Below are 111,292 nucleotides of genomic sequence, written 5' to 3' on the forward strand. Positions count from 1 at the left end.
GTTGTTCGCGCCTTCCGGCGTGATCACTACTTTAGTGCTTTTTCCCGGTGACGCATAATCGCGCCGACGATCGGAATTTCGGCATGCCGAAATTCGCCCCGTTCGGGAGTCGTGCAGTAGTGGTTGTGCCGCCGGTGCGGCGCGAGGGGCTACCGCAGAACCGTTACGGCTCCATGGCAACTCGAAGAACTCTACGTACGTCGCCAACCCATGTCAACCGCCACCGGTCAACCGGTTTTGCGCCCGCTTCAGTCCAGGTCGTTCAGCCGGCCGTCGGCGTCCGGCTGGGCGTCCTCGACGCGGCAGAGCAGGCGGGTCAGCATCGCGCCGAGCTGGCCGCGCTCCTCCGGAGAGAGGTCCTGGAGCAGGTCCTCCTCGAAGACCGAGGCCATCCGCATCGCCTCGACCCACTTCTCGCGGCCTTCCTGGGTGAGCTCGACGATCACCCGTACGCGGTTGGTCTCGTCCCGCTCCCGCGTCACCAGACCCTCGCTCGCCATCCGGTCGATGCGGTGGGTCATGGCGGCCGGGGTGAGGCCGAGGCGCTTGGCCAGTTCGCCGGGGCCCATCTGGTAGGGCGCTCCCGCGACGACGAGGGCCTTCAGCACCTCCCACTCCGCGTTGCTCATGTTGAGGGTGGCGGTCTGCCGCCCGTAGGCGACGTTCATCCGGCGGTTGAGGCGCTGCAGTGCGGAGACGACCTGCTCCACCTGGGGGTCGAGGCCTTGGAACTCGCGCTGGTAGGCCGCGATCTGTTCCTCAAGGCTCGGCTCCGCAGGACTGTGGGCCGCATCTGAGGGCTCTGACATGCCGGGAAGTATGGCACGTACCTCATTGGCGTTGAAGTCCTTCGGCATGTACTCTTTAGCTTCGAACTTTAGTGTTGAAGTCTTCAGGGTGTGACTGTCCAGTCCCCTTCGATCTGACCTAGGTAGGTGAGTGTGACCACCGCGATGGGCGCCGCGCTGCGCCGGATCCAGCTGGGCAACGCGCTGAGCGCGTTCGGCAACGGCTTCACGGTTCCGTATCTCTACGTCTATGTGGCGAAGGTGCGGGACCTCGGCGCGAGTACGGCCGGTGTCGTCCTCGCGATGCTGGCCGTCGCCGCGCTCGTCGTGCTGCCCCTGACCGGTCGGGCGATCGACCGGCGGGGTCCGCTGCCGGTGGCCGTCACGGGTGCCGTCACCGCCGCCGTCGGTTCGCTCGGACTGGGCGTGTCCACCACCGAGTCCCAGGTCATCGCCTCCGCGATCGCCCTCGGCGCCGGTATCGCGGTGATCCAGCCGGCCCTCGCGACGATGATCGTGTGGTGCTCCACGACGGTGACCCGGTCGCGGGCGTTCGCCACCCAGTTCTTCCTGAACAACCTGGGCCTGGGCATCGGCGGGCTCATCGGCGGCCTGCTGGTCGACGAGTCGGCGGCCGGCAGCTTCGTGCGGCTCTTCGCGATCGAGGCCGTGATGTTCCTGGTGCTGGGCGCGGCCGTGGCGACCGTACGGCTGCCGCGTACGCCGCGGGTCGAGGACCCGGTGCCGAGCGAGGCGCGGGCCAAGGGCGCCTGGCGCGCGCTGTTCGCCGACCGCCGCATGATGTGGCTGTGCCTGCTGGGCTTCGTGCTGTTCTTCGCCTGCTACGGCCAGTTCGAGTCGGGCCTCGCGGCGTACGCCACCGAGGTCACGCGGATCTCGCCGTCCACCCTCGGTATCGCGCTGGCCGCCAACACGGCGGCGATCGTGGCGGCCCAGTTCGTCGTGCTGAAGCTGGTCGAGCGGCGGCGGCGCAGCCGGGTGATGGCCGTGGTCGGGCTGATCTGGACCGTGGCGTGGCTGGCGGCCGGACTGTCGGGGCTGGTGCATGGTGCGCACGCGGTGGCCACCACTTTGCTGATCTCGACTTACGCCCTGTTCGGTATAGGGGAGTCGTTGCTTTCGCCGACGGTGGCCCCGCTGGTGGCCGACCTGGCGCCGGCGTCGATGGTCGGTCAGTACAACTCGGTCTTCGCTCTGGTCAAGCAGCTGGCGCTGGCGATCGGTCCGGCGGTGGGCGCCCTGCTGGTCGGCCACGGCATGGCCGCCCCGTACATCGGGATGCTGGTGCTCTGCGCCGTCGGCATCACCGTGCTGGCGCTGCGGCTGGGCCGGATGCTGAGCCCCGCGCAGGACAACCCGCACATCCGGGCCTTCACCCCGGACGCGCCGGCGGGCACGGTCACCGACACGGGGGCCGAGACGGCAGCCGACGCGGATGCGCCGCGGCGTGAGTCCGTGACGGCGGTGGCGTAAGCCTCGTAAGGCTCGAAACACGGCTGAATACGCCTGGATACGCCTGAATACGGCTGGCTCCGAACGGGCCGTTCCCTGCTCGACGCAGCAGGGAACGGCCCGTTCTTCACGTGCACCGGCCCGTCACATGCACCGGCCCGTTCCTCACATGTACCAGTACGCGCTTCACTCCCGCGGCAGCGCGAACTCGCACCACACGGCCTTGCCGCCCCCGGGCGTCCGGCGCGACCCCCACGCCGAGGCGATCGTCGCGATGATCGAGATGCCCCGGCCCGCCTCGTCGGCGGGCTCGGCCCGGCGCCGCCGCGGCAGATGGTCGTCGCCGTCGGTCACCTCGACGATCAGCCGGCGGTCCGTACGGCGCAGTCGCAGCCGCATCGGCGGTGTGCCGTGCTGGAGCGAGTTGGCGACCAGCTCGCTGGCGGCCAGGACGCCGAGGTCGTGCAGCTCCGGGGAGAAGCGCCAGGAGGCGAGCACCCCGGAGGCGAAGGCGCGGGCGCGGGGCGCCGCCTCCGTACCGCCGTGCAGTTCGAGGGCGGCGTTGTGGAACAGCTCGGCGTCGTGCCCCGTACGGGCGGGGTGCTGAAGGACCAGGACGGCCACGTCGTCGTCATGGTCGGTGGTGATGCCGAGCGCGCGCAGCAGCCGGTCGCAGACGATGTCCGGCGCGCCGGTCGCGCCCGCGAAGGCGCGCTCCAGAGCCTCCACGCCGTGGTCGATGTCCTTGTCACGGCGCTCGACCAGACCGTCCGTATAGAGGACAGCGCTCGAACCGGGCCCCAGCGGGACGCTGCCGGAGGTGTGCAGCCAGCCGCCGGTGCCCAGCGGCGGGCCGGTCGGCTCGGCGGCGCGGTGCACCGTCCCCTCGGCGTCGCGCACCAGGATGGGCAGATGGCCGGCGGAGGAGTAGACCAGACGGCCCTCGTTCGGGTCGTGGACCGCGTAGACGCAGGTCGCGATCTGGCTGGCGTCGATCTCGGCGGCCAGCCCGTCCAGCAGCTGGAGGACCTCGTGGGGCGGCAGGTCGAGGCGGGCATAGGCGCGGACCGCGGTGCGCAGCTGTCCCATGACGGCGGCGGCGCGCACGCCACGGCCCATGACGTCGCCGATGACCAGGGCCGTACGCCCGGCGCCGAGGGTGATGACGTCGTACCAGTCGCCGCCGACCGCGGCGTCCGTGCCGCCCGGCTGGTACGTCGCGGCGACCCGCAGGTCGTCCGGCTGCTCCAGCTCCTGGGGCAGCAGGGAGCGTTGCAGCGTCACGGCCGCGGCGCGCTGGCGTGCCTCGCTGGCGCGCAGCCGTTCGGTGGACTCCACCTGGTCGGTGACGTCGGCGCCGAAGACGAGCACGCCCTTGTGCGGCGCCACGCAGGCGACCTCGGGGTCGGGTGCCGGTCCGCTGGCGGCGACCTCGATGGGGGTGCAGGTGAAGGTGTAGTACCCGTCGCGGGACTGGTCGGCGCCGGCGCCGCCGGGCACCCTGCGGGCCTTGACCGTACGGGGGCGGCCGCTGCGCAGCACCTGGTCCATCAGCGGGAGCAGGCCGAGCGCGTCCAGCTCGGGCAGTGCCTCGCGCGCGGTGGCGCCGGGCGGGCGGGCGCCGAAGACGGTGGCGTACGCGCCGTTGACGTACGCGATGCGGTGCTCGGGGCCGTACACGACGGCCACCAGGGCGGGGACCTTGCCGAGGATGTCGTGGACGGACAGCGCGTCGACGCTGGGCGTGCGGGCCGGGGCGGCGGGCGAACCGGCGTCGGCCGCACCGGAGTCGCCGTGGTCGGCGCGGGCCGCGGGGACCGCGCCGGGGACGGCACCCGGCGGGCCGCCCGGAGGCGGGGTGGCGGACGCGCCCGGCGCGGCGGACGCGGACGTCGGCGCGGCGCGGTCGGGCCGGACGGCACCGCGTCGCTGGGTGCCGGGGAGACGGGCGCTCCAGCGCGTGAAGTTCACGGAGGGGTACCTCTTACTTCGCGTCGTCGCGCGGGGTCGGGCCGTCGGCTCGGGAGGACTCCCCGCGGGCACGCCGAGGGGAGGACGCCCGTCCGGCGGACGCGGGGAGCGGTGTCGGCTGGGGGCACGCTCGGCGCCCCCTGGCGGATTGCAGCAAACGTCCAGAATCCTCGTGATTGTCACTCTTCGCAGATACGAGCCCACCCATGGTCACACGTCCAGTGTGGCCGACCGGACTGACATCCGTCAGACGCCGGGGGCACGAGGTGGAGTTCCTGGCTCCGGCTACGGGCGGCATCGGCCCCGGTGACCGTACGGGCAGGGGCCCGGCCGGCAGGGCGTACGACCAGGGCCGGGGCAGCACGCCGTACGGCCGGGGCGGCGCGTCCCGGCAGGTCGTACGGCCGGGGGACCCGGTTCTGACGGCCCGTACGGCGGTCGGCTGCCGGGTGACCGCTGTCGGTTGGCGAGTGACCACGATTGATCGACGTCCCGCCGGACGGGTGACCACTGATGGCTGACAGGTGACCACGATTGACCGGCAGGGCGGGGGACTCCGATGGGGTCGCCGATGGGGACGCCGATCGCATGGACGGCGGCGTGGCTGATGGCGTGGCCGTCGGCATGGCCGATGGATTCGGCCTGCTCGATGGCCTCGGCTCGGCCGACGGCCGCAGCCCGGTTACGCCCCCGCACGGAGGGAGCCCGCGGCACGGCCGCCCTCCGGCGACGGCCCGTCAGCTCGCCTCGTTGTGGCGGCCGGTGCCCGCGGCCAGTTCGAACTCGGCGCGCGGATGTTCCAGCGAGCCGAGCGAAACGATTTCCCTCTTGAACAGCCCGGCGAGCGTCCACTCGGCGAGCACCCGCGCCTTCCGGTTGAAGGTGGGCACCCGGCTCAGGTGGTACACACGGTGCATGAACCACGCCGGATAGCCCTTGAGGCGGCGCCCGTAGACGTGCGCGACGCCCTTGTGCAGCCCCAGTGAGGCGACCGACCCGGCGTACTTGTGCGCGTAGTCCACGACGGGCCCGCCGCGTACCGTCGCCGCGACGTTCTCGGCCAGCACCCGCGCCTGGCGGACTGCGTGCTGGGCGTTGGGCGCGCACTCCTTGTGCGGCTCGTCCGGCTCGGCAGGCCGCTCCGCCGTCAGGTCCGGCACCGCCGCCGCGTCACCCGCCGACCAGGCGTGCTCGACACCGTCGACCCGCAACGCGGCGGTGCACCTGAGCCGGCCGCGCTCGGTGCGCGGCAGGCCGGACGCGGCGATGACCGGGTGTGGTTTGACGCCCGCGGTCCACACGAGAGTGCGAGCCGGGAAACGCGCGCCGTCACTCAGGACGGCGACCCGCTCCTGGTACGACTCCAGCCGCGTCTCCAGCCGTACGTCGATGTTGCGCGCCCGCAGCTCCCGCACCGCGTACTGCCCCATCTCCGTGCCCACCTCCGGCAGGATGCGGCCGGTCGCCTCGACCAGAATCCACTTCATGTCGCCGGGCTCGACGTTGTGGTAGTACCGCGAGGCGTAGCGCGCCATGTCCTCCAGTTCCGCGAGGGCCTCCACGCCCGCGTAGCCGCCGCCGACGAAGACGAAGGTCAGGGCGGCGTCGCGGATCGCGGGGTCGCGCGTTGAGGAGGCGATGTCGAGCTGCTCCAGTACGTGGTTGCGCAGGCCGATGGCCTCCTCGACGGTCTTGAAGCCGATGCCGCCCTCGGCGAGGCCGGGAACCGGCAGGGCACGGGAGACGGAGCCGGGCGCCAGCACCAGCTCGTCGTAGGACAGTTGCAGTCCGCCGGTGCCGTCCTCCGCGGTGGCCGGCGTCTCGATCGTGGCGCAGCGCGCGCTGTGGTCGATCGCGGTGACCTCACCGACGACGACCTTGCAGTGCGGCAGCACCCGGCGCAGCGGTACGACGACATGCCGCGGCGAGATGGAGCCGGCCGCGGCCTCCGGCAGGAACGGCTGATAGGTCATGTACGGATCGGGATCGACCACGACCACCTCGACGGCCGCCCGCCGCAGTTCCTGCTTCAGTTTCCGCTGGAGGCGCAGGGCCGTGTACATCCCCACGTAGCCACCACCGACAACGAGAATGCGCGCCGGTTCCTTCACAGAGGTTCTCCTCGCGACATCGAAAGGCCGGCCCGCGCGCGTTGCCGCCGCCGGTCGGCCGGCTTGCCACCACCAGGCACTGCGTCCCCAGAAGGACACAGCACTGTTCCATGACGCACCGGCGACACGGCTTTGTCCACAGGCCCGGCGAAATGTATGACCGATCGGGCATCTGGGGCCGGAAGGCCAAGTTCCGCGCCGCCGACCGCAGGAGTGCAGGTCAAGCGGTGGGTACGCGGCGCGGGGAGGGTACGGAATCGGGGCGGATCGGGGCCGTATTCCGATCGGTGCACGGACTGTGCGGAACTGCCCCCTTCATTCTTGACCTGGGCTCAACTATGTTCGTACCTCGTTGGGGTGCAACCTCTCGTCGTCACGTCGTTACGCCCCAGCAGTCAGGGCGGGGAGTCTCCGGGGGGAGACGTCATTACCGGGGGATCATCTATGCACATTCAGGGCTCTCAATGGCCGACTGCCGTAACTGCCACCGCACACGGACCCGAGGGCAGGGGAAACGGCACCACGCACTCCGGCGCCGGTGGCCGGAGCACACCGCTGCGGGTGGACGCGCAGCGCAATCTTGAGCACGTCCTACGGGCGGCGCGCGAGGTCTTCGGCGAGCTGGGCTACGGCGCGCCGATGGAGGACGTGGCGCGGCGTGCCCGCGTCGGGGTGGGCACCGTCTACCGGCGCTTCCCGAGCAAGGACGTGCTGGTCCGGCGAATAGCCGAGGAGGAGACCTCCAGGCTGACCGACCAGGCCCGTACGGCGCTCGGCCAGGAGGAGGACCCGTGGTCGGCGCTGTCGCGCTTCCTGCGGACCTCGGTCGCCTCCGGGGCCGGTCGGCTGCTGCCGCCGAGCATATTGCGGGTCAGCGCCGACACTCCGGCCCCGGGCGGCCTGCCGGGCGGTTCCGGTGACGCGGACGCGCGGGTGCCGCACCAGCGCCAGGCGTACGGGCCGGACGCCGGGCCGGGCGGTGTCCAGGCCGCTGTCCGTACGGACGGCGGGCCCGGGGCGTCGGCGGTACCGGCGGTCGCGGCCGGCGTGCCGACCGTGTCGGCGGACCTTCCGGCCGGTGTGCCGGGGGCGCTGACGGCCGACGTACCGGCGGAGTACCGCGTGATCGCACAGCGCGGCGCACCCGAGGCGGAGTCCTCGGAGGCGCCGGCAGCGGTCGCCAACGGGGTTCCCGGCGGCACGCCCAACGGCGTGCCCGCACGGAGCGCGGCCGCCACCGGCGCGCTGGAGGCACCGTCCGGCGAGTCCACGGCGGACGGTGGCGCCCAGGCGCTGCTGGAGGTCGTCGGACAGCTCGTCGAGCGGGCGCGCGAGGCGGGCGAGCTGCGGGCGGACGTGACGGTCGCCGACGTACTGCTCGTCATCGCCACGGGCGCACCGTCCCTTCCGGACCCGGCCCAGCAGCAGGCCGCCTCGGCGCGGCTGCTGGAGATCCTGCTGGAGGGGCTGCGGTCGCGGCCTGTGGGGTGAGTGGCGCGGGCGGGCCTGGTTGGTTGCAGGTGCGTCCGTCGTCGTGAAAGCGCGTGGGCGGGGTGTGGGGCCGGCTGTGGCCGGTGCCGCGCCCCGTTCCCGTTTCGGGGGCCCGGTCGCGGGGCCGGTCGTGCGTCCGCGCCCGCTCGCGGCCTGGTCACCGGACGTGGGCCGGACGAGTCTTCCCCGTACGAGTGACCTCTAGTGCTCCCGGGGTCGAACTCGCCCCGGACGAGTGGTTGGTGTGGTTGCCGGACAAGTCCGGCGCCTCCCTGTGGCACGCTTGCGCGGTGTTACCGCAGTGACGGCGTGTTCGGGGGCCTCGGCGATGAATGTGGACGGGCGGGACGAGCAGCGCGACGGCGAGGCCGGGGCGGTCGGCGGTGCGGGGGGCAAAGCCGGGCCGCGCGCACACCAGGTGCCCGGCCAGGCGGGCCCCCGCCGGTCGGACGGCGGGGCCGTGGGTGGCGCGGACGCGTCGGCCCCTTCCATGGAGCGGCACGACCGCGCGCAGGACGAGATCCGGCCCGGAACGGGCGAACGGGGCGAAGCGGCCGGACGAAGCGGTCCGGCCGATCGAAGTGGTCCGGTCGATCGAAGTGGTCCGGTCGATCGAAGTGGTCCCGCCGGACGAAGCGTTCCTCCGCAGTGGGAGCGGGAGGATGCGCCGGAGCGGGGAAGCGCGCGGGGGGTGCGGGGCCGGGGGGCCCACCGTAAGCCGAGTGGTGGGAAGGGTTCCGGGGCGGACGGGGCGGCCGAGGTGGCTGAGATGGACGGAGCGGCTGGGCAGGAGGGGGCTGGGCAGGACGGGGCGGTACAGCAGCCCGGTCCGTCGCCCTCGGACAGCGAGTTGGTCGTCCGTATGCGAAGCGGCGAGGACAGCGCATACGAGGAGCTCTACCGACGGCACGCCGACGCGGTGCGGCGCTACGCGCGCAGCTGCTGCCGGGACGCGCACACCGCCGACGACCTGACCGGCGAGGTCTTCGCCCGCACCCTCCAGGCGGTACGCGGCGGGTCCGGCCCGGACTCGGCAGTACGCGCCTACCTGCTGACCACCGTCCGCCGGGTGGCCGCCTCCTGGGGGAAGACCGCGAAGCGCGAGCAGCTGATCGAGGACTTCGCCGTGTTCGCGGTGTCGGCGGCCGGCTCCACCCTGGACGACGACACGCTCGACCTCGGCGCGGACGTACGCGCCATGCACGAAGCCGAACAGTCCATGGCCGTACGGGCGTTCCGCAGCCTGCCGGAGCGCTATCAGACCGTGCTGTGGCACACCACGATCGAGGACGAGTCGCCGAGCGAGGTGGCGCCGCTGCTCGGGCTGTCGGCCAACGCCACCGCCGTACTGGCCCACCGCGCCCGCGAGGGCCTCAAGCAGGCGTACCTCCAGGCGCATGTGAACCGTTCGCTGACCGCCGAGGGCGACTGCGCGCGGTACGCGGACCGGCTCGGCGCGTATGCCCGGGGCGGACTGCGCATGCGGGCCGAGCGCGGGCTGCGCAAGCATTTGGAGGACTGCGCCCGGTGCCGTACGGCCGCTTCGGAGGTCGCGGACGTCAACGAGCACATCCGCGTCGTCCTGCCGGTCGCGGTCATCGGCTGGTTCGCCACCGGGTACGCGCTCAAGGGGGCCGCCGCGGTGGTGGGGCTCGGTGGCGCCGGAGCGGCGGCCGGTGCGGCTGCGGCGGCTGGTGGTGCGGGTGCCGGGGCGGGTGCGGGTGCTGGGGCCGGTGGGGCTGGTGCTGCCGCGGGAGCCGGTGGGGCCGCGGGGGCGGGCGCTGGTGGGGCGAGCGGGGCGGGTGGGGCCGGTGCCGCGGTGGGCGAGGGGCTCGGCGCGCCCGCGAAGGTGGCCGTCGGCGCGGGCGTGGTGATCGTGGCGGGTGCCGCGCTCGCGCTGGCGCTGATCGGCGATCCACAGCCCAAGCCGCAGACGCAGGCCAAGCAGCCCGGCGCGTCCTCGGTCGCCCCACAACCCCCCGAGTCACAACCGCCGGAGCGCGCGCCGGAACAGCCGCCCCCGACGCCCGACCCCACGCCGTCGAAGCCGACGCCCGGCCCCACCGACTCGCCCCGGCCGGAGCCGAAGCCGTCACCGACCCCCACGGAGTCCTCGCCCACGCCCGCGCCCGAACCGCCGCACACCCCCGCGCCGTCCGAACCGCCCCCGCACTCCCCGAGGCCCAGGCCGACGCCGACCCCGCCGGCGCCCGCCCCGTCCCCGTACCAGATCAACAGGTTGACGTGGGACATCCTGGGCGACGGCACGAAGCCCGAGGTGCGCTCGGCGGCCAGCAGCTGGTTGTGGCAGCGGCAGGGGCTGCGCATCGGCGGCAAGAAGTACCGGCACGGGGTGACCGTGCACGCGCCGTCGTCCGTGACCATCGACCTGCACCGGCAGTGCACGGCGTACGACGCCTTCGTCGGCGTGGACGACCTGGGGCTCGGCCTGGGCGCGCTGCGCTTCTCCGTGTACGCGGACGGGCAGCGGCTCTGGCGCTCGGGAGTCGTACGCGGTGGGCAGCCCGCCGTGCCCGTGCACGTGCCGTTGACGGGTCACAAGACGCTGCGGCTGGTCGTCGAGCCCGGCTCCGCCAACACGGTGTGGTTCCTGGGCGACTGGGCCCAGTCACAGATCACCTGCCGTTGAGCGTTCCGTCAGGTCGCGGCCGTGGGGCTGCCAGGTCCGTCCGGTGGGGCCGGTCCGACCCGACGGGCCGGTCCGGCCGTCGGGCCGTCGGGCCGCGTCCCGTCAGGCGCGTCCGTATCGACGTACGGCCTCGTGACGACGCGCCGCATCCGTACCGACGCCCCGCACCCGTACCGACGTACCGCCGCCGTATCGACGTACGCCTCCGTACCGACGAGCCACATCCGTACCGACGAACCGCTCCCGTACCGGCGAACCGTCCCCGTATCGACGTACGCCCCCGTACCGACGAACCCCGCCCGTACCGACGTACCTCCCGCCCGCCGCACCCCCGCCCCGCCTCAGAGACCGGGCCGTGGCGTCACCCCGCCCGCCACCGCGCGCTGGCGGGGGGCGGCCGTGCCCGTCCAGCACGTGCCGCGGCGGGCGAGCAGGCGCCGTAGCCACAGTTCGGTGGAGACGAGTTCGGCGAGACCGTCCAGCGGGACCGGGGCGCCCTCGGCCGCCGCCCGCAGGGCCTTCCGTACGACCCGTGCCTCGACCAGGCCCGCGTCGGCGAGCAGCGGGGTGTCGAAGAGGCCGACCACGTCCCCGATGGAGGTACGCAGACCGGCCCGTACGGCGGCCGCGTGCGTGATGTGTGACGTGGCGCCCCAGCCGGGCGGCAGGTCCCGGATGCCCGCTCCAGAGAGGACGGCGCGCAACACCGCGGCTCGCGCGCCGGGTTGCACGCGCAGCGTGTCCGGAAGCGCGCGGCAGGCCAGCACCACCTGGTTGTCCAGGAAGGGGGCGTGCAGCCGTTGGTTGCGTACCTCCACGGCCTGTTCGAAGATCCGGTGATCGGCGGCGTGCCGGGCCAGCGCGGCGCGTGCCCGGCGCTCCCCCGGCCGCCCCACGGCGGGCGTCCGGGCCGCCGCGGCATTGAGCCGAACCGATACTTCAGCCAGCGCCTCCCCCGTGAGCCAACGCGCCGCGGGCCCGGGGCGGCACCACGACAGCGCCGCCAGGGACGCGTCCACCGCCCCGCCGCCCGCCACCGGCTCGTCGGTGAACTGCCGCTCCCTCAGGCGCGTCGCCGTATCGGCGATCCCCGCCCCGTAGGTCGTACGGGCCAGCTTGCGGGCGGCGCGGTACACGGTGAACGGCACCAGCGCGGACTGCGACAGCGGCCCGTCGGCCTTGGCCAACGCCGTGACGGGCCGCAGCAGATGGCGTCTACGGCGGTCCATGAGCAGGTCGGCGAGGCGCGCCGGATGGGCGTCCAGGACCTGCCGCGCGCCGGCCCCGACGAAGTGGTCCGCGCTGCCCGCCAGCAACCGCCGCCGGTGGCGTCCGGCCGTGATGAGCGACGGTCCCGGCTCGTCCGTGAGTGCTCCGCCTTCCAGGTCCGCATACGGGAGGGCCTCCTCACCCGCCGCGACGACCACATGGCGCAGACGCGGGTTGGCGGCGATACTGCGGGCCCGTTCCAGCTCGGCTTCCCTGTACGGCTTGCCCCCGTGGGTGGCGCGGTCGTTGAAGGTGACGGCCAGGAGGCGTTCGCCGCGCCCGTTGACCGTGCCGGGCACTCCGGGCAGCCCGGCGGCGAGCAGCGCCAGAGTGGCGGACGCGCTCCCTCCGGAGAGGTCGGCGCCGACGCCGGGGACCGGTGCGCCGCGCGCGGCCCGCCGTTCGGCCGGGCCCATGCCCGGCACGGGCCCCGGGTCCAGGCCGCTGAGCCCGTCCGGGTCCGGGGCGTGCCGGGGGCCGGACAGCCGCGCCCGTACGGCCTCGATCAGCGCGTCCCGTACGCCGTCCACGGCCTGCTCCGGCGGCAGTTGGGGCGCGGAGACCGCCAGCGAGGTCGTCGGCTCGTAGGAGGTGATGTCGCTGCTGCCGCCGCGCAGGACGAGCGCGTGGCCGGGCGGCACCCGCCGTACGCCCTCGTACGGCGTGCCGGCGCCGAGCGCTTCCGGCGCGTCCGGGCAGGCCAGCAGCGCGGCCAGGTGCCCGACGTCCAGGTTGGCCTCGATCAGGTCGGCGAGCGGGAGGGCGGCGGTGGCGTACGCCGTTCCGCCCGCCCACGGGGTGTGGAAGACCGGGCGCGCGCCCGCCAGGTCGCCGGTGACCGTCACGCGCCTGCCCACCTGGACGACGGCCGTGTAGCTGCCGGGCCAGGCGGTGAGGTGGCGCAGCGCGCCCCCACGGGCCGCGAAGAGGCCCACGCGCAGTTGGTCGTCGGTGGCGCCGCAGACCCCGAAGACGGCGAGCCGGGTCTCCGCGTCGGCCTGGACGACGCGCACCTCGTCGGGGCGCCAGTCGCCCACCGCCCACAGCGGGTCGGGGTCGCCCCACAGAAGCTGGGCGCCTACGGGGAGGACCGTACGGGCCTCCTCGGTGGGGGCCGGTCCCGTGGAGGTACTGCTCCACCCCACCAACCAGCGCATCGCCGCCTCCACCCTGTTCGCCGCCGCCGGGCGGCCCCCGTCCGTCCGCCGACGCGGAGGCCCCGCCCACCTCAGGAGCGACCCTGATGGTCGGCAGGGTGGACCGGACCGCCGCTCCGCACAGCGGATTGCCAAGCCGTTGCCAAGCTGTTGTGCCGCCCATGCTGCCATGACAGCGGCATTCGGGAGGCGCCAAAGAGAGCCTGTATACGGGGGTGTTCGGAAGACGTTACCGAGTGTGGACGGGACCGGTTCGGGACGAGTTCGCGGCCGGTGGGACGCGGTGGGGGGTCCGGTGGTGTATGAGGCGCCTCGCTTCGGCGCGCGGGGAGGCGGTACGCGGCGGGCCGGGCGGGGTGGAGGTGAGGCCGCGGGGAGCGGAAGGCCCGTAGGCAGCCCCGTAGGACCCGTACGACCCGTGCGCCCTGCCGGAGCGGCCGTACGCCCTTGGAGAGACGCCATACGCCCCGAACAGACGCCATCGTCCCCGAACAACCGAACACCGGAAACTACGCGCCCCCGCCGGGACCCCGCCCCCGTCAGAAACAGCGTCCCCGCCAGAAACAGCACCCTCGCCCCGACGGGAACAGCGCCCAGCCCGGACGATCACGTCCCTCCCGTACGGCGACCGCGGCTCCCTCGTACGACGACCCCGGCCCTCCCGTACGTGACGCGCGCCTCTCCGTACGACGATCATGGCGCTCCGCGCACGAAGCCGTCACAGCCCCGCCGTACCGCCCGCCCCCGGGCACGCTCCCGCCCCCGCAGACAAACCCTCGTACGTCGATTTTCGGCCAAAATCTGTGCGGCGCATCTCAGTTGGCCCGATACCGGCCAGGCCGCCCCCGGGGACCGGGCGATCACCCCCCAGGCGGCCCCGCCGAACCCCCGGGAGCGCCCCGGCACGCCGCGCCGAACGGCCGGGCTCCGTCCCCACCGCCACGGGGGTCACACGGACACCCACCAGGCCGCCTCGGCGGGCCCTTCCCGCAAATGCGACAGTCCGGGAGGCGGGACTCGCCCCCCGGACCGGACCGCCACCCGCGGGGAATGAGGTGGCGGTGTCCCCCAGCCCACTGGATCCAGTGCAGCGGGCCGACCCACGCAGCTCCCATGGAAGCGCTCCCGTCCCAACCCGGGCAGCGCGCACGTACGGGCGCACGGCAACACGTACCCGGAGCACATGCCAAACCCCCTACAGCGGCTTGGACTTGAAACCCGCCATCCGGGACATCGGCCCTTAACGGTAGGGATTCGGCGAACTACTCTGGGTGGACGCATACCCCGGGGTACCGGGGCTGCCGTCGCTTTGTCGAGGGGTGCGCATGTCAAGGGATATACGCGGGCCGAACGAGAAGCTCGGCACCGTTCTCGCCCTCGCGGGGATCAGCAACGCCGGGCTCGCCCGCCGGGTCAACGACCTCGGGGCGCAGCGCGGGTTGACGCTTCGCTACGACAAGACGTCGGTGGCCCGGTGGGTGTCGAAGGGCATGGTGCCGCAGGGCGCCGCGCCCCACCTGATTGCCGCCGCGATAGCCGGCAAGCTCGGCCGCCCGGTACCGCTCCACGAGATCGGGCTGGCCGACGCCGACCCTGCCCCTGAGGTGGGCCTGGCCTTCCCGCGCGACGTGGGCGCCGCGGTCCGCTCCGCGACCGAGCTGTACCGCCTCGACCTGGCCGGACGCCGCGGCGGCGGGGGCATCTGGCAGAGTCTGGCCGGATCCTTCTCGGTGAGCGCGTACGCGACACCGGCCTCGCGGTGGCTGATATCCCCGGCTGACAGTTCCGTCGCGCGCGAAGCACCTGACCTGCGGGAAGTACGGGACACCAACGGCACGGCGGGCAAGGACGGCGCCCCCGGAGCGGACACCGCGCCTTTGCACGTCGGCCACAGCGACGTCACCAAACTGCGGGAGGCCGCCGAGGACGCGCGCCGCTGGGACTCCAAGTACGGCGGCGGCGACTGGCGCTCCTCGATGGTGCCCGAGTGCCTGCGGGTGGACGCGGCACCGCTGCTCCTCGCCTCGTACAGCGACGAGGTGGGCAGAGCGCTCTTCGGGGCGACCTCCGAGCTGACCAGGCTCGCGGGCTGGATGGCCTTCGACACCGGGCAGCAGGAGGCGGCCCAGCGGTACTACATCCAGGCGCTGCGCCTGGCGCGGGCCGCCGCCGACGTCCCGCTGGGGGGATATGTCCTGGCCTCGATGTCGCTCCAGGCGACCTACCGCGGCTTCGCCGACGAGGGCGTCGACCTGGCGCAGGCCGCCCTCGAACGCAACCGCGGCCTGGCCACCGCCCGCACGATGAGCTTCTTCCGCCTGGTGGAGGCACGGGCGCAGGCCAAGGCCAACGAGTCGCGCGCCTGCGAGGTGGCCCTGAAGGCCGCCGAGGGCTGGCTGGAGCGTTCCCGCGAGGGCGACCCGGACCCGTCCTGGCTGGACTTCTACTCGTACGAGCGCTTCGCCGCCGACGCGGCCGAGTGCTACCGGGACCTGCGGCTGCCCCGCCAGGTGCGGCGCTTCACGGAGCAGGCGCTGTCCCGCCCCACGGAGGAGTACGTCCGCTCGCACGGGCTGCGGCTGGTCGTCTCCGCGGTGGCCGAGCTGGAGTCCGGCAACCTGGACGCGGCCTGCGCGGCCGGCACACGGGCGGTCGAGGTCGCGGGCCGCATCTCGTCGGCCCGCACGACCGAGTACGTACGTGATCTCCTGCACCGCCTGGAGCCGTACGGGGACGAGCCCCGCGTCGTGGAACTGCGCGAGCGGGCGCGGCCGCTGCTCGTCGCGCCGGCGTAGGGCGCGGGGCTGAGACGGGTGTGAGAGCGGAGGCGTAGAGGGGTAGGGAACCGGGTGCGGGGGCGGAGATCGTGGCCCCGGGACCAGGGGCGGAGACGGGAGTGGGTCCGGGTGCGGGGGCCGGTCGAGTGCGAGCGTGAACGCGGGCGCGAACGCGGGCGCGAACGCTGCCCGTGCTCCCCCTCCCCCGGCTGCTCACCCCCACCGCCCGCACTCCTCTCCCGGCCGGTTGTCAGACCCCCCGGTCATGATGGGATACGTCTGGTTCCAGGGATTCCAGGGGAGGTGCTGTGATGGCGTACGACTGCGACGTACTGGTGATCGGTGCCGGCATCGTCGGACTCTCGACGGCTTACGCGATCACGCGCGCCGCTCCCGGCACCCGGGTGGCCGTCCTGGAGAAGGAGCCGGGCCCCGCCCGCCACCAGACCGGCCGCAACAGCGGCGTGATCCACAGCGGCATCTACTACCCGCCCGGCTCCCTGAAGGCCCGCTTCGCGCTCCAGGGCTCCGCGGAGATGATCAAGTTCTGTCTCGACCACGGCATCCCGCACCAGGTCACGGGCAAGCTGATCGTCGCCACCGACCGCAGTGAGCTGCCCCGCCTGCACGGCCTGATCCAGCGCGGCCGGGAGCACGGCATCCCGGTGCGCGAGCTCGGCCCCGCCCAGCTCGCGACGTACGAGCCCGAGGTCAGCGGCCTGGCCGCCATCCACGTCGGCACCACCGGCATAGCCGACTTCGGCGCCGTAGCCCACCGCTTCGCCGCCCTCGCGACGGACGCGGGCGCCCACATCGCGTACGGCAGCGAGGTCACCACCATCGGCCGCCGCCCCGGCCGCGTCGCGGTGCGGACGGCCTCCGGCGCGGTCTTCCGCGCCCGCACCCTGGTCAACTGCGCCGGCCTGCACTGCGACCGCATCGCGCGCCTGGCGGGCGACGCGCCGGCCATGCGCATCGTCCCCTTCCGCGGGGAGTACTACACCCTCGCCCCGTCCCGCGCCTCTCTGGTGCGCGGCCTGGTCTACCCGGTCCCCGACCCGGCCTTCCCGTTCCTCGGCGTGCACCTCACCCGCGGCATCGACGGCTCCGTCCACATCGGCCCCAACGCGGTCCCCGCCCTCGCCCGCGAGGGCTACGACTGGCGCACCGTCCGCCCCGCCGAACTGGCCGGCACCCTGGCGTACCGCGGCTCCTGGCACATAGCCCGCCGCCACTGGCGCTACGGCACCGGCGAACTGCGCCGCTCCCTCTCCCGCCGCGCCTTCACCGAAGCGGTCCAGCGCCTGCTGCCGGCGGTCCGCGAGGAGGATCTCCGGCCGTCCCCCGCCGGCGTGCGCGCCCAGGCCGTACTGCCCGACGGCACTCTCGCCGACGACTTCCTCATCACCGAGTCCCCGTCCGCCGTCCACGTCCTCAACGCTCCGTCCCCGGCCGCCACGGCCTCCCTCCCCATCGGCAGGGAGATAGCCGAGAGGGCCCTGCGGATGCTGGAGACGTCGGACGGCTGAGGGCCGGGGCGGGATCGTACGGCCGGGGGCAGGCCTGGGCGTGCGTACGGCAGAGCCCGGCCGGGGCGCGTACGGCAGAGCCCGGCCGGGGCGCGTACGGCAGAGACGGGCCGGGGCGCGTACGGCAGGGAAGAGCCGATCGTCTCCCGCCCGCCCCCGACCACCTCGCCCCACCCCACCTCTCCCCGCCGCTCCCCACCCCGCCCGTAGAATCGACCCACTGTGTCCGAGAACCCCGCCACCCCCGCATCCGGCCCTGCCCCCGAGCCCGGCCCCGGCGCCGCCACCAGCGACGGCGCCGTCGCTGACGCGCAGCCCGGCCGGCCGACAGCCGACGCGCAGGCCACCGCCGACCAGGCCATCACCGACCAGACAGCCATTGCCCACGGCCAAGGTCAGGGACAGGGGCTCGGCCAAGGTCAGGGCCAAGGTCAGGCCCAGGGCCAGGGACTCACCCACCCCCACCCCGCCCCCAAGGCGATGTTCCCGGACGGAACCGGCCCGGCGGCCGACCCGGCCGGTGCGCACCACGAGCGGCGCATCCGTTCCTTCCAGCCGCGCCGCAGCCGGGTCTCCCCCGGGCAGGCCGACGCGCTGCGACGCCTGTGGCCCAAGTGGGGCCTGGACATCGACGGCCTCTCCAGGATCGACCTGAACGAACTCTTCGAGGGCCGCCCGGTCGTCCTGGAGATCGGCTTCGGCATGGGCGAGGCCACGGCACAGATGGCCGCCGCCGACCCGGACACCGGCATCCTCGCCTGCGACGTCCACACCCCGGGCCAGGGCAACCTGCTCGGCCTCGCGGAACGCAACGGCCTGTCCAACATCCGGGTGGCCAACGGCGACGCGATCATCCTGCTCCGCGAGATGCTCGCCCCCGACTCCCTCGCCGGCCTGCGCGTCTACTTCCCGGACCCGTGGCCCAAGAAGCGCCACCACAAGCGCCGCCTGATCCAGCCGGAGTTCCTCTCCCTGGTCACGACCCGTCTCGCCCCGGGCGCCCTCGTCCACTGCGCGACCGACTGGGAACCGTACGCGGAACAGATGCTCGACGTCCTCTCCGCCGAGCCCACCCTCGAAAACCTGCACTCCGGCTACGCCCCGCGCCCGGACTTCCGCCCCCTGACCAAGTTCGAGGGGCAGGGACTGGACAAGGGGCACGCCGTGCACGACCTCCTCTTCCGGCGGCTCCCGGCATAGTCCACCCCGCGGTGGTTAGGGTCGATGGGTGAATCCGCCGCAGCCGCCTCCGCTTCCGCCGAAACCGGCGTACGCGCCCGACCCGCGCTACGCCGCTCCCGCCGCGTCGCCCGCGGCGGCGCAGTGGCACTACGCACCGCGCCGCCTGCCGGCGCTCTGGCACAGCAGAACGGCGCGCGCCGTCGCCCTGTTCTCCCTGCTCGCCCTCTCCGGCGTGATCATCCTGGCGATGGTCCGCCAGCAGACCGGCACCGAGGGGTTCCTCGTCGGCCTCGGCCTCGCCGTCTTCCCCGTACCCGTCCTCATAGCCGGCTTCTGCTGGCTGGACCGCATCGACCCCGAACCGCGCCGCAACCTCGTCTTCGCCTTCGCGTGGGGCGCCTGCGCCGCGACCCTCGTCGCGCTCCTGGCCAACGGGTTCGCCACCAACTGGCTGGAGAACAACCTCTCCACCCTCTCCCCCGACGACGCCCGGACCTGGGGCGCGACCGTCTTCGCCCCGATCATCGAGGAGACCGTCAAGGCCGCCGCCGTCGTCCTGCTCTTCCTCTTCCGCCGCCAGAACTTCGACGGCATCACGGACGGCCTCGTCCTGGCCGGCATCACGGCCACCGGCTTCGCCTTCACCGAGAACGTCCTCTACCTCGGCAACGCCTTCGGCCAGGACCAGTCCCTCGGCCACACCGGCCTCGACTCACTCACCGCGGGCACCTTCTTCGTACGCATCATCATGTCGCCGTTCGCCCACCCGCTCTTCACCATGCTCACCGGCCTGGCCTTCGGCATAGCCGCCACCAGCTACCCCCACCGCCGGCCACTGCGCGTGGCCCTGCCCTTCCTGGGCCTCGCCACCGCGATCCTGCTGCACTCCATCTGGAACGCCGCCACCACCCTCGGCGACCTCGGCTTCCTCACCGTCTACGTCCTCTTCATGCTGCCGGTCTTCGCGGCCCTCACCTGGCTCGCCGTCTGGACCCGCCGCCGCGAACTCCTCGCCCTGCGCACCTACCTCCCCCCGTACGTCACCACCGGCTGGCTCTCCCCCACCGAACCCGTCTCCCTGTCCTCCCTGAAGACCCGCTCGGTGGCCCGCGACATCGCCCGCCGTACCCAGGGCCCCGCCGCCGCCCGCGCCGTCACGGAGTACGCCGCCGTAGCCACCTCCCTGGCCTTCCTCCGCCGCCGAGCCCACCGCACCGGCCCCACCCCCGACTTCCCCACCCAGGAACAGGCCCTCCTGAACCACCTCTGGCACCACAAACCCACGGCCCATCCAGCGTTGCTCCAGGCACTGCATACGACGCACCGGCCGGTGCCATACCCCGCCCAGCGAAATCCGCACCCCCAGCCGCCTCGCTGACCATGCGTCGCTGTCGGCGTAACCTCGAACGCACGTGAACCGACAAGGGGAGGGTGTACTCATGGCTCAAGTGCCGAGTTCGTTGGTTGCTGTGACTGGGCTTGTTGGTGGTTACGGTGTGGCGCGGTGGACCAAGAAGAGGCCGTTGGGTGGGGTGGCGCTTGCGGCGGCGGGGGCTGTGGCGGCTCGGGAGTGGGAGCGGAGGGCTGGGAAGAAGGCTGCTGTGGCGTTGAGTGGGGCTTATGTGGCGGCGTTTGTCGGGTCGCATCCGCTGGCCAAGAAGGTGGGGGCGTGGCCGTCGGTGTTCGCGGTGGCGGGGGTTGTGGGGGCGGCCTCCTGGGTGGTGGCCGATCGGCGGAAGTAGGCCGGGGGGGCAGGGAAGCAGAAACAAGGGCGGTCGCGTACGGGTTCGTACGCGACCGCCCTTGTTGGTGGGCCCTGGCCCGGTGGCTCAGGTCGAGGCCTGGGTGAGGAGGGCCAGTTCGCCTTCGGTGAGGTGGAGGTCGGCCGCGGCCATGAGCGCCGGGAGCTGGTCGACCGTGCGGGCGCTGGCGATGGGGGCCGCGACCGTGGGCTGGGCGGCGAGCCAGGCGAGGGCCACGGTGGCGTGTTCGGCCCGGTGGGCGGCGGCCACGGTGTCCAGGGCAGCCAGGACCTTGCGGCCGCGCTCGGTGGCCAGGTGCGCGGCGGCCTTGTCGGAGCGGACGCTGTGCACGTCGGTGTCCGGGCGGTACTTGCCGGTGAGGAAGCCGGACGCCAGGGCGTAGTACGGGACGGCGGCGAGGCCGTGGCGGGCGGCGGTGTCGGCCAGTTCGCCTTCGTAGGTGTCGCGGGAGACCAGGTTGTAGTGGGGCTGGACGGCGACGTAGCGGGCCAGGTTCTCGGCGGCGGAGAAGGCCAGGGCGGCTTCGAGGCGCTGGGCCGAGATGTTGGAGGCGGCGATCTCGCGGACCTTGCCGGCCTTGACCAGGTCGTCGAGGGCCGGGAGGAAGTCGGAGACGTCGAGGGACTCGTCGTCGTAGTGGGTGTAGTAGAGGTCGATGTAGTCGGTGCGCAGGCGGGTGAGGGAGGCGTCGACGGCGGCCTTGATGGTGGTCGGGGCCAGACCCTTGAGGTCGGGGTGGGCGCCGACCTTGGTGGCGATGACGACCTCGTCGCGGTTGCCGCGGGAGGCGAGCCAGTTGCCGAGGACGGTCTCGGATTCGCCGCCCTTGTTGCCCGGCACCCAGGCCGAGTACACGTCGGCGGTGTCGATGAAGTTGCCGCCGGCGGCGACGTAGGAGTCCAGGACGGCGAAGGACTGGGGCTCGTCCGCGGACCAGCCGAAGACGTTGCCTCCGAGGGAGAGCGGCGAGACGGACAGGGAGCCGAGGGTCTTCTGTGTCGTGGTCATGATCTTTCCAAAGTAGAGGGAGGGGTGGGGGCGGGGGTGGATTTCGCGCCGCGACAGGTGCGATGGGCGCGACAGGGAGGTGGGGGGAGGAAGGGCAGTGGGGTGGGTCAGGCGTCGGGGGCGGTCGACAGGGGGCTGGCGATGCTTTCCAGGGAGCGGCGTTCGGCTCGTACGGCCAGGAAGGCGGCGGTCAGGCCGGCCAGGCACATCAGCGAGGCGCCGATACAAAAGGCGAGCGCGGTGTCGCCGGCCACGCCGGACTCGGTCAGTTTCGCGAAGACCAGGGGGCCGCTGATGCCGCCCGCGGCCGTACCGACCGCGTAGAAGAAGGCGATGGCCATGGCCCGGGTCTCCATCGGGAAGACCTCCGAGACCGTCAGGTACGCGCTGCTGGCTCCGGCCGAGGCGAAGAAGAGGACCACGCACCAGCAGGCGGTGAGCGTGGTGGCGGTCAGCTGGCCGGCGGCGAAGAGCCAGGCGGTGGCGAAGAGGAGTACGCCGGACAGCAGGTAGGTGCCGGAGATCATGATGCGGCGGCCGACCGTGTCGAAGAGCTTGCCGAGGAGCAGCGGGCCCAGGAAGTTCCCGGCCGCCATCACGGCGAAGTAGTAGCCGGTGCCCGCCGTCGACACGTCGAAGAACGAGGTCAGGATGGCGCCGAAGCCGAAGGTGACGGCGTTGTAGAGGAACGCCTGGCCGACGAAGAGGGCGAGGCCGAGGATGGCGCGCCGGCGGTAGCGCGAGAAGACGGTGCGGGCGATCTCGATGAAGCCGATGCTCTTCCGGGGGTGGATGGTGATCTCGCCCTCGGGTTCGGGGAGGGGTTCGCCCCGCTTGCCCTTCTCTTCGGTGATCTGTTTTTCGATGGAGGAGACGAGTGCGTCCGCCTCGTCGCCCCGTCCGTGGATGAACAGCCAGCGCGGACTTTCGGGTACGTGGCGGCGTACGAGGAGGATGACCAGGCCGAGGACGACGCCGAGCGCGAAGGTCAGCCGCCAGCCGAGGTTCAGCGGGAAGATCGCGGGGTTCAGCATCACGATGGACAGCAGCGAACCCCCGATCGCGCCGAGCCAGAAGCTGCCGTTGATGACGAGGTCGACGCGCCCCCGGTAGGCGGACGGGATCAGCTCGTCGATGGCGGAGTTGATCGCCGCGTACTCGCCGCCGATGCCGAAACCGGTCAGGAAGCGGAAGAGGAAGAACCACCAGGAGGAGAAGGAGAGCGCGGTCAGGGCGGTGGCGCTCAAGTAGACGGCCAGCGTGATCAGGAAGAGTTTCTTACGGCCGAAAAGGTCGGTGAGCCGTCCGAAGAACAGCGCGCCCAGACAGGCCCCGGCCACGTACAGGGCCGCGGCGACGCCGGTGACCTGGGCGGATGTGATGGGCAGCCCGCTGCCTCGCTCGGACAGGCGGCCGGCGATGTTGCCGACGACGGTGACTTCCAGCCCGTCGAGAATCCACACCGTGCCCAGGCCGACGACCACCATCCAGTGCCAGCGCGACCAGGGGAGGCGGTCGAGGCGGGCGGGGACGTCGGTGGTGATGGTGGGGGTGGTGGGGGTCTCGGCGGTGGGGGCCTTGGTGGTGGTGGGTTTGTTGGCGCTCGCGCCGGTGGGGAGGGATGGGGTTGGGGATGTGTGAGGGGCTGGGGGTTTACGGGTGGTCGCGGGCGTTTGGCGTCCCGTCGGCTCGCCGCTGTGCTCCGCCCCCGGCCTTTCGTTCGGCTTCATCGCACCCTCCTGAACCGGGCCGGGGCCGGTCACCCCGGCGGCGCATCCATCCGAGTGCCCGGCGGGCAGCGCGCAAAGCAGGGGAAATGCCCAGGTTGAGAGGGATTCTCTTATGGTGTGCCGGTTCGCCGGGTGAGATCGGCCGCGGCGTGACGCGCGTGTCGTGAGGAGAGCGGAGGCGAGGAGGCGAGGAGGCAAGGAGGCAAGCAGGCAAGGAGGCAAGCAGGCGGTTGGCGGGAGACGGGGGCGAGGAGGAGCCCGCGCCCGGTCTCAGACGTCGATGCCGTGCTCGCGCAGCCACGGCTTCGGGTCGACCGGGGTGCCGCCCGGCCGTACTTCCAGGTGGAGGTGCGGGCCCGTGACATTGCCGGTGGCGCCCACCCGGCCGATGGTCTCGCCTGCGGCGACCTTGCCGGAGGCGCGTACCAGCGAGGACAGGTGGCAGAACCACAGTTCCGTACCGTCGTCCAGGGTCAGGATGATGCGGTAGCCGTACGCGCCTGCCCAGCCCGCCTCGGTGATCGTGCCGCCGTGGACGGCCTTGACCGGGGTGGCGGTGGGGGCCGCGAAGTCCAGGCCCGTGTGGTTGGCCGCCCAGCGGTCGCCGGCTTGGCCGAATCCCGCGGTGAGTGTGTAGGAGGAGAGGGGGGCGACGTAGCTGCGGGCCAGTTCGGCGAGGCGTTCGGCCTCGGCCTTCTTACGCGCTGCCGCTGCCGCCTTGCGCCGGGCCTCGCGCCGGGCGGCGTCCTTGGCGGCCGCGGACTTCTCCGCCTGCTGCTGTTGCGTGGCCGCGTCCTGTGCGGCCTTCTTGGCGGCGGCCTGCTCCGCGGCCTCGCGCTCCTCCTCCTCGGCGGCGTGCTGCTGCCGCTCGGCCTGCTGGCGGATACGGTCGCTCAGCGACTGGCCCGCGCCCAGGCCCTGTTCGGCCTCGGCCCGCGTGAGTCCGGCCTGGGAGAGGGGAGCACCGGCCATGGCGGGCGTCGCGCCCCCGGCGGCACCCGCCGACTGCGCGGAGCCGGACGCACCGGATGCGCCGGACGCACTGGACTCACCGGATATCAGGTCGCCGATGCCGGGCAGGGATTTGGCGTCCGGCAGCTTCGCCGCGAGGTCGTCCGCCAGCTCGCCGACATCCGGCAGGGATATCGAAAGCTGCGGCTTCTCCTCGGCCGTGGCCATACCGCCCGCGCCGACCGCGGCGATCACGCCGACGCCCAGGACCGTACCGCCGCGGGCGAGTCCGCCGCGCTGCTTGACGGCCACCCGGTGCTTGCCGCGTACGGGCCGTACGGAGTCCTCGGTGGGGTTCCACTCCTCCCAGGAACCGGTACCGGACGCGTCCGAGCTGGTACCGGACGCGCCTGAATCGGCAGCGGAGGCCCCGGGCCCGGGGCTGCGAACGCCGGGCTCGGCGCTGGGGACACCGCGCGCCTCGTACGAGCCAAGAGTGTCAGGAGCGCCACGAGCGGCGCCGAAAGGAATCTCGGGGACGGAGCCGGCAGGGCTGTTGGACGCCACGGGGGCGCACTCCTTTCCTTCCTCTCGCCTACCGGGTCAGTGGTGGGGCCGCCGCCCGGCCCGGTCCGGCACCGGAGGAGGTGGCCTCTCCGGAGCCGTCAGGCGCGGGAAGTTCGGAGCAGGAAGGTCTCCTACGACGGCGGGCGGCTTCCGACGGGTCGGCGGTCGCCCGGCGCTCCCCAAGGTGGTGGTTGCCCGGTTCCCAGGGCACACGCCGGTCGGGCTCCGGCCCGCAGACCGGTCCAGCGGTGACCCAACGGTGATTCAGTTGTGAACCTGCTGACGGGATTAGGCGTCGGCGCACGGTGCCGCCTCTTGCGACGGCTGGGACGACCGCGCTGCGTTATCGGACTGTAATAGAAACCCGGGCCGGATACCAAGCGTTCCGACGAATCCATGGGCGATTTGGGATGGCTTTGGCCAGGACTTAAACCGTCATCAGTGCATCAATCAGGGCGAGTTGCCGAACGGCCGCCAAACCCATGAGACGCGATTGTGCGGTAGTTGTTATGCACAGGGGTGCCCGGAGATTACGCCGCGTGAGGGCAGTAACGTCTGATCATGGTCGTCAACAGCGTGCAGGCACTGGCGGATCGGTACGTGGACTTCGCCTGGTACCAGGCGCGGGGGCAATCCGACGCCCACGAGGAGCTGGCCGCGCGGATCGGCCACGACCCCGAGTTCTGCGACCACCTCGTACGCTCCCTGCCCGCCGGCAACAAGCAGCAGCCCAAGCTCCTGTTCGCCGCGGTCCGCTACCTCGACGGCCCGTACGCGGAGCAGGGCCCGCGCGGCGACGCGGCGTACCGCGGCTGGCGCGAGTGGACCCTGCGCCACTGGGAGGACGTCCGGGCCGTGATCATGCGGCGCCTGACGCAGACCAACGAACCGGCCCGCTGCGCGACCCTCCTCCCCCTCCTCGCCCGGCTCCCCCAGCCGCTGGCGCTCCTGGAGGTCGGCGCGTCGGCCGGCCTGTGCCTGCACCCGGACCGCTACCGCTACCGCTACGACGACCGGCCGGAGTTCGGGGCCCCGGACAGCGCGGCCGTCCTCCCCTGCCGTACGGCCCCGGGCACCCCCGTACCCGACCGCGTCCCGGACATCGCCTGGCGCGCGGGCATCGACCTCAACCCCCTCGATCCGGCCGACCCCGACGACGTCCGCTGGCTGGAGGCCCTCATCTGGCCCGGCGCCACCGACGACCGGGTACGGCGGCAGCGGGCCGCCATAGAGGCGGTACGGTCCGCGCCGCGCCCCCGTATCGTGCGCGGCGACCTGATCGAGGCGCTGCCCGCGCTGGCCGCCGAGGCCCCGCCCACGGCGACGCTCGTCGTCTTCCACACCTCCGTACTCACCTACCTCCCAATGGCGCGTCGCGAGGAGTTCGCCCGGCTCGTACGGTCCGTGGTCCGGGAACGCGACCGTCCCGGGCACTGGGTATCCAACGAGCACCACTCGGCCCTCCCCTGGATCGTCACGCCCCAGCCCGCGCACCCCCTCCAGGTCACGGAGCTGCTGCTGACCCTGGCCCTGGACGAACGGCCGGTCGCCCTGGCGGGCCAGCACGGGCAGAGCCTCCAGTGGCTGTGACCGGGGCGGTGGCCCAGGAACGGGCGTGAACCGGTCCCCCGCCCCTCACCCCCGCCCCGGGCGCTGCACCGCCAGCAACGCCATGTCGTCCGCCGTCTCCCCGCCCGTGTGCGCCGCCACGTCCGCCACCAGCGCGTCCAGCAGCGCTTCCGGGCCGTCGCAGGACCACACCCGGCCGCGCAGCCGCACCGCCGGCTCGTAGAAGACGCTGTCGGCGTCCCGGGCCTCGGTCACGCCGTCGGTGAAGAGCAGGAGGATCGAGCCCGCGGGGAAGGACGTCTCGTCGGCCCGGTCCGGCCAGCCCGCCACCTCGCTCATGCCGAGGGGCAGCGCGGGCGTCTTAGGGGCCAGCTCGCACAGCTCGCCGTCGGGCGCCAGCAGCAGCGGCGCCGGGTGGCCGCGGTTGAGGACGCGCAGCGCCGCGTGCTCGTCCGAGGGCAGCTCCGCCAGTACGGCCGTCGTGAACCCCTCGAACTGGTCCAGGCCCTCCCGTCGGCTGCCCTCGCGTTGCAGCGCGCGCTCCAGCCGCCCGGCCACCGCCTCCAGAGTGGCCTCCTGCTCGGCCGCCTCCCGGAAGGCGCCGATGACGATCACCGCGGCCTCCACCGCCTCCAGGCCCTTGCCCCGTACGTCGCCGACGATCAGCCGTACGCCGTACGGGGTGTCCTGGACCGCGTACAGGTCGCCTCCGATACGGGCGTCGGCCTGCGCGGCCACGTACCGCGCCGCGACCGTCAGCCCGCCGATCCGCTCGGCGGGCGTCGGCAGCAGGGCCCGCTGAGCCGCCTCCGCCACGTCCCGTACGGAGGCGAGCCGGGCGTCGCTCATCCGTACGACCCGGTTGATGCCCAGCGCGAGGACGGCGACGACGAGGACGGTCAGGCCCTCGGTGAACGACTGGTTGGTGTCGCGTCCCCCGTGGTACGTGATGACCCAGATCTCGGCGACGACGGCGACCACCGCGACGACGGCCGTACTGCGCAGCGAGTACAGCGGCGCCGCCACCAGCGGCGCGGCGGAGAAGAACGGCGCGGCCGTGTACCGGGCGGGCGTGCCGCTGTCGAAGATCAGCCCCGCCACGAGCAGGATCAGCGGCAGCCAGCAGACCAGCTGCCGCCCGAACGGCGACATGCCGGAACGGCGCCGCCGCCGCTCCCGTTCGCCCGTACGGCCCCTGCCGCCTCGACGCACCCGCACCGGCCTGCCTCCCACTCCCGCGCGCCCGTCCGTACGAACACCGTCGCCGTCCCAAGGCTTTCCGCTGACGGGCCGCGCGGCGAATCAGATTGGGCCGGACGGGTCATACGGGCCCGGCGAAGGCAGCGGCCCGGCCCCGTACGCCACTCGGCACGGCCCCGCGAACGCGACAGCGCCCCGGCCGGTGGTCCCGGCGGGGGCGCTGTGCGGCGGCCCGGAGGGCTCGCCTCCGGTTCGTACCTGGTGGGCCATCAGGGGCTCGAACCCTGAACCAATGGATTAAAAGTCCACTGCTCTGCCAATTGAGCTAATGGCCCGCACCGAGCAGCATAGCCCGCGTACCCGCCGCAGCCCGAAGGCATTGGCCATCGGGCTGCCGGAGGGGCGGCGTCCGCTTCGGGGCGGACGCGGCGCGCGGAGCCGATGTGCGGCGAGGGGTGCGGTCAAAGGGCCGCTCGGGGGCTGGAGTTGAGACGCGGGGCCCGCGCGGCACGCCGTACGGGAGTACGGACGTGCGGCGCGGGCCCCGCGGTCACAGATCATGACGTCTGTCGGACGTCACGGACTTCGTCAGCCGTTGCGCTTCCAGCGCGGCTTGTCCTCACGGCGGCCGAAGGAGCCGGTGCCGTGGCCGCGGTGGTCGTCGCGGCGGCCGTGCGGACGGTCGCCGCCGCCCGAGCGGTAGCCGCCCGAGGAGGGGCGGTCGTCGCGGCGGTCGCGGTTGTACGGACGGTCGCCGCCGCCGGAGCGGTAGCCGCCGGAGGAGCGGCCGCCGGAGCGGTCGTCGCGGTTGAAGGAACGGTTCGGGCGGTCGCCGCGGTCGCGGTTGAAGCCACCGCCGGAGCGGTCGTCGCGACGGAAGCCGCCACCGGAGCGGTCGTCACGGCGGTCGCGGTTGAAGCCGCCACCGGAACGGTCGTCGCGACGGAAGCCGCCACGGTCACCCCGGTCGCCACGGTCGTTGTCCCGGCGGTCGCGGTTGAAGCCACCGCCGGAGCGGTCGTCGCGGCGGAAGCCGCCGCCCGAGCGGTCGTCACGGCGGTCACGGTTGAAGCCACCGCGGTCGCCGCGGTCACCACGGTCGTCGCGACGGTCGCGGTTGAAGCCGCCACCGGAGCGGTCGTCGCGACGGAAGCCGCCACGGTCACCCCGGTCGCCACGGTCACCGCGGTCGTTGTCCCGGCGGTCCCGGCGCTCGTAGTTGCCCCGCTCGTCGCGGTACGTGGAACGGCGCGACGCCTCGTCGGCCTCGGGAGCGGCCTGGGCCGGCACGACGGCCTCGGCCGCGGCCTCCTCCACGGCGGCCTCGGCGGCGGCCAGCGCCTCCGCCGGGTCCTCGCCCCGCTCGCGCGCGGCGCGGGCGGTCAGCCGGTTGGCCTCCTCGCGCAGCTCGGTCGCCCGGCGCTGCGCCCGCTCCAGCTCACGGGAGAGCTCCTGCGCCTCGCGCTCGGCCTGCTTGGCGGAGTTGGTCGCGGAGTCGGCCTGCACCTCGGTCAGCGACCGGGCGCCGGTGATCCGGGCCACGTCCTCGTCGAAGGCGCCGGCGCCGCCGACGATGTGGCGCGAGGCGTCCACGCCCGCGTCCTCCATGAGGCGGAAGATCTGGCGGCGCTGGTGCGGCAGGGCCAGCGAGACGACCGTGCCGGACTGGCCCGCGCGGGCGGTACGGCCGGAACGGTGCAGGTAGTCCTTGTGGTCGCCGGCCGGGTCCACGTTCAGGACCAGGTCGATGCCGTCGACGTGGATGCCGCGGGCGGCGACGTCGGTGGCGACGAGGACGTTGACGTAGCCGTCCTTGAAGTCGGCCAGCGTGCGGGTCCGCGCGCCCTGCGTCATACCGCCGTGCAGCGCGTCGGCGCGCACACCGGAGTCGCACAGCTGCTCGGCGACGCGGTCGGCGCCGAGCTGGGTGCGGACGAAGATGATGGTGCGGCCCTTGCGGGCGGCGATGGCGGCGGTGACCGGCGCCTTGTCCTTCGGCTTCACGACGAGGACGTGGTGGGTCATGGTCGTGACCGCGCCCTGGGCCGCGTCGACCTCGTGGCTGACCGGGTTGGTCAGGTAGCGCTTGACCAGGGTGCCGATCTCGTTCTCCATCGTGGCGGAGAAGAGCATCCGCTGGCCGCCGGTCGGCACCAGGTCGAGCAGCTCGGTGACCTCGGGCAGGAAGCCCAGGTCGGCCATCTGGTCGGCCTCGTCCAGGACGGCGACCTCGACGTCGTCCAGCGAGCAGGCGCCGCGGTTGATGATGTCGCGCAGCCGGCCGGGGGTGGCGACGAGGACGTCGACGCCGCGCTCCAGCGCGTAGATCTGGTTGCCCATGGACGTACCGCCGCAGACGACCTTGAGCTTGAGGCCCAGGACGTCGCCGTACGGCTGCAGCGCGTCGCTGACCTGCATGGCCAGCTCACGGGTCGGGGTGAGGATGACGCCGCGCGGGCGCTTCTTCTCGGTGTGGCCGCCGGCCAGGCGGGTCAGCAGCGGCAGACCGAAGGAGAGGGTCTTGCCGGAGCCGGTACGGCCGCGGCCGAGGATGTCGCGCCCGGCGATGGCGTCCGGGATGGTCGCGGCCTGGATGGGGAACGGGGTGGTGACACCGTTCTGGGCCAGCTTGCGGACGATCTTCTCGTCGAGGCCGAGGTCGGCGAAGGTGATCTGCGGGGCCTCGTCCTCGGCGGGCTCGGCCTCGGTCACCGCGGCCTCGGTCGCCTCGGCGGCCGTCTCGACGACGGCCTGGTCCTGCGGCAGCTCCTGCTGCGGGGCCTGCTCGGCGTCTGCGGGCAGGACGGACTGATCAGTGGAAACAGACATGCGAAATGCGAAACCTTCCGGAGTCTCGGCACAGGCACGCGCCCAAACTCCGTGAGACTTCACAAACGACCGCCTCAATGCGGTCAGCCACGGCAAGGGAGAGAACGCGCCACACGGCGCTGCATCATGCGCCGGGCAAATGGGATCAAACGATCTACCACCATACTCACTCCGGCCCCCGGAAGGCAAATGCCGTCCCGAACCCCCGTTCCCCACCGGGGTCACCCGCACCTCCGGCGCCCCGGCATCCCCCGGAACCCGCGCCGACGCCGCACCGCGCCACCACCCCACCGACGGCCGTACGACTCCCCCGGCCCCACGCCCCCGGTCGCCGCCGCCTCGCCGCCCCGCTATCCCGAGGCCTCGGGGTTCGAGGGGGCGGGCGGCGCGGAGGACGGGGTCGGCGCGGGGGAACTCGGCTGCGGGTCCGGGCTCGCGCTCGGCGTCGGCTTCGCGGTCGGGGTCGTACGGGGCGGCTGGGACGACGCCGAGGGCCGGCCGCCGCTCGGGCGCGCCGGTGCGGGGGCGGCGGGGCCGGTACCGGGCGGTCCTGGCTGTTCGGGGCCGGGCGCGGCGCCCGACGCGGGCTCGGGCTCCGGTTCCGCATCATCCTTCGACGGCGTGTGGTCCTTCGCGGGCGCCCCCGCATGCCCCTCCACGCCGTGCGCGCCACCCGGCCGCCCCGTACGGTCCGGGCTCCCGCCGCGGCTGTCCACCGTCCCGCCGTCCGGCGCCGGACCGCCGTCGTGCCGCGCGGCGGAGCCGGAGGGCCGGGGCGGTTCCGCGTCGCTCACGCTCATGCAGCCGCTCAGCGACGCGGCCAGGGCCGAGGCGGCGGCCATGGCGGCGGCGAGACGGGTCAGGGCCGGGCCGGGAAGGGGGGAAGCGATCGGGCGCACGGGCGGGACCTCCGGATCCGGAGCGCGGAGACTGCGGAGATGAACGCCCTGCCCAACTCCCGCCAGCCGCCCGAGGACACGCGCCGCACGCACGAGATCCGCCGCATCCGCCCCCGATCCCCGCCCCGCGCGCCGACGGCACCACCCCGAACGCCACGAATGCCACGAACCGGCCGCCCCGTCCGGCCACCGACCCCGCCCCGGGAGCCGTGACCACGGCCGATCCGCCCCGCCCGTACGCCCGCACCGCCGGGCCGGTCAGCCGTACCCCAGCGCGTGCAGCCGCTCGTCGTCGATCCCGAAGTGATGTGCGATTTCGTGCACGACGGTCACTTCCGTCTCCGCCACCACGTCCTCCCGTGTGTCGCACATCCGCAGCGTCGGATTGCGGTAGACGGTGATCCGGTCGGGCAGCACGCCCGCGTACCACTCGCCCCGGTCGGTCAGCGGCGTCCCCTCGTAGAGCCCCAGGAGGTCGGGGTCCTCGGCCGGTGGTTCGTCCTCGACGAACACCGCCACGTTGTCCATCAGCCGTGTCAGCTCCGGCGGGATCCGGTCCAGCGCCTCGGCCACCAGTTCCTCGAACTCCTCGCGCGTCATCTCCAGCACACCACCCATTGTCCGCCACGCCACCCGCACGGCAGCGGTAGCGCGCGACGCCGCCCCGGGAAGCGGCCCGCGCCCGCGCACCGGCCCGTACCGGGGCCCATTCCCGGGCATGGCGGGCGGGACGCCCGGGAATACGCGCCCAATGGCCCGTGTCGCGCCGCCCGGGGACTCCTCCCCCGGCTCCCCCGTGCTCCGGCTGCTCCGCGCCTCGCTCGGCCGGATACGGGGCTTTCCCGCCGCCCTCCTCCGCGACTACCGCTCCCACCACACCGCCCCCACCAGCACCCTCACCCACACCCCACACCCGTACGCCCGTGCTCTCGGCCTGATCGCCGTCACCCTCCTCGGGGCCTGGCTCGGGCTGCTGATCGTCGGCAGCATCCACGCTCCGGTGGGGCCGGTGGACACGAACATGACACTGCGCCCGTCGCTCTCCGGCGGCACGAAGATCAACGTCTCGCCGCTGGGCGCGCTGGAGCTGCGCAGCCACTACGCGCCGATCCGCCTCGACGTCGATGTCGACCAGCTGGACCCCGTGCGGTCCCAGGCCCTGGTCGACCACCCCGAACGGTTCGCCGGCCTCCAGGAGCAGGTCACCCGCGACGTCGTCAGCGGCGCCGGGACCCTCGCCTTCCGGTCCTGCGTCGCGGTGGTCTCCGGCGCCACCGCACTGGGCCTGGCCGTCTACCGCAGGCCGCGCCGCGCGCTGGCCGCCGGCGGACTGGCGCTCGCGCTGCTGGCCTCGTCGGGCGCCGCCGCGTACGCCACCTGGAATCCGAAGTCCGTCCTGGAACCGAAGTTCTCCGGACTGCTGTCCTCGGCGCCCTCGGTGGTCGGCAACGCCCGCAACATCGTCAGCGAGTTCGACGTCTACCAGCGGGAGTTGGCCCGCCTGGTGACAAACGTGACCAAGCTGTACGAAGCCACCTCGACCCTGCCCGCGTACGAGCCCGACCCCACCACGATCCGCGTGCTGCACGTCTCCGACATCCATCTGAACCCGGCGGCCTGGCAGATCATCAAGTCGCTGGTCAAGCAGTACAAGATCGACGTCATCATCGACACCGGCGACACCATGGACCACGGCTCGGCCGCCGAGAACGCCTTCCTGGACCCGGTCGCCACGCTCGGCGCGCCGTACGTGTGGGTGCGCGGCAACCACGACTCCGCCACGACGCAGAAGTACCTGGCCACCCGCAAGAACACCACGGTCCTCGACGGGGGCCGGGCCGTCGATGTCGGCGGGCTGCGTATCGCGGGCGTCGGCGACCCGCAGTTCACGCCGGACCGCTCGGTCGTCGCGGAAGGCGACTTCTCCGAGCGCACGGCGGGCGGCAGGCTGGCCGACTCGCTCCGTACGCAGCGGCTCGCGGGCACCCCTGTGGACATCGCGCTGGCGCACAACCCGGTGGCGGCGACCGAGGCGGACGGCCTGGCCCCGCTGGCCCTCGCCGGGCACATCCACCACCGCGAGAACAGTGTGCTCCCCCGTGGCACCCGGCTGATGGTCGAGGGCTCCACGGGTGGGGGCGGGCTGCGCGCGGTGCAGGGCAAGAAGCCCGCGCCCGTACAGGCGTCCGTCCTCTACCTGGACCGCAGGACCCGGCTGCTCCAGGCGTGGGACGAGATCACGCTCGGCGGGCTCGGGCTGTCGAAGGCCGAGGTCAGCCGCCACCTGCCGCAGGGGAACCGGCCGGGTGCCACGCCGTCGCCGGACACCGGGTCCCCGGGCGCGCGCTCCCCGAAGGCCTCCTCGTCCCCGCCCGGCACGCCCTCCCCAGGCTCCCCGTAGGCCCGCGGGGTGGCCGGGCCGCACAGCTGTACGCCCGTCCCGGCCACCCCGGCGAGTCCCTCGCCGGGGGACTCGAACAAACCGTTTTGGCGAACGGTCCCTGCATCCCATATGCTTCTCACGTCCCCGACGGCGCCCCACAAGGCACCAAGGCGGGCCATCAGCCCTCATCGTCTAGTGGCCCAGGACGCCGCCCTTTCAAGGCGGTAGCACGGGTTCGAATCCCGTTGGGGGCACGCATTACCGTGTGCGAGACTAGGTACGCCTGATCTCGCACAGTGCAAGGTCCTGTGGAGCAGTTTGGAGTGCTCGCCACCCTGTCAAGGTGGAGGCCGCGGGTTCAAATCCCGTCAGGACCGCTGTGGCTGGGTAGCTCAGTTGGTACGAGCGATCGCCTGAAAAGCGATAGGTCGCCGGTTCGACCCCGGCCCCAGCCACCAGCAGTGGGAAAAGGCCCCGATCTTCGGATCGGGGCCTTTTTCATTGTCCGCTTTCGTCGTCGGCTTTCGTCGTCCGGGCGGTTCGTCCCGGGACCGGGACCCGGGCGGGCGTACCGGGGCCGGTGGTCCCGCCAGGGGTTCCGGCCCCGCGCCACATCAGGCGCCCGGCGCGCCCGCCGCGTCCTGCGGGCCCGGCCCGCCCGCCTTGTGCGCGCCCGACGTGAGCGCGCCCACCTCGCGCCCGCCGGGGTGCCGGTGCCGCCAGGTCCAGAAGACCGCGCACGAGACCAGCGCCCAGCCCGCCAGCACCAGGAACGGGAAGACGTGCTGCGAGCCGCCGAAGTAGACGGCCGTGTGCTGCGCGTTGACCGAGGCGCCCGGCGGCAGCCAGCGGCCGATGTGCCCGAGGACGGACGGCAGCAGCGGCCAGGAGACCGCGCCGCCCGAGGACGGGTTGCCCAGCAGCACCATCAGGCCCCACGTGGGGATCATCGCCCAGCGCCCGATCAGGGTGTTGAACATCGTGAAGACCATGCCGGACGTGAACATCGTCAGCGCCAGGATCAGCCAGGACTCCACGAAGGGCAGGTCGAGCGCGCCCAGCAGCCAGTCGACGACCGCGGCGATCGCGAAGGCGCCCAGCAGCGCGTACAGCACGGTGAAGGCGATCCGTTCCAGCGGGTTGAGGCCGCGCGCGTGCACGCTCAGCTGGATGGCGCCCACGAACCCGATGATCACCGCGGCCAGCGAGATGTAGAAGAGGGCGAGCCCGCGCGGGTCGCCCTCCTGGAGCGGCTTGAGGTCCTTGACCTCGACCGGTACGCCGACGGCCTGACCCACCTTGGGACCCGCCTGTTCGAGTACCTGCGCCACCTGGGCGCCCGCCGCCCCCGCCACGTCCAGCTCCACGCCCTTGTCCCGCACCCGCAGGATCGCGAAGACCTCCTGTTCCTCGATGCCCTCCTTGGCTGCGGCGAAGGAGTCGTACTCGTGCAGCTGGAGGGAGGCGTTCAGGGCCTTTTCCATGCCGGCGGCGAAGGCCTTGCCGTGCGGGGAGTCCGGCGGGCCGACGACGGCGGTCGGGATGTGCCGCGGGGTCGGGTTGGCCATGGTGTACGTGTACGAGCCCGCGAAGAGGCCGGCGGCGATGGCGAGGATGAAGACCAGCACGGTGGCGGGCAGGAACGGCGACTTCTTGAAGGCGGTCCATCTCTCGGCCGCGGTGGGGGGCCGTCCGTGGGCGCCGTGCGGCTGGGGGTGGTCACCGTGCTGATCAGACATAAGGCCACGCTAAAGCACCTAACCCGGACATTCTCCTAGTGGTCGGCCCACTGTGCGAAGAGGGCGGCGGGGGGTGTGGGGCGGGATTCCCGGCGTGTCCGACGGAAGTTCCGGGGCGTTCCGGCGAAGGTTCGCGGGACGTACGGCGCAGATCCCGGGCCCGTACGAGAAGGCTTCCGGGGCCGTACGGCGGCCCGTACCCGCGTCCGCCCGGCCGCAATTCGTTCGCCACCGTATTCACGGAGGTGAGATCCTGGGTTGCGTATGTCCAGTCAGCCTGCCTCCGCCCGGCCCGACGGTGCCGCCCCCACTGTGCCCGCTCTCCTGGAGCGGCTGCCCGAGCTGATGCTGCGCGACCAGCAGCGGCTGGGGCGCCGGCTCGACGGCGCGCGCCGGATTCGTAAGCCCGAGGCCCGCGCGGCCGTGCTCGCCGAGATCGACGCCGGGATCGGGGAGGCGGAGCTGCGGGTCGAGCAGCGCCGCGCCGCGGTGCCCGCGATCGCGTATCCGGAGCAGCTGCCGGTCAGCCAGAAGAAGGACGAGATCCTGGAGGCGATACGCGACCACCAGGTCGTGATCGTCGCGGGCGAGACCGGGTCCGGCAAGACGACCCAGATCCCGAAGATCTGTCTGGAGCTGGGCCGCGGCGTACGGGGGCTGATCGGGCACACCCAGCCGCGCCGGATCGCGGCCCGCACGGTCGCCGAGCGGGTCGCCGAGGAGCTGAAGAGCCCGCTGGGCGAGGCGGTCGGCTGGAAGGTGCGCTTCACCGACCAGGTCGGCTCCGAGACCCTCGTGAAGCTGATGACGGACGGCATCCTGCTCGCGGAGATCCAGACCGACCGCGAGCTGCGCCAGTACGACACGATCATCATCGACGAGGCCCACGAGCGCAGCCTCAACATCGACTTCATCCTCGGGTACCTGGCGCAGCTGCTGCCCCGGCGGCCGGACCTGAAGGTCGTCATCACCTCCGCGACCATCGATCCGGAGCGCTTCGCCCGGCACTTCGGCTCGTTCGCCGCCGTGCGGGCGGACGCGAACGGGAAGCGGGACGAGGGCGGCAGGGCCGACGACGGCGGGACGGACGCCGCCCCCGGCGCGCCGATCGTCGAGGTCTCCGGCCGTACGTACCCGGTCGAGGTCCGCTACCGCCCGCTCCTGGAGGAGGGCGGCACCGACAGCGACCGCGACCAGATCACCGCGATCTGCGACGCCGTGGACGAGCTGCGCGGCGAGGGCCCCGGCGACATCCTGGTCTTCCTCTCCGGCGAGCGCGAGATCCGCGACACGGCGGACGCGCTCAACAAGAAGAACCTGCCGCAGACCGAGGTGCTGCCGCTGTACGCGCGCCTGTCGCACGCCGAGCAGCACCGCGTCTTCCAGCGGCACACCGGCCGCCGGATCGTGCTCGCGACCAACGTCGCGGAGACCTCGCTGACCGTGCCGGGCATCCGGTACGTGATCGACCCCGGCATGGCCCGGATCTCCCGGTACAGCTACCGCACCAAGGTCCAGCGGCTGCCGATCGAGCCCGTCTCGCAGGCCAGCGCCAACCAGCGCAAGGGCCGCTGCGGCCGTACCAGCGACGGCATCTGCATCCGGCTGTATTCGGAGGAGGACTTCCTCGCCCGGCCGGAGTTCACCGACGCCGAGATCCTGCGGACGAACCTGGCCTCCGTCATCCTGCAGATGACCGCGGCCGGCCTCGGCGACATCGAGAAGTTCCCGTTCATCGACCCGCCGGACCGCCGCAACATCAAGGACGGCGTCGACCTGCTGCACGAGCTCGGCGCGCTCGACCCGAAGCAGAAGGACCCCAAGAAGCGGCTCACCCAGATGGGGCGCAAGCTGGCCCAGCTGCCGGTGGACCCGCGGCTGGCCCGGATGGTGCTGGAGGCCGACCGCAACGGCTGCGTACGCGAAGTCATGGTGATCGCGGCGGCCCTGTCCATCCAGGACCCGCGCGAGCGGCCCGCCGACAAGCAGCAGCAGGCCGATCAGCAGCACGCCCGTTTCAAGGACGAGACCGGTGACTTCCTGGCGTACCTGAACCTGTGGCGGTACGTGCGCGAACAGCAGAAGGCGCTGTCGTCGTCGGCGTTCCGCCGCATGTGCCGGAGCGAGTTCCTGAACTACCTGCGCATACGCGAGTGGCAGGACATCTACTCGCAGCTGCGTACGGTCGCCAAGACGATGGGGGTCCACCTCAGCGAGCAGGACGCGGCGCCCGACCACATCCACACCTCCCTGCTGTCCGGTTTGCTTTCGCACATCGGACTGAAGGACACCGACGCCAAGAACGAGTACCTGGGCGCCCGCAGCGCGAAGTTCGCGGTCTTCCCCGGCTCGGCGCTCTTCAAGAAGCCCCCGCGCTGGATCATGTCCGCCGAGCTGGTCGAGACCTCCCGCCTGTGGGCGCGGGTGAACGCCAAGATCGAGCCCGAGTGGATCGAGCCGCTGGCCCAGCACCTGGTGAAGCGGACGTACAGCGAGCCGCACTGGGAACAGAAGATGGCCGCGGTGATGGCGTACGAGCGGGTGACGCTGTACGGCGTGCCGATCGTCGCCCAGCGGAAGGTGAACTACGGGCGGATCGATCCGGAGACCTCCCGGGACCTGTTCATCCGCAACGCCCTGGTCGAGGGCGACTGGCGCACCCACCACCAGTTCTTCCACGACAACCGCAAGCTGCTCGGCGAGGTCGAGGAGCTGGAGCACCGGGCCCGCCGGCGCGACATCCTCGTGGACGACGAGACGCTCTTCGACTTCTACGACCAGCGGCTGCCCGAACACGTCGTTTCGGGTGCCCACTTCGACTCGTGGTGGAAGAAGAAGCGGCATGACGAGCCGGAACTGCTCAACTTCGAGCACTCCATGCTCATCAACGAGTCCGCCGAGGCCGTCACCAAGGACGACTACCCGGATTCCTGGCGGCAGGGAAAGCTGAAGTTCCGCGTCACGTACCAGTTCGAGCCGGGTGCGGACGCGGACGGCGTGACCGTCCATATCCCCCTCCAGGTGCTCAACCAGGTCACGTCCGAAGGCTTCGACTGGCAGATTCCGGGCCTGCGCGAGCAGTTGGTGACCGAACTGATCCGTTCGCTGCCCAAACCGATCCGCCGCAACTACGTACCGGCACCGAACTTCGCCGCCCGCTTCCTGGACTCGACCGTGCCCCTCCAGGGCTCGCTGATCACCTCCCTGGCCGCCGGGCTCCAGCGGATGGTCGGCGTCCCGGTCGACCCGGCCGACTTCGACCCGGCCAGGGTCCCCGACCATCTGAAGATCACGTTCCGGGTGATCGACGAACGCCGCCGCAAGCTGGCCGAGGCCAAGGACCTCGAAGCACTGCGCCTGCGCCTCAAGCCGAAGACGCAGGCGGCCCTCAGCAAGGCCTTCGCCCAGGCCGCCGAGCGGCCCCCGAAGGACGGCGCGTCCGGGGGCGGCGCGGCGCCGGCCGGCCTGGAACAGCGCACCGGCCTGACCTCCTGGACGCTCGGCACCCTGCCCCGCACGTTCGAGACCCGGCGCGGGGGCCAGCCGCTGAAGGCGTACCCGGCGCTGGTCGACGAGGGCACGAGCGTCGCCGTACGCCTCTTCGACACCGAGGCGGAGCAGCGGACGGCGATGTGGACCGGCACCCGCCGGCTGATTTTGCTGAACATTCCGAGCAACCCAGCCAAGTTCGCGCAGGGCAAGCTGACCAACCAGCAGAAACTGGCCCTGTCGGCGAACCCCCACGGCTCCATACAGGCCCTCTTCGAGGACTGTGTGACCGCCGCCGCCGACCGGCTGATCGCCGCGCACGGCGGACCGGCCTGGGACGAGGAGTCCTTCCGCAAGCTCTTCGACGCGGTGCGCGCCGACCTGGTGGACGCCACGATGAAGACGGTCCAGCAGGTCCGGGAGGTGCTGGCGGCATGGCAGGCGTGCGAGCGCCGCCTCAAGGCCACCTCCTTCCCCTCGCTGCTCCCGTCCCTCACGGACATCAAGGAGCAGCTGGCCGCCCTCGTCGGCCCCGGCTTCGTGACCGCGCACGGCGCGAAGCGCCTGCCGGACCTCATGCGCTACCTGGTCGCCGTGGACCGCCGCCTCCAGCAGCTCCCCAACAACGCCGAACGGGACCGCTCCCGTATGGCGAAGGTCAAGGAGATGCAGGACGAGTACGCGTGGCTGCTGGAGCAGTACCCCCAGGGGCGGCCGGTGCCGGTCGAGGCGCGGGAGATCCGCTGGATGATCGAGGAGCTGCGGGTGAGCTACTTCGCGCACGCGCTCGGCACGGCGTACCCGGTCTCCGACAAGCGGATCGTGAAGGCCGTGGACGCGGCGGTGCCCAAGGCGTGAGCGGCCTCGGGGCCCCTCCCGGCGTCCTACCGGGACCGAGTTCGACCGCACCCCCTGACCTGCTGTAGAGTCTTGCTTCGCAGCACCGCGCAAGCGGAAGCCGCACCAAGGTCCTGTGGAGCAGTTTGGAGTGCTCGCCACCCTGTCAAGGTGGAGGCCGCGGGTTCAAATCCCGTCAGGACCGCATTCATCGGCCCGCGCCCCTTCTGGGACGCGGGCCGATTGCGTTGCCCCGATTCCCCGGAAAGCTCGCGGTTGCCTCCGGGGCACGGGCCGTTTGCGCCGACCTGTGGTGGGGGAGTGTGGACGGGAGCGGCGCTCCACCCGCGGCCGGAAGGTCCGGGCCCTACGGGTCCGGGCCGATGCGCGTATTGACTGGGGCACGTACCACCGGTAGTCACGGGGAAGGGCGCGGGGCCGGGAGGAGCGTGCGATGTCGACAGCCGCCAGGCACGAGACCAGAGCACTGCTGCGGGCCCACCTGTCGGCCGCCACGGGGTATCGCCACCTGACCCGCCACTGCCCCGTCTGCGCCCGCCTCCTGCGGCTCGCCATGGAGCCCCGTGACCGGGCCGCCGGCGCCCCGGCCGCCGACTCCGGCGCCCGGACGTCCGTGAAGCCCTCCAGGGGGCCCTCCAGGGCCTCTGAGGCGTCACCGCGCACGGACCCGGCGTCTCCCGAAGCTCCGTCGGCAGCGCCTTGCGCGTCGGCCGCGAAGGGCGCAGAGGAGGCCGCCGGGGACCAAAGTCCCCCGGCCCGGTGACCAACGGCGCCTTCCCCACCGCCCCCGCGGTGGGAGGCTGTTGAGGGAACGGCGGCGCGCGGGCCTTCTATCGCAGCGGCGCCGACGCCACAACCTTCCCGGCCTGTGACGGGTGTCACCGGACGGGTTTCAGGAACCGGGAATCTTACGGCCGCCCTACACCCGGTCAATTTAATATGTGCAATTGCACCGCCCGCCCGGCAGTCCTTGGACTGGACCGGAGAACAGCGGGGGTCCGCCCTCGGCGGCCCCCGCGGGCGGTGTCCAGCCGGCCGGGGCGGACCGGCACGCGGGGCCCGGTGCGCGCAAAAAAGATCGCGCTGGACCCGGCGGAGTCCAGCGCGATCGATGACGTACCCAGATGGTGCGGGTGTGGGGCCTGTTGGGGCAGGCTCCGCGTCGTATGGAGCTGTGTGGTGCTAGGTGGTGCGGTGCGAAGCCGGGTGGGGCTCCACTGGCCGAGTCCGGGTTGGGGGACCCGAAAACAGCACGGTTATGCGGTTGTTCAGGATTCGCTGCGCTGCTGCGGAATGCCCGCGAGCAGTGCGCGAACCTCGGCCTCGCGGTAGCGCCGGTGTCCTCCGAGCGTGCGGATGGACGTGAGCTTGCCTGCCTTGGCCCAGCGGGTCACCGTCTTCGGGTCCACGCGGAACATCGTGGCGACCTCGGCGGGGGTAAGCAGCGGCTCGGCGTCAGGGGTGCGAGCGGTCATGAGCGGCCTCCTCGGGAGAACCGAACCATCACGGTTCTTTCCTCTAAATTCTGCACCTTGACCCGCGTTGCCCGAAATGGCGGACGCGGGCCGAGTCGGTTATAGGACGAACGGCTTGTCCTCGGCACTACAACTACACCATCTGTCCAGCCACGTCGGCCAAACCGATGGAATTGCCCTCTCAGGTGTTCAACCTCGGCGGAAGCCGATGGACTATGCCATAGCGGACAGTCACACCACCGTGACGATCAGTCACACGGTGATCAGCCGCCATCAGACCCACCAAGGAGCGCAATACCGAACTATCCGCCCTTAGTAGGGCGGAAGGAGCCCTTGTCAGGCTCCTTGTCCTATTTTGGCACGAGGGTATGGCTTGGCCGCAAGGCCCGAAGTCAGTGCTTTAGGTCACGCTTGAGGCAATCGCCCGGATCGGGACCTACGTCCCACGAACTCCGTCTCAGTAGTGTGCACGAGCCTCGCGGGCCGCAGATCATTTTGTCGTCCCGCGCGCACGGTTGGTCACCACCCGAGCCCGTACGGACCATCCGCGACACCCGTACGCGGCCCGGACCCGCCCCTGCGAACCCCTCCGGCCACGCCCGCCTCAGCTGGCGAACTGACGCTCCCGCACCTCGCGCCACCGGTCCGACAGCTTCTCGTACGCCTCGCCGGCCCGGTCGCTGTCGCCCTCGCGCAGCGCCGCCAGCCCCTCCGCCACCTCAGCGGCCGACCGGTCCTCGGCGAGCTGCCCCTCGGGCACCGCGTGCACCAGCCCGCCGTAGTCCAGCTCCACCAGCGCCCGCGGATGGAACTCCTCCAGCCAGCGGCCCACATCCACCAGGCCGTCGATCAACGGCCCCTCCTCCAGGGAGTCCCGCAGCGTCCGCAGGCCCCGCGCCACCCGGCGCCGCGCCTGCACCATGGGCGTCCGGTAGCGCAGCACCGGCCCGTGCTCGCTCTTGGTGTACTCCCGCTCGTCATCCCCGAAGAGCGCGAACCAGCGCACCGGAACGTGCCAGGTCGCGGTGCGGATCCAGGGCCGGGCGTCCGGATTGCGCTCCAGCCACTCCTCGTAGTCCGCGGCCGCCTGGCGCCGCACCACCGGGGGCAGCGCCGCGTCCAGCACGGGCGCCGGAAGCAGCTCGGACAGCTCCTCCAGGGCCTGCCAGCCGCGCAGCCGCGTCCGCCAGGGACACACACACGTCACACCATCCACGACCGCGACGAAGGCGTCGCTGCTCTCGTGGACCGGGACCGGCACCGGCGGAGTGGGCAGCAAATCGGCCAGAGACCGCCGAAGTTCGTCCTGAACCGAGGGGGTCTCGGCGCGCCGGGCGTAGCGCGCCCAGTAGGAGCGCTCCGGCTCGGGGAACGCCGCGAGCGGCTCGTAGACCCGTAGATATGCCGCGTACGGGACCATCACCGATGACGCCTGAGCCACGCCCGCTCCTTTGATTCCTTCAACGTGACGTCCGCAGAACAACCGCAAAGAATGGCAAAGAGGTGCAAAGTGCCGGGAGTTGGCTCGCGCCGCCCGGCTCGGGATACGGCAAATCGTCCCACGCCCGTCCCCCAGGAGAGGGTGATCCTCCGCACTGCACCGATCAGCGCGCCCCTCAGGTCTTACTCTCTTCCCGACCGGCCCTCCCGCCCTCCCGCCGCCACAAGCACGAGGGAGCCACCGGAGGGCGTCCTCCGCGACTTATGGGAGTCACCACCGTGACCGACGTACGTCCTACCGCCGTCAGTGCCGACGGCGGCGTCCTGCACACCCTGTTCCGCTCCGAGCAGGGTGGCCACGAGCAAGTCGTCCTCTGCCAGGACCGCGCCAGCGGCCTGCGGGCCGTCATCGCCATCCACGACACCGCCCTGGGCCCGGCCCTCGGCGGCACCCGTTTCCACGCGTACGCCTCCGAGGAGGAGGCCGTGCTGGACGCCCTCAACCTCTCCCGTGGCATGTCGTACAAGAACGCCCTCGCCGGCCTCGACCACGGCGGCGGCAAGGCAGTGATCATCGGCGACCCCGAACTGATCAAGACCGAAGAACTCCTGCTCGCGTACGGCCGGTTCGTGGCTTCCCTCGGGGGCCGCTATGTGACCGCCTGCGACGTCGGTACGTACGTCGCGGACATGGACGTCGTCGCCCGCGCCAACAAGTGGACCACCGGCCGCTCGCCCGAGAACGGCGGCGCCGGCGACTCCTCGGTGCTGACCGCCTTCGGCGTCTTCCAGGGGATGCGCGCCTCGGCGCAGCACCTGTGGGGCGACCCGACGCTGCGCGGCCGCACGGTCGGCGTCGCGGGCGTCGGCAAGGTGGGCCACCACCTCGTCGAACACCTCCTCCAGGACGGCGCGGAGGTCGTGATCACGGATGTGCGCGCCGAGTCGATCGAGCGCGTCCGGTCCCGCCACCCGCAGGTCCGGGTGGCCGCGGACACCGGGACGCTGATCCGCACCGAGGGCCTGGACGTGTACGCGCCGTGCGCCCTCGGCGGCGCTCTGAACGACGAGTCGGTGCCGGCGCTGACCGCCAAGGTGGTCTGCGGCGCGGCCAACAACCAGCTGGCACACCCCGGTGTCGAGAAGGATCTTTCCGACCGCGGAGTCCTCTACGCGCCGGACTACGTGGTCAACGCCGGTGGCGTGATCCAGGTGGCCGACGAGCTGCACGGTTTCGACTTCGACCGCTGCAAGACCAAGGCGGCGAAGATCTTCGACACCACACTGGCGATATTCGCTCGTGCGAAGGAGGACGGTATTCCGCCCGCCGCGGCGGCGGACCGGCTGGCCGAACAGCGCATGGCGGACGCCCGGCGGGCCTGACACGCCCGGCGCCCGCGCTCCGGCGGCGCCGCCGACCCGGCCGGACCGATCGGTTCAGGCCATTTTTCCAGCCGGTTGTGGCGAAGGTCCCGACCGATTCCGCTCGCGAATGTCCACCAATGCTCGGGTCCGACCGAAGCCGATCGCGATCCGATCACGTTCTCGGAAGGGCCCGAGAGGGCCCGTACGGCCCTACGGATGCCCCGCCGGTCACGGACCGTACCGGCGGCCGTCACGTACCGTACGGAAAAGGCGCGGCGGAGCGCTCGCGTGACGATCTCCGGGCGCTCCGTAAGGGATCACGGGTGGTGAAGGAGACATCCCTCACCACCCGTCGGCGGGTCGCCGGACCGGACAGGTTAAAATCGCAGCTGACCAGCGGGGACGGGGCGCCCTGCCGGTCCTGCCGAGCGGTCGGTGATGCGGGCGACGTACCGTATGGCCGCGGAAGCAGGTACCGTTGAAGCCCTACGGGCCGGTCTCTCTGTCGAGAGTCCGCTCTGAATCATGAACGCGTGTCAAGACTCTGGGGCCGTCGAGCCCCGTCGTTGAGGGGGTCGAGCCATGGGGCGCGGCCGGGCCAAGGCCAAGCAGACGAAGGTCGCCCGCCAGCTGAAGTACAACAGCGGTGGGACTGATCTCTCACGCCTGGCCGAAGAGCTGGGTGCATCGCCGCAACAGCCGGCACAGCAGCCGCCGAACGGCGAGCCGTTCGAGGATGACGAGGACGACGACCCGTACGCGCGGTACGCCGACCTTTACAACCACGACGACGATGACGAGGACGAGGGCAACTCGTCCCAGCAGCGTCGTCGCGCCTGACGTACGACGTCTCCTCTGTCGTACGTGCACGGTGTGCACAGCATTTCCACGGACCCGGTCCGGGGTAGCCACCTCGGACCGGGTTCTGTGCTGCCCTGACGCGGGCCGGCTCAGGCGGAATAGTCACCGGTCAGGGTCACTGCCTCGGTGTGCTCACCGCGCTCGACGATCTCGCCGCCGACCCAGGCGTCCACGCCGCGGTCCGCGAGGGTGGCCAGGGCCACGTCCACCGACTCCTGCGGGACGACGGCCATCATGCCGACGCCCATGTTCAGGGTCTTCTCCAGCTCCAGCCGCTCGACGTCGCCGGCCCTGCCGACCAGGTCGAAGATCGCGCCCGGGGTCCAGGTGGACCGGTCGACGGTGGCGTGCAGGCCGTCCGGGATGACCCGGGCGAGGTTGTTGGCCAGGCCGCCGCCGGTGATGTGCGAGAAGGCGTGCACCTCGGCCGTACGGGTCAGCGCCAGGCAGTCCAGCGAGTAGATCTTCGTGGGCTCCAGCAGCTCCTCGCCGAGGGTGCGGCCGAGCTCCTCGACCCGCTGGTCCAGGGACATCCCGGCCCGGTCGAACAGCACGTGCCGGACGAGCGAGTACCCGTTCGAGTGAAGTCCGGAGGACTCCATCGCGATGACGACGTCACCCTTACGGATACGATCCGCGCCCAGCACCCGGTCCGCCTCGACGACGCCCGTACCGGCGCCCGCGACGTCGAAGTCGTCCGCCCCGAGCAGGCCGGGGTGCTCGGCGGTCTCCCCGCCGACCAGCGCGCAGCCTGCCAGCACACAGCCCTCGGCGATGCCCTTGACGATCGCCGCGACCCGCTCCGGGTAGACCTTGCCGACGCAGATGTAGTCGGTCATGAACAACGGCTCGGCCCCGCAGACGACCAGGTCGTCCACGACCATGCCGACCAGGTCGTGGCCGATCGTGTCGTACACGCCCATCCGGCGGGCGATGTCGACCTTGGTGCCGACACCGTCGGTGGCCGAGGCGAGCAGCGGCCGCTCGTACCGCTTGAGGGCCGAGGCGTCGAAGAGGCCGGCGAACCCGCCGAGGCCGCCGACGACCTCGGGGCGGGTGGCCTTCTTGACCCACTGCTTCATCAGGTCGACGGCGCGGTCGCCCGCTTCGATGTCCACGCCCGCTGCTGCGTAGCTGGCGCTGGTGCCCGCGTGCTGGGCACGCTCAAAAGACTCGGCAGACATGGCGTTGAGATCTTTCCTGTCGGTGTGTACGAGCTCTACGGGCGGCGCAGCGCGTCGGCGCCGCCGACCCCTGCCGTCAGCGTCTCGACGCCGTCCAGGTCCGGCTTGGCCGTGCCCGCGGTCTCCGACTCCAGGAGGTGCTTGCCCAGCAGCTCCGGGTCGGGGAGATCGACCGGGTACTGGCCGTCGAAGCACGCCCGGCACAGGTCCGGCTTGGCGATCGTGGTCGACTCGATCATTCCGTCGATCGAGATGTACGACAGCGAGTCGGCGCCCAGCGACGTGCCGATCTCGTCCACGGTCAGACCGTTGGCGATCAGCTCGGCGCGGGTGGCGAAGTCGATGCCGTAGAAACACGGCCACTTGATCGGCGGCGAGGAGATCCGGATGTGGACCTCGGCGGCGCCGGCCTCGCGCAGCATCCGGACCAGGGCGCGCTGGGTGTTGCCGCGGACGATCGAGTCGTCGACGACCACCAGGCGCTTGCCGCGGATGACTTCCTTGAGCGGGTTGAGCTTGAGCCGGATGCCGAGCTGGCGGATGGTCTGCGAGGGCTGGATGAAGGTCCGGCCGACGTAGGAGTTCTTGACCAGTCCGACGCCGTACGGGATGCCACTGGCCTCGGCGTAGCCGACCGCGGCCGGGGTGCCGGACTCCGGGGTCGCTATGACGAGGTCGGCTTCCGCGGGGGCCTCGGCGGCCAGCCTGCGGCCCATCTCCACCCGGGAGAGGTACACGTTGCGGCCCGCGATGTCGGTGTCGGGGCGGGCCAGGTAGACGTACTCGAAGACACAGCCCTTGGGCTTCGCCTCGGCGAAGCGGGAGCTGCGCAGGCCGTTCTCGTCGACGGCGATCATCTCGCCCGGCTCGATCTCGCGGATGAAGCTGGCACCGCAGATGTCCAGGGCGGCCGTCTCGGAGGCCACCACCCAGCCGCGCTCCAGGCGGCCGAGGACCAGCGGGCGGATGCCCTGCGGGTCACGGGCGGCGTACAGCGTGTGCTCGTCCATGAAGCACAGCGAGAAGGCGCCCATGACCTTGGGAAGGACGCGCGGCGCGGCCTCCTCGACGGTCAGCGGCTTGCCGTCCTCGTCGACCTGGCCGGCCAGCAGGGCCGTCACGAGGTCGGTGTCGTTGGTCGCCGCGACCTGGGTCGCACGGCCGCCCTCACGGGGCAGCGCGGCGACCATCTCGGCGAGTTCGGCGGTGTTGACCAGGTTGCCGTTGTGACCCAGGGCGATCGAGCCGTGCGCGGTCGCACGGAACGTCGGCTGGGCGTTCTCCCACACCGAGGCACCGGTGGTGGAGTAGCGGGCGTGGCCCACGGCGATGTGGCCCTGGAGGGAACCGAGGGATGTCTCGTCGAAGACCTGGGAAACCAGGCCCATGTCCTTGAATACGAGGATTTGGGAGCCGTTGCTCACTGCGATGCCCGCGGACTCCTGTCCGCGGTGCTGCAGGGCATACAGCCCGAAATAGGTGAGTTTGGCGACCTCTTCACCCGGAGCCCAGACACCGAAGACGCCACATGCGTCCTGGGGGCCCTTCTCGCCGGGGAGCAGGTCGTGGCTGAGTCGTCCGTCACCACGTGGCACAGCACCGAGTCTAGGGCAGGTCCGCGATTCATCCGAACCGGGGAGCGAACCGGGGCGGTGTCCGGCGGCACCGGCCCAGTTGGCCGAATGCTTGACGTGAGCACCTGGTCACGGACAGGATCACGCTCCATGCAGAGCCCGCAGCCCCTGGTGCGGCGCCGCCACGTCGACCTCGGTCGCGTCGCCAGCGCCATCTGTCGCCGCGTGCGGCGCGGCTGAGCGCCGCTTTTCCCCGCGTTCGTCTTCACGTTCTCTGCACGCGAGGCCCGGTCCGTGCGCCACGGATTCCGGTGCGCGCCCCTCGGTCACCCCACGGCCTTCCCCCGGTCACCGCGGTAACCCTCCGGTCCCGTACGGCCGCCGTACGGGACCGGGGTGAGATGCGCCACTCGACTTTCGGCGGGTGGTGTTCCGGTGGCCGCTTCTGGTGATTTCCGGGCTTTTCGGACCGGTCTCGCGCTGCTTCTTTTCGCGCTTCCGTAGCGGGCCTGTGTGGTGCGCGCGGTCGCCGTCCCTTCACCCGGAAGGTCGCCTTTCGTGACGCGTTCTGAATCTGGTTTTGGCCGTTTGTCGGCTTCGTTGGCTTCGTCGGCTGGGGTTTCGGCTTCGGCTTCTTCGGATACGGCCTCGCCCTCGGGGGCCCCGGAGGCCTCAGGAGCCTCGGAGGCCTCCGGGGCCGCGGGCGCCTCGGCGTCCGGTTCGTCCCGCGAGGAGGGGATTGCCCGTACGGCGGGTGGGATCTCCCGCCGGGCGTTCGGCGGGCTCGTCGGTGCCACCGCCGCCACCGGCGCCCTGGCCACGGGCGCCGCGAGCCCCGCACACGCCGCCGGGAGCACGTACCGGGAGCAGCCGTTTCGCGCGGCGACCGGCCGCCGGGCGGCGCGGCGCCCGAACATCCTGTTCATCCTCGGCGACGACCTGGGCTGGGCCGATCTGTCCTCCTACGGGTCGCCGGACATCCGTACGCCCCACCTCGACCGGCTGGCCCGTCATGGCGTGCGCTTCACCCAGGCCTACTCCGGGTCCGCGACCTGCTCCCCCACCCGGTTCTCGCTCTACACCGGCCGCTTTCCCGGCCGTACCGAAGGCGGGCTGGCCGAGCCCATCGCGGACCGGACCGTCGGACTCGAACCGGACCACCCCACCCTCGCCTCGCTGCTGCGCGACGCCGGGTACGCGACCGGTCTGATCGGCAAGTGGCACTGCGGCTACCTGCCGGACCACAGCCCCACCAAGTCGGGCTGGGACACCTTCTTCGGGAACTTCGGCGGAGCGCTGGAGTACTACTCCAAGCTCGGCCTGGCCGGGGAGTACGACCTTTACGAAGGCAACGTCACCGAGGGCGACACCGAATACCGCGACCTGCGCTACTACACGCGGATCATCACCGAACGCGCCGTCGACTTCGTGGGCGGGCGGCACGGGCGGCCGTGGCTGCTCAACCTGAACTACACCACCCCGCACTGGCCGTGGATCGCGGACGGCGACGAAGCCGCGAGCGCGGAGATCGTCCGCCGTATCAGGGCAGGCGACAAGGGTGCGCTGCAGCACCGGGACGGCGGTTCGCTGGCCAAGTACAAGGAGATGGTCGAGGACCTGGACCGGTCCGTGGGCACGGTGCTGGCCGCCCTGAAGCGCTCCGGGCAGGAGCGGGACACCCTGGTCTTCTTCGGAAGCGACAACGGCGGCGAGCGCTGGTCCTACAACTGGCCGCTGAGCGGCAACAAGTTCACGCTCCAGGAGGGCGGCATCCGCATACCGGCGATCGTGCGCTGGCCGGCCCGCATCGACGGCGGCCAGGTCAGCCACGAGCCGCACTTCAGTCCCGACTGGACGGCGACCCTGCTGGAGGTCGCCGGCGCCCGGCCGCACCGCGCGTATCCGCTGGACGGCACGAGCCTTGCGGGCTATCTGCTGCGCGGCGAACCGCTCGCCGAGCGCGACCTGTTCTGGCGTACCCGGGGTGAGCGGGCGCTGCGCCGCGGCGACTGGAAGTACTACCGGGGCAAGGGAGGCCGGGACCAGCTGTTCCAGGTGGCCGAGGACCCCCGCGAGCAGGCGGACCGGGCGGGGGCAGAGGGGCGGCGGCTGGCGGAGCTGCGGGCGGCCTGGGAGGCGGTGGACGCCACGTTGCTGCCGTATCCGAAGGGGTGAGACGCGGCGCCGGAAGTGCCTGTCCCCGCTTGGGGCTCAGCCCATGAGGGGCAGGTACGGGGCGAGATCGGCTCGTTCGCCGCTGGCGCTCACGGCGGCGTCCTCGACCGCCGCGGGCCAGTCCGTACGGCCGGTGGCCAGTCGGAGCCAGGTGATCGGGTCGGTCTCGACGACGTTCGGCGGCGTGCCCCGGGTGTGCCGAGGGCCCTCGACGCACTGGACGACGGCGAACGGCGGCACCCGGACCTCGACCGAACCGCCGGGCGCCTTGGTGGCGAGCGCGTCGGCAAGCAGCCGGGTGGCGGTGGCCAGGGCGTGGCGGTCGTACGGAATCTCCAGGCCGGTGGCGGCGGCCAGGTCGTCGGTGTGCACGACCAGTTCGACGCAGCGGACCACCAGGAAGTCGTCCAGCCGCATCGCGCCGATCCGGGCCGCCAGCAGCCGGTCGTCGGGGGCCGGGGGGACGGCCTCGGCGTAGCGGGCGGCGGCGTTGTTCAGGAGGTCGGCCGGTGCGGCGCCGGCTGCCGTGTCGCGGGCGATCTCGTCGACCTTCGCGGCCAGGGCGCGGGTCGCGGACGGCCAGGTGGCGAGGGTGACTTCCTGGGCGGGCGGCGCGGGTTGCCCCAGCGCCGCGGGGACCTGTTCGACCGCCATGGCCAGGTGGGCGACCAGCTCGCGGACCGTCCAGTCGCCCAGGCGGGTGGGCAGGGCGAACTGCTCGGGGGCCAGGCGCTCGACGGCGGCGCGCACGTGTCCGAACTGTGCGACGACGGCCGCGCGGGTCTTGGCGGAGTCGTAGCTGCGGGCGCGGGTCCGGCCGGAGGGCTTACGGGCACTGGGCATGGCGTCGAGGCTACTCGGCGGGGCGTGTGGCGTAGTCCCCGAGCCCCCGCTCCACCAGGCCGAAGGCGCGGTGGGCGGCGGCGACCGCGTCCGGGTGGACGGCGTCGGCGGACTCGCCTGCCAGGAGCCTGCGGTGGTTCTCGTTGATGAGGGCGTTGCGCGCGGCCATCAGCTGGCCCGCGGCGACCTGGGCGTCCATGCGGTCGCCGCCCGCCTCCTCCGCGAGCACCTCGGCGAGCTGCTGGAGGCCGTGCATCCGGTTGGCGTACGCGCGCAGCAGCAGGGCCGGTGTCTCGACGATCAGCCGGCGGATGCTGAGCACCTCCGTCTTGTCGCACAGGCCGACGGACGGATCCCGCAGGTCCAGCAGCTCGACGAACTGACGGCCCACCGCCGCGACCGCGGACTCCCCCCGCGCACGCTCACGGACGGCGCGGGCCGCGTCACCGGCGTGGTGCTCCATCGGCTTGAGGACCAAGTCCTCCTTGGAGCCGTAGTAGTTGAAAACGGTCATCTTGGAGACGTCGGCGGCGGCGGCGATCTCCTGGACGGAGACCTTCTCGAAGCCCCGCTCCAGGAACAGCTCGACGGCGGTCCGCCGGACGCGCCGCTCCGTCTGCAGTTTCTTGCGCTCGCGCAGTCCCAGCTCCTCGACCATGCCACCACTGTACCAGGGCAAAAAATAATACCGGATGAAACATTGACTCGGTCCACGCTTCGCGGGCATGGTGCTGCCATGAACGCTTCCACCGCTCCTTCTCGGGCCCCCACGGGCCGTGTGACCGCCGGGCCGGACGGCATGACACCGGCCCGGCGCGCGATCGGCTTCGCCGTCTGCCTCGCGACGATGCTGCTCGCCGTCCTCGACCAGAACATCGTCTCGGCCGCGACGATCCCGATCGTCCGCGACCTGGACCCGCTGCACGGCGTCGACCGCATCCCGTGGCTGATCAGCGCCTTCTCGCTCGCCGCCACCGCCGCGCTGCCCCTGTACGGAAAGCTCTGCGACTCCCTCGGCACGAAACGGGTCTTCCTCGGGGCCGTCGCCACCTTCCTCCTCGGCTCGGCGCTGTGCGGAGCCGCGCAGGACATGGACCAGCTGATCGCCTTCCGCGCGGTGCAGGGCCTCGGCGGTGGCGGGCTGATGAGCGTCACCATGGTCGTCATCGCCCAGCTCGCGGGGGCGGGAGGGCGCGGCACGGGCCGGGGCGCCGGGATGGGCGGGCTGGTCGCGGGGGCCGGCATGGCCCTGGGCCCGGTCGTCGGCGGGCTGCTCGCCGAGCACGCGGACTGGCGCTGGATCTTCTACGTCAACCTGCCGGTCGGCGTCGTCGTGCTCATCGCGTCGGCGCTCGTCCTCAGACTTCCGCGGCACGGGGAGCGGCGGCGCATCGACTTCTTCGGAGCGGCCCTGGCCGCCGCGTTCTCCACGGCGCTACTGCTGATGACGGAGTGGGGCGGCCGGGACCACGGCTGGGGCTCCCCGGTGATCCTGGGCCTGGCCGGCGGGGCCGTGGGGCTGCTCGCCCTGTTCCTGTGGCGGCAGGCCACCGCCGCCGAACCACTGCTCCCGCTGTCGCTGTTCCGTATCCGTACGCTGCGCGTCGCCTTCGCCGTACAGGGCCTGGTCGGCGTGGCCCTGGTGGGCTCCATGGTCTACGTGATGCTCCATCTCCAGCTGGTGCGGGGCATCGACCCCGCCTCCGCCGGCCTGTTCATGATCCCGATAGCGATCGGCATGGCCGGCTCGGGCCTGGTGACGGGCCGGCTCGGCGCCCGCGGCTGGTCGGAGAAGAAGTCCGTGATCAGTGGCACCGCCTGCGCCGCCGTGGCCACGCTCCTGCTCTCGGCCAACGGCACCGACACCAGCCTGTGGGCCGTACGGGCCGAACTCCTCCTGCTCGGCGCCGGCTTCGGCCAGACACTGGGACAGCTGATCGTGCTGGTCCAGCAGGCCGCACCGCGCCACCGGCTCGGGGTGGCGACGACCGGCGTCCGCTTCTTCCAGACCCTGGGCAGCTCACTGGGCGTCGCCTTCTTCGGCACGGTGCTCGCCCGCGTCTACGCCGACCGCGGCCCCGGCGGCTCCACCAGCGCCATACCGACCCTGCGGGGCGAGGCCCACGCCCGGGCGGTGGACGCCTTCGCTTCCTCCATAGCCGTGGTCTTCCTCTGCTCGACGTGCGTACTGGCCCTGGCGCTGCTCCTGACACTGCGCATACCGAGGGACGCGGACGCGGCTGGTGCGGACAGGTCCGGGACGCGGCGGGCCGGGGCGGGTGGCGCTGCGCACCGGGCCGGGGGCACGACGGACCGGAGAGCTGTCTCGACGGACGGGGCAAACGATGCGAGGGAGCGAGCGGCCTGCTCGCCCGACCGGGGAAGCACCGCTACGGACCGAGCGTTCGCCTCGCCCGCCCGGCCGCCCCGATAGGCCCCGCCGCCCCGGCCGACGTGCCCCCACCACGCGACCGTGGCCCGCCCCGGGAAAGGGACGGGCCACCGGGCCTCCAGGCCGCCCGGCCGCCGTGCGGGCGGACGGGCGCGGCGCGCACTGTGGCGCCGCTGAAGGCCGTATCAGCCGAACAACGCCGGGAGGGTTGCCTCGTGGGCTTCGCGGAGCTCGCTCAGCGAGAGGGTGAACTGACCCTGGACGTCGATCGCATCACCGTCGACGACGCCGATGCGGGTGGCCGGCAGGCCGCGCGCACCGCACATGTCGGTGAAGCGCAGCTCCTCGCTGCGCGGGACCGCGACGATCGCGCGGCCCGCCGACTCCGAGAAGAGCAGGACGAAGGGGTCCAGCCCGTCGGGCACGACGATCCGGGCGCCCTTGCCGCCGCGCAGACACGACTCGACGAGAGCCTGGACCAGGCCGCCGTCGGAGAGGTCGTGCGCCGCGTCGACCATGCCGTCGCGGGAAGCCGCGATCAGGATCTCGGCCAGCAGCTTCTCCCGGCCGAGGTCCACCTGCGGCGGCAGTCCGCCCAGGTGGTCGTGGACGACCTGGGACCAGGCCGAGCCGCCCAGCTCGTCCTTGGTGTCACCGAGGAGGTAGATGAGGTGGCCCTCGTCCGCGAAGGCGACCGGCGTACGGCGGCTGACGTCGTCGATCACGCCCAGCACCGCGACCACGGGGGTCGGGTGGATGGCGGCCTCGCCGGTCTGGTTGTAGAGCGAGACGTTGCCGCCGGTGACGGGCGTGCCCAGCTCCAGGCAGCCGTCCGCGAGACCGCGTACGGCCTCGGCGAACTGCCACATGACGGCCGGGTCCTCGGGCGAGCCGAAGTTCAGGCAGTCGGAGACCGCGAGCGGCTTGGCGCCGGTCGCCGCGACGTTGCGGTAGGACTCGGCCAGCGCCAGCTGCGCGCCGTGGTACGGGTCCAGCTTGGCGTAGCGGCCGTTGCCGTCGGTGGCGATGGCCACGCCCAGCCCGGACGACTCGTCGATGCGGATCATGCCGGCGTCCTCCGGCTGGGCGAGCACGGTGCCGCCCTGCACGAAGTGGTCGTACTGGCTGGTGATCCAGGACTTGGACGCCTGGTTGGGCGAGGCGACCAGCTTGCGGACCTGCTCGCGCAGCGCCTCGCCGGTCTCCGGCCGCGGCAGCCGGCCCGCGTCGTCGGCCTGCAGCTCGTCCTGCCACGCGGGGCGGGCGTAGGGACGCTCGTAGACCGGGCCCTCGTGGGCGACGGTCTTCGGGTCGACGTCGACGATCTTCTCGCCGTGCCAGTAGATCTCCAGCCGGTCGCCGTCGGTGACCTCGCCGATGACGGTGGCGGTGACGTCCCACTTCTCGCAGATCGCCAGGAACCGTTCGACCTTGGCCGGTTCGACGACGGCGCACATGCGTTCCTGCGACTCGCTCATGAGGATTTCCTCGGGCGAGAGCGTCGAGTCGCGCAGCGGTACGTCGTCCAGCTCCACGCGCATCCCGCCGGAGCCGTTGGACGCCAGCTCGCTGGTGGCGCAGGACAGCCCGGCCGCGCCGAGGTCCTGGATGCCGACGACGAGCTTCTCGGCGAACGCCTCCAGGGTGCACTCGATGAGCAGCTTCTCCTGGAAGGGGTCGCCGACCTGGACGGCGGGGCGCTTCGACGGCTTGGCGTCGTCGAAGGTCTCGGAGGCCAGGATCGAGGCGCCGCCGATGCCGTCGCCGCCGGTCCGGGCGCCGTAGAGGATGACCTTGTTGCCGGCGCCGGAGGCCTTGGCCAGGTGGATGTCCTCGTGCCGCATCACGCCGATGGCACCGGCGTTGACCAGCGGGTTGCCCTGGTAACAGGCGTCGAAGACGACCTCGCCGCCGATGTTGGGCAGGCCCAGGCAGTTGCCGTAGCCGCCGATGCCCGCGACGACGCCCGGCAGGACGCGCCGGGTGTCGGGGTGGTCGGCGGCACCGAAGCGCAGCGGGTCCACGACCGCGACCGGGCGGGCGCCCATGGCGATGATGTCGCGGACGATGCCCCCGACGCCGGTGGCGGCGCCCTGGTAGGGCTCGACGTAGGAGGGGTGGTTGTGTGATTCGACCTTGAAGGTGACCGCGAGGCCGTGGCCGACGTCGACGACGCCGGCGTTCTCGCCGATGCCGACGAGCATCGCGTCGTTCTCCGGGACCTTCTGCCCGAACTGCTTCAGGTGGACCTTGCTGCTCTTGTACGAGCAGTGCTCGGACCACATGACGGAGTACATGGCGAGTTCGGCGCCGGTGGGACGGCGGCCGAGGATCTCGCGGACGCGCTCGTACTCGTCCTGCTTCAGGCCCAGTTCGGCCCACGGCTGGTCGGTGTCCGGCGTCTCGGCTGCGTGCTTGACCGTGTCGAGCGTCATGCGTTGACCAATTTCTTCAGGATCGAGGTGAAGAATCCGAGGCCGTCCGTGCGGCCGGTGCCGATCAGCGGCTCGACGGCATGCTCGGGATGCGGCATGAGGCCGACGACGTTGCCCGCCTCGTTGGTGATGCCGGCGATGTCGCGCAGCGAACCGTTGGGGTTGCCGTAGCCGTCGGCGGTGTCGCCCTGGGTCAGATAGCGGAAGGCGACCCGGCCCTCGGCCTCCAACCGGTCGAGCGTGCGCTCGTCGGCGACGTACCGGCCGTCGATGTTCTTCAGCGGTACGGAGATCTCCTGGCCGGCCGTGTAGTCGGTGGTCCAGGCGGTGTCCGCGTTCTCCACCCGCAGCTTCTGGTCGCGGCAGACGAAGTGCAGGCTGTCGTTGCGCAGCATGGCGCCGGGCAGCAGGTGCGTCTCGGTCAGGACCTGGAAGCCGTTACAGATGCCGAGCACCGGCATGCCGCCCTTGGCCTGTTCGATCACGGTGTCCATGACCGGCGAGAAGCGGGAGATGGCGCCGGCCCGCAGATAGTCGCCGTAGGAGAAGCCGCCGGGCAGGACCACGGCGTCGACCTGCTTGAGGTCCTTGTCGCGGTGCCACAGCGGCACCGCCTCGGCCCCGGCGAGCCGTACGGCGCGCTGGGTGTCACGGTCGTCGAGCGTGCCCGGGAAGGTCACGACTCCGATGCGTGCGGTCATGATCCGGCCCGGTCCTCGACGTGGACGGTGAAGTCTTCGATGACGGTGTTGGCGAGGAAGGTCTCGGCCATCTCGTGGATACGGGCGAGGGCGGCGTCGTCGACGGGGCCCTCCACCTCAAGTTCGAAACGCTTGCCCTGACGGACGTCGCCGATCCCCTCGAATCCCAGGCGAGGCAGTGCGCGCTGCACCGCCTGCCCCTGCGGGTCGAGGATCTCCGGCTTGAGCATGACGTCGACTACGACGCGTGCCACTGGCACTCCCGATGGTGTGGTGCGTAAGGCGGTGCCCTCACAGTACCGTGTTCGAAAATCTACGCGCATAGATATCGTGACGGTGCGGTCACGGTACGGCGTCGGCCGCGGTAAGTGGTGGGGAAAATCTCAGAAAAGACCTAGGGTCCGCATTGCGGAGGGACACGCTGAGGAAATTAACTGGGCTTCACCATGCAATGCCTGCCGCTGTACAAATGAAAATGCATTGATCCCAATCAGCCGGATCTGGAGCATCCCCCCACGTCAAGGCGGGGTTGCTGCTCGAAAGGACCGATATCCGTGGCGCAGCGCGTAGTAGTCACGCTCTCCGATGACATCGAAGGCGGAGAAGCCGCAGAGACGGTCACCTTCGGTTTGGACGGGAAGTGGTACGAGATCGACCTCAATCCCGCCAATGCGAAGAAACTGCGCGGCACCCTCGCGCCGTTCGTGGAGGCCGGCCGCAAGCGGTCGAAGTCCGGTAAGGCGTACCACCACACCTCGGTGACCCCGGACCCCGCCGCCGTGCGCGCCTGGGCGCGCTCCAACCGTATGGACGTGCCCCCGCGCGGCCGGATTCCGAAGAAGATCTACGAGGCTTTCGACGCGGCCAACAGCTGACCCCGACCGGCCGCCGCAGCCCCGCCCCGGCCACCGTCGGCCCATCCCGACCCGGCCTATCCCGTATCAACCCCTCACCCGCACCCGCCCCCACGCGCCCGCACTTCGCCCGGCCGTAGATCCGCGGCCGGGCGGCGGGGGCAACGACCTGACGGTGTCCTGGCCACGGCCAGGTGGAGGCGAGCGAGGACGGGCAGGTGACGGCCGGTCCGAGACCGGCAGGCACCGGGCACCCGCCGAGCGAGGGCCTGGCAGACAACGGGCACCGGCCGAGCGAGGGCCGTCCTCCGGGCGGGGCCGGGCACCGGCCGAGCGAGAACCGCCCGCCGAGCGAGGACCGCCCGCCCGCCGGGTGGGGACCGGCATCGTCCGGACAAAGACCCGGCAGACATCGGGCACCGCCCGGTTTCGGCTGTCCCGCAGCCGAGTTGCGCAGCACCCCTGTTGATCAGCTAGAGTCTGGAGCACGCCGAGGGGCGAGGCCGAAAGGCCGAATCCCGAGGAGTCACGCGGGTGTAGCTCAGTAGTAGAGCGCCCTCTTTCCAAGAGGGAGGCGCAGTGTGCAATCCCTGTCACCCGCTCTGACAGCATCGACCGTTCCTTCGGGGCCGGTGGATGGTGGTCATGCGGGTGTAGCTCAGTAGTAGAGCGCCCCCTTTCCAAGGGGGAGGCGCAGTGTGCAATCCCTGTCACCCGCTCCGACAGTACCGACCACTCTTGTGGATCAGGTAGAGTAGCTGTCGCGCCGCCCGGTGAAAGCCGGTCGGATGCCTGCGGACGTAGCTCAGTTGGTAGAGCGCAACCTTGCCAAGGTTGAGGTCGCGAGTTCGAGCCTCGTCGTCCGCTCAGGAAAAGGGCCCCGGTCATCACGACCGGGGCCTTTTGCATGCATCCGTGCCGCCACTCGGCCCGTGCCGCCACCCAGCCCGCTCCACTCCCCCACCCCGGACCGCCCGCCGCCCGGACCCGGCCCGCTCCCGCGCCCTCCTGACATTTGTCATCTGGGGTGATGACAAGCCGCACTGCCCGGTGCCCGGTTCCGACGCGAGCCTTGAAGCATGAACATCGGGGACAACAGTGAGCACGTGATAGACGTCACGGGGCTGCGCAGGCGGTACGGGCCGTCCGGGGGCGGCCGGAAGAGCAGGAAGGGGGCCGCGGCGGCCTTCGAGGCGGTACGGGGCATCGACTTCTCCGTGGCCCGCGGAGAACTGTTCGCCCTGCTGGGGACGAACGGGGCCGGCAAGACCTCCACCCTTGAGCTCCTGGAGGGGCTGGCCGCGCCCACCGGCGGCTCGGTGCGGGTGCTGGGCCACAACCCGTACACGGAGCGCGCGAAGGTACGGCCGCGCGTCGGCGCGATGCTGCAGGAGGGCGGCTTCCCCGCGGAGTTGACCGTGGAGGAGACCGTACGGATGTGGGCCGGTGCCACCACCGGCGCCCGGCCGGTCGGCGAGGCGCTGGCCACGGTCGGCATGGCCAAGCGCAAGGACGTACGGATCAAGCAGCTCTCCGGCGGCGAACGGCGGCGGCTGGACCTGGCCACGGCGACGCTGGGACGGCCGGAGGTGCTCTTCCTCGACGAGCCGACCACCGGCCTGGACACCGAAGCCCGCCACACGACCTGGGAGTTGATCCGCGAGCTGCGCGAGGGCGGCACCACGGTCGTACTGACCACGCACTACCTGGAAGAGGCCGAGGAATTGGCCGACCGTCTGGCGATCATGCACCAGGGCCGGATCGCGACGGCCGGCACCGTCGCGGACGTGGTGGCCACCCACCCCGCGCAGATCTCCTTCGAACTGCCCGCGGGCTACACGGTGGGCGACCTGCCGCCGCTGCCCGAGATGGGCGTCCAAGGACACGCCATGACGGGCCGGACCCTGCGGCTGCAGACCTCCGACCTGCAACGGGCCGCGACCGGCGTGCTGCTCTGGGCGCGGAGCGAGGGAGTCGGGCTGCGAGGGCTGGACGCCCGCTCGGCGTCGCTGGAAGAGGCGTTCCTGCGGATCGCCAAGGGATTGGAGGACAAGTGAGCGTCACCGACTTCAAGACCGTCGAGAACAGTCCGGGGGCGGGCGCCGCGACGGCCGCCCGTACGGGACCGCGTGCGCGGCTGACCGCGCTGTTCCGCGCCGAACTGACCCTCCTGGGCCGTAACAAGACCGCGCTGTTCATGACGCTGCTGTTGCCGTTGATCATGGCGTTCGCCATGCGGCAGGCGGTCTCCCAGATGCCGCTGCAGGAGAACGGCCTGTCGGTCGGCACGGTGCTGCTGCCGGGGACCATCGGCTTCGTCCTGCTCTTCGCGGTGTACTCGTCCGTCACGGGTTCGCTGGTGACGCGGCGCGAGGAGCTGGTGCTCAAGCGGCTGCGCTGCGGTGAGCTGACGGACCGGGAGGTGCTGGCCGGCACGGCGCTGCCGGCGGTGCTCCTCGGGCTGGCGCAGTGCGTCCTGCTGGTGGTCTGCGGCGGGCTGATGCTGAAGTCGGGCCTGCCGCAGGCACCGCACCTGGTCGTGCTGGGGGTGCTGCTGGGCACGGTGATCGCCGTGTCGATGGCCGCGGCCTCCACCGCCATCACCAAGACCGCCGAGGCGGCCCAGCTGACCACGATGCCGTTCGTCTTCATCTCGATGGGAGGCTCCGGCATGGTCGTCCCGCTGGACGTCCTGCCCGACAAGATCGCCAACATCCTGGAGCTGCTGCCCCTGTCGCCGGTGATGGGCCTGGTCCGGGACGGCTGGACCGGCGGCGGCGACCTCACCGACACGGTCAGGCGGCTGGTCATCGCGTTGGTCTGGGCCGGGCTCGCGGTGTTTGCTGTACGTCGGTGGTTCCGTTGGGAGCCACGGCACTGACGATGTACGGCGTTGAGGACGACGGGGGTGCGGGGCCGGTGTTCCACGGGCAGCTGCGCAAGTTGCGGGGGCGTGGCAGGGTCGCGCAGGTATCCATGTGGGCGCGGTGGTCGCTGTACGTCGCGCCGTGGCTGATGCTCTTCGGCTGGCTGTTCGCGCCGATCGTCGCCGCGGCCGCCCCGCAGCACCGTTCCCTGCTGCCGGCCCTGCCGGTCGTGCTGCTGGGGCTGGTGCAGTGCGGTGTCTACATCCCCGGCGTACGGCGCGGGCTCTCGCACTACGTGTACGGCACCCCCGCGCCGTGGCGGCTGATCGCCGTGTCCGCGGTGCTGTCGGCCGCCTCGGTGGTGATGGTCACGATGCTGGTCATGTCCGAGCTGCGGCCGAGGCCGGGGGATCTGTTCTCGGTGATGCTGTTCCCCACCCTGCCCTTCAACAGCCTGCTGTGCCTGGTGATCAAGAAGCGCTGGCAGGCACTGGTGTACTGCGTGACCACGGCGGTGATCGTGGTGGGGATGGTCCTCGCGGGTGCCCCGCTCGTCTTCGTGGCGGGGCTGCCGATCGTCCTCGCCGTCTCCGCGGCCTTCGCGCCGCTGACGTGCCGCAGCTGGGCCTGGATTCTCGCCGCGATGCGCGAGCTGGACGAGGCCAAGGGCGCGCAGGCCAGGCTCGCCGTGGCCGAGGAGCGCCTGCGTTTCGCGCGGGACATGCACGACGTGGTGGGCCGCAACCTGGCCGTGATCGCCCTCAAGAGCGAGCTGGCGGTACGGCTGGCGCGCAAGGGACGGCCGGAGGCCGCCGACCAGATGGCGGAGGTGCAGCAGATGGCCCAGGACTCCCAGCGGGAGGTGCGGGACGTGGTCCGCGCCTACCGGGAGGCCGACCTCCAGGTCGAGCTGGCGGGTGCACGGGCGGTGCTCCAGGCGGCCGGGGTGCAGTGCCTCATGGAACAGGAGGACAGCGCCGATGTGCCGCAGCAGGTGCAGTCGGTGCTGGCCTGGGTCGTACGGGAAGGCACCACCAACGTGCTGCGGCACGCGAACGCGGTCACCTGCTGGCTGACGCTGCGGGTGACGGCCGACAGCGGTGCCGCGGCGTCGGCCGGACCTGCGGTGGTGTTCACGATGGAGAACGACGGCGTACGGGAAGACGCGGCGCACGGCAGCGCCGGAAGCGGCATCGCCGGGCTGCGGGAACGGCTCGCCGCCCTCGGCGGTTCGCTGGTCGTCGGCCCCCGGCCGGACGGGCGATTCTGGCTGCGGGCACACGTACCGCTGGAAGAGCACCGGATGGCGGAGGGGGACGCGCCGGGGGCCGCCGCGGACGGGCGGCCCGCCGGGACGCAGGAGTCCGCGTAGGTACGGGCGGTACAGGCAGTACAGGCGGGCAGTACGGGCAGTACGGATGCCGAGCGATCGGCCGGGCGCCACCGGGTGCCCGGCCGTAGGGACAGAACGACGTGAGAGAAGCGGAGACCGTGGTGGACGCGGACGCGGACACGCAAGCGGGGGCCCCGGCGCCCCTGCGCATCCTGCTGGCCGACGACGAGCACCTGATCCGGGGCGCGCTGGCCGCGCTGCTGGCCCTGGAAGACGATCTCCAGGTCGTGGCCGAGGCCGGCTCGGGTCCGGAGGCGCTGGCGATGGCGCTGGCGCACCGTCCCGACGTCGCCGTACTGGATCTTCAGATGCCGGGGGCGGACGGTGTGGCGGTGGCCACATCCCTGCGCGGCCGGCTGCCCGGCTGCCGGACCATGATCGTGACCAGTCACGGGCGCCCCGGCCACCTCAAGCGGGCCCTGGAGGCGGGGGTGCGGGGGTTCGTCCCGAAGACCGTCTCGGCCCAGCGGCTGGCCGAGATCATCCGTACGGTGCACGCCGGAAACCGCTATGTGGACCCGGAGTTGGCGGCCGACGCGATCAGCGCCGGGGACTCGCCGCTGACCGTGCGGGAGGCGGAGGTGCTGGAGTACGCGGAGAACGGCGCGCCCATCGCGGAGATCGCGGAGCGGGCCGCGCTGTCCCCGGGAACGGTGCGCAACTATCTCTCCTCGGCCGCCGCGAAGCTGTCCGCGGAGAACCGTCATGCGGCGGCGCGCATCGCCCGCGCGCGAGGTTGGCTATAGTGGAGCCCGCACCGCGCCGCCGAGCGCGGGGCAGGCGGACGTAGCTCAGTTGGTAGAGCGCAACCTTGCCAAGGTTGAGGTCGCGAGTTCGAGCCTCGTCGTCCGCTCAGGGAAAAGGCCCCGGTCCTGGTGACCGGGGCCTTCTTCGTGTGCGACGCGGTGCGGCGCGGGGCCGCCCCGCCGTCACGACCAGGCCAGGCCGGTCAGCCGTTCGTACGCCTCGATGTACTTGCCGCGGGTGCGCTCGACCGTCTCCTGGGGAAGGGGCGGGGGCGGCTGCTCGCTCGCGCGGTCCCAGCCGGAGGCGGGCGAGGTGAGCCAGTCGCGGACGAACTGCTTGTCGAAGGAGGGCTGGGGCCGGCCCGGCTGCCACGCGTCCGCGGGCCAGAAGCGGGACGAGTCCGGGGTGAGGACCTCGTCCGCCAGCGTCAGCTGCCGCGCCTCGTCGAAGCCGAACTCGAACTTGGTGTCCGCCAGGATGATGCCGCGCTCGCGCGCGATGTCGCGGGCCCGCCCGTACACGGCGAGCGTGGCCTGCCGGAGCTGGGCGGCGGTCTCGGCGCCGATCTGGCGGGCGACCTCCTCGTAGGCGACGTTCTCGTCGTGCTCGCCGACGGCGGCCTTGGTGGCGGGGGTGAAGATCGGCGCGGGCAGCTCCGAGCCGTCGGTCAGCCCCTCCGGCAGCGCCAGCCCGCAGACCGTACGGGTCTGCTGGTATTCGGCGAGGCCGGAGCCCGTGAGATAGCCGCGGGCGACGCACTCCACCGGGACCATCGCGAGCGATGTGCAGACCGTCGTACGGCCTTCCCAGTCCGCCGGGGCGCCGGGCGGCAGCTCCGTGGACAGCACGTGGTGCGGGACGAGGTCGGCGAGCTGGTCGAACCACCACAGCGAGAGCTGGGTCAGCACCCGCCCCTTGTCGGGGATCTCGGTGGGCAGCACCCAGTCGAAGGCGGACATGCGGTCGCTGGCGACCATGACCAGGTCGCCGTCGGCGTTCTGGTAGAGGTCGCGCACCTTGCCGGTGTGGAGGTGGGTGAGCCCCGGTACCTCCACTGCCTCGGGCTTTTCTACAAAACCGGACACGCTGCCTCCGCGTAGGTTGATCCAGGCGTCGCTTTGATTCTCCCGTATGCGGTGACGGGACGGCGTCACAGGGTCGGGGGCGGCCGGTTGTGGGCGACCTCGGGCACGGACGGTCCGGTGCGGGCGAAAGGCGCGGGCGGCCCGTACGGGCGGGAGGGGCGCGCCGGTCAGATCCGTTCGCGGCGCCCCGCCCGGGCGACCGCCGCGAGAGTGAGGACGGCCAGCACCGCCGCGGCCACGAGGATGACGGGCGGCGGGGCGAGCGCGCCGAGCAGGGTGATGGCGTACGGGGCGAAGAAGCCCAGGTAGGCGAGGGTCCAGAAGCGGGCGGTGAGGCGGGCCAGCCGGTGCGGCGGCGCCAGGGCGGCGACCTCGGTCAGGCCGTACGCCACGCACAGCCCGTACCCGGCGCCGAGCACCGCGGCGGCGAGCAGCGCCACGGCCGGCTGCACGGCCGCCACGGCGACGGCCGCGACGAGCAGGCCGAGCGCGACGGCGGCCAGTCCGGCGACGGCGGTGGCGAGGCGGTGCCGGGCCGCGAGACGGCGGGCGAGCGGCGCAACGAGCAGCCCGGCGCCGGGGGTCACGGCGGTGGCGACGCCCGCGTACACGGTCTGCCAGCCGCCCAGGCGGTCGCCGACGAGGCCGGGGAGGGTGACGAAGGCGATGGTGGGCGCGGCGAACACCCAGGGGGCCATCGGGACGACCAGACGCCGGAAGGGCGCACCGGCAAAACGGCGGGCCGCGGAAGCCGTTCCGTGTGCGGCCGGGCCCGCTTCGTGGGCGGTACGGCCCGCCTCGTGGGCGGCCGGGCCCGCGGCCCCGGCCCGGACCGTCTCCGGCACCCGGGCGGCGGCCACCGCGGCCACCGCCGAGAGCACCAGGTGCGGGACGTACGCAGTGATCATCGGGTACGGCGCCCACTGGGCGATCAGCGCGGCGGCCAGCCCCCCGGAGGCGAAGCCCGCGGAGAGGAAGAGACCGGAGCGGCGGGCCGCCGTGCCGGGGGCGGTGGCCGGGTCGTACGGGGCGGAGGAGAGTTCCTTGATCCAGACGCTGCCCGCGGTGAGCAGGGCGCCCGCGCCCAGGCCGGTCAGGAAGCGGCCCGGCCACATCAGCCAGGCGGCGGCCGGGCCCGCCATCAGCAGGACCGTCGCCACGGCGGCGGTGGCGAGCGCGGCGAAGACGACGGGGCGCCGGCCGCGCCGGTCGGCCAGCGGGCCGCCCAGCAGCAGCCCGGGGATCAGGCCGAGGACGTACACCGCGAAGAGGGCGGTGGTGGTGGCCGTGGTCAGGCCCAGGTCGGTGCGGTAGGCGCCGAGGAGGGCGGAGAACTGGTTGGCGCTCCAGCCGGAGGCCGTCATCATCCAGCCGGCGCGCAGCCAGTGCCGGGGCCGGGCGGCGGGCTCGGCGGGGCCGGTGGCGGTGGTGCCGGTGGGGTTCGGGGAGTCGGCAGCGGTGCGGCGTTCGGTGGCGGACGTGCTCATGAAAGCCGTTGTACGAGGTCGGAGGCGCTTCGCGCCGCCCCCGTTCAGGAATCGTGAACGGCCCCCGGGCCCGGACGCCGAGCGATTTATCGTGGCAGGTATGGATCTGCGACGGCTGTCTTCCTTCCTGGCGGTGGTCGAGGAAGGACACTTCGGACGGGCCGCGTCGCGGCTCTTCCTGTCGCCGGCCGCGGTCACCCAGCATGTGCAGCAGCTGGAGCGCGAGCTGGGCACCCGGCTGCTGGACCGCGGCAGCGGCCCCGTCCGGCCGACCGCCGCGGGCCGGCGGCTGGCCTCCCACGCCCGTACGCTGCTGGCCGCCGCGAACGCCGCCGTGGAGGACGTGACCGAGGCCGCGCAGCACGCGTCGTCGGCGTCGTCCCTGGCCGCGCGCGGGCTGCGGGTCGGCGTGATGGGGCACGGGTCGGGCGAGGTCACCCCGGCGGCCGTCAACGCCTTCCGGCGGGCGCGGCCGGACGTCCCGCTGAAGCTGGTGCAGCTGACGTTCACGGAGCACTGCAGCGCGCTGCGCGAGGACCGGGTGGACGTCGCGTTCGTGCGGCCCGCGATCCGCAGCGAGGACATCGAGGTGGACATCCTGACCACCGAGCAGCGGATCGTCGCGGTCCCGGCGGCCTCGCGGCTCGCGGACGCGGCGGCCACCGGCGTACGGGTCGCGGACGTCATCGACCTGCCGTACCTGCGGCTGCCCCGGCACACGCCGCGGCCGTTCACCGACTACCTGTACTTCGACGAGGGCGAGCGCCGCGCCCCGGACTGCGCGCTGACCCCGCACGACGTGCTGACGAGCGTCGCGGCGGGCCGCGGCGCCGGCTCCGGGCTGGCGTCCTTCGCCCGCTACTACCCCTGGCCCGGGACGGTGTACGTGCCGGTGCTGGACGCGCCGTACGCGCACAGCGTGCTCGCGACGCGGGCCGGTGACCCCAACCCCGAGGTGCGGATCTTCCGGGCGCTGACGGTGGCGCTGGCGCGGGAGCTGGGGACACTCGCGGCGCGCTAGCAGCGGGCCACGGACGGCCCGCAGGCGCCGGGGCCGTGGCGCCCGCCGCGTCAGTCGCGCTTGCAGATGCGGTCGAGCAGATTGGCCGTGGCGCGCTGCACGCGCTCGTCCACATGGCCGGGCCGGTCCAGGGCCGGGGACCAGGCGAAGGTGCCGGACGCGAAGACCAGGGCGCCGCTGAGGGCCCGGTACAGCGAGGTCTCCTGATGGCGGCGCGTGCCCTCGCTGTCCTCGTACGGGGAGTGGGCCAGCAGGATGCGGTGGCTGTGCTCGGGCAGCGGCGTACGGGGGAAGTAACGGTCGGCCTCCCCGGCGACCAGGCCCGGCAGCTCGTCGCCCTCATGGGCACCGGTCGCCTCCCACATCCAGTGGTCGGCGTTGCGCACGACCAGGGGCGCGGGCTCCGGCACCCGGCCCGCGTACTGGATGCCCATCAGCTGCTGCTCGGCGTCGCCGGCCTCGCGCCAGAGGGCGGGCTTGCCGGGGCCCTGGCGTTTGCGGCAGCTGAGCAGGGAGTCCGGGCCGGCGGGCGAGGGGGCCAGTTCGACCTGCCAGTACATGGTGTTGGCGGACAGGAAGACGAGCGAGGTGCCGCTGTCGCGGGCCAGTTCGGCGGTCCGGCGCATGGGCTGGGACCAGTACTCGTCGTGGCCGGGGAAGACCAGGCCGCGGTAGCGGGACGGGTCGACCAGCCCTGCGTGCAGATCGCGGGCGTCGGCGTACGCGAGGTCGTAGCCGTAGCGCTCGGCCCAGCGGATGAAGTCGTAGGCGTGGCCGACGTGCAGGGGCAGTCCGGCGCCCGCGTACGGGCGGTCGAAGGAGACGGTCGTGGCGGCGTCCGGCTCGCCGAGCAGCGAACCGTCGGCGTCCCAGGCGTGGTAGAGGCTGGCGCCGGTGCGGCCGTCCTCCGGATAGAGGTTGTAGGCCTGCCAGGTGATGTCGGGCAGGAGCAGCAGGAGGTCGGCGGGGTGGGCGTCGCGGACCGTGAAGGGGACGTGGCTGCGGTGGCCGCCGGCGGTGGTCAGGACGGCTACGTAGGCGCCCAGTTTCCAGTACGCGGGGACCTGGAGGCGCCAGGAGAGCCACCAGTGGTGGCAGGAGACCGTGCGGTCGGCGGCGAGCGGTGCGGGCTGCACGATGCCCGCCAGCCGGGGACTGGTCGTGATCTTCGCGGCGCCGGTGCCCGCGTAGTGGCCGATGCGGTAGATGTCGATGCTGAAGGGCTGGGGCGGGTCGACCGAGACGCGGAAGTCGATGGCCTCGCCGGGGGCCACCGCACCGGTGCTCACGAAGCCCTTGATCTGCTGCCGTACGTCGTCGGCCGTGCGGGGTCCGGCGCTGGAGCGGGGCGAGGGCAGACGCTTCTCGCCGGGGGCCACCGCCGGGTCGACGTACCAGGGAACGACCTGACCGGAGTCGAAGTAGTTCTCACTGCCGCGCAGCCAGGGCAGCGGGCCCTGTCCGAACGGGTCCGTGACCGCATGCGCAAGCGCTCCCGACTCCCAGCGCCGGATCTGCTCCGTCCCCACCTCGTACTCCCCTCCCTGCGTCCCCCCGCCGACTGAGCAGGCCGCCGCGGCACTCAGATTTCGTGCTCGATTGAACGACTGGGGCCGCCCCCAGCACATCACATTACGCACTTGCCCCGTCACCCTTCGTCGTGAATTCGCAAGGGTTCAGGCCATGAACGACGAACTGGAGGGGAACATTCAGCCCGGTCGTGCGGGTGATGCGGAGCGGGTGCCGAAAACAGGCGCACTCGGCCCTCTCATGCCCCCGAATGCGCCCCCGTACGCTCCCCGCGCGCCCTTGGCGCCCCTCACACGAGCCGGACCGGCTTCTCGGGCCGCACCCCGACCTCGCCGAGCCAGTCGCCCAGCGGCCCGGCGTCGCCGTCGTCGACGAGGCGGAGCACCGGGTGGCCCAGGTCCGAGCGGCGCACGCCGTCGACCAGCAGGACCGGCCCGTCCAGCCAGTCCAGGCCGGGGGCGGCGCCCGCGGTGTCCACGGCGGCGCAGCAGACCATCGCGGTCACATGGTCGGCGAGCAGTTCGCGGCCCGTGCGCGGCGGCTGCATGGGGAACAGCGCGAGCCCGTCGGCGAGGCCGTCGCCCCAGGTCACGCCCGCGTCGGGGCCGTCTGCCGCGGGGGCGCGGGCGGCCTGGCGCGCCGCCTCGGCGCGCTCCTCGCGCGCCAGCTCGGCACCGAGCCGGGCGGCGACGAGGTCGCTCGCGCCCGGGTCGGCCATCAACCGCTCGATGACCCGTATCAGCGTCGGGCCGGAGCTCTCCGGGCCCGGGTCGGCGGACCGGGCGGACGGCCGCGGCTCCGGCTCGGCCGCCGGTCCGGGAGTCGCCGGGTCCCGCACGGCGGCCGCCGGGTCCGGGGGCGCACCCGCGGACCCGGCACGCTTCTCCGGTGCCGGGGGCCGCGGTGTCGGGTGGGGTATGCGGCACGCGGACCCGGCGGCCCGCTCCGGCGCCGCCGGAGAGCCCTGCGGCCGACCGGCGCCCGCGTCCGGCGGGAGAGCGTCCGAGGGGCGCGCATCCGAGGGGGACGCGTCCGGCGGGGACGCGTCCGAGGGGAAGGCGTCCGAGGGGAGGGTGTCCAGGACGTGGTGCAGGCGGGCCGCCTCCTGGCGCCACTTGCGGTCCACGACCTCTTCCGGATACTGCTGCCAGCCGACCGGGGACCAGTCGGGTCCGGGCTCGGCCGGGCCACCGTGGAAGAGGCGGGCGGCGAGGAGGGAGGCGGCGCGGTCCACGGCGCCGGGCTCCTCCAGGAGATCGCATGCCGGGCGCTCGCCCAGGCGGGAGGTGAAACCTTCGGCCAGACGGTCGCGGCGGGAGAGTTCGGTGAGCGCGGAGACCACGCCGGCGTCCAGCCGGGAGGGCCAGCGGCCCATGCGCCAGGCGGGCAGCGCGACCCGGGTCAGCAGCCGGTCCCAGCCCGCGTACGCGAGGCCGACCTGCTCCTGGGCGACGATGCGCAGGCCGTAGTCGACGCTCTGGGCGCGCTCGGACGCGGCGGCGGCGACGCACCGCTCCATCTCCAGGGCGTGTTCACGGCAGGCCCGCAGCAGCAGGCGCGCGACCCAGCCGACGAACGCCGGAGCCGGGGCGGCCAGGGGGCCCTTGGCGCGTGCGGAGACCGCCACCGCGGCGTCCAGGCCCCGTACGAAGCGGCGGGCCGCGGCTATGTCCGGATTGGCGGAGGGGCCCGTGCCGGCCACGACGGGCGCCAGCAGCGCCCGCAGCTCGGCGACCCGCATCCACCACATGAACGGCGAGCCGATCACCAGGACCGGCGCCTGGGCGGCGCGCACCCCGTCGCGCGCTCCCGCGCCCGCCGCCCCGCCGCCGCCCGCCCGGTCACGCGACGGGCCGTGCGCGCGGTGCGTACGGTCCTCCAGCCAGCTGTCGCAGTCGGGGGTCAGGGCTATCGCGGACGGCGCGGGGACCTCCAGTCGGTCGGCCAGGTCCCGCACGAGGCGGTACAAATCGGGCGCGGAGGCCTCCGCTATGGGGACCGACGGGCTCAGCGCGGGGCGGGCCCGCACGACGACGGCCGTGACCAGCGCCGCCAGCAGCAGCACGACCAGCGCGAGGCCCGTCACGACCCAGCGCGCCGTGTCCCAGCCACTGGAACTCGTCACCGGATCGGCGCGGCCGATCCGGCCGGTGAGACCGCCGACGAGCAGCACCACGGCCACCGCGGCGGGCACCAGGGCCACGCCCAGCGCCGCGCCGCGGATGCGCAGCACCGCGAGCGCGCGGGCGCGCGCCGCCTCAGCTCCTGCTTCCGGACCTGCCACCAGCCTGTACACCCCCTGCTGCCCTGATTCAACGGACAAAGAGAACACGGGACGACAAGAGCGGGGCAACGGTGCCGGGGACGCGAACGGCCTCGACGGCGTAGCCCACTCTCCACCACTGTGGCACCGGCCACTGACATCGCAATGCCGGTGAGCCACTTGCCGGACGCCGCCGCGGCAGCCGCGCCGCCGGACGGCACGGGCGCCGCACGACGCTTGCGGGAGACCCTAGTTGGGGGCGTCCTCCCCGTCAGCCGGATGGCGGCGCGGTCACTCGATGGAATGGCTTTGGGCAAAGCCGGGAGCCCCATCCCGGCCAAAATCGTCCGGGCGGCCGGGAACGGGCCGTAGCGGGCGTGACCGGCGCGTTCGCGGGCAGGCCCGATAGCGGGGTACGAGGGCGCGCGGCCCCCTCAGCTCTCCCCCGCCGCCCGCGCCGCGATGTCCGTACGGTGGTGCGAGCCGTCCAGCGTGATCCGGCCGAGCGCCCGGTAGGCGCGCTCCCGGGCCGCGGCCAGGTCGGCGCCGGTGGCCGTCACGGACAGCACCCGGCCGCCCGCGCTGACGACCTCGCCGGTGGCGGGGTCCTGCTTCGTCCCCGCGTGCAGGACGTACGCGCCGGGGGCGTCCTTCTCCGCGACCTCGGCCAGGCCGCCGATCGGGTCGCCGGTGCGCGGCGTACCGGGGTAGTTGTGCGAGGCCACGACGACCGTCACCGCGGCGTCGTCGCTCCAGCCCAGCGGCGGCAGCGCGGCGAGCGTGCCGGTCGCGGCGGCGTGCAGCAGCGCGGACAGCGGGGTACGCAGACGGGCCAGCACGACCTGGGTCTCCGGGTCGCCGAAGCGCGCGTTGAACTCGATGACGCGCACGCCGCGCGAGGTGATCGCCAGGCCCGCGTACAGCAGCCCGGAGAAGGGCGTGCCGCGGCGGCGCAGCTCGTCGACGGTGGGCTGGAGCACGGTCCGCAGGACCTCGTCGACCAGCTTGGGGTCGGCCCACGGCAGCGGGCTGTAGGCGCCCATGCCGCCGGTGTTCGGACCCTCGTCGGCGTCGTGGGCGCGCTTGAAGTCCTGGGCGGGCTGGAGCGGCACGACGGTCTCGCCGTCGGTGACCGCGAACAGGGACACCTCCGGGCCGTCGAGGAACTCCTCGATGACGACGCGGTCACAGGCCAGCGCGTGCGCGCGGGCCGCCTCGACGTCCTCGGTGACGACGACGCCCTTGCCCGCCGCGAGGCCGTCGTCCTTGACCACGTACGGGGCGCCGAACGCGTCCAGCGCCGCGTCGATCTCGGCGGGGGTGGTGCACAGGTAGCTGCGGGCGGTGGGCACCCCGGCGGCGGCCATCACGTCCTTGGCGAACGCCTTGGAGCCCTCCAGCTCGGCGGCCTGCGCGGACGGGCCGAAGACCGGGACGCCGCGCTCGCGGACGGCGTCGGCGACCCCGGCGACCAGCGGCGCCTCGGGGCCGACGACCACCAGCTCCGCTTCCAGGCGCTGCGCCAGGTCCGCCACGGCCGCGCCGTCGAGGGCGTCGACGGTGTGCAGCTCGGCCACTTCCGCGATGCCGGCGTTGCCGGGGGCGCAGTGCAGCGCGGTGACGTCGGGGTCGAGGGACAGGGAGCGGCACAGGGCGTGTTCGCGGGCGCCGCCGCCGATGACGAGGACCTTCACATGCGCAGCCTAGTCGCCGCGGGCCCCGGCCAGGGTCGGTGCCCCCGGCGGCCGGCGTACGGCCGGGCCGGCGGCGGACCGTGCGGGGCGGGGCGAGGTGTGGACAAGGTGGGGACGAGGCGGGCGGAAGCCGTGGAAACCGTACGAACGTAGGGCGGCGGCAACTCTTTCGAGTGAGAGCGGGCCCGGCCCTATACCGGATTCCGCACCACTTCCGGGCGGAAATAAAGCGATCTTGGGGGCGAGGCCCACCGTTCGGCGGTAGGAAGGTGGGTGCGCACCGGCCGTCTCGTACGTACCGCGCGCATCGCACGTATCTGCATGAGGGAGTGCACGGGTGAGTCAGCCGGAGATGCAGCCCGAGGGGCCCCCTCGGGAGGAGCGCGGGCCTGGGGGCGGCCGCGGTCGCGGCGATCTGGGCGGCCGCCCCTTCCCGCTCGGGGACTGGGGCGAGCCGGCTGAGCGCCTCGACGAGCTGTACCACTGGGTCGAGGAGGGCGCCCTGCAGGCGGCGTCCTGGTATCTGCACGACCGGGTGGCCAAGCGGCGCGGCGCGCGGGCGCTGCGCCTGGGGGCCGCGGCCGGTGTGGCGGCGGGCGGGCTGATGCCGCTGCTCGATCTGACCGGGGCGGCTCCCGGGGGCGCGAAGTGGGGGTATCTGGCGCTGCTGGTGGCGGCGGTGTGTGTCGGCAGCGACCGGTTCTTCGGGGTGACGGCGGGGTGGATGCGGGACGTGGCGACCGCGCAGGCGGTGCAACGACGACTGGACGCACTCCAGTTCGACTGGGCCTCGGAGAACGTGCGCGAGGTCCTCGGCCCGACGGAGGGCACCGCCAGCGAGGCGGCGGAGCGCTGCCTGGGCGTGCTGCGCCGCTTCAACGAGGACATCGCGGAGCTGGTGCGGGCCGAGACCGCCGACTGGATGTCCCAGTTCCGGCCCGGCCCGCTGCCGCCCGCCGCGCGCGCGACGGCGCAGTGGGGACAGCGGCCGGAGCCCGGCGGCCCGCAGCCCGGCCGGATCACGCTCCCGCCGGGCACCCGCCCGAACATGCCGCGGCAGCGCCCGCCCGAGTCGCCGCGCTGAGGCGTACGCCCGCTCGCGGGCAGCCGGGCGGGCAGGACGGGCGTTCCGTACGCCCGTCCGCGCACCGCACAGCGGATACCGGGCACCGGACATCGGACAACGGGCGCCGCGCGGGCACCGGATAACGGTCACCGCGCACCGGCGACCGCACATCGAGGGGGAGTCCGGAGAGACCGGCGGCACCGCCGCCCGGCCGCCGTCAGCTGAAGACGATCATCGAGCCCTGGCCCAGGCTGCGCGTCGCCGCGGCGTGCAGCCCCAGCCAGACGTGCCGCTCACGCGCGAACGGGCTGTCGTCCAGGGGCAGCCCCGTCACCCGTTCCTCCAGCGTGGTGGGCCGCGCGGGCGCCTCGGGCGCGGCCGGCGGATTGGCCGGATCGATACCGATGGACGGCGCGACCAGCTCCAGGTCGCGCAGCAGGCCGTGCGCGGAACCCAGCGGCCCGCCGCCCTCCAGCAGTTCGTCGGTCGCCAGCGGATGCGGGAAGTCGACCGGAACGTACGCCCCGGCATGGTCGTAGTGCCAGACCAGGTGGGACTCCTGGGCCGTGGTCTCGAACATCTCCAGCAACTGCTCGTAGTCCCCGCCCAGTTCGTCCACGGGAGTCACTTCGAGCCCGCAGATCCGCAGCAGGTACGCCCGCCGCAGGAAGTGCAGCGCGTCGTAGTCGAAGCCCGCGACCGGGGCGACGTCGCCGGACAGTCCGGGCATATAGCTGAAGACGGGGACGGGCGGCAGTCCGGCTTCCGTGAGGGCCTTGTCGTAGGCCGCGATCTCTTCGGAGAAGGGGTTGTCGGGGCTGTGGCACAGCACATCGACAAGGGGGACCAGCCACAGGTCACATGCCACGAAAGAGCTCGCTTCCGGTCGGGTGGGGGGCGGTCGGGACAGCGTAGTGCCAGGGCGTGTCTTTCGGATCCCCCCGGGTCGGGGCGCTAACAAGGGCCTTCGACGAGGGCGAGGCAGTGCTCGTTGTACTCGCGCACCAGCCGCTGCGCCTCGGGCAGGTCGCGCCGTACGACGGCGGCGACCAGCTCCCGGTGGCCGTGCCACAGACGGCCGCGCAGGTCGCTCACGCGGCGCAGCAGCGGCACGGCGAAGACCCAGCTCTGCACGCGCACCCGGTCCAGGAAGTCACTGATGTAAGGGTTACCCACCAGGCTGCCCAGCTCACGCCAGAACCGCAGGTCGTATCCGATCAGTACGTCCAAGTCACCCGCCCGCGCGGCCCGTTCCGCCTCCTCGGCGCGGCGCCTGATGGACATCACCACCTCGGGGGACGCGGTGCTCAGCGCCCGCTGCGCGCGGGTGCGGAAGATGCCCTCGACGATCAGGGTGCGGGCCTCGACCATGGCCCGGTAGTCGGCGGCCGTGAAGGCGTGCACGCGAAAACCGCGGTGCTGCTCGACGTCCAGGAGGCCCTGGGCGCACAGGTCGAGCAGGGCCTCGCGCACCGGCGTCGCGGAGACCCCGTACTGCTCGGCGATCTCCTTGACGGTGAACTGGTGTCCGCTGGGCAGCCGCCCGGCCAGCACCTCGTCGCGCAGCGCGTCGGCGATCTGCTGGCGCAGCGTGTTGCGCCGTATGACTCCGCTGCCTGGGCCGGCGGGCATCGTGTCCGTCTCCTTCGGCGGCCTCGTGGACCGGCTGGCCCGTACGACCGCATGGTCCGTAGACCGCGCAAGGAGAGCGGCCCTCGCCCTCACGATAGGCGAGGGGGGCGGGCGGGGCGACGGTGACGCGGGAGCGGGCCGGGGCGGACGGGGCTGCCGACCCGGTCCGCAGCCGGGTCCGGCCCGGCGGCGGGGCCGTTTCCGCAACGGCCCCGCCCGTCACCGAACCGTGCCCGGACGCCCGTTTCCCGGCTCAGCGCGTGTGCGCGTCCGCCGCCGACAGTGCCACGTCGAGGGCGGCCAGACCCGCCTTCGCCTCCGCCTCGGTGATGGTGCAGGGCGGGACGACGTGGGTGCGGCTCATGTTCACGAAGGGCCACAGGCCGCCGCGCTTGCAGGCCGCCGCGAACTCGGCCATCGGGGCGTTGGCCGCGCCCGACGCGTTGTACGGGACGAGCGGCTCGCGGGTCTCCTTGTCCCTGACCAGCTCCAGCGCCCAGAAGACGCCCAGGCCGCGCACCTCGCCGACCGAGGGGTGGCGCTCCGCGATGGCGCGCAGCTCGGGCCCGATGACCTTCTCGCCGAGCTCCGCGGCGTTCTCCACGATCTTCTCCTCGGCCATCGCGTTGATCGTGGCGACGGCGGAGGCGCAGGCCAGCGGGTGCCCGGAGTAGGTCAGGCCGCCCGGGTAGGGGCGCTGGTCGAAGGTGGCGGCGATCTCGGCGGAGATGGCGACGCCGCCCAGCGGCACATAGCCGGAGTTGACGCCCTTGGCGAAGGTCAGCAGGTCCGGCGTGACGCCGAAGTGGTCGGCGGCGAACCAGTGACCGGTGCGCCCGAAGCCCGCCATCACCTCGTCCAGGATGAAGACGATGCCGTACCGGTCGCAGATCTCCCGGACCCCGGCCAGGTAGCCGGGCGGGGGCACCATGATCCCGGCGGTGCCCGGGACGGTCTCCAGGATGACCGCGGCGATCGTCTGCGGCCCCTCGAAGGCGAGGGTGTCCTCCAGGTGGGCGAGGGCGCGCTCGCACTCCTGGGCCTCGTTGTCCGCGTGGAACGGCGAGCGGTACAGGAACGGGCCCCAGAAGTGCACGACTCCCGCCGAGGCGGTGTCCGAGGGCCAGCGGCGCGGGTCGCCGGTCAGGTTGATCGCGGCGGCGGTGCCGCCGTGGTACGAGCGGTACGTGGACAGGACCTTGGTCCGGCCGGTGTGCAGCCGGGCCATCCGGACCGCGTTCTCCACGGCCTCGGCGCCGCCGTTGGTGAAGAAGATCTTGTCGAGGTCGCCGGGGGTGCGCTCGGCGATCAGCCGGGCGGCCTCGGCGCGGACGTCCACGGCGAAGCCCGGCGCGAGGGTGCACAGCCGGCCGGCCTGCTCCTGGATCGCGGCGACGACCTTCGGGTGCTGGTGACCGATGTTGGTGTTGACCAGCTGGGAGGAGAAGTCGAGGTAGCGGTTGCCGTCGTAGTCCCAGAAGTACGAGCCCTCGGCGCCGGCGACCGGCAGCGGGTCGATCAGGCCCTGCGCGGACCAGGAGTGGAAGACGTGCGCGCGGTCGGCGGCGTGCACCGCCGCGCCGGCTGCCGGGTCGGGTTGCGTCGTGGTCACGGTGGCTACCTCGGATCACTCGGGCCCGCCAAGGGACACGGTACGGCGGACGCCCTCAGCCTAGGGACCGGCGCGCGGCCGCAGATACCGACACTGTGTAAGGCGCTCGTCACGGGCGCGGACAGTTTGTCGGTGGGGCTGTAGGAAGCTCCAGGGCGGCGGGCGCGTCGCGGCGGTTCCCGGGTATCGGTCCGGCCGGGGTGTGGTTTCGGTCAGGGCGGGACGGCCTCAGTCGTCGTCATCGTCGTCGTCCGGGGCCGGTACGGCCTGCGGGCGGCCGTCCGCCGTGCAGCGCAGCGTGTACGTGTGGTCGTCGCCGGAGTGGTCGTCGAGCGGCTCGAACTCGATCGCGGCGGTGGCGGCCGGCCCGCGCCGTACGTCGTCCGCGCGGTAGCCGGTGGCCGGGCTCCAGACCGTCAGGTGGATTCGGCCGTCCGTACGGCACTCGGCGGTGGCGCTGCCCCCGGCCAGGCGAACCGTTCCGCCGCCCGCGGGCCGGGCCCGGGAACCGGAGGCGGACCCGGACGGCACACCCGGAGGGGACCCCGGCGAACCGGTCGCGGCCGGGCCGGAGGGCGTCCCCGAGGACGGGCCCGGCGAAGCGGCACGCGCCGCGGCGAGCTTCTCCCGTACGCCCCCGTCGTCCAGCGGGACCGCCCGCGCGTTGCGGCCACCGGTGTCGGCGTTCGCCAGCGACCAGGCGCCCAGGCCGCCCGCCGCGGCCACCGCGCACACCCACGCCGCCGTCGCCGCCACACTGCGCCACGCCATCGCGCCGCCCCTTCCTGCCGTCGTGCCGTACGGCGCCAGGACCCGTACGGCCTCGTCTCCCTCGCGGCCACCCTCCCGCACCCTTTCCTAACGCCCGGTTAAGGCGCGGCCAAAACCCCGGCCCCGCCCCGGCCGGCCCCCCGCACCGTCTCCCCCGGGGGTGGCACGCCTGGTTACGGTGACGGGCATGTCCCACCTCCTCGTCGTCGAGGACGACCCCCAGCTGCGCGGCGCTTTGCTGCGCGCGCTTCGCGACCGCGGCCACGCCGTGGCCACCGCGGCGACCGGCATGTCCGGCCTGGACGCCGCCGTGACGGACCGCCCGGACCTCGTCGTCCTGGACCTCGGGCTGCCGGACGTGGACGGCGCGCAGGTGCTGCGGATGCTGCGGGCCGTCAGCGACGTACCGGTGATCGTGGCCACCGCGCGCGACGAGGAGCCCGACATGGTCGCGGTCCTGGGGGACGGTGCCGACGACTACATCGTCAAGCCCTTCGGCGCTGCGCAGTTGGACGCACGCATCAAGGCGGTGCTGCGCCGCCTGGGCACCGCCGGGCCGGAGCCCGCGCTGCGGGTCGGCGGCCTGCTGGTGGACGCGGCGGCGCGCGAAGTGACCCTGGACGGCGAGCCGCTGGACCTGACGCCGCGCGAGTTCGACCTGCTGGCCTATCTGGCGCGGCGGGCCGGGCAGGTGATCTCCCGGCGGGAGCTGCTGGCGGAGGTGTGGCAGCAGCCGCTGGGCGGCGCCGACAAGACGGTGGACGTCCACCTGTCGTGGCTGCGGCGGAAGCTGGGCGAGACGGCGCAACGGCCGCGCTATCTGCACACGGTCCGTACGGTGGGGGTCAAGCTGGCGGCGCCCGAGGCCGCGGACGCGCCGGGCGGGCCCGGCGACGCGAGCGGCCGGGACGCCACGTCCGACGACGGCCGGGGCTGCGCCCCCGCCCCGTCCCCCGAGCCGTAACCATGCGCCGCAGCCTGCTCCTCCTGACCGCCGCGACCACCGCGCTCGTCCTCGCCGCCCTGCTGGTCCCGCTCGCCCTGCTCACCCGCAGCCACGCCGCCGACCGGGCCACCGCCGACGCCACTTCGCGCGCCCACTCGCTGGCCGCCGGGGTCGGGCAGGCGCTGGCCGGCGCCCGGGGCGGCGGCCCCGGCGGGGACCCGGACGCGCGCCGGGCCGCCGCGGGCATCGTCGACTCCGCCAACGGCCCGGGCCTCCCCCGTACCTCGGTCGTGCTCGCCGACGGCACCGTGCTCGGGCCCGCCGCCCCCGTCACCGACGCGGTGCGGCTCGCGCGCTACGGCCGGGCGTTCACCTACGAGCCGCCCGGCGGCGGCCGGACCGTGCTGGTGCCGGTCCAGGGCGTGGCGGGCGGCACCGCGGTCGTCCTGGTCGCCCTCACCGGAAGCCAGCTGTACGCGGGCACGCTGGCCTCCTCGCTGGAGATCGCCGGGATCGGCGCGGCGCTGGTCCTGCTCGGGCTGCTGGTCGCCGACCGGCTCGGCGCCCGGCTGGTCGGTTCGGCCCGCCGCCTGTCCCAGGTCGCCGACCGGCTGGCCGCCGGCGATCTCGCGGCCCGCGCCGAGCCGTCCGGGCCGCCCGAGCTGCGCGCGGTGGCGCGCGAGGTGAACCACCTGGCGGACCGTATCGACGGATTCCTGACCGCCGAACGGGAGAACGCGGCCGACCTCGCGCACCGGCTGCGCACGCCCGTCGCCGCGCTGCGCCTGGACGCGGAGGGGCTGCGCGACCCGGTGGAGGCGGAGCGGATCGCGGCGGACGTGGCGGCGCTGGAACGCAGCGTCGACGACGTGATCCGTACGGCGCGCAGGCCGCTGCGCGAGGCGGGCCGGAGCCGGGCCGACGCGGGACAGGACCCGGCTCCGGCCGACCAGCGACCCCCGCGCGCCGACCTGGCCGCCGTGGCCCGCGAACGCGCCGGCTTCTGGCACCCGCTGGCGGAGGACCAGGGCCGGGAGCCGGTCTTCGCCGCCCCCGACGGCCCCCTCGCCGTACGGGCAGATCCGGCCGGGCTCGCCGCGGCCGTGGACGCCCTGATCGGCAACGTCCTCGACCACACACCGGACGGCGCCGGCCTGCGCATCACGGTCACCCGCGCGGACACCGGCGGCGGCGTCCTGACCGTCGAGGACGACGGTCCCGGCTTCCCCTCGGGGCACGTCCCGGAGCGCGGCCGCAGCGGCGGCGGCTCGACGGGGCTGGGTCTGGACATCGTGCGCCGGGCCGCGGAGGAGTCGGGCGGTTCGCTGGAGTGCGGCGCGGCGGCCGGGGGCGGCGCCCGTGTCACGGTCCGCTTCGGCCCGGCCGGGCCGGTCCCCGGCGGCTGACGGCGAGAACACGCCGCCCCTCCGCCACAGCCCCCTGCGTCCTGTCGGCGGCCCGCCCCTAAGCGGCCGACCGCGGAAACGCCTTCCGCACCGCCCGCCGCCACTGGTTCGCCGTCAGGCCTGGCCGCAGCGCCGCCATCGCGCCGCAGTACTTGGTGAACTCGGCGGCGCGCAGCCCGTAGGTGTGCAGCAGCCGGTCCGCCTCCGTCAGATGGCCGGTCACCGCGGTCTTGGTCTCGACCAGGACCAGGCCCCCGTCGGCCCGTACGCTGCGGCCGGTGCCCGCGTCCCGGCAGATCAGGCCTGCGTCGCAGGTGATGCGCTGCTCGTCGGCGACGAACGTGGCGCGCCGGTAGTCGGTGACCAGCGACGGCACCAGTTCCTCGGGGGCGGCGATGCCGTACGTGCCGTGCAGGACGGAGGCCAGGAAGCCGCGCGGGCCGCGTCCCAGCGTCGCCTCGCCGGGCAGCAGCGGCTGACGCCGCTTGAGCGTCTCGCCGCGCCGCCCCTTGAGCTTGATCTCGAACTGCCGCTCGCCGGAGTCCTCGTACAGCCGCTCGCGGATCTTGTAGCGGTACCGGCGGCCCTGCCGGTGGTCGTGGAAGGAGCGCAGTTCGGGGGTGTCGTAGTAGACGGAGTGGTAGCCGAACCAGCGGCGGCCGTTGATGCACAGCGCCTGGAAGGGGCCGCCCGGCCGGCGCGGGTCGGTCAGCCGGGCCGCGAAGTCCGCGAAGACCTCGACCGGTACGAGGTAGCTGTGGTCGATGCGGGCCATCAGCTCCGCGCGGGCCTGGAGTTCGGAGAGGGTTATCGGGCGCGCGGCCATGGCGGCGCGGGCGATGGCCCGTACGGCGGGAATCACACGGTCTCCTCGGAAAGGGGACGGGGCTGTGGGTGCGCGGGGGATCGGGTGATCGCGCGGGGCCGGCTGCGGCGGGCGCGCTGTGAGGTCGTACGAGCGGGCGTGCGGAAAGGTTCCGGCAAACGGAACCGGACGTCCACCACCATCACGTCCCGGACAAAGTCGATTTCTTTGACGGTCCAGTTCAGGGGCTCGCCGACGCGGCGCGCCAGATCCTCGCGCAGCGCCCGCTGGTCGGTGTGCACGGCGTCGAGGGTGACGACGGTACGGCGGGTGCGCGCCATCAGCCGCGGGTGGTCGGCGCCGTACATGACCAGGAGCAGCAGGCCGGCGAGCGCCGCCGCGACGGCGAAGCCGAGGTGCGGCAGGCCGCACAGCAGGCCGAGGACCAGGGTCGTGAAGTAGTACGCGACCTCCTCGTGCTGGATCGAGTCGGAGCGCAGCCGGATGATCGACAGCACGCCGAACAGGCCGAAACCGAGCGCCGTACCGCCCCCGCCGACCTGGGCCAGCGCCGAGACGACGGCGAACAGCGCGACGTTGAGCGCCAGGTAGGCGGGCACCAGGTCGCGGCGCCGGTGGCGCGGGTAGTAGATGGCGAACGCCAGCACGCTCACCGCGGCGAGGTCCAGCGCGAGGTGGGCGGCCAGCTGCCCCAGCGTCTCCATGGCGCGTCTCCTGTCGTTCGGTCGCTGATCGGTACGCGTCAGACGCTAGGAACGGACGGGTTAACTCCGCCCCTCCCCACGGGTTAACGCGCCCGGCCCACCCGGACGGCCGACGTTCCTGCCTCTCTTCCGGCTCAACGGCCGGTTACCCGCCGTGCCGGATAAGCCGGCGCGCCCGGCCGGGCTGTCCACCGCCCGCCGGCAGGTGCCGGGCGCCGTCGCGGGCGGGCCGCTGCCCGTCGCCGGGATCGCGCGGACCATGGGCATCACCCGGCAGAGCGTGCAGCGGGTCGCGGACCCGGCCGTGGCGGAGGGGCCGGCGGAGTACCGCCCCAATCCGGCGCGGCAGCGGGCCGAGTTGCTCGCGCTCACGGACGACGGTCTGACCGCTTTGCGCCGTATCACCCCGGATCACGGTGAGTTCGCCCCTGAGCTGTCCGAACGGCTCGGCGGAACGGCCGACTTCCCCCCCGTGGCGGAGGCGGTGGAGACGCTGTCACAGGCGCTCGATAACCTCGGCTACTGAGCCCACCGAAGTACGGGCTCACGCCCGCGTCCTGACGACCGTTCCGAAGCCCGCGCCCGGCCCGCCCGGCCCGACCACACCGCCGCTCATCACGCACCACCCGGCCCGGCCACGGCCCGTAAGGACACCGGGGAACCGAATCGGAACCGGCTGCGTCGTCCGTTACGTTCGCGCCTGCGGCACCGTCCCCGCAGGGCACGTCCGGGAGCACGGGGCGAACAAGGTGAAAGGGCAAGCGGAACGTGAATGAGCGCGCAGAGCGCGGCCTCGGGCAGCTCGGCCCCCAGGACCCGCCACGGATCGGGGCGTACCGGCTGCTGGGCCGGCTGGGCGAGGGCGGCATGGGCCGGGTCTACCTCGCCCGTTCCGACCGCGGCCGCACGGTGGCCGTCAAGCTGGTCAAAACCGAATTGTCGGGCCAGGACGACTTCCGGGCGCGCTTCCGGCAGGAGGTGCAGGCCGCGCGCCGCGTCGGCGGCGAGTGGACCGCGCCCGTCCTGGACGCCGACACCGAGGCCGACACACCATGGGTCGCCACCGGCTACATCGCCGGCCCCTCGCTCCGGCAGGTGATCACCGAAGGCCGCACGCCGCTGCCCGAACGTTCCGTACGCATCCTGGCCGCCGGCCTGGCGGGCGCGCTGCGCAGCATCCACGCCGCCGGCATCGTCCACCGCGACCTCAAGCCGTCCAACATCCTGCTCACCATCGACGGCCCCAAGGTCATCGACTTCGGCATCGCGCGGGCACTGGAGGCGGTGACCGTCGGCGGCGGGCTCACCCGCACCAACCAGGCGGTCGGCTCCCCCGGCTTCATGTCACCCGAGCAGGTGCGCGGCAGGCCCGTCACACCGGCCAGCGACGTCTTCTGCCTCGGGTCGGTGCTGATGTTCGCGGCCACCGGACGGCTGCCCTTCGGTACGTCCGACAGCGGTGTGCACGCGCTGATGTACCGCATCGCCCAGGAGGAGCCCGATCTGACCGGGCTGCCGTACGGGCTGCACAGCCTGGTCGCCGCCTGTCTGGCCAAGGACCCGGCGCGGCGCCCGACGCCGGACCAGCTCATCGCGTACGCCAGATCCGACGACGACGGCCACGAGCCCTGGCTGCCGGGCGCGCTGATAGCCCAGCTGGGACGGCACGCGGTCGAACTGCTCGACGCGGAGAACCCGAACGGTGCCTGGGACGGCCCCGGCGACGGGTCCTGGGACCACACCCCGACGCCCGCCCCCGCCGCCACCCCTCCCCCGGCCTCCGGCTCCGCCACCCCGCCGCCGTACGCGGCCCCCGCAACGCCTCCGCCGGGCGCCCCGGACGCCACTCCGGCCCCCGCCACCTCCACGGTCACCACGACCCACGGGCGCCGCCGCAAAAGCCCCACCGGCCGCACCAGCCTCGGCAGCCGCGCCGGTCAGCACACGGGGCAGCACACCGGTCAGCACAACCGCACCGGCCAGGGCAGTCACGCCGGACAGAGCAACCACACCAACCACACCAGCCGCGGGCGTGCCTCCGGCACCACCGGCCGTACGCGCACCCGTACCCGCACCGCCGGCCTGGCCGCCGCCGTCGGCCTCGGGCTGGTCACCGTCGGCATCGGCGTCGCCTACATCCTGTTCGCCCCCAAGGACGACGGAACGCCCGGGCAGGCCGACGGCAGCACCGTGGCCGCCGCGGACGGCAAGGTCGGCAAGTCGGCGGGCAAGGAGCCCGGCGTCATCCCGCAGAAGTTCCTGGGCGAGTGGGAGTCCAAGAACAGCAAGGGCGGCCCCAACTACCGCCTCACCCTCGCCCAGGGCGAGGTGGGCGACACCGTCCTGACCATGGAAGCGCGCGGGTCCGCCTTCCGCTGCGAGTTCAAGGCCATCCTCATGAACGCGGGCCCACCGCTGCGCATCGGCCCGACCACCGTCGTGGAGGGCCCGGCGACCAGCTGCAGCGCGGGCGCGCCCACCACCCTGCGCATCCACCCGGACGGCAAGCTCCGCCGCGTCTTCGACGACGGCAAGCCGACGCTGACGTATACGAAGAAAGGCTGAGGGCCGGCCCCCGGGAAACGCGTGAGCCGCGCCCCGCTCCGGTGCGGAGCGGGACGCGGCTCGGGTGCCGTGGTCGCGGCGGACGGGCGGGAGACCGCCCCGGGCCCTGCCGGGCCCCGGGACCGGTCAGTCCAGGAACGAGTTGATCTGGATCGTCTCGTCCCGGCCCGGGCCCACTCCGATCGCGGAGATCGGGGCGCCCGACATGTCCTCCAGCGCCTTGACGTACGCCTGCGCGTTCTTCGGCAGCTCGGCGAAGGTCTTGGCCTTGGTGATGTCCTCGGACCAGCCCGGCAGGTTCTCGTAGATCGGCTTCGCGTGGTGGAAGTCGGACTGCGAGTAGGGCAGCTCCTCGACGCGCTTGCCGTCGATCTCGTACGCCACGCAGACCGGGATCTGCTCCCAGCCGGTGAGCACGTCCAGCTTGGTGAGGAAGAAGTCGGTCAGGCCGTTGACGCGCGTCGCGTAGCGGGCGATGACCGCGTCGAACCAGCCGCAGCGCCGGTCGCGGCCGGTGGTCACACCACGCTCGCCGCCGATGGTGCGCAGCGCCTCGCCGTCCGCGTCGAACAGCTCGGTCGGGAACGGGCCCGCGCCGACCCGGGTCGTGTAGGCCTTGAGGATGCCGATGACCCGGCTGATCTTCGTGGGGCCGACCCCCGCGCCGGTGCAGGCGCCGCCCGCGGTCGGGTTGGAGGAGGTCACGAACGGGTACGTGCCGTGGTCCACGTCGAGCAGCGTGCCCTGGCCGCCCTCGAAGAGGACGACCTTGCCGTCGTCGATCGCGTTGTTCAGCAGGAGGGTGGTGTCGGCCACGTAACCCTTGATCTGGTCCGCGTAGCTGAGCATCTCCTCGACGACCTGCTCGGCGACCACCGCGCGGTGGTTGTAGAGCTTGGCCAGCACCTGGTTCTTGAAGTCGAGGGCCGCCTCGACCTTCTGGTGCAGGATCGACTCGTCGAAGAGGTCCTGCACCCGGATGCCGGTGCGGTTGATCTTGTCGGCGTAGGTCGGGCCGATGCCGCGGCCCGTCGTGCCGATCTTCCGCTTGCCGAGGAAACGTTCCGTGACCTTGTCGACCGTGATGTTGTACGGCGTGATCAGGTGCGCGTTACCGCTGATCAGCAGCTTGGACGTGTCGACGCCGCGCTCGTTGAGTCCGCTCAGCTCGGAGAGCAGGACCGCCGGGTCGACGACGACACCGTTGCCGATGACCGGGGTGCACCCCGGCGAGAGGATTCCGGAAGGGAGAAGGTGCAGCGCGTATTTCTGGTCGCCTACGACAACCGTGTGACCGGCGTTGTTGCCGCCCTGGTAACGCACCACATAGTCGACGGACCCACCGAGCAGATCGGTGGCCTTTCCCTTGCCCTCATCACCCCACTGAGCACCGAGCAGCACAAGTGCGGGCACAGGCGTACACCCCTTCCGGGCGGGGCATGTCCAACGTGCGCGAGGCCGTGTGCGTGTGGAAAAACGCCTACGACATCGCCCAAGCCGTCGAACCGGTGCCCCGGAATAGACGAAGCCCCTGGCGCAATAGCGCAAGGGGCTCTTGCACCGAGATGCTACCTGAGGAAGGACCGAGGTGTCGGCGCAGCCTTCTGGGCACTCTCTCCCGGACGGGGTCCGGGGACACCCCCTGCTCGTGGTCATCGACCCGGTCGCCCGCAGTACGGACGGCGAGTCCGTACGGATCGCCAAGGACGTCCTGTGTGCGGGCGCGGCCGCGAAGATCTGCTTTCCGGACGGCCCCGAGGAGTACGCGCGGGCCCTCGCCCGCCGCGGCCATCGCCGTCCCGTGGTGATCGGCGACGACCGCGCCCTGCTGCGCGCCGTGGCGCTGCTGCACAAGGAGCGCGACCTGGCGGGTGTGGCACTCGCGGTGGTGCCGGTGGGCGCGCCGGGCGCGGTGGCGCTGTCCCGCGCGCTGGGCGTGCCGACGGACACCGTCGCGGCCGCCCGGACGGTCCTGGACGGCACCGAACACAGCCTGCACCTGCTCACGGACGACAGTGACGGCATCGTGCTGGGCGGCCTGGACATCCCTTCCGGGACGGCGGAGCAGCCGCCGCGGGGCGGGGACGGCCGACGGCGCCGGGCGGGCCCCCGATCGCGGCGCGGGCGGCGGCTGCCGGGGCCGCGCGACGGGGTGGAAGCGGGGCCCGTGGCGGCTCCGGGGGTCGGCTCGGGGGCTGGTTCCGGACCTTTTTCAGGGGCCGGCGCGGGGGCCGGCCCGGGGAGCGTTCTCCGGTCGGAGGCCCGCGCCCCCTGGTGGGCCGCGCTCGTCCGTAAGGCCCGTACGGCACTGTCGCTGCTGGCCGCCCCGGCCGGCGATCCCGGCGCGCCCGACAGCCACCGCTCCGCCGCGCCCGGCCACCGGCTGCGGGTCGAGGCGGACGGCGTGGTGCTGGCCGACCTGGACCGGCCGGTGCGCTGGGTGTCGGTGACGCCCGGCGAGGGCGCCGACGGCACCGGGCTGGCCGAGGTGGTGGTGCACTGGCAGGAGGCCGAGCCCCCGGTGCGGGCCCGCGCGCGGGCGGTGACCGTGTCGGGCGCGGACTTCCGCTACCGGGCGGACGTGGTGGTCGGCGGGCCGGTCAGGACCCGTACGTGGACGGTGCACCCGGACGCGTGGCGGCTGACGCTGCCGCACGACTGACGCCGGGACGCGGCGGCCGTACGGCGCACGCGTCGACGCCGCCGCGTCCGGGAAGCACCTCTAGGCCTGGCCCCGCAGGCCTGGCCCCCCAGGCTTGGCCCCGCAGACCTCGCCCCTCAGGCCTCGCCCCGCAGCTGCTTGTCCCGGTGCTCGCGCCAGCGGTCCAGCATCCTGGCCAGCTCGCCCTGCATGAACTCGAAGAAGGCCACGGTCTCCGCGACCCTGGCGCCGGCCGGGGTGTCGGGGCCCAGCGACTTCGCGCCTTCGCGCAGCACGTCCTCCCAGCGCGTCAGCATGTGGTCGCGGCTGCCCAGCGTCTCGTACCAGAGCTCGTTGTAGAGCCGGTAGCGGTCCCGGCGGGTGCCCGGCTCGCGCTCCCGGCGGACCATGTTGACCTGCACCAGGTAGCGGATCGCGCCGGAGATGGCGGCGGGGCTGATCTGCAGCCGCTCGGACAGTTCGGCCGAGGTGAGGGCGCCGGAGTCGCTGGAGAGCAGCGCCGCGAAGACCCGGGCGGCCATCCGCTGCATCCCCGCCTCGGTCAGCTCCGCGGCGAAGCGCTCCACGAACCGGGAGACCGCCTCCTCGTCCCGCACGGTTTCCTCGCCCTGGTGCCGGCCTGCCTGCTCGCTCACCCTCTGATCCTCTCCCCTGCTCCCGTGGCCCGACGCTCCCCCGCCACCGACTTTATACGGTTTCTTAACTTCACAAGTTTGTGAAAGAAGCGTACGTTCAGAAACATGACGAAGGCAATCTCGGTGTCCGGCCTCCGCAAGGCATTCGGCCGGACCCACGCGCTGGACGGTCTCGACCTCGACGTCGAGGCCGGTGAGGTGCACGGCTTCCTCGGCCCCAACGGCGCCGGGAAGTCCACGACCATCCGCGTCCTGCTCGGCCTGCTGCGCGCCGACGGGGGTGGCGCGCAGCTGATGGGCCGGGACCCGTGGCGCGACGCGGTCGCCCTGCACCGCCGCATCGCGTACGTGCCCGGTGACGTCACGCTGTGGCGCAACCTCTCGGGCGGCGAGGTCATCGACCTCTACGGACGGCTGCGCGGCGGCCTCGACACGGCCCGCCGGGACGGCCTCCTGGAGCGCTTCGAGCTGGACCCCACCAAGAAGGGCCGGACGTACTCCAAGGGCAACCGCCAGAAGGTCGCCCTGGTCGCCGCGTTCGCCTCGGACGTGGACCTGCTCATCCTGGACGAGCCGACCTCCGGCCTCGACCCGCTGATGGAGGAGGTCTTCCAGGACTGCGTCGAGGAGGAGCGCGACCGCGGCCGTACGGTCCTGCTCTCCAGCCATGTCCTGTCCGAGGTCGAGGCGCTCTGCGACCGCGTCAGCATCATCCGCAAGGGCCGCACCGTCGAGTCCGGCTCCCTCGCCGACCTGCGGCACCTGACCCGTACGAGCGTGACCGCCGAACTCGCCGGGACGCCCAACGGGCTCTCCCGCCTCCCCGGCGTGCACGACCTCGACATCCAGGGCCACCGGGTCCGCCTCCAGGTGGACACCGACAAGCTGGACGCGGTGCTGCGCTCGCTCAGCCAGTCCGGCGTCCGCAGCCTGACCAGCACGCCGCCGACGCTGGAAGAACTGTTCCTGCGCCACTACCAGGACGACGCCGACGGCACCCTGGCCCCCGCGCCCGGTCCCTCCGCATCCGGCCCCTCCGCCTCCTCCGCCGCTTCCGGAAAGGCGCCCCAGCGATGACTGCCGCGACGCTCCCCGCGACCGCCCGCACCGGCGGCTCCCGCGACCTGGCCGGCACCGGCACCCTGCTGCGCCTGGCACTGCGCCGCGACCGGCTGATGATCCCGGCCTGGGTGGTGCTGCTCGGACTGACCGTCGTCAGCATGAGCAGCGCTCTGGAGAAGCTCTACGACACCGCCGCCAAGCGCGCGGAGGTGGCGGTCTCGATGACCGCCAACGGCTCGCTGCGCGCCGTCTACGGGCCGGTGTTCAGCGACTCCCTCGGCGGCCTGACCGCCTGGCGCATCGGCGGCGTCGCCGCGCTGCTGGCCGGCGTGATGAGCCTGCTGATCGTCGTACGCCACACCCGCGAGGAGGAGGAGACGGGCCGCCAGGAGCTGCTGTCCGCGGCCATGGTCGGCCGGCGCGCCCCGCTCACGGCCGCCCTGCTCGCCGCGTTCATCGCCGACGCGGCGCTGGCCCTGCTCATCACCGCCGGTCTCGCCGGGGCCGGGCGGCCGGCGGACGGTGCGCTGGCCCTGGGCCTCGCCATCGGCGGCACCGGCCTGCTCTTCGCGGGCCTGGCGGCGATCACCGCCCAGCTCACGGAGAGCGCGCGGGCCGCCAAGGGCCTGGCGGGGGCGGTACTGGGCGCGGCCTTCGTGCTGCGCGCCGCGGGCGACGCCGCGTCCCAGGACGCCTCGTCCCCGCTGACCTGGATGTCCCCCGTCGGCTGGGCCGAGAACCTGCGCGCGTTCGGCGACGAGCGCTGGTGGGTGCTCCTGCTCTTCCTCGCCGGTACGGCCGTCACGGTCGGCGCCGCGTACACGCTCACCGCGCGCCGCGACCTCGGCATGAGCTTCCTGCCCGCCCGCCCGGGACCGCCGCGCGCACCGGCCTCCCTGAACGGCCCCACCGGGCTGGCCTGGCGCCTGCAGCGGACCACCCTGTTCGGCTGGGCGGCCGGCTTCCTCCTCGCCGGGGCCGTCTTCGGCAGCATCACCGACGGCGTGTCCGACCTGGTCGGCGACAACGAGCAGGCCCGCGAGATCTTCGAGCGGATGGGCGGGCAACAGGGCCTGGCCGAAGCGTTCGTGTCCGCCCTGAGCGGCATACTCGGCATGGTCGCGGCCCTCTACGCGGCGGGCGCGGTGCTGCGGCTGCGCGGCGAGGAGACCGGCGACCGCGCCGAGCCGGTGCTGGCGGGCGCCGTCGGGCGGCTGCGCTGGGCCGCCGGGCATCTGGCCGTCGCCTTCCTCGGTACGGCCCTGATCCTGCTGCTGGGCGGCCTGGGCCTCGGCTTCGCGTACGGCCTGACGGTCGGCGACGTCGGCGGGCAGCTCGGCCCCGCGGCGGGCGCGGCGCTGGCCCAGGTCCCGGCGGTCTGGACGCTCACCGGCCTCGCGGTGCTGCTCGTCGGCGCGCTCCCCCGGGCGGCGGCCGCCACCTGGGCGGTGGTCGGCGGCTGCCTGGGCATCGGCTGGCTGGGCCCGGCCGTCCAGCTGCCCCAGTGGGTGATGAACCTGTCGCCGTTCAGCCACCTCCCGAAGCTGCCGGGCGGCGAGGCCACGGCGGCGCCGTTCCTGTGGCTGTTCGGCCTCACGGCGGTGTTCGTGGCGGTGGGCCTGGCCGGGCTGCGCCGCCGCGACATCGGCTGACGGCCGGTCACGGGGGCCCTGTACGTGCGGCGCCGGAGCTGTAGCGGACTCCGGCGCCGCACTGCCGTACCGCCGCGTCGCCATCCCGCCTTACCGCCCGCACCGCCGCGTCGCCCGGCGGGAGTGAATTCATCCCTGGGGCGTGCGCCGTTGCGCCGTACGCGCTCCTTACCCGCTCCAACTGGTAGAGACCTCCTGCCGCCACTCCTGCTCCGCAAGGGTCCCCGCAAGACCAGCGGAGCGTGAGTGGGGCCTTCCGCGCCGCCGTGCCCCGCACCTCACCGAGAGGCGCGGTTGTACGCGTTTCCCGCTGGGCACAACCTCCGCGAGCGGCGATGGCGGCGCAGAAAGGCCGACACGCCGCCGTTTCGCGCCATAGGGGCGGGGCGGAGGTATCCGTGAATCAAAGGGAACCACGCAAGGCGATATGGGTTCTGCAGAATCTGGGGGTCGTACTGGCGGCGGGAGCAGCCTGCATTCTGCTCAGCCTGGTCATGACGATGGTGCCCGGACTGCGTACCCCGGGCAGTGGGAACGCGGGCCAGGCATACGGCGCCGCGGCGTCCTCCACGGCCGTACTGGTGCTGTTCTACATGGCGAGGACACTGCGCCTGCAGCGCGACGAGACCTCGCTGCAACGGCAGGAACTGGAACTGCAGCGCGCGGAGATGCGGCTGCAGCGCACCGAACTGGAGCTGCAGCGGGACGAGATGCGCCGGTCGGCCGGTGAACTGCACCGCAGCGCCGAAGCCGATCTGCGGCGCCTGCACATGGAACTGCTCAAAATGAGCATCGGCGATCCGGAACTGGCTGAGGTCTGGCCCGCATTCGCGCCGGGTCTGACGCCGAAGGAGAACCGGCAGTATCTGTACGCCAACCTGATCTACTGCCACTCCATGCTCGCGCACAAGCTGGAGATGCTCGACGACCGCGAGGCCCTGGGTCATCTGCGGTACATCGTCCGGTCGTCGGCCTTCCGCGGCTACTGGGAATCGGCACGCTTCATGCGTGCCGAAATGGACCCCGGATCGCACGAACGGCGTTTCGCCGCACTCGTCGACGAAGCGCTGACCCAGACGAACGCACAAGCACCGCATTCACCGAACCTGCGTTTGATCGAAGGTCAACACAACGAGCCGTAAAGCGCTCACAGGTGTAGCAGCCTGTACCGAAAAGAAAAAATTCCGCAATTCAGCTCGCGCTGCCGTGCGCCACCGGGGTATTCCGGCCCGGTGACAGCACTCGATATCTCTCGACGGTTGGGCGCCACCCCTCAGGAGCGCGGCAGCATGGGCAACGGCAGTTGCCCCGACCTCTTCGAACTGAGCGACGGACGCTTCGCCGTCATCGGCACCGACATGACCACCGACCTGGACGGCAAACTGCCGGCCGACGCCAGCCGCGCCGACTACGAACGGATCGTGGTGATCACCCGCGACACCCTGCTGCGGGCCAAGTCCGACATCGCACAACTGTGATCCGCCGGCCCGGCCCGCCGCTCCTCACCCGCCCGGCGTGACCAGCCGGGCCTCGTACGCGAAGACCGCCGCCTGAGTGCGGTCGCGCAGTCCCAGCTTCACCAGAATCCGGCTGACGTGCGTCTTCACCGTCGACTCGGCCACGACCAGATGCTCGGCGATCTCACCGTTGGACAGCCCCTGGGCCACCAGCACCAGGACCTCGGTCTCCCGTTCGGTGAGGTCGCCGACCCGCTCCTGGGTGGGCGCCCGCGGCGTGTCCAGCTTGGAGAACTCCGAGATCAGTCGCTTGGTGACGGTCGGCGCGAGCAGCGCCTCGCCGCTCGCCACGATCCGTACCCCCTCCGCGAGCTGCCCCGCTGAGGCGTCCTTGAGCAAAAAGCCGCTCGCCCCGGAGCGCAGCGCCTGGTAGACGTACTCGTCGAGGTCGAAGGTGGTCAGCACCAGCACCTTGGCGTCCGCGTCGGCGGCGACGATCTCGCGGGTCGCCTCCAGCCCGTTCATCTCCGGCATCCGGATGTCCATCAGCACCACGTCGGGGCGCAGCTCGGCCACCTTGGCCACCGCCTGCCGGCCGTCCACGGCCTCGCCGACGACCTCGATGTCCGGCATGGCGCCCATCAGCACCGAGAAGCCCTCACGGACCATGACCTGGTCGTCGACGATCAGTACCCGGATCACGCCGTCTTCTCCCCCGCCGTACCCTGCGCGGCCGACACCGGAATGAAGGCCGCGACCTCGAACCCGCCCTCCGCGGTGTGGTCCGCGGTCATCTCCCCGCCCAGCATCTGCACCCGCTCCCGCATTCCCAGTACACCGTGCCCGGCCCCCGGCGACGGCTTGGCCAGCCGGCTGGCCTTGCCGTTGACGATACGCAGTCCGAGCCCGCCGAGCACGTACGAGATCTCCACCTGCGCCTCGGCCCCCGGCGCGTGCCGCAGGGTGTTGCTCAGCGCCTCCTGGACGATGCGGTACGCGGACAGCTCGACGCCCTGCGGCAGCGGCCGGGGCGCGCCGGTGACCACGGCCTCGACGATCAGGCCCGCGCCGCGCACACTCTCCAGCAGCGAGTCGAGGCTGGCCAGGGTCGGCTGCGGTGCCTCGGGGTCGGTTTCGACGAAGGCGTCCGGGTCCTCGGAGCGTACGACGCCGAGGATGCGGCGCAGCTCGGTCAGCGCGGCCACCGCGTTCTCCCGGATGGTCGAGAAGGAGGTGGCCAGCTCGGGCGGCGTGTCCTTGACGCGGTACGGGGCGGCCTCGGCCTGGATGGCGATGACGGACATGTGGTGCGCGACCACGTCGTGCAGCTCGCGGGCGATCAGGGCGCGCTCCTCCAGCAGCGTGCGCCGCGAGCGCTCCTCGGCGGTGGCGGTCTGCGTCTCGACGACGTTCTGCCGCTCCTCGCGCCAGGCGCGGATGGCGGCGGCGGGCACCAGCACGAACACCGTCAGCACCGCGAACGGCGCCACGTCCGAGATCGCCCGGGGGTTGAGCAGCACCATCACCGCGCACCCGGCCATGGTGGCCAGCCACATCTCGGCGGCCAGCCGGGGCCGGGTACGGAGCACCACCAGGACCATCACCGCGGTGTGCGTGATGAAGCCGATCTCGTACCCGACGGACCCGGACCCGGTCACGACATAGGCCAGCATCGCGAAGCCGAGCGCCCCGCCCGACAGCCAGAACGCGCCTATCGGGCGGAACAGCGTCAGCGCGAGCGGCGCGGCGAGCAGGAAGCTGAAGGCCGAGGTGATCAGGAAACTCAGCGGGCCGCTGCGGGCCATCACGCTCGTGGTCGCGAGGAACACGAGGGCCGCCACGGCCGCGAGCATCAGGTGCGGCGCCCAGCGCAGATGGCGGCGCAGCCGCTGCGGGACCCACGACCACCCGGACACGCGCGCGTCGTCCAGGGGCAGCATCGGGCGGAAGGCGAAGGCGTCCACGATCAGGTCCTGGCGCAGCCGGTTCAGCGCGCCACGGACGAGTCGGGCTTCCGAGCGCAGGTCGTCGCGCTGCGAGTGGGTCGTCTGGTTCACGTACACCACGGTAAGCAGCGGGCGGCCCGTGGTCGTCCCCTCCTGAGCGGATCTGCGGACGTCCTCCTCAAGTACTACGGAGGGTGGCCAGGAGGACGCGGAAGGCCGCGGTGCCGGGGGTGACGGGGGCGTAGTGCCCGGTTCCGGGCTGCTCGCGCAGCACGGGGACGGTGCCGCCGGCGGCCCGCGCGGCCCGTACGTAGCGCCGGGACACCTCGACGGGCACATCCGCGTCGGCGGTGCCGTGCAGGATCGTCACGGGCACCGCGCCGGGCAGCCGCCGTACGGGGTCGGCGGCGGCGAGCCGGTCCGCCCGACCGGGCCCGCCGCCCACGAACTCCGCCACCGCGCCGCTGCTCAGGCCCAGCTCGTGAGCGCGCGCGAGGTCCGCGACGGGTGCCACGGCGATGATCCGCCGCGGCGCGTCCGGGCCGGTGCGGTCCGCCAGGAGCAGCCCCAGATGCCCGCCCGCCGAATGCCCCACGACCACCGCGGGCCGCCCCGCCGCGGCCGTCGCGGCCACCACGTCGTCGTACGTACGCGGCCAGCCCCCGCCCGCCCCCACCCGTCGGTACCCGGCGAGGGCGACCGGCAGCCCGTGCCGGGCCAGCTCCGCCGCGAGCGGCGACAGGTGGGTACGGTCGTACGCCGCCCGCCAGAATCCCCCGTGCAACAGCAGCACCACCGGCCCGCCGTTCCGCGGCCCGTACAGGTCGAGCACCTGGTCCGGATGCGGCCCGTACGCCGTCGTCGCGTCGGGCGCCACGGGCGCGAGGCCGAGCAGTGCCGCCTCCTCGTCCCCGGCGCCCGGACCGCTCACCCCACGACCTCGCCCAGCACCCGCGCGGCGCGCGCCACGTCCGTGAAGGAGGTGTAGAGCGGCGTGAAGCCGAAGCGCAGCACGTCGGGGTGGCGGAAGTCGCCGATCACCCGGCGGCGGATCAGCTCCGACATCACCTTCCCCGCGTCCGCGCAGGCCAGCGCGATCTGGCTGCCCCGCAGGCGGTGCTCGCGCGGCGTGACACAGCGCACCCGCCCCTCCGGTACGTACGCCTCCACGCACTCCAGGAAGAAGTCGCCGAGCGCGAGGCTCTTGGCCCGTACGGTCTCGACGCGCACGCCGTCCCAGACGTCCAGGGCCGCTTCCAGGGCGAGCATCGACAGGATGTCGGGCGTGCCGACCCGGCCGCGGATGATGCCGTCGGCCGGGGCGTAGGCGGTGTCCATGCCGAACGGCACGGCGTGCGAGTTCCAGCCGGGCAGCGGCGAGTCGAAGCGCGCCTGGAGCTCCTCGCGCACATACAGGTACGCGGGCGCGCCCGGCCCGCCGTTCAGGTACTTGTACGTGCAGCCCACCGCGAAGTCGACGCCGTGCAGGTCCAGCCGGACCGGCAGCGCGCCCGCGCTGTGGCACAGGTCCCAGACCGCCAGGGCGCCCGCCTCGTGCAGCGCGGCGGTGATGCCGGGCAGGTCGTTGAGCCGTCCGGTGCGGTAGTCGACGTGGTTGACCAGCGCGAGCGCCGTACGCGGACCGGCCTCGCCGGACATCCGCTCGGGCGGCAGCACCCGCAGGGTGCAGCCCGTCATCCGCGCCGCGGACTCCGCGATGTACCCGTCCGTCGGGAAGGTCGTCTCGTCGGCCAGGATCTCGTCCCGGCCCGCACCCGCCATCCGTACGGCGCCGACCACCGCCTTGAAGACGTTGACGCTGGTCGAGTCGCCGACCACCACCTGCCCCGGCGCGGCGCCCAGCAGCGGGGCGATCCGGTCGCCGACCCGCTCCGGGGCGGTCCACCAGCCCGACTCCTCCCAGGAGCGGATGCGCAGCTCGCCCCACTCCCGGGCGACGACGTCCGCGACCCGGCCGGGCACCTGGCGGGGCAGCGCCCCCAGCGAGTTGCCGTCCAGGTACACGCAGTCGTCCAGGACGAACTGCTCCCGGACGTCGCGAAGTTCGTCCTTCGCGTCCAGCGCGGCGGCCCGTTCAGACATGGCCGCGCGCCGTCCACAGCTCGGGAAAAACGTTCTTGCTGGCGCGTTTCTCCAGCCATGCCACGCCTGCCGAACCGCCGGTGCCCATCTTGGCTCCCATCGCCCGCCGCGTCGCCACCAGATGATCGTTTCGCCAGCGCCACACCAACTCGGCGACGTCCGTCAGCGCCTCGCCCAACCGCACCAGTTCACCATCGCGCGGCCCCGCGTACACCTCGGCCCACACGGCCTCGACCCGCGCATCCGGCTCGTACCGCGCCGTCGTCTCGCGCTCCAGCACCTCACCGGGGATCGCGTAGCCCCGGCGGGCCAGCAGCCGCAGCACCTCGTCCCACAGACTCGGCTCCTGCAGCGCCTTCTCCAACTCGGCGTGCTCACGCGGCGCGCCACGGTGCGGCACCAGCATCGACGCCGACTTCTCACCGAGCAGGAACTCCAGCCGCCGGTACATCGCGGACTGGAACCCCGACCCCTCGCCCAGCGCGCCCCGGAACGCGTTGAACTGCGTCGGCGTCAGCCGGGCCAGCGGCTTCCAGGCCGCGATGAGGGCCTCCAGCTCGTACGTCGAACGCTCCAGCGCCGCCATGGCCGCCGGCAGATCGTCCCGGCGCAGCGCCTGGGCCGCGGTGTGCCACTCGTGCACGACGACCGTGAACCACAGCTCCATCACCTGGGTCGTGACCAGGAACGCCATCTCGCCCGGGTCGTCGGACAGCGGATGCTGGAGGTGGGTGAGCACGTCCGCGTGGACATAGTCCTCGTACGGGGTCGTGCTCGTGCTGCCGATGCGCAGATCGGGGCGCCGGGTGTCGGTCTCGGCCGCTGCCTCGGCCGCTGCCTCGGCCTCTGCGGCCGGCGGGTGCTCCGGATTCTCGTGCGGGGCGGACTGCTGCGACATGAGGAACTCCTCGATGCTGCTCGCTTCCGGGTAGCGGTCCGCTCCCTCCCGTCGGCAAACGGAGCCCCGGTCCCCTCGGGCCCGAAATCTTCCGGCCCACTGGCATCATCCGTGCTCCGCACAAGGCGCGCAAGGGGCCGGTCGCGCATGCGCGACCGGCCCGCGGTCCTCCCCGGCCTCAGCCGGAAACGCAGCTCAGCGCCTTACGAAAGGGTGTCCGCCGCGGTCGGCGACGACTCCCGCAGGAACGTCGAGCACCGCTCGTACTCCTCCTGCTCGCCGATCGCCTGCGCGGCGCGGGCGAGAGCGTGCAGGGCACGCAGGAAACCCCGGTTCGGCTCGTGCTCGAACGGCACCGGGCCGTGCCCCTTCCAACCCGCCCGGCGCAGGGCGTCCAGGCCGCGGTGGTAACCGGTACGGGCATACGCGTACGACTCGACCGTACGCCCCGCCTGGAACGCGTCATCGGCAAGCTGCGCCCAGGCCAGCGAGGAGGTCGGATACTTCGCCGCGACGTCCGCCGGCGCGGCCCCCGAAGCGAGGAGCTCGCGGGGCTCGGGGTCGTCGGGCAGTTCGGTCGGGGGTGGTCCCCCGAGGAGGTTCTCGTGAATGGCCATACCTCTATCTTCCCGGAGGGGCCGGCCGAGAAGGTACCTCAGGGGGCTGGGCCCGTTTTTGGGTTCACGTTGTGGGGGTGGGCGGCTTTGCGCTTCGCGCGGGGTTTGCGCTGTCGCGCGGGTCGCATTGGATTCGTTCTGGGGGCGGGGGTGCGCAGGGGGCCAACTCCTCGACACCGTGCACGGCAACGGGGGCGTGATTGTGAACCCAGATACCCGGCTGCTCTGCGGGGATGGCCCCCTACGCACCCCCTCCGGCCGGTTTGGCGCGTCCCGGACAGCTGGTGGGGAAGATTTCGATCACCCTGGTCGGCGCCCCACCGTGTGGTGAGGCTCGCGGTGACAGAGGGCGGGGCGCTCACCCACCACCCGGGGAGGAGGATGGCCCCCGTGGCTCCCGGCCCTCGCACCCTGCTCACCGCCGCCAAGCAGTACGGGCAGCGCAGATGGCGCCACCCCGCCGCCCCGCTCCGCGCGGCGAGCCCACCCACTGCGCTCCGCGCAGCGGAACCGCCCCTGCGCTCCGCGCAGGGGACCCGGCCCGGTCCAGCGCTCCGCGCCGGACCGGGCTGTGTGGTTCCCAGCCACGATGTACGGATAGTCGCCCACGGCGCGGGGCTCGGGTCCACGCAGGGGTCTCCCCGCAGAGCAGCCGGGTATCTGGGTTCACAACTACGTCACCGATGACGTGCACGGTGTCGAGGAGTGACCCCTGCGGGGACCCGAGCCCCCCACCCACCGGACCGACAGCGCACAACGCGCACCCCCAACCGCGTCGGCCAAAGCAAAGGCCCCGCGCTCACGCAACGTGAACGCGGGACCCCAATGGCGCCAGGTGGTTACTTGATCTTGGTGCCGGTGGAGCGGAGGTTCGCGCAGGCCTCCGTGATGCGCTTGGCCATGCCCGCCTCGGCGAGCTTGCCCCAGCTGCGCGGGTCGTAGGTCTTCTTGTTGCCCACGTCGCCGTCGACCTTCAGCACACCGTCGTAGTTGCGGAACATGTGGTCCGCGATCGGCCGCGTGAACGCGTACTGCGTGTCCGTGTCCAGGTTCATCTTCACGACGCCGTTCTCCAGCGCCGTGGCGATCTCCTCCGCCGTCGAGCCGGAGCCACCGTGGAAGACGAAGTCGAACGGCGCGGACTTGCCGTACTTCGCACCGACGCCCTCCTGGAGATCCTTCAGCAGCTCGGGGCGGAGCACGACGTTGCCCGGCTTGTAGACGCCGTGCACGTTGCCGAACGACGCCGCCAGCAGGTAGCGGCCCTTCTCGCCCAAGCCCAGCGCCTCAGCGGTCCGCACCGCGTCGTCGACCGTGGTGTAGAGCTCGTCGTTGATCTCGTGGGTGACGCCGTCCTCCTCGCCACCGGTCGGGGTGATCTCGACCTCAAGGATGATCTTCGCGGCGGCAGCCTGGGCCAGCAGTTCCTGGGCGATGGCCAGGTTGTCGGCGAGGGTCTCGGCGGAGCCGTCCCACATGTGGGACTGGAACAGCGGGTTCTGGCCCTTGGCCACCCGCTGCTCGGAGATCGCCAGCAGCGGACGGACGTAGCCGTCCAGCTTGTCCTTGGGGCAGTGGTCGGTGTGCAGCGCGACGTTGATGTCGTACTTCTCGGCGACGATGTGCGCGAACTCCGCCAGCGCGACGGCGCCGGTCACCATGTCCTTGTTGTGCTGGCCGCCCAGGAACTCCGCACCACCGGTGGAAATCTGGACGATGCCGTCGCTCTCGGCCTCGGCGAAACCACGCAGCGCTGCGTGCAGAGTCTGCGTCGAGGTCACGTTGATGGCCGGGTAGGCGAACTTGCCTGCCTTCGCCCGGTCCAGCATCTCGTTGTAGACCTCGGGAGTTGCGATGGGCATCTGTCCGCTCCTTGTGATGTGCGGGTGTGCGTTCTGGGCCCTGACCAGGGGGCGACGACATCGCCGTAGCTCATCTTCCCAGACTCGGCGGTTTGCTCCACATCCCGTACACGCCACCCCCACGCAAAGGGGTGGCCGGTTTCACGTGAAACCAACCACCCGTTTGCGATCCGCGCTGGTCAGCGTCGGGTCCCGCGCAGGACTCAACCGAGGCCGAGATCACCGAGCCGGTATCCGGTGATGTACGGCAGACCCGCATCGGCGATCGCCGTCTCCGCCCCGCGGTCCACGATCGTGGCGACCGCGACCACCTCCGCGCCCGCCTCGCGCGCCGCCTCCACCGCGGTCAGCGGCGAGCCGCCGGTGGTGGAGGTGTCCTCGACCACCAGGACCCGGCGGCCCTTGATGTCCGGACCCTCGATCCGCCGCTGCATCCCGTGCGTCTTCTGCGCCTTGCGTACGACGAACGCGTCCAGCCGGCGGCCGCGCGCCGCGGCGGCGTGCAGCATCGAGGCCGCGACCGGGTCGGCGCCGAGCGTGAGCCCGCCGACCGCGTCGTAGTCCAGGTCGGCGGTGATGTCCAGCATCAGCTGCCCGACGAGGGGCGCGGCCGCACCGTCGAGGGTGATCCGGCGCAGGTCGATGTAGTAGTCGGCCTCCTTGCCGGAGGAGAGCGTCACCTTGCCGTGCACCACGGCCTTGTCCTTGATCTGCTGCAGCAGATCGCCGCGTACGTCGTCAGTCATGTGCATGAGCTTAGAAGGTGGCCCGGGCCCCGGCCCGACGCCGGGGCCGGGAGCGAGGGACGGGGGCCCTGGCCGGTCACGCCAGGGTGCGCCAGGCCCAGGTGGTGGAGATCTCCAACGGGTCGATGGGGGTGACCAGGCGCGGCGCCGTGTTGAGGCCGTTCGGCGGGCCGGACTGCGGCTCCACGCAGACCGCCTCCTGCTGCTCGTCGTAGATCACCACCCATTCGGCACGGCTGGTGACCTTCAGCTCCAGCCGGCCCGGCCAGGTGAGGGTGACGTCCACGCCGTCCGGCATGCCGAAGCAGTCGTCCCAGGGGCCGGGCTTCGGGTCGATGCGCCGGCCGGTGGGCAGGTGGTTCTCGCCGCGCTCCTCCTGCCAGGCGGCTGAGAAGTCGATCCGTACGTCCTCGCTCTGCCGCCCCTCCTCGCCGAGCCGGCGCAGGAACCACGGGTGCCAGCCGGCCTGCGCCGGGAAGGAGTCGGCGCTCGCCTCGACGCCCATGGTCAGGGTGAGCGAGCCGCCGTCCTCGGCCAGCTCGACCAGCTGGGTGACGCGGCCCGGGTACGGCCAGGGCGCGGCGTCCGGGTCGAGGAGGTCGTAGGTGAACACGGCGCTGGTGGCGTCCGCGCGGGCCGTCGTCCAGGCGACGTCGCGGCCGGTGCCGTGGATGGCGTGCGGCGCGGAGTTGACCGGCATCTGGTGCGTCTCGCCGCCGTTGCGGAACTGCCCGTTCTCGATCCGGCCGCACCACGGCACCATCGGGAAGGAGCCGTACTTGGCGCCCTGCCGCAGCAGTTCCGTACCGCCGATGCGCAGGCCGGCGAGCCGGCCGCCGTTGGCCGGGTCCACGGTCAGTTCGGCGTCGCCGGCGGCCAGCAGTACCTGGCCCTGCGGGGCGTTTCGCGTGTCGTTGTCACTCACGGTCCGACCCTAACGGGGAGCCGGCGCGGGACGGCGTGCGGCGGGCGTGGTGTCGCCGGCGGTCCGGGCACCCCCGCTGCCGCCATCACACCGGGCCGTTCAGCGGCGCCGCCGCAGCACCCGGCCCACCACGACGGCCGACGCGAGCGCGAGGGCCGCGGCGGGGGCCGCCCAGCGCAGGGTGGCGGAGGTGGTCGCCGACTGCGGGGCGGGCACGGGCGCGTACCGGCCGCGGGGCGGCGCGTGGTCGACTTCCTCGGCGCTGCGCCCGATCATCGTGCGTCGCGCGTGCGCGGCTTCGGCGGGCGCGGCGTCGTCCTGGTCGTCGGCATCGGCGAGCGGGTCGAGCGAGGGCGGCGGCACCTCGGACTCGAAGCCGGCCGGGTCGGCGGGGAGCGCGGACGGCGCGCCGCCGCCCCGGGCCTCCAGCGGGTTGTCGGTGAGGTCCGCCGTGAGGTTGGCGGCGAAGCGGTCCAGGACACGGCGTCCGGCGGAGTCGGCCGCCTGGTCGGTGGCCTCGGCGAGGCGCCCCGTGCTCGTGACCGTACCGGCGCAGCTCAGGACCGTGGTCGCGGCGTCGTCGGGCCCGGCGGCGAGCCGCACGGTGAGGGACAGTTCGGCGGAGCCGTCGCCCCGGGACTCCATTCCGCTCGCCTCGACCGTGACCGTCCCGGCGCTGCGGAAGGTGACAGTCAGCGTGCCGCGGTAGGTGATGGTGGAACTCCCGATGCGCAGCCGCAGCCGCCCGCCGGGGGTGCCGGGGTCCGCGTCGGCGTCGAGTTGGCACCCGGGAATGCAGCGCGCCACGCGCTCCGGCTCGGTCAGTGCCAGCCGTACGGTCTCGACGGGAAACGGAACGTACACCTCGTGCTCCATGACATGGGAGCCTAATTCCTTTCCGAGCACGGCGGGGACCCCCTTGACGGGTGTCCGTGGTGTTCGAATCGGGACCGTCACGTCCCGGGAGGGCCGTGCTCACCGGGGGTCGAGGCAGTCGCGCCACCGTGAGCGGGCGAGGGTTCCGGCTCCCGCCGACCGGCGCCCGGCGGCCGTCTGCGGCACCCGGGCACACGAGCGCGTCAGCGCGCGTCAGTCCAGGTGACGCGGGTGCATCAGGGTCGAGGGCGGCAGGCCGGGGATGCGGGTGGGGGTGATGGCGCGGGCGGCGGCGCGGAGGCCGTCGCGGGTCAGGGAGCGTAGGGCCGGGGTGTCCGGCGGCAGGTCCAGGTGGGGTTTTCGGTGTGCGGCCAGGATGAAGCCCCAGCCGCAGGCGGTCCGGTCGGTGGCGGGGCGGTCCGTCGCGCAGGAGCGTTCCGGCGCGTCGTTGCGGTGCGGCAGCCGGCCGGGGATGCGGTAGGGGACGGTCGCCAGGCCCGCGGCCCGTACGGTCACGTCCACCGTCCAGAACGAGCGGGGCTGGACCGCGGGCTCTCCGGCGTGCACCACCAGCCGCCCGTTCTCGGCCAGGGCGCGGGCCGCGAGGCCGTAGAACTCCTGCGAGTAGAGCTTGGTGCTGGCCGTGCTTCCCGGGTCGGGGAGGTCGGCGACGATGACGTCGTACGGGCCGCCGTTCCGCGGCGCCGCACCGCCCCGCCGCAGCCATTCGAAGACGTCGCCCGGGACCACCCGCACCCGCGGGTCGTCGAGCGCGTGCCCGTTGAGCGCGGACAGGCCCGGGTCCGTACGGGCCAGCCGGACCACGTCCGGGTCGAGTTCGACGACCGTCACGTCCGTCACGCCGGGGTGGCGCAGCACCTCGCGGGCGGCCAGCCCGTCACCGCCGCCCAGCACCAGTACCCGGCGGTGCGGGCCGCCGGTCATGGCCGGGTGCACCAGCCCCTCGTGGTACGGGATGTCGTCCTCCGCGCGGGCCCGCAGCCGGCCGTCCAGGTAGAGCCCGAGCGGCCTTTCGGCCTTCCCGGCCCCGGCCGCCGGCCGCCCCCGCTCTGCGGCGCCACGGCCCGAACTGCCCGCGCGGCCGATTCCGTCCCTGCCGCCGGACCGGCCGGTGCGGCCCGTGGCCTCCGGGCCCGTACCGCCGGTGATCACGACTTCCTGGACGCCGGTACGGACCGCGACCCGCGCCGCCGACCCGTACACCGCGTCCCGCGCGGCCCGTTCGAACGGGGACACCAGCGCCGTCCCGGCCGCGAGAAGCGCCAGCACCAGCACGTTCGTGGTGATCAGCGTCCAGCGGGACCGTACGGACAGGTCGCGGCGGAAGAGCCAGAGCACCAGCCCGCCGCCGGCCACCGCGTTGACCGAGCCGGTGAGCAGGGCGCCGGAGATCTGGCCCAGCACCGGCAGCAGGAGGAAGGGGAAGGCCAGGCCGCCGACGAGGGCGCCCACGTAGTCGGCCGCGAACAGGTCCGCGACCGCGCCGCCCGCATCCTGGCGGCGGACCCGCTGGATGAGCGTCATCAGCAGCGGCACCTCGGCGCCGATGAGCATGCCTATGGCCAGGGAGAAGGCGACCAGGACGGAGCGGGACTGCCCGAACCAGGCGTAGCAGGCGTACAGCGCCATGGCGGAGAAGCCGCCGACGAGCGCGAGGACCGCCTCCAGTGCGCCGAATCCGACCGCCGCCCGGCACCGCAGCCGCTTGGCGAGCAGCGAGCCGACGCCCATCGCGAAGACCATGACGGACAGCACGACGGACGCCTGGGTGACCGAGTCGCCGGTCAGGTAGGAGGCGAGGGCGACCAGTTCGAGTTCGTAGACGAGTCCGCAGGCGGCGCAGACGAAGACCGTGGCCAGGACGAGCAGTCGGCCGAGTCCGGCGGGTACGGGCAGCGGCGCCGGACTCCTGGTCTCGGGCGGCACGGGGGAACCGCGGTGGACTGGATCAGGCGGGTCGATCATGCCGTGAACGCTACGTGACAACTGGATTGCCCTACGTCACCCACACGGGCGTAGTGAGCTTCCCACACGGGCGACTTGGAGCGCTGCGGGCAGGTGGCCCGCGGCGCGAGCCGGTAGAAGTGCCCGGCCCCCGGGCCCGCGGAACCGAACAGCCGTCTCCCGGTTCCCCCTCACCCGCCGCCGCACCCGGCCGCCGACCCCCGCGGCCCCGCCCCCGACGCGCCTCGCCACACCCGTCGCACCCCGCCCGTCAGAGCGCCGCCGCCACCCGTACCCCCACCCGCGTACGCGTCGCGACCAGCCGCCCCTCCTGCGGATACGCGTGCCAGGTGCGCCAGCGCACCTGGCCGTGTTCGCGCTGCGCCAGCATCGCGGTGAACGCGTGCGGCGAGCCCGGGAACGTTCCGGCAAGGCCGTGCGGGTGTTCGGCGACCAGGGCGAGCAGTTCCTGGGCGCGGCCGGCGAACGAGCCCTGCGACAGCGTCTCGACATGGGCGGCGAATTCGTACTCCCAGTCGCCGATGCGTTTCGCCACCCCGAGCGGAAGCGGGGTACTGCTGCCGGGTATGCAGGCCACGGTCTCGGAGCAGGTGCCGCGCTCCTCCTCCAGGAGCACTTGGTGGGAGGCGCCGAGCAGTCTCAACTGCACGTTCGCGTCGTCGAGTTGGAGGTCGAGCACGGCGAGGGCCGACAGCGGCTCCCTGCCGAGTGCCCAGGCCAGGTCGGATGCACGGGTATCGGTGTAGGCCGTTTTCAGGGTCGTGAGCATGGGTCGGCTCCGCAAGCACGCAGTGGATGGTGGGCCGGCCTGCCCCGGAGACGGGATCAGGGTTACGACTGTCTGCCGGCTCGTGCCCACGTGGGGTCCGAGAACTGGGATTCTCTAGAGAGAGGGAATCATGAAACGAGCGGGGCCCACAGCGTTTTTACCCATCTTCGCCGGGTTTCCATCCCTCAGAGGGCCACTCAGTTCAGTTGTTCAACAGCCCATGACTCAGCGGGCGTTGACCCCACTGGGCGCATATGCGGACGTGCATGGGCCCCATGCATGTGTACGGGGCAGCAACGCCTCCGCAGCCGCCCCGCCCGCTTCCCCGACCCCTACCGAAAACCGCCTCGAACACCGCCCCGGACGACAGCTCGGGCGCCGCCCCGAACCCTGCCTCGGACGACGGCTCGGACCCCGCGCCCCGAAAGCCGCCCCGGACCGAGCCTCAGGAGCTGCCCCCGCAGCCACCGCCGCCCCCGCCGCAGGACGAGTGGTGCCCGCCGCCCCCACCCCCGCAGGAGAACCCGCCGCAGGAGTGGCCGTGATGGTGCCCGCCGCTCCCTCCCGGATCACCGGCCACCCACCAACCGGTGCCGTCCTGCCGGCGCTTGCCGAGGCTGCGGTGGCCGCTGCCGCTGCGGCCGTTCGCCGCCGTGGCCACCAGGGCCGCTACCACCACACAGATGGCGAGGAAGACCACAAATCCCATCGTCGCCCCACACTCCTTTCCGTCCCCCGAAGCGAGGCACCCGCCCCGGCCGCCGTCTCCCCCGCGGCCCGAAGCCCTGTCGTACGTGTCCTTCGATCCCTCTCCGGTCCGCGCCGATCCACTCCGCCCGCCCGGGCCCCGTCCCGCCCGGCCCCGCCCGGCCGCCCCCGGCGTCCTGCCCCCGGCTCCCGCCCGCCCCCGTACCGCGTGCCGTCGGTGCGGGACCCATGCCCGGCGCCCACCGCCCCCAAAGCACAGTTGAGGAAGTCCAGAGGTTCGGCGGAGGATGGCGGGCATGTCACGACCGCTGCTCAACCGCCGCCTCGCCGAGTTCGGTACGACGATCTTCGCCGAGATGTCCGCGCTCGCCGTACGCACCGGATCGATCAACCTGGGACAGGGGTTCCCCGACACCGACGGACCGCAGGAGGTCAGGGAGGCGGCGGTCCGCGCACTGCGCGACGGCCGCGGCAACCAGTACCCGCCGGGTCCGGGCGTCCCCGAACTGCGCGCCGCCGTCGCCGCGCACCAGCACCGCTTCTACGGCCACCTCGGCGTCGCCTGCGACCCGGACACCGAGGTGCTGGTCACCGCGGGCGCCACCGAGGCCATCGCCGCCTCGCTGCTCGCCCTGCTGGAGCCGGGCGACGAGGTCATCGCGCTGGAGCCGTACTACGACTCCTACGCCGCGTGCATCGCGATGGCGGGCGGCACGCGGGTCCCGGTGACGCTGCGGCCGTCCGCCGAGGACGGTACGTACGCCCTCGACCTGGACGAGCTGCGGGACGCCGTCACCGACCGCACCCGCCTCATCCTCCTCAACACCCCGCACAACCCCACCGGCACCGTCCTGGACCGCGCCGAACTCACCGAGATCGCCCGGCTCGCCTGCGAGCGCGACCTCCTGGTGATCACCGACGAGGTGTACGAACACCTCGTCTTCGAGGGCGAGCACATCCCGCTGGCGTCCCTGCCCGGCATGCGCGAGCGCACCGTCACCATCGGCTCGGCCGGCAAGACCTTCTCCTTCACCGGCTGGAAGGTCGGCTGGGTCACCGCGAGCCCGGAGCTGGTCGGCGCCGTCCGCTCCGCCAAGCAGTTCCTCACGTACGTCTCCGCCGGACCGTTCCAGTACGCGGTCGCCGAGGCGCTCGCCCTGCCCGACAGCTACTACACCGGCCTGCGGGACGACCTGCGCGCCAAGCGCGACCTGCTGGCCGACGGTCTCGCCGCCGCCGGGTTCCGCGTCTTCCGGCCGTCCGGCACGTACTTCGTCACCACCGACATCCGCCCCCTGGGACACGAGGACGGCTTCGCCTTCTGCCGCGCCCTCCCGGAGCGCGCCGGCGTCGTGGCCATCCCCAACGCCGTCTTCTACGACCACCAGGACCAGGGCGCCCCGTACGTCCGCTTCGCCTTCTGCAAGCAGGAGAAGGTTCTCCAGGAGGCGGTCGACCGGCTCCGCAGCCTCTGACGGAGGTCGCGTACGCCCGCGCCCGGCGGGCTGTCCGCGCCCCGCCTCGCGCCCCCGCCCGGCCACTCGATCGGCCTACCGGGGTCGCGGGGCAGGCGGGCGGCGCCGAGAGTCGTGGTGTCGGAGTGCGCCGGGCGTGCGGGGGCCGGTGCGTGAGTGCCGTTGCGCGTACCGGAGGTGTTCCGTGGCCGCCGAGACCGTCGACACCGCAGCCGCCGCCGCGGTACGGCCCGGCTCCGTACGCGTGCACGTCCGGGCGGCGCTGCGCCGCGCGGCCCCCGCCCTCGGGCTGTTCGCGGCCATCCGCCTGACGGGCGTGCTCTGTACGGCGCTCTGGGCCTGGCACACCGGCCGCCACCCGCGCAACCTCCTCGGCACCACGTGGGACTCCAACTGGTACCTGAGCGTGGCCCGGTACGGCTACGGATCGTCCTCACCGCTCCACATGTGGCCCACCGACCCCGACGCCGACCTGGCCTTCTTCCCCCTGTACCCGGGACTGATACGCGGTGTGTCCGCCGTCCTTCCGGTCGGCGCGCCCGACGCCGGGCTGCTGCTCGCGTGGACGGCCGCCGCCGTGGCCGCCTGGGGGATCTTCGCGGTCGGCGCGCATCTGTACGGGCGGCGCGCGGGCACGTTCCTGGTGGCACTCTGGGCCCTGCTGCCGCACGCCGTCGTCGAGTCGCTGAGCTATACGGAACCGCTGCTCACGGCACTGGCCGCGTGGGCGCTGTACGCGCTGCTCACCGACCGCCCGCTGTGGGCCGGCGCGCTGGCGGTCCTGGCAGGTCTGGCACGGCCGAACGGTTTGGCCGTCGCCGCGGCGGTCGTGGCGGTGGCGTCGGTGCGGACTTGGGCGGCGGCGGTACGGACTTGGCAGCGCGGGCCCGGACGGGACGGCCTCGTACCGCGACAGGCCGCCCGCCCCCTCTGGCGCTACTGGGCCGCGGCCCTGACCGCTCCCGCAGGCTGGTTCGGGTACGTCCTGTGGGTGGGGGCGCAGACCGGCGCCGGGCCACGTGGTTACTTCCAGGTACAGGCGATATGGGGTTCCCGTTTCGACTTCGGCCGGGACACCCTGCGGTCCGTGAAGCGGCTGTTCCTGTACAACGAGCCGCTGGTGCAGCACATGGCCGCCGCGGTCGTCGCCGTAGCGGTGCTGCTCTTCGTGCTGCTGGTGCTGGACCGGCCGCCGCTGCCGCTGCTCGTCTACACCGTCGTGCTGCTGGCGATGGCCCTGGGCGGCACCGGCTACTTCCCCTCCAAGCCGCGGTTCCTGCTGCCGGCCTTCCCGCTGCTCGTCCCGGCGGCGGTGGCACTGGCCCGCGCCCGCCCGCGCGCCGTCGTCCTGGCGACCGGTTCGCTGGCCGCGCTCTCGCTCGGATACGGCGTATATCTGCTGGCCATGGCGCCCCTGCCGCTCTGAGCCGGGCGTGGCCCATGACGCCGGCGGGCCCCGGAGCGCATCGCTCCGGGGCCCGCCGGCGGCTGCGGCCGTGCGCGAGGGCTTACGCTTCCTCGTCACCCGGCTTCTCGTCGCCTTCGCCTTCGATGTCGGCCTCCAGGCCGAGCTGCTCGACGATCCACTTGTCGAACTCGATCGAGGCGCGGACCCAGCTGACCGTGCTCGAAACGAAGTGCTCAAGGGCGACGCCGGTGCCGATCAGCATCGATGCCTCGCCGATCAGGCGGACCGTGCCGTCGTCGTGGGTGTGGGTGTAGGCCTTGGGCCACAGCGTCCGGCGGTTCCAGTCGTCGAGCGCCTCCAGCAGCTTCGGCTTGTCGTCGATGCCGTGCGGGCGGTCGTAGAACGTGCGGACGGAGAAGATCTGCTGCTCCTCCTCGCCGCGGAACATGAAGTACGTGCGGAACTGCTCCCACGGGGCGGCGAGGTCACCCTCGTCGTCGACTACGTACTTCAGCTCCATCTGGTCGAGGAGCTGCTTGACCAGGTCCTGGTCGGGCAGGACGGGACCATCAGGCCCCGACGGCTGCGGTTCGGGCTGGCCCCCGAAATTCGGGATCGAGGACGGGTCGATGCTCACCGTGGAATTCCCTTCGTATGGTCCTCGTCATCCTCCCCCATCCCGGCCCCGTCATGGCAAGCCCGCCGCCCTCTCTCCGCTGCGGGCTAAAAACCCGGCAGGGGGGACGGCGGCGGGACACGCCTCTCAACAGCCCGGTGCGATCACCGTACGGGGCCGACCTCCAGCGACCGGCCGTCCTCGGCGACATCCACCCGTACCGTGTCGCCGTCCAGCACCTCGCCCGACAGGATCGCCTTGGCGAGCTGGTCGCCGATGGCCGTCTGCACCAGGCGGCGCAGCGGGCGCGCGCCGTAGGACAGGTCCGGCGCGGCCTGCGGCTGGTCGACGACCGGTTCCTGGCCGAGCCAGGCGAGCCAGGTCAGCGCGCGGTCGGTGACGTCCAGTGTCAGCCTGCGGTCGGCGAGCCGGCGCTGGAGGTGGTCGATCTGGATGCCCGCGATCCGCTGGAGCTGGTCGGTGCCGAGCGGGTGGAAGACCACCAGGTCGTCCAGCCGGTTGAGGAACTCCGGCCGGAAGGAGGACCGCACCGTCTCCAGCACCTTGTCCTTCTTCTGGTCCTCCTTCAGGAGCGGGTCCATCAGGAAGTTCGAACCCAGGTTGGAGGTCAGGATCAGGATCGCGTTGCGGAAGTCCACCGTGCGGCCCTGGCCGTCGGTGAGGCGGCCGTCGTCGAGGACCTGGAGCAGTACGTCGAAGACCTCGTGGTGCGCCTTCTCCACCTCGTCGAGCAGGACGACGCTGTACGGGCGGCGGCGGACCGCCTCGGTGAGCTGGCCGCCCTCCTCGTAGCCGACGTAGCCGGGCGGGGCGCCGACCAGGCGGGCCACGCTGTGCTTCTCGCCGTACTCGCTCATGTCGATGCGGACCATCGCCCGCTCGTCGTCGAAGAGGAAGTCCGCGAGCGCCTTGGCCAGCTCGGTCTTGCCGACGCCGGTCGGGCCGAGGAAGAGGAAGGAGCCGGTGGGGCGGTCCGGGTCGGCGATGCCGGCGCGGGTGCGGCGCACCGCGTCCGACACGGCCCGTACGGCCTCGGTCTGGCCGATCAGCCGCTTGCCCAGCTCGTCCTCCATGCGCAGCAGCTTCTGCGTCTCGCCCTCCATCAGGCGGCCGGCCGGGATGCCGGTCCAGGAGCCGACCACGTCCGCGATGTCGTCGGGGCCGACCTCCTCCTTGACCATCGAGGACTTGGCGTCCTTCGAGGCCTCCTGCTCGGCCTCGGCCGCGGCGGCCTCCTCCAGCTCCCGCTCCAGGCCCGGGATCTCCCCGTACAGCAGCTTGGAGGCGGTGTCGAAGTCGCCGTCGCGCTGGGCGCGCTCGGCCTGGCCGCGCAGCTCGTCGAGCTTCTCCTTCAGCTCGCCGAGGCGGTTGAGGCCCTGCTTCTCCTTCTCCCAGCGGGCGGTCAGGCCGCGCAGCTCCTCCTCCTTGTCGGCGAGGTCCTTGCGCAGCTTCTCCAGGCGCTGGACGGAACCGGCGTCGGTCTCGCTCTTGAGCGCCAGCTCCTCCATGCGCAGCCGGTCGACGGAGCGCTGCAGCTCGTCGATCTCCACGGGGGAGGAGTCGATCTCCATACGGAGGCGGGAGGCCGCCTCGTCGACGAGGTCGATGGCCTTGTCGGGCAGGAAGCGGGAGGTGATGTAGCGGTCGGAGAGGGTGGCGGCGGCGACCAGCGCGGAGTCGGCGATCTGCACCTTGTGGTGGGCCTCGTAGCGGCCCTTGAGGCCGCGCAGGATCGCGACGGTGTCCTCGACGGTCGGCTCGGCGACCAGCACCTGCTGGAAGCGGCGCTCCAGCGCCGGGTCCTTCTCGATGCGCTCGCGGTACTCGTCGAGGGTCGTGGCGCCGACCATGCGCAGCTCGCCGCGGGCCAGCATGGGCTTGAGCATGTTGCCCGCGTCCATGGCGGAGTCGCCCCCGGCGCCGGTGCCGACGACCGTGTGCAGCTCGTCGATGAACGTGATGATCTGGCCGTCGCTCGACTTGATCTCCGCCAGGACGGTCTTGAGCCGCTCCTCGAACTCGCCGCGGTACTTCGCGCCCGCCACCATCGCGCCCAGGTCCAGCGCCACCAGCCGCTTGTCGCGCAGCGACTCGGGCACGTCGCCCTTCACTATCCGCTGCGCCAGGCCCTCGACGACGGCGGTCTTGCCGACGCCGGGCTCGCCGATGAGCACCGGGTTGTTCTTCGTACGGCGGGAGAGCACCTGCACCACGCGGCGGATCTCCTGGTCACGGCCGATGACCGGGTCCAGCTTGCCCTCGCGCGCGGCCTCCGTGAAGTCCGTACCGAACTTCTCCAGTGCCTTGTACGTGCCCTCCGGGTCCGGGTTGGTCACCCGCCGGCCGCCGCGGCTGTCCTCGAAGGCGCTCAGCAGCTTCTTGGCGGTGGCGCCCTGCTGCGCGAGCAGCTCGCCGGTGCGGCCGCCCTTGGCGGCGATGCCGATGAGGAGGTGCTCGGTGGAGATGAAGTCGTCGCCCAGCTCCTTGGCGCGCTGCGCGGCGTCGGCGATGACGGCCAGCGTGTCGCGGTCGGGCTGCGGCGGGGCGACCGTGGAACCCTGCACGCTGGGCTGCGCGGCCAGCTGGCGCTCGGCGCCGGAGCGCAGCGCGGCGGCGTCGGCGCCGACGGCGGCCAGCAGGTCGGTGATGTTCTCGTTGTCCGCGCCGGCGAGGAGGGCGAGCAGCAGATGCGCGGGGGTCATGTCCGCGTGTCCCGCCGTCACCGCCCGCTCGTTGGCGGCGCTCAGCGCCTCGCGGCTCTTGTTGGTCAGCTCGGCGTCCACTCGCGCGCTCCTCCTTGTGCTCGGGTGCTGGTCGGTGCCGCGGACCCCGCGGCGAAACCTGCTCGGCTCAACGTCCGATAAGTTGAGTCTATTCCACTCAACGCGGTTTCGGCGACGTTACGGCGTCTTCCGGCCCATCTACGGGTGCACCCGACGAGCCCCGGCCATGCCGCCGCAGCGGCATCCGGCAGCCCCCCGGCCGCCCCCGGGTCACCCGTACGGACGCCTCTGCGGGCCTGCCGCCACCGTCCGACCTGCCTCCGTCGTCCCGAACCGGGCCGTACGCCACCGGCGCGGAATCCTTCACACCCCTCCGCACGCCCCCTGGACCTACGGCGCTTTCGCGACGTCTTTACAACACCTTCACGCCACCCGCGCTGTCCCTTTGCAGCCCCCGCGCACCGCACCTCCACAGGTTCCCCAATTACTCTTCCGGACATGGCCCACGACCTGGACGACCTCAGCCCCGAGTACCTCGCCTTCTGGAGCGAGCATCTCCTGTGCACGCTGACCACCCTGCGCCCCGACGGCACACCCCACGTCGTCCCGGTCGGTGTCACCTTCGACGCGAACCAGCGCATCGCCCGAGTGATCACCCGCAAGGACAGCAGCAAGGTCGGCCACATCCTCGCGGGCGGCGCGGACGGCGCCCGGGTCGCGGTGTGCCAGATGCACCGCAGGCGCTGGGCCACCCTGGAGGGCGTCGCCCGCATCCGTACGGACACGGCCGTGGTGGCGGACGCGGTACGGCGCTACACCGAGCGCTACGGACGCGTCCCGTCCCCCAACCCGGACCGGGTGATGGTGGAGATCAGCGTGACCAAGGCGCTGGGCCGCGTTTAAGGCGTATCGGCGGGCGCCGCGCGGACGGGCGGCGCCGACGCTGCGGCAGGACCGTACCTGGCCGACGGTGCCACGCCAGGTACGGACCTGTCCGACGGCGCCGCGCCAGGTACGGACCTGGCCGGATTCGGACGGTGCGGTTCCACCGCGCCGCGTGCCCTGCTAAGCCCGTTGCGGAACCCACCGCGCACCTCGTGGAACGCCGCGAAGCGCGACACGGCCGCTGGAGAGCGCATGGCGTCTGCATCACGCACCGAACCGATCGATTCCCGTAACGGTGTCCGACCGCGCCCGGCCCGCCGCCACCCCGGCCACCCCGCCCGCGCCGAGCTGTGCCCCCGGTGCGGCGGCCCGCTCGCCGTGAACCAGGACGGCTGGAAGATCTGCCATGCGTGCGGATACGCCTCCCCGCCCGGCACCGCCCCTCCACCGCGCCACGCGCGCGGCGGTATCGTCACCCCCACACTCGCCACGTCCCGGGGGGCACGATGAACTCGGTCCGAGTGACGGCGATCGCCTGCCTCATGCCGCTGTCGGGGCTGGACGACGACCCGTTCCTGGTGGACGACCGCAGCCAGCACGCCATGTGCGCCCAGTGGGCGCAGGCCCGTGACTACGACCTGACCTGCCGGCTGAGTGTGCACCGGCTCCGCGTCGACCACACCGCGCTGTGGCAGGACGTGGAGGCCGGGCTGGTCGATGTCTTCGTCGCCCCCAACCGCCGCTCCCTGGAGAACGCCATCGCCTCGGCCGACGAGTTCAGCGCCCGCTGCGCCGCCGCCGGCGTCCGGCTGGAGATCGCCGACTACGACGAGCCGGTCTACACCACCGCGATGAAATCCCAGGTCCACCGCCGCCTGTCCATGCCGACGGCCGGCTACAACGGCTGCTGACGGCCGCCGGACACAGCGCGAAAGGCGCGGGGCCGGGGTGCGTGTGCACCCC

88 protein-coding genes and 9 tRNA genes are annotated in these 111,292 nt (G+C 72.8%); 46 read left to right on the plus strand and 51 right to left on the minus strand.

Annotated elements, in window-relative coordinates; genetic code table 11:
* Positions 1–248: 248 nt before the first annotated feature.
* Positions 249–809, minus strand: coding sequence for a MarR family winged helix-turn-helix transcriptional regulator (locus ACFV57_RS27490; protein ID WP_385237800.1), 561 nt, complete (start codon positions 807–809; stop codon positions 249–251).
* Between the two features lie 132 nt (positions 810–941).
* Between ACFV57_RS27490 and ACFV57_RS27495 the strand changes: the two genes are divergently transcribed.
* A complete protein-coding gene (locus ACFV57_RS27495; RefSeq protein WP_385237953.1) occupies positions 942–2,282 on the plus strand; it encodes an MFS transporter in 1,341 nt (446 codons plus the stop codon).
* Between the two features lie 165 nt (positions 2,283–2,447).
* Here the strand turns inward: ACFV57_RS27495 and ACFV57_RS27500 are convergent, their stop codons facing one another.
* Positions 2,448–4,232 carry a SpoIIE family protein phosphatase gene (locus ACFV57_RS27500; protein ID WP_385237802.1) on the minus strand — a complete coding sequence of 595 codons (1,785 nt, stop codon included), beginning with the start codon at positions 4,230–4,232 and terminating at the stop codon, positions 2,448–2,450.
* 737 nt (positions 4,233–4,969) lie between these two features.
* Positions 4,970–6,343 (minus strand): NAD(P)/FAD-dependent oxidoreductase, encoded by a 1,374-nt coding sequence (locus ACFV57_RS27505; protein ID WP_385237804.1) that lies wholly within the window; start codon positions 6,341–6,343, stop codon positions 4,970–4,972.
* 444 nt (positions 6,344–6,787) lie between these two features.
* Between ACFV57_RS27505 and ACFV57_RS27510 the strand changes: the two genes are divergently transcribed.
* Positions 6,788–7,834, plus strand: coding sequence for a TetR family transcriptional regulator (locus ACFV57_RS27510; RefSeq protein WP_385237806.1), 1,047 nt, complete (start codon positions 6,788–6,790; stop codon positions 7,832–7,834).
* Positions 7,835–8,603: 769 nt separating this feature from the next.
* Complete coding sequence (locus ACFV57_RS27515) at positions 8,604–10,484, plus strand: sigma-70 family RNA polymerase sigma factor (protein WP_385237807.1); 1,881 nt, start codon at positions 8,604–8,606, stop codon at positions 10,482–10,484.
* 341 nt (positions 10,485–10,825) lie between these two features.
* Here ACFV57_RS27515 and ACFV57_RS27520 read toward each other — a convergent pair whose 3' ends face one another.
* Positions 10,826–12,910, minus strand: a complete 2,085-nt coding sequence (locus ACFV57_RS27520; protein ID WP_385237809.1) for an asparagine synthase-related protein — start codon at positions 12,908–12,910, stop codon at positions 10,826–10,828.
* A 1,325-nt stretch (positions 12,911–14,235) separates the two neighbouring features.
* On the opposite strand from ACFV57_RS27520, the gene ACFV57_RS27525 reads away from it, so the two are divergent.
* The 5 genes from ACFV57_RS27525 to ACFV57_RS27545 all read left to right on the plus strand — a co-directional run bounded on the left by ACFV57_RS27525 (position 14,236) and on the right by ACFV57_RS27545 (position 20,140).
* On the plus strand, positions 14,236–15,705 hold the full coding sequence (locus tag ACFV57_RS27525) for an MFS transporter (RefSeq protein ID WP_385237811.1): 1,470 nt from the start codon (positions 14,236–14,238) through the stop codon (positions 15,703–15,705).
* Between the two features lie 290 nt (positions 15,706–15,995).
* Positions 15,996–17,216 carry an L-2-hydroxyglutarate oxidase gene (lhgO, locus tag ACFV57_RS27530; RefSeq protein ID WP_385237813.1) on the plus strand — a complete coding sequence of 407 codons (1,221 nt, stop codon included), beginning with the start codon at positions 15,996–15,998 and terminating at the stop codon, positions 17,214–17,216.
* Positions 17,217–17,438: 222 nt separating this feature from the next.
* Positions 17,439–18,416 (plus strand): tRNA (guanosine(46)-N7)-methyltransferase TrmB, encoded by a 978-nt coding sequence (gene trmB / locus ACFV57_RS27535; protein ID WP_385237814.1) that lies wholly within the window; start codon positions 17,439–17,441, stop codon positions 18,414–18,416.
* 28 nt (positions 18,417–18,444) lie between these two features.
* Positions 18,445–19,776, plus strand: a complete 1,332-nt coding sequence (locus ACFV57_RS27540; RefSeq protein ID WP_385237816.1) for a PrsW family intramembrane metalloprotease — start codon at positions 18,445–18,447, stop codon at positions 19,774–19,776.
* A 61-nt stretch (positions 19,777–19,837) separates the two neighbouring features.
* Positions 19,838–20,140: a hypothetical protein gene (locus tag ACFV57_RS27545; RefSeq protein ID WP_385237818.1), complete on the plus strand. Its 303-nt coding sequence runs from the start codon at positions 19,838–19,840 to the stop codon at positions 20,138–20,140.
* A gap of 87 nt (positions 20,141–20,227) precedes the next feature.
* Here ACFV57_RS27545 and ACFV57_RS27550 read toward each other — a convergent pair whose 3' ends face one another.
* The 3 genes from ACFV57_RS27550 to ACFV57_RS27560 all read right to left on the minus strand — a co-directional run bounded on the left by ACFV57_RS27550 (position 20,228) and on the right by ACFV57_RS27560 (position 24,417).
* The gene (locus ACFV57_RS27550; RefSeq protein WP_385237820.1) at positions 20,228–21,169 is read right to left on the minus strand and encodes an aldo/keto reductase; all 942 of its coding nucleotides are present in this window, start codon (positions 21,167–21,169) and stop codon (positions 20,228–20,230) included.
* Between the two features lie 107 nt (positions 21,170–21,276).
* Positions 21,277–22,899, minus strand: coding sequence for an MFS transporter (locus ACFV57_RS27555; RefSeq protein ID WP_385237821.1), 1,623 nt, complete (start codon positions 22,897–22,899; stop codon positions 21,277–21,279).
* A gap of 270 nt (positions 22,900–23,169) precedes the next feature.
* Positions 23,170–24,417, minus strand: coding sequence for a M23 family metallopeptidase (locus ACFV57_RS27560; RefSeq protein WP_385237823.1), 1,248 nt, complete (start codon positions 24,415–24,417; stop codon positions 23,170–23,172).
* Between the two features lie 561 nt (positions 24,418–24,978).
* Between ACFV57_RS27560 and ACFV57_RS27565 the strand changes: the two genes are divergently transcribed.
* Positions 24,979–26,007 carry a DUF2332 family protein gene (locus tag ACFV57_RS27565; protein WP_385237825.1) on the plus strand — a complete coding sequence of 343 codons (1,029 nt, stop codon included), beginning with the start codon at positions 24,979–24,981 and terminating at the stop codon, positions 26,005–26,007.
* A gap of 45 nt (positions 26,008–26,052) precedes the next feature.
* Here the strand turns inward: ACFV57_RS27565 and ACFV57_RS27570 are convergent, their stop codons facing one another.
* From ACFV57_RS27570 to ACFV57_RS27590, 5 genes are all read right to left on the minus strand, one after another.
* Positions 26,053–27,138: a PP2C family protein-serine/threonine phosphatase gene (locus ACFV57_RS27570; RefSeq protein WP_385237955.1), complete on the minus strand. Its 1,086-nt coding sequence runs from the start codon at positions 27,136–27,138 to the stop codon at positions 26,053–26,055.
* A gap of 307 nt (positions 27,139–27,445) precedes the next feature.
* Positions 27,446–27,521: transfer RNA gene (locus tag ACFV57_RS27575), tRNA-Lys, on the minus strand.
* A gap of 253 nt (positions 27,522–27,774) precedes the next feature.
* A complete protein-coding gene (locus tag ACFV57_RS27580) occupies positions 27,775–30,015 on the minus strand; it encodes a DEAD/DEAH box helicase (protein ID WP_385237827.1) in 2,241 nt (746 codons plus the stop codon).
* Positions 30,016–30,365: 350 nt separating this feature from the next.
* The gene (locus tag ACFV57_RS27585; RefSeq protein ID WP_385237829.1) at positions 30,366–30,914 is read right to left on the minus strand and encodes a hypothetical protein; all 549 of its coding nucleotides are present in this window, start codon (positions 30,912–30,914) and stop codon (positions 30,366–30,368) included.
* A gap of 258 nt (positions 30,915–31,172) precedes the next feature.
* The gene (locus ACFV57_RS27590; protein ID WP_385237831.1) at positions 31,173–31,523 is read right to left on the minus strand and encodes a metallopeptidase family protein; all 351 of its coding nucleotides are present in this window, start codon (positions 31,521–31,523) and stop codon (positions 31,173–31,175) included.
* Between the two features lie 142 nt (positions 31,524–31,665).
* On the opposite strand from ACFV57_RS27590, the gene ACFV57_RS27595 reads away from it, so the two are divergent.
* From ACFV57_RS27595 to ACFV57_RS27610, 4 genes are all read left to right on the plus strand, one after another.
* On the plus strand, positions 31,666–33,315 hold the full coding sequence (locus ACFV57_RS27595) for a metallophosphoesterase (RefSeq protein WP_385237833.1): 1,650 nt from the start codon (positions 31,666–31,668) through the stop codon (positions 33,313–33,315).
* Positions 33,316–33,478: 163 nt separating this feature from the next.
* Positions 33,479–33,551 (plus strand) — tRNA-Glu (locus ACFV57_RS27600).
* Between the two features lie 48 nt (positions 33,552–33,599).
* Positions 33,600–33,674 (plus strand) — tRNA-Asp (locus tag ACFV57_RS27605).
* A gap of 4 nt (positions 33,675–33,678) precedes the next feature.
* Positions 33,679–33,755, plus strand: a tRNA-Phe gene (locus tag ACFV57_RS27610).
* A 156-nt stretch (positions 33,756–33,911) separates the two neighbouring features.
* Here the strand turns inward: ACFV57_RS27610 and ACFV57_RS27615 are convergent.
* A complete protein-coding gene (locus tag ACFV57_RS27615; RefSeq protein WP_385237835.1) occupies positions 33,912–35,036 on the minus strand; it encodes an ABC transporter permease in 1,125 nt (374 codons plus the stop codon).
* A gap of 264 nt (positions 35,037–35,300) precedes the next feature.
* Between ACFV57_RS27615 and hrpA the strand changes: the two genes are divergently transcribed.
* The 3 genes from hrpA (at position 35,301) to ACFV57_RS27630 (ending at position 40,146) form a co-directional block, all read left to right on the plus strand.
* Positions 35,301–39,383: an ATP-dependent RNA helicase HrpA gene (gene hrpA / locus ACFV57_RS27620; protein WP_385237837.1), complete on the plus strand. Its 4,083-nt coding sequence runs from the start codon at positions 35,301–35,303 to the stop codon at positions 39,381–39,383.
* A gap of 109 nt (positions 39,384–39,492) precedes the next feature.
* Positions 39,493–39,567: transfer RNA gene (locus ACFV57_RS27625), tRNA-Asp, on the plus strand.
* A gap of 249 nt (positions 39,568–39,816) precedes the next feature.
* Positions 39,817–40,146: a DUF6274 family protein gene (locus tag ACFV57_RS27630; RefSeq protein WP_385237839.1), complete on the plus strand. Its 330-nt coding sequence runs from the start codon at positions 39,817–39,819 to the stop codon at positions 40,144–40,146.
* 505 nt (positions 40,147–40,651) lie between these two features.
* Here the strand turns inward: ACFV57_RS27630 and bldC are convergent.
* Both bldC and ACFV57_RS27640 read right to left on the minus strand, forming a co-directional pair.
* Complete coding sequence (gene bldC, locus ACFV57_RS27635; RefSeq protein WP_003980577.1) at positions 40,652–40,858, minus strand: developmental transcriptional regulator BldC; 207 nt, start codon at positions 40,856–40,858, stop codon at positions 40,652–40,654.
* Positions 40,859–41,462: 604 nt separating this feature from the next.
* A complete protein-coding gene (locus ACFV57_RS27640; protein ID WP_385237841.1) occupies positions 41,463–42,299 on the minus strand; it encodes a hypothetical protein in 837 nt (278 codons plus the stop codon).
* A 263-nt stretch (positions 42,300–42,562) separates the two neighbouring features.
* Here ACFV57_RS27640 and ACFV57_RS27645 point away from each other — a divergent pair, with 263 nt between their 5' ends.
* Together ACFV57_RS27645 and ACFV57_RS27650 are read left to right on the plus strand one after the other, a co-directional pair.
* The gene (locus tag ACFV57_RS27645) at positions 42,563–43,681 is read left to right on the plus strand and encodes a Leu/Phe/Val dehydrogenase (protein WP_385237843.1); all 1,119 of its coding nucleotides are present in this window, start codon (positions 42,563–42,565) and stop codon (positions 43,679–43,681) included.
* Between the two features lie 564 nt (positions 43,682–44,245).
* Positions 44,246–44,503: a DUF3073 domain-containing protein gene (locus ACFV57_RS27650; protein ID WP_385237845.1), complete on the plus strand. Its 258-nt coding sequence runs from the start codon at positions 44,246–44,248 to the stop codon at positions 44,501–44,503.
* A gap of 110 nt (positions 44,504–44,613) precedes the next feature.
* Here ACFV57_RS27650 and purM read toward each other — a convergent pair whose 3' ends face one another.
* Together purM and purF are read right to left on the minus strand one after the other, a co-directional pair.
* On the minus strand, positions 44,614–45,708 hold the full coding sequence (gene purM / locus ACFV57_RS27655; RefSeq protein ID WP_385237847.1) for a phosphoribosylformylglycinamidine cyclo-ligase: 1,095 nt from the start codon (positions 45,706–45,708) through the stop codon (positions 44,614–44,616).
* A 35-nt stretch (positions 45,709–45,743) separates the two neighbouring features.
* The gene (gene purF, locus ACFV57_RS27660) at positions 45,744–47,303 is read right to left on the minus strand and encodes an amidophosphoribosyltransferase (protein ID WP_385237849.1); all 1,560 of its coding nucleotides are present in this window, start codon (positions 47,301–47,303) and stop codon (positions 45,744–45,746) included.
* A gap of 129 nt (positions 47,304–47,432) precedes the next feature.
* Between purF and ACFV57_RS27665 the strand changes: the two genes are divergently transcribed.
* Together ACFV57_RS27665 and ACFV57_RS27670 are read left to right on the plus strand one after the other, a co-directional pair.
* The gene (locus ACFV57_RS27665; protein ID WP_385237851.1) at positions 47,433–47,522 is read left to right on the plus strand and encodes a putative leader peptide; all 90 of its coding nucleotides are present in this window, start codon (positions 47,433–47,435) and stop codon (positions 47,520–47,522) included.
* Between the two features lie 519 nt (positions 47,523–48,041).
* Positions 48,042–49,457: a sulfatase gene (locus ACFV57_RS27670; protein ID WP_385237957.1), complete on the plus strand. Its 1,416-nt coding sequence runs from the start codon at positions 48,042–48,044 to the stop codon at positions 49,455–49,457.
* Between the two features lie 36 nt (positions 49,458–49,493).
* On the opposite strand, the gene ACFV57_RS27675 is transcribed toward ACFV57_RS27670, so the two are convergent.
* Together ACFV57_RS27675 and ACFV57_RS27680 are read right to left on the minus strand one after the other, a co-directional pair.
* On the minus strand, positions 49,494–50,300 hold the full coding sequence (locus tag ACFV57_RS27675) for a sterol carrier family protein (RefSeq protein WP_385237853.1): 807 nt from the start codon (positions 50,298–50,300) through the stop codon (positions 49,494–49,496).
* A gap of 10 nt (positions 50,301–50,310) precedes the next feature.
* Positions 50,311–50,958 (minus strand): TetR/AcrR family transcriptional regulator, encoded by a 648-nt coding sequence (locus ACFV57_RS27680; protein ID WP_385237855.1) that lies wholly within the window; start codon positions 50,956–50,958, stop codon positions 50,311–50,313.
* A gap of 141 nt (positions 50,959–51,099) precedes the next feature.
* Between ACFV57_RS27680 and ACFV57_RS27685 the strand changes: the two genes are divergently transcribed.
* Positions 51,100–52,734: an MFS transporter gene (locus ACFV57_RS27685; protein WP_385237959.1), complete on the plus strand. Its 1,635-nt coding sequence runs from the start codon at positions 51,100–51,102 to the stop codon at positions 52,732–52,734.
* 143 nt (positions 52,735–52,877) lie between these two features.
* On the opposite strand, the gene purL is transcribed toward ACFV57_RS27685, so the two are convergent.
* From purL to purS, 3 genes are read right to left on the minus strand one after another with little or no spacing between them, the layout of a single operon-like run.
* A complete protein-coding gene (gene purL / locus ACFV57_RS27690) occupies positions 52,878–55,127 on the minus strand; it encodes a phosphoribosylformylglycinamidine synthase subunit PurL (protein WP_385237857.1) in 2,250 nt (749 codons plus the stop codon).
* Positions 55,124–55,828, minus strand: a complete 705-nt coding sequence (gene purQ, locus ACFV57_RS27695) for a phosphoribosylformylglycinamidine synthase subunit PurQ (protein ID WP_385237859.1) — start codon at positions 55,826–55,828, stop codon at positions 55,124–55,126. The genes purL and purQ overlap by 4 nt, the downstream gene beginning before the upstream one ends.
* Positions 55,825–56,082 (minus strand): phosphoribosylformylglycinamidine synthase subunit PurS, encoded by a 258-nt coding sequence (purS, locus tag ACFV57_RS27700; protein WP_030679308.1) that lies wholly within the window; start codon positions 56,080–56,082, stop codon positions 55,825–55,827. Before purS ends, purQ begins: the two co-directional genes overlap by 4 nt.
* 300 nt (positions 56,083–56,382) lie before the next feature.
* Here purS and ACFV57_RS27705 point away from each other — a divergent pair, with 300 nt between their 5' ends.
* The 9 genes from ACFV57_RS27705 (at position 56,383) to ACFV57_RS27745 (ending at position 61,795) form a co-directional block, all read left to right on the plus strand.
* The gene (locus ACFV57_RS27705; protein ID WP_385237861.1) at positions 56,383–56,703 is read left to right on the plus strand and encodes an Lsr2 family protein; all 321 of its coding nucleotides are present in this window, start codon (positions 56,383–56,385) and stop codon (positions 56,701–56,703) included.
* A gap of 509 nt (positions 56,704–57,212) precedes the next feature.
* Positions 57,213–57,284: transfer RNA gene (locus ACFV57_RS27710), tRNA-Gly, on the plus strand.
* A 45-nt stretch (positions 57,285–57,329) separates the two neighbouring features.
* Positions 57,330–57,401, plus strand: a tRNA-Gly gene (locus ACFV57_RS27715).
* A gap of 75 nt (positions 57,402–57,476) precedes the next feature.
* Positions 57,477–57,549: transfer RNA gene (locus tag ACFV57_RS27720), tRNA-Gly, on the plus strand.
* Positions 57,550–57,761: 212 nt separating this feature from the next.
* A complete protein-coding gene (locus tag ACFV57_RS27725) occupies positions 57,762–58,739 on the plus strand; it encodes an ABC transporter ATP-binding protein (protein ID WP_385237863.1) in 978 nt (325 codons plus the stop codon).
* A complete protein-coding gene (locus ACFV57_RS27730; RefSeq protein ID WP_385237865.1) occupies positions 58,736–59,563 on the plus strand; it encodes an ABC transporter permease in 828 nt (275 codons plus the stop codon). The genes ACFV57_RS27725 and ACFV57_RS27730 overlap by 4 nt, the downstream gene beginning before the upstream one ends.
* Positions 59,545–60,921, plus strand: coding sequence for a sensor histidine kinase (locus ACFV57_RS27735; RefSeq protein WP_385237867.1), 1,377 nt, complete (start codon positions 59,545–59,547; stop codon positions 60,919–60,921). Before ACFV57_RS27730 ends, ACFV57_RS27735 begins: the two co-directional genes overlap by 19 nt.
* 122 nt (positions 60,922–61,043) lie before the next feature.
* Positions 61,044–61,688, plus strand: a complete 645-nt coding sequence (locus ACFV57_RS27740; RefSeq protein ID WP_385237961.1) for a DNA-binding response regulator — start codon at positions 61,044–61,046, stop codon at positions 61,686–61,688.
* A 34-nt stretch (positions 61,689–61,722) separates the two neighbouring features.
* Positions 61,723–61,795 (plus strand) — tRNA-Gly (locus ACFV57_RS27745).
* 76 nt (positions 61,796–61,871) lie between these two features.
* Here the strand turns inward: ACFV57_RS27745 and ACFV57_RS27750 are convergent.
* Both ACFV57_RS27750 and ACFV57_RS27755 read right to left on the minus strand, forming a co-directional pair.
* Positions 61,872–62,774, minus strand: a complete 903-nt coding sequence (locus tag ACFV57_RS27750) for a phosphoribosylaminoimidazolesuccinocarboxamide synthase (protein WP_385237869.1) — start codon at positions 62,772–62,774, stop codon at positions 61,872–61,874.
* Between the two features lie 167 nt (positions 62,775–62,941).
* Complete coding sequence (locus ACFV57_RS27755) at positions 62,942–64,261, minus strand: MFS transporter (protein WP_385237871.1); 1,320 nt, start codon at positions 64,259–64,261, stop codon at positions 62,942–62,944.
* 100 nt (positions 64,262–64,361) lie between these two features.
* Here ACFV57_RS27755 and ACFV57_RS27760 point away from each other — a divergent pair, with 100 nt between their 5' ends.
* The gene (locus tag ACFV57_RS27760) at positions 64,362–65,282 is read left to right on the plus strand and encodes a LysR family transcriptional regulator (RefSeq protein WP_385237873.1); all 921 of its coding nucleotides are present in this window, start codon (positions 64,362–64,364) and stop codon (positions 65,280–65,282) included.
* Positions 65,283–65,332: 50 nt separating this feature from the next.
* On the opposite strand, the gene ACFV57_RS27765 is transcribed toward ACFV57_RS27760, so the two are convergent.
* The 3 genes from ACFV57_RS27765 to purD all read right to left on the minus strand — a co-directional run bounded on the left by ACFV57_RS27765 (position 65,333) and on the right by purD (position 70,769).
* Complete coding sequence (locus ACFV57_RS27765; protein ID WP_385237875.1) at positions 65,333–66,811, minus strand: N,N-dimethylformamidase beta subunit family domain-containing protein; 1,479 nt, start codon at positions 66,809–66,811, stop codon at positions 65,333–65,335.
* A 290-nt stretch (positions 66,812–67,101) separates the two neighbouring features.
* Entirely contained in the window at positions 67,102–69,099 is a 1,998-nt protein-coding gene (locus ACFV57_RS27770) for a hypothetical protein (protein WP_385237963.1), read from the minus strand.
* Positions 69,100–69,509: 410 nt separating this feature from the next.
* Complete coding sequence (gene purD / locus ACFV57_RS27775; RefSeq protein WP_385237877.1) at positions 69,510–70,769, minus strand: phosphoribosylamine--glycine ligase; 1,260 nt, start codon at positions 70,767–70,769, stop codon at positions 69,510–69,512.
* A 337-nt stretch (positions 70,770–71,106) separates the two neighbouring features.
* Here purD and ACFV57_RS27780 point away from each other — a divergent pair, with 337 nt between their 5' ends.
* The gene (locus ACFV57_RS27780) at positions 71,107–71,853 is read left to right on the plus strand and encodes an SLATT domain-containing protein (protein WP_385237879.1); all 747 of its coding nucleotides are present in this window, start codon (positions 71,107–71,109) and stop codon (positions 71,851–71,853) included.
* Positions 71,854–72,052: 199 nt separating this feature from the next.
* On the opposite strand, the gene ACFV57_RS27785 is transcribed toward ACFV57_RS27780, so the two are convergent.
* The 4 genes from ACFV57_RS27785 to ACFV57_RS27800 all read right to left on the minus strand — a co-directional run bounded on the left by ACFV57_RS27785 (position 72,053) and on the right by ACFV57_RS27800 (position 75,850).
* Complete coding sequence (locus ACFV57_RS27785) at positions 72,053–72,703, minus strand: hypothetical protein (RefSeq protein WP_385237881.1); 651 nt, start codon at positions 72,701–72,703, stop codon at positions 72,053–72,055.
* An 86-nt stretch (positions 72,704–72,789) separates the two neighbouring features.
* Entirely contained in the window at positions 72,790–73,467 is a 678-nt protein-coding gene (locus ACFV57_RS27790) for a GntR family transcriptional regulator (protein WP_385237883.1), read from the minus strand.
* 253 nt (positions 73,468–73,720) lie between these two features.
* Positions 73,721–75,079: an aspartate aminotransferase family protein gene (locus ACFV57_RS27795; RefSeq protein WP_385237885.1), complete on the minus strand. Its 1,359-nt coding sequence runs from the start codon at positions 75,077–75,079 to the stop codon at positions 73,721–73,723.
* A 228-nt stretch (positions 75,080–75,307) separates the two neighbouring features.
* Positions 75,308–75,850: a hypothetical protein gene (locus tag ACFV57_RS27800; RefSeq protein WP_385237887.1), complete on the minus strand. Its 543-nt coding sequence runs from the start codon at positions 75,848–75,850 to the stop codon at positions 75,308–75,310.
* Positions 75,851–76,037: 187 nt separating this feature from the next.
* Here ACFV57_RS27800 and ACFV57_RS27805 point away from each other — a divergent pair, with 187 nt between their 5' ends.
* Positions 76,038–76,814 (plus strand): response regulator transcription factor, encoded by a 777-nt coding sequence (locus ACFV57_RS27805; protein WP_385237889.1) that lies wholly within the window; start codon positions 76,038–76,040, stop codon positions 76,812–76,814.
* A gap of 2 nt (positions 76,815–76,816) precedes the next feature.
* Complete coding sequence (locus tag ACFV57_RS27810) at positions 76,817–78,202, plus strand: sensor histidine kinase (RefSeq protein ID WP_385237891.1); 1,386 nt, start codon at positions 76,817–76,819, stop codon at positions 78,200–78,202.
* Positions 78,203–78,260: 58 nt separating this feature from the next.
* Here the strand turns inward: ACFV57_RS27810 and ACFV57_RS27815 are convergent, their stop codons facing one another.
* Both ACFV57_RS27815 and ACFV57_RS27820 read right to left on the minus strand, forming a co-directional pair.
* Positions 78,261–79,064: a polyphosphate polymerase domain-containing protein gene (locus ACFV57_RS27815; protein WP_385237893.1), complete on the minus strand. Its 804-nt coding sequence runs from the start codon at positions 79,062–79,064 to the stop codon at positions 78,261–78,263.
* Positions 79,061–79,732, minus strand: a complete 672-nt coding sequence (locus ACFV57_RS27820) for a DUF4956 domain-containing protein (protein ID WP_385237895.1) — start codon at positions 79,730–79,732, stop codon at positions 79,061–79,063. The genes ACFV57_RS27815 and ACFV57_RS27820 overlap by 4 nt, the downstream gene beginning before the upstream one ends.
* Positions 79,733–79,886: 154 nt before the next feature.
* Between ACFV57_RS27820 and ACFV57_RS27825 the strand changes: the two genes are divergently transcribed.
* Together ACFV57_RS27825 and ACFV57_RS27830 are read left to right on the plus strand one after the other, a co-directional pair.
* Positions 79,887–80,258, plus strand: a complete 372-nt coding sequence (locus ACFV57_RS27825; RefSeq protein WP_385237897.1) for a MarR family winged helix-turn-helix transcriptional regulator — start codon at positions 79,887–79,889, stop codon at positions 80,256–80,258.
* 242 nt (positions 80,259–80,500) lie between these two features.
* Positions 80,501–82,297, plus strand: a complete 1,797-nt coding sequence (locus ACFV57_RS27830; protein ID WP_385237899.1) for a serine/threonine-protein kinase — start codon at positions 80,501–80,503, stop codon at positions 82,295–82,297.
* A gap of 126 nt (positions 82,298–82,423) precedes the next feature.
* On the opposite strand, the gene ACFV57_RS27835 is transcribed toward ACFV57_RS27830, so the two are convergent.
* Entirely contained in the window at positions 82,424–83,710 is a 1,287-nt protein-coding gene (locus ACFV57_RS27835) for an adenylosuccinate synthase (protein ID WP_385237901.1), read from the minus strand.
* Positions 83,711–83,885: 175 nt separating this feature from the next.
* Between ACFV57_RS27835 and ACFV57_RS27840 the strand changes: the two genes are divergently transcribed.
* Positions 83,886–84,959 carry a hypothetical protein gene (locus ACFV57_RS27840; protein ID WP_385237903.1) on the plus strand — a complete coding sequence of 358 codons (1,074 nt, stop codon included), beginning with the start codon at positions 83,886–83,888 and terminating at the stop codon, positions 84,957–84,959.
* A gap of 116 nt (positions 84,960–85,075) precedes the next feature.
* Here the strand turns inward: ACFV57_RS27840 and ACFV57_RS27845 are convergent, their stop codons facing one another.
* On the minus strand, positions 85,076–85,594 hold the full coding sequence (locus ACFV57_RS27845) for a GbsR/MarR family transcriptional regulator (protein ID WP_385237905.1): 519 nt from the start codon (positions 85,592–85,594) through the stop codon (positions 85,076–85,078).
* A 105-nt stretch (positions 85,595–85,699) separates the two neighbouring features.
* Between ACFV57_RS27845 and ACFV57_RS27850 the strand changes: the two genes are divergently transcribed.
* The 4 genes from ACFV57_RS27850 (at position 85,700) to ACFV57_RS27865 (ending at position 89,786) form a co-directional block, all read left to right on the plus strand.
* Positions 85,700–86,671, plus strand: a complete 972-nt coding sequence (locus ACFV57_RS27850; protein ID WP_385237907.1) for an ATP-binding cassette domain-containing protein — start codon at positions 85,700–85,702, stop codon at positions 86,669–86,671.
* The gene (locus tag ACFV57_RS27855; RefSeq protein ID WP_385237909.1) at positions 86,668–88,308 is read left to right on the plus strand and encodes an ABC transporter permease; all 1,641 of its coding nucleotides are present in this window, start codon (positions 86,668–86,670) and stop codon (positions 88,306–88,308) included. The genes ACFV57_RS27850 and ACFV57_RS27855 overlap by 4 nt, the downstream gene beginning before the upstream one ends.
* A gap of 494 nt (positions 88,309–88,802) precedes the next feature.
* Positions 88,803–89,450 carry a DUF6082 family protein gene (locus tag ACFV57_RS27860; protein ID WP_385237911.1) on the plus strand — a complete coding sequence of 216 codons (648 nt, stop codon included), beginning with the start codon at positions 88,803–88,805 and terminating at the stop codon, positions 89,448–89,450.
* Positions 89,451–89,597: 147 nt separating this feature from the next.
* Entirely contained in the window at positions 89,598–89,786 is a 189-nt protein-coding gene (locus ACFV57_RS27865; RefSeq protein ID WP_385237913.1) for a hypothetical protein, read from the plus strand.
* A gap of 24 nt (positions 89,787–89,810) precedes the next feature.
* Here ACFV57_RS27865 and ACFV57_RS27870 read toward each other — a convergent pair whose 3' ends face one another.
* From ACFV57_RS27870 to ACFV57_RS27930, 13 genes are all read right to left on the minus strand, one after another.
* Positions 89,811–90,467, minus strand: a complete 657-nt coding sequence (locus ACFV57_RS27870) for a response regulator (protein WP_385237915.1) — start codon at positions 90,465–90,467, stop codon at positions 89,811–89,813.
* Positions 90,464–91,822: a sensor histidine kinase gene (locus ACFV57_RS27875; RefSeq protein ID WP_385237917.1), complete on the minus strand. Its 1,359-nt coding sequence runs from the start codon at positions 91,820–91,822 to the stop codon at positions 90,464–90,466. Before ACFV57_RS27875 ends, ACFV57_RS27870 begins: the two co-directional genes overlap by 4 nt.
* Positions 91,823–91,889: 67 nt before the next feature.
* Complete coding sequence (locus ACFV57_RS27880; RefSeq protein WP_385237919.1) at positions 91,890–92,642, minus strand: alpha/beta hydrolase family protein; 753 nt, start codon at positions 92,640–92,642, stop codon at positions 91,890–91,892.
* Positions 92,639–93,814, minus strand: coding sequence for a kynureninase (gene kynU, locus ACFV57_RS27885; protein WP_385237921.1), 1,176 nt, complete (start codon positions 93,812–93,814; stop codon positions 92,639–92,641). The genes ACFV57_RS27880 and kynU overlap by 4 nt, the downstream gene beginning before the upstream one ends.
* Positions 93,807–94,712 carry a tryptophan 2,3-dioxygenase family protein gene (locus ACFV57_RS27890; protein WP_385237923.1) on the minus strand — a complete coding sequence of 302 codons (906 nt, stop codon included), beginning with the start codon at positions 94,710–94,712 and terminating at the stop codon, positions 93,807–93,809. Before ACFV57_RS27890 ends, kynU begins: the two co-directional genes overlap by 8 nt.
* Positions 94,713–94,915: 203 nt before the next feature.
* Positions 94,916–95,329 carry a DUF3151 domain-containing protein gene (locus ACFV57_RS27895; protein WP_385237925.1) on the minus strand — a complete coding sequence of 138 codons (414 nt, stop codon included), beginning with the start codon at positions 95,327–95,329 and terminating at the stop codon, positions 94,916–94,918.
* Between the two features lie 839 nt (positions 95,330–96,168).
* Positions 96,169–97,191, minus strand: a complete 1,023-nt coding sequence (fbaA, locus tag ACFV57_RS27900) for a class II fructose-bisphosphate aldolase (protein WP_385237927.1) — start codon at positions 97,189–97,191, stop codon at positions 96,169–96,171.
* Between the two features lie 203 nt (positions 97,192–97,394).
* Positions 97,395–97,937 carry an orotate phosphoribosyltransferase gene (pyrE, locus tag ACFV57_RS27905; protein WP_385237929.1) on the minus strand — a complete coding sequence of 181 codons (543 nt, stop codon included), beginning with the start codon at positions 97,935–97,937 and terminating at the stop codon, positions 97,395–97,397.
* Positions 97,938–98,013: 76 nt separating this feature from the next.
* A complete protein-coding gene (locus ACFV57_RS27910; protein WP_385237931.1) occupies positions 98,014–98,862 on the minus strand; it encodes an aldose 1-epimerase in 849 nt (282 codons plus the stop codon).
* Between the two features lie 99 nt (positions 98,863–98,961).
* Entirely contained in the window at positions 98,962–99,738 is a 777-nt protein-coding gene (locus tag ACFV57_RS27915) for an SRPBCC domain-containing protein (RefSeq protein WP_385237933.1), read from the minus strand.
* A 213-nt stretch (positions 99,739–99,951) separates the two neighbouring features.
* Positions 99,952–101,724, minus strand: coding sequence for a spermidine synthase (locus tag ACFV57_RS27920; RefSeq protein WP_385237935.1), 1,773 nt, complete (start codon positions 101,722–101,724; stop codon positions 99,952–99,954).
* Between the two features lie 250 nt (positions 101,725–101,974).
* Positions 101,975–102,493 (minus strand): DUF2617 family protein, encoded by a 519-nt coding sequence (locus ACFV57_RS27925; RefSeq protein ID WP_385237937.1) that lies wholly within the window; start codon positions 102,491–102,493, stop codon positions 101,975–101,977.
* Positions 102,494–102,938: 445 nt separating this feature from the next.
* Positions 102,939–103,202, minus strand: coding sequence for a hypothetical protein (locus tag ACFV57_RS27930; RefSeq protein ID WP_385237939.1), 264 nt, complete (start codon positions 103,200–103,202; stop codon positions 102,939–102,941).
* A 295-nt stretch (positions 103,203–103,497) separates the two neighbouring features.
* Between ACFV57_RS27930 and ACFV57_RS27935 the strand changes: the two genes are divergently transcribed.
* Together ACFV57_RS27935 and ACFV57_RS27940 are read left to right on the plus strand one after the other, a co-directional pair.
* Complete coding sequence (locus ACFV57_RS27935) at positions 103,498–104,676, plus strand: pyridoxal phosphate-dependent aminotransferase (RefSeq protein WP_385237941.1); 1,179 nt, start codon at positions 103,498–103,500, stop codon at positions 104,674–104,676.
* 184 nt (positions 104,677–104,860) lie between these two features.
* Entirely contained in the window at positions 104,861–106,102 is a 1,242-nt protein-coding gene (locus ACFV57_RS27940) for a hypothetical protein (protein ID WP_385237943.1), read from the plus strand.
* Positions 106,103–106,184: 82 nt separating this feature from the next.
* Here ACFV57_RS27940 and ACFV57_RS27945 read toward each other — a convergent pair whose 3' ends face one another.
* On the minus strand, positions 106,185–106,721 hold the full coding sequence (locus ACFV57_RS27945) for a YbjN domain-containing protein (RefSeq protein ID WP_385237945.1): 537 nt from the start codon (positions 106,719–106,721) through the stop codon (positions 106,185–106,187).
* 143 nt (positions 106,722–106,864) lie between these two features.
* Entirely contained in the window at positions 106,865–109,504 is a 2,640-nt protein-coding gene (gene clpB / locus ACFV57_RS27950; RefSeq protein ID WP_385237947.1) for an ATP-dependent chaperone ClpB, read from the minus strand.
* 438 nt (positions 109,505–109,942) lie between these two features.
* On the opposite strand from clpB, the gene ACFV57_RS27955 reads away from it, so the two are divergent.
* Positions 109,943–110,347 (plus strand): pyridoxamine 5'-phosphate oxidase family protein, encoded by a 405-nt coding sequence (locus ACFV57_RS27955; protein ID WP_385237949.1) that lies wholly within the window; start codon positions 109,943–109,945, stop codon positions 110,345–110,347.
* Between the two features lie 246 nt (positions 110,348–110,593).
* Here ACFV57_RS27955 and ACFV57_RS27960 read toward each other — a convergent pair whose 3' ends face one another.
* Positions 110,594–110,737, minus strand: a complete 144-nt coding sequence (locus ACFV57_RS27960; protein ID WP_385237967.1) for a hypothetical protein — start codon at positions 110,735–110,737, stop codon at positions 110,594–110,596.
* On the opposite strand from ACFV57_RS27960, the gene ACFV57_RS27965 reads away from it, so the two are divergent.
* Together ACFV57_RS27965 and ACFV57_RS27970 are read left to right on the plus strand one after the other, a co-directional pair.
* Positions 110,708–110,839, plus strand: a complete 132-nt coding sequence (locus ACFV57_RS27965) for a hypothetical protein (protein WP_385237965.1) — start codon at positions 110,708–110,710, stop codon at positions 110,837–110,839. The genes ACFV57_RS27960 and ACFV57_RS27965 overlap by 30 nt on opposite strands.
* Positions 110,836–111,240 carry a hypothetical protein gene (locus ACFV57_RS27970; RefSeq protein ID WP_385237951.1) on the plus strand — a complete coding sequence of 135 codons (405 nt, stop codon included), beginning with the start codon at positions 110,836–110,838 and terminating at the stop codon, positions 111,238–111,240. Before ACFV57_RS27965 ends, ACFV57_RS27970 begins: the two co-directional genes overlap by 4 nt.
* Positions 111,241–111,292 lie beyond the last annotated feature (52 nt).

The sequence above is a fragment of the Streptomyces sp. NPDC059788 genome, assembly GCF_042732265.1.
In the GTDB taxonomy this organism is placed as follows: domain Bacteria; phylum Actinomycetota; class Actinomycetes; order Streptomycetales; family Streptomycetaceae; genus Streptomyces.

Bases quoted from the DNA above. Each gene is read 5' to 3' on its own strand.
- ACFV57_RS27630 (WP_385237839.1), top strand. From the start codon at position 39,817: ATGTCGACAGCCGCCAGGCACGAGACCAGAGCACTGCTGCGGGCCCAC.
- ACFV57_RS27800 (WP_385237887.1), bottom strand. From the start codon at position 75,850: ATGGCGTGGCGCAGTGTGGCGGCGACGGCGGCGTGGGTGTGCGCGGTG.
- ACFV57_RS27790 (WP_385237883.1), bottom strand. From the start codon at position 73,467: ATGCCCGCCGGCCCAGGCAGCGGAGTCATACGGCGCAACACGCTGCGC.
- ACFV57_RS27895 (WP_385237925.1), bottom strand. From the start codon at position 95,329: ATGGCCATTCACGAGAACCTCCTCGGGGGACCACCCCCGACCGAACTG.
- ACFV57_RS27970 (WP_385237951.1), top strand. From the start codon at position 110,836: ATGAACTCGGTCCGAGTGACGGCGATCGCCTGCCTCATGCCGCTGTCG.
- hrpA (WP_385237837.1), top strand. From the start codon at position 35,301: ATGTCCAGTCAGCCTGCCTCCGCCCGGCCCGACGGTGCCGCCCCCACT.
- ACFV57_RS27570 (WP_385237955.1), bottom strand. From the start codon at position 27,138: ATGTCGCCGTTCGGGCGGCAGCTGGTCTGCTGGCTGCCGCTGATCCTG.
- ACFV57_RS27490 (WP_385237800.1), bottom strand. From the start codon at position 809: ATGTCAGAGCCCTCAGATGCGGCCCACAGTCCTGCGGAGCCGAGCCTT.
- ACFV57_RS27935 (WP_385237941.1), top strand. From the start codon at position 103,498: ATGTCACGACCGCTGCTCAACCGCCGCCTCGCCGAGTTCGGTACGACG.
- ACFV57_RS27510 (WP_385237806.1), top strand. From the start codon at position 6,788: ATGCACATTCAGGGCTCTCAATGGCCGACTGCCGTAACTGCCACCGCA.
- ACFV57_RS27520 (WP_385237809.1), bottom strand. From the start codon at position 12,910: ATGCGCTGGTTGGTGGGGTGGAGCAGTACCTCCACGGGACCGGCCCCC.
- purL (WP_385237857.1), bottom strand. From the start codon at position 55,127: ATGACGCTCGACACGGTCAAGCACGCAGCCGAGACGCCGGACACCGAC.
- ACFV57_RS27820 (WP_385237895.1), bottom strand. From the start codon at position 79,732: ATGGAGACGCTGGGGCAGCTGGCCGCCCACCTCGCGCTGGACCTCGCC.
- ACFV57_RS27925 (WP_385237937.1), bottom strand. From the start codon at position 102,493: ATGCTCACGACCCTGAAAACGGCCTACACCGATACCCGTGCATCCGAC.
- ACFV57_RS27860 (WP_385237911.1), top strand. From the start codon at position 88,803: ATGACGATGGTGCCCGGACTGCGTACCCCGGGCAGTGGGAACGCGGGC.
- ACFV57_RS27890 (WP_385237923.1), bottom strand. From the start codon at position 94,712: ATGTCGCAGCAGTCCGCCCCGCACGAGAATCCGGAGCACCCGCCGGCC.
- ACFV57_RS27580 (WP_385237827.1), bottom strand. From the start codon at position 30,015: ATGTCTGTTTCCACTGATCAGTCCGTCCTGCCCGCAGACGCCGAGCAG.
- ACFV57_RS27915 (WP_385237933.1), bottom strand. From the start codon at position 99,738: ATGGAGCACGAGGTGTACGTTCCGTTTCCCGTCGAGACCGTACGGCTG.
- ACFV57_RS27545 (WP_385237818.1), top strand. From the start codon at position 19,838: ATGGCTCAAGTGCCGAGTTCGTTGGTTGCTGTGACTGGGCTTGTTGGT.
- purM (WP_385237847.1), bottom strand. From the start codon at position 45,708: ATGTCTGCCGAGTCTTTTGAGCGTGCCCAGCACGCGGGCACCAGCGCC.
- bldC (WP_003980577.1), bottom strand. From the start codon at position 40,858: ATGACCGCTCGCACCCCTGACGCCGAGCCGCTGCTTACCCCCGCCGAG.
- ACFV57_RS27760 (WP_385237873.1), top strand. From the start codon at position 64,362: ATGGATCTGCGACGGCTGTCTTCCTTCCTGGCGGTGGTCGAGGAAGGA.
- ACFV57_RS27550 (WP_385237820.1), bottom strand. From the start codon at position 21,169: ATGACCACGACACAGAAGACCCTCGGCTCCCTGTCCGTCTCGCCGCTC.
- ACFV57_RS27615 (WP_385237835.1), bottom strand. From the start codon at position 35,036: ATGTCTGATCAGCACGGTGACCACCCCCAGCCGCACGGCGCCCACGGA.
- ACFV57_RS27525 (WP_385237811.1), top strand. From the start codon at position 14,236: ATGTCAAGGGATATACGCGGGCCGAACGAGAAGCTCGGCACCGTTCTC.
- purQ (WP_385237859.1), bottom strand. From the start codon at position 55,828: ATGACCGCACGCATCGGAGTCGTGACCTTCCCGGGCACGCTCGACGAC.
- kynU (WP_385237921.1), bottom strand. From the start codon at position 93,814: ATGTCTGAACGGGCCGCCGCGCTGGACGCGAAGGACGAACTTCGCGAC.
- ACFV57_RS27645 (WP_385237843.1), top strand. From the start codon at position 42,563: ATGGGAGTCACCACCGTGACCGACGTACGTCCTACCGCCGTCAGTGCC.
- ACFV57_RS27515 (WP_385237807.1), top strand. From the start codon at position 8,604: ATGGACGGAGCGGCTGGGCAGGAGGGGGCTGGGCAGGACGGGGCGGTA.
- ACFV57_RS27930 (WP_385237939.1), bottom strand. From the start codon at position 103,202: ATGGGATTTGTGGTCTTCCTCGCCATCTGTGTGGTGGTAGCGGCCCTG.
- ACFV57_RS27650 (WP_385237845.1), top strand. From the start codon at position 44,246: ATGGGGCGCGGCCGGGCCAAGGCCAAGCAGACGAAGGTCGCCCGCCAG.
- ACFV57_RS27810 (WP_385237891.1), top strand. From the start codon at position 76,817: ATGCGCCGCAGCCTGCTCCTCCTGACCGCCGCGACCACCGCGCTCGTC.
- ACFV57_RS27920 (WP_385237935.1), bottom strand. From the start codon at position 101,724: ATGATCGACCCGCCTGATCCAGTCCACCGCGGTTCCCCCGTGCCGCCC.
- ACFV57_RS27565 (WP_385237825.1), top strand. From the start codon at position 24,979: ATGGTCGTCAACAGCGTGCAGGCACTGGCGGATCGGTACGTGGACTTC.
- ACFV57_RS27555 (WP_385237821.1), bottom strand. From the start codon at position 22,899: ATGAAGCCGAACGAAAGGCCGGGGGCGGAGCACAGCGGCGAGCCGACG.
- ACFV57_RS27850 (WP_385237907.1), top strand. From the start codon at position 85,700: ATGACGAAGGCAATCTCGGTGTCCGGCCTCCGCAAGGCATTCGGCCGG.
- ACFV57_RS27725 (WP_385237863.1), top strand. From the start codon at position 57,762: ATGAACATCGGGGACAACAGTGAGCACGTGATAGACGTCACGGGGCTG.
- ACFV57_RS27595 (WP_385237833.1), top strand. From the start codon at position 31,666: ATGGCCCGTGTCGCGCCGCCCGGGGACTCCTCCCCCGGCTCCCCCGTG.
- ACFV57_RS27865 (WP_385237913.1), top strand. From the start codon at position 89,598: ATGGGCAACGGCAGTTGCCCCGACCTCTTCGAACTGAGCGACGGACGC.
- ACFV57_RS27955 (WP_385237949.1), top strand. From the start codon at position 109,943: ATGGCCCACGACCTGGACGACCTCAGCCCCGAGTACCTCGCCTTCTGG.
- fbaA (WP_385237927.1), bottom strand. From the start codon at position 97,191: ATGCCCATCGCAACTCCCGAGGTCTACAACGAGATGCTGGACCGGGCG.
- ACFV57_RS27805 (WP_385237889.1), top strand. From the start codon at position 76,038: ATGTCCCACCTCCTCGTCGTCGAGGACGACCCCCAGCTGCGCGGCGCT.
- ACFV57_RS27675 (WP_385237853.1), bottom strand. From the start codon at position 50,300: ATGCCCAGTGCCCGTAAGCCCTCCGGCCGGACCCGCGCCCGCAGCTAC.
- ACFV57_RS27680 (WP_385237855.1), bottom strand. From the start codon at position 50,958: ATGGTCGAGGAGCTGGGACTGCGCGAGCGCAAGAAACTGCAGACGGAG.
- ACFV57_RS27960 (WP_385237967.1), bottom strand. From the start codon at position 110,737: ATGGCAGATCTTCCAGCCGTCCTGGTTCACGGCGAGCGGGCCGCCGCA.
- pyrE (WP_385237929.1), bottom strand. From the start codon at position 97,937: ATGACTGACGACGTACGCGGCGATCTGCTGCAGCAGATCAAGGACAAG.
- ACFV57_RS27755 (WP_385237871.1), bottom strand. From the start codon at position 64,261: ATGAGCACGTCCGCCACCGAACGCCGCACCGCTGCCGACTCCCCGAAC.
- ACFV57_RS27685 (WP_385237959.1), top strand. From the start codon at position 51,100: ATGACACCGGCCCGGCGCGCGATCGGCTTCGCCGTCTGCCTCGCGACG.
- ACFV57_RS27665 (WP_385237851.1), top strand. From the start codon at position 47,433: ATGCAGAGCCCGCAGCCCCTGGTGCGGCGCCGCCACGTCGACCTCGGT.
- ACFV57_RS27855 (WP_385237909.1), top strand. From the start codon at position 86,668: ATGACTGCCGCGACGCTCCCCGCGACCGCCCGCACCGGCGGCTCCCGC.